A 115,343-nucleotide genomic window follows, 5' to 3' on the forward strand; every position below is an offset into this window, starting at 1 on the left:
GAGGCCCTTGCGGCACAGGGCGCCCAGGGGAATGTCGAGCGTCGTGCCGTCCGGGAACGTCCGGGAGTAGGAGTCCGTCACGTAGTGGTACGGCCCCGCCACCACACACGTGATGTACGTCGAGATCGGCTTCGTCTCCGCGAACCGCCAGACCCCGTCGGCGAGTTCACCCGCCCCGTTGCTCCACACCGTCCACTCCTCGGGCGCCCGCACCTCGAAGCGGAACGGAGCCTTGAGGTCCGGCTGCTCGAAGTTCGCGAACACCCGGCGGGAGTCGGCCGGCTCGTACTGCGTGTAGAGGTAGACCTCGCCGTCCTCGGGGTCGACGAAGCGGTGCAGGCCCTCACCGGTTCGGGAGTAGGCGCACCGGGCGTCCACCACCAGCTCGTTCTCCGCGGCCAGGTCCTCCAGGGCGATCCGGGTGCCGTCGAAGACCTCCCCGGGGTCGAGGTCCTTGCCGTTCAGGGTCACCGCGGTCACGCTCGGCGCGATCAGGTCGGCGAAGCTCGACGCCCCCGGCTCGTTGCAGCGGAAGCGGATCGTGGTCACCGAGCGGAAGGTGCGCGGCTCGTCCTGGCTCTCCCCGACGGCGGACCGCACGTCCAGCGACACGTCGTATCCGTCGACCGACAGCAGGGCGGCCCGCTCCCGGGCCTCGTCGCGGGACAGATTCTCACCGGGCACGGGCGGCACTCCCTCATCGTTGTCGGTACGCCGGAACAGCACCGATCCTCCCACGTGCCCCTGACGGCGGGCATCCGGGAATGGGGTGGCCGATGACGGTGTTGCCGCTGGAAAGGACCGTATTCCGAGGAGAAGCATGTCCGAGACCGTGACCAGCTCCGGCAAGACCCCCGTCGACTTCTGGTTCGACCCGCTGTGCCCGTGGGCCTGGATGACCTCCCGCTGGGTCCTGGAGGTGGAGAAGGTCCGCGACATCGAGGTCCGCTGGCACATCATGAGCCTCGCGGTCCTCAACGAGCCCAGGCTCGACGAACTGCCCGAGGAGTACCGCGAGCTGCTGGAGACCAAGGCGTGGAAGCCGATCCGCGTGGTCACCGCGGCCTGGCAGAAGCACGGCTCCGACATCCTCGGCCCGCTGTACACCGCGCTCGGCACCCGTATCCACAACAACGGCGAGGGCCCGACCGTCGAGGCCGTCGCGGGCGCGCTCGCGGACGTCGGCCTGCCGGCCGAGCTGATCGAGTACGCCGACCAGGAGGACTTCGAGTTCGACGCCGAGCTGCGCGCCTCCCACAAGGAGGGCATAGACAAGGTCGGCCAGGACGTCGGCACCCCGGTCATCGCGGTCCCCGGTGCCGACGGCGAGCAGATCGCCTTCTTCGGCCCGGTCGTCACCCCCGCCCCCAAGGGCGAGGAGGCGGCCCGCCTGTGGGACGGCACCCTCGCGGTCGCCTCCGTGCCCGGTTTCTACGAGATCAAGCGGACCCGCACCAAGGGCCCCGACTTCAGCAACCTCTAGGTCCCCGCTCCGCGCCCGGCGGCCGTCCCGCCGGGCGCGGATCCCCACAACGGCCCCGCACGCCCCATCTCCCGTAGCACCATGGGCACATGACGGAGATCGACACCTCGGTGCCGCATTCGGCGCGCATCTGGAACTACTGGCTCGGCGGCAAGGACAACTACCTCGTCGACCAGGAGGCCGGCGACGCCTGCACCGCCGTCTTCCCCGGGATCGTGACCATCGCCCGCAGCAGCCGCGCCTTCCTCGGACGCAGCATCGGGTACCTGGTCCGGGAGGCCGGCATCCGCCAGTTCCTCGACGTCGGCACCGGCCTGCCGACCGTCGACAACACCCACGAGGTCGCGAGCGGAGCGTAGCCGGAGCGAATGGGGGTACCCCCACGCCCGAAGGGCTGTGGGGGAGCCTGGCCCCCGAGTCGAGGATCGTGTACGTCGACAACGACCCGCTGGTCCTCGCGCACGCCCGCGCCCTGCTCACCTCCACCGAGGAGGGCGTCACCGCGTACGAGGACCTCAGCCTCTACGAGCCGGAGCGCATCCTGCAGGCCGCGGCCCGCACCCTCGACCTCACCCGCCCCACCGCCCTGATCCTCAGCGGCATCCTCGGCCACGTCGACGGTCACGACCGAGCCCGTGACCTGGTCCGCGCCCTGCTGTCCGGCCTGCCGGCCGGCAGTCACCTCTGCGTCAACGACGGCTCGCGCGGCACCGACCCCGCCTACGAGCAGGCGCAGGACGCCTACAACGAGACCGGCGCGGTCCCCTACTACCTGCGCCCCGTCGACCAGATCGAGGGCTACTTCGAGGGCCTGGACCTGGTCGGCCCGGGGGTGGTGTCGGTGCCCCTGTGGCGCCCCGACACGGACCCGGCCCCCCGTCCGATCGGCCAGCACGGCGGCCTCGGCCGCAAGCCCTGAGCCGTCAGCCCGCGGGGCGCCGCCGCTGCCGCGCGTAACCCACCGCCGCCAGGACGGCCGTCATGCCGCCCGTGTAGTACAGCTGCACGCGCGTGTCCGCCTCGCGGGCCATCAGGACGAGGATCGCCGCCATGCCCGCCAGCGCCAGCCAGGTCAGGTACGGGAACGCCCACATGCGCACGACCGGCTTCTCGGGGGTGCGGCGGCGCAGCAGCAGCTGGGAGACGGCGATGAGGACCCAGACGACCAGGATCACCGCGCCGATCATGTTGAGGAGCCAGGGGAAGACGTCGTCCGGGCGCCAGTAGCTGAGCACGACGCAGACGAAGCCGAAGACGCAGGAGGCGAGGACCGCGAGGCGCGGGACGCCGCCGGAGAGCCTGGCGAGCGCCCGCGGGCCCTGGCCGCGCTCCACCAGGGAGTGGGCGATGCGCGAGGAGCCGTAGATGTTCGCGTTCATCGCGGAGAGCAGGGCGACCAGCACGACGACGTTCATGAGCTGACCCGCGCCCGGGATGTCCAGGCGGTCCAGGGCCGCGACGTACGGGCCCTTCTCGACGAGCTCCTCCGAGTCCCAGGGGACCAGGGTGACGATGACCGCCATCGAGCCGATGTAGAAGAGCGCGATGCGCCACATCGCCGTGCGGACCGCGCTAGCCACGCCCCGGACCGGGTCCTCGGACTCGGCCGCCGCGATGGTGACCGTCTCCAGGCCGCCGTACGCGAAGATCGAGGCCAGGATGCCGATCATCAGGCCCTCGCTGCCGTGCGGCAGGAAGTCGGTCAGGTTCGAGGTGCCCGGGGAGCCGGTGCCGGGCAGCACACCGGCGATCGCCAGGACGCCGAGCACCAGGAAGAGGCCGATCGCGCCGACCTTCAGCGCCGCGAACCAGAACTCGAACTCACCGAAGTTGCGCACCGCGGCCAGGTTCGTGACACAGAAGACGACCATGAAGAGGGCCACCCACGCCCACTCGGGCGTCCCCGGCAGCCAGCCCGTGACGATCTTCGCGGCGCCGATGCCCTCCAGGCCCACGGCCGTGCAGAGGAGCACCCAGAACGACCAGCCGGCCGTGAAGCCCGCCCACGGCCCGATCGCCCGCTCCGCGTGCGTCGAGAACGAGCCCGACGACGGATGTGCGGCCGACATCTCGCCCAGCATCCGCATCACCAGCATCACGAGGAGCCCGGAGAGGGTGTAGGCGATGACGACGGACGGCCCGGCGGCGGCGATGGCGGCGCCGGAGCCGACGAAGAGACCCGCGCCGATGACCCCGCCCAGGGCGATCATCGACAGATGGCGCTGCCTGAGGCCGGGGGAGAGGGCGGGCGAGGGGGTGGGGGAGACGCCGTCGTCGTGCGTCGGCGGGGTCTCGACCGGGGTGCTGCGGTGCGGCATGGGCGCGGCTCGTCCAATGCGTGAGATGGGCAAAAGCGCCCATAGTGTGGGCGGCCTCCCCGCTGTTCCGGGGAGGCCGCCCATTATCCGGACGCACCGTTAACGTGACGTGTTCACGCGGCTACGGACGTGTAGTGCGAGGCGTCGCCCTCGATCGAGTAGCTCTCCTTGCCCTCGATGCCGGCCGGGACGTCACCGGCGACGGTGACCCGGTGGAGGCGGCGCGGCCGGCCGTCGTAGTTGTCGACCGCGTAGTGCTGGGTGATGCGGTTGTCGAACAGGACCAGCTGGTTCGGGGACCAGCGGTGGCGCAGGATGTTCTCGGGCCGGGCGACGTACGCCTGGAGCAGGTCGAGGACCTTGCGGGACTCGTCCTTCGACAGGCCGACGATCCGCTGCGCGAACCCCCCGATGAACAGGCCGCGTTCACCGGTCAGCGGGTGCACCCGCACCACCGGGTGGACCGTGCGGAACTTGATCGACGTGAACTGGGCGCGCTGGGCGGCCTTCTCCTCGTCCGGCACGGCGTAGTCGTAGTCGTTGGTGTGCTCCGCCCACAGCGTGTCGGCCAGCGCGCGCAGCGGCTCGGGCAGGTCGCGGTAGGCGGCGGCCGAACTGGCGATCAGGGTCTCGCCGCCGTACGGCGGGACCGTGAGCGAGCGCAGGGTGCTGGCCTGGGGCGGGTTCAGGACGAACGTCACGTCGGTGTGCCAGTGGTTGGCCCGGCCGCGCTCGCTGTCGACGGGCAGCACGTTCGGGGCGCCGTCGACGGCCGGCACCGTCGGGTGGGCGGTGGTGAGGTCCCCGAAGTGCCGGGCGAAGGCCTCCTGGCCCTCGTCGTCGAGGTGGACGTCGTCGAAGACCAGGGCCTTGTGGACGTTCAGGGCCGCACGGATCGCGGCGACCTGCTCCTCGTCCAGCGGCTTGGAGATGTCCACGCCCAGGACCTGGGCGCCGATGTGCGCGGTGACCTTGCGGATCTCGATGGACATGCGGGGCGTCCTTTCAGACGTTCAGACGTTCGGGGTGTCGGGCTTCCGGGCTTCCGGGGTTTCAGGCGGTGGCGAGCGCGGGGGTGACGTACTGGTTGGCGGGGCGGGGCAGGCCGTAGCGCTCCCGCAGGGTCCGGCGCGGGCCGTAGTCGCTGCGCAGCAGGCCGCGGGCGCGCAGGATCGGGACGACGTGGTCGACGAAGGTCTCCAGGCCGGAGGGCAGCACGGGCGGCATGATGTTGAAGCCGTCGGCGGCGCCCTCGGTGAACCAGGTCTCGATCGCGTCGGCGACCTGTTCCGGGGTCCCGGCGAAGGTCAGATGACCGCGGCCGCCGCCGAGCCGCCCGATCAGCTGCCGCACGGTGAGCCGCTCGCGGCGGGCGAGCCCGACGATCAGCGTGTAGCGGCTCTTGGCGCCCTCGATGGCGTCCTCGGGCGGCAGCTCGGCGGGGAGCCGGGCGTCCAGCTCAAGGGATCCGGTGGGGAGATGGAGGAGCCGTTCCAGGTTGGCCACCCCGTGCCGGTGCACGATGTGGTCCTCCAGGAGCTGCTCGTGCGCCCGCGCCTCGGCCTCGGTCGAGCCGATCACGGGGACGATGCCCGGCAGCACCTTGATGTGGTCGGGGTCGCGACCGGCCGCGACCGTCCGTGCCTTGAGGTCGGCGTAGAACGCCCGCGCCTCCTCGACGGTCTGCTGCGCGGTGAACACGGCCTCCGCGTACCGGGCCGCGAACGCCTTGCCGTCCTCGCTGGAGCCCGCCTGCACCAGCAGCGGGTAACCCTGCGGGGAGCGGGGCACGTTGAGGGCGCCCTCGACACCGAAGTACGTGCCCCGGTGCCGGGGCGGGTGGATCTTCGCGTCGTCGCCCCAGACGCCGGACGCCTTGTCGGCGACGATCGCGTCGTCCTCCCAGCTGTCCCAGAGCTTCAGCGCCACGTCGAGGAACTCGGCGGCCCGCGCGTACCGTTCGGCGTGTGCGGGCTCCTCGTCGATGCCGAAGTTGCGGGCCGCCTCGGCGCCCGCGGTGGTGACGATGTTCCAGCCGGCCCGGCCGCCGCTGATGATGTCCAGCGAGGCGAACCTGCGGGCCAGGTTGTAGGGGGAGTTGTAGGAGGTGGACGCGGTGGCGATCAGGCCGATGTGCTCGGTGGCCGTCGCCAGCGCGGTGAGCAGGGTGAGCGGCTCCAGGGCCCCGGCGGGCCGCTGCGCGACGCTGCCCCACAGGTGCGGTCCGTCGGCGAGGAAGAGCGAGTCGAAGGTGCCGCGCTCGGCGGTCCGGGCCAGCCGCACGTAGTGCGCGAGGTCGACGTGCGCGTAGGGGTCGCTCTCCGGCAGGCGCCAGGAGGCTTCGTGGTGGCCGGTGGTCATGAGGAAGGCGTTGAGGTGGAGCTGGCGGGTCATGCGGGGTCCTTTGCGTGTCTTTTCGAGCCCGTCCGGCGATTGAGGACGAGGCCGTTCAGGCCGAAGCAGGGGTCCGGGGGCGGCAGCCCCCGGGGACGTTCACGTGTCCTCCGTGACCCCCAACGCCGCCAGCAACCGCGACCGGTACTCCCCACGGGAACCCCCGTCGACGGTCAGGTCGAGGCCGATCCGCCCCCGTTCCAGGACCAGCACCCGGTCGGCGAGGACGATCGCCTCGTCGACGTCGTGGGTGACGAGCAGCACCGACGGCCGGTGCCGTTTCCACAGCTCGCGCAGCAGGTGGTGCATCCTGATCCGGGTGAGCGCGTCCAGCGCGCCGAACGGCTCGTCGGCGAGGAGCAGTTCGGGTTCGCGGACCAGGGACCGGGCGAGCGCGGCCCGCTGCGCCTCGCCGCCGGACAGCTCGCCCGGCCAGGCCCGTTCGCGGCCCGCGAGCCCGACCTCGGTCAGCGCCGCACGCCCCTTCTCGTGGGCGTCCTTGCCGTCCAGCCCCAGCACCACGTTGTCCAGCACCCGGCGCCAGGGCAGCAGCCGGGAGTCCTGGAAGACCACCGACACCCGTTCCGGGGCGGTGAGTTCCCCGCTGCCGGTGACCCCGTGGTCGAGTCCGGCGACGGCCCGCAGCAGGGTGCTCTTGCCGGAGCCGCTGTGCCCGAGCAGGGCGGTGAACTGCCCGGCCGGCAGGTCGAGATCGATGCCGTCGAGGACCGTACGGTCCCCGAACGACCGTGTCAGGCCCCGGAGTCGGACGGCGGGGCGGGTCAGCTGCTCAGTGTGCGGCGCCATGACAGCACCCTCCGTTCGATGATCCGGACCACGGTGTCGGAGAGGAGACCGAAGACGCCGTAGATCAGCAGACCGACGAGGATGATGTCGCTGCGCCCGTAGTTCTGGGCCTGGAACATCATGTAGCCGAGGCCGCTGGTGGCGTTGATCTGCTCCAGGACGACCAGGCCGAGCCAGGAGCCGGTGACGCCGAGCCGGAGCCCCACGAAGAATCCGGGCAGCGCGCCGGGGATCACGATCTCCCGGATGAACCGGAGCCTCGACAGGTCCAGTACCTCGGCGAGTTCGACGTACCGGCTGTCGATGGCGGACAGCGCGGCATGCGTGTTCAGGTAGACCGGGATGTAGACGACGATCGCGATGATGGCGATCTTGAAGGTCTCGCCGATGCCCAGCCAGAGGATGAACAGCGGGATCAGGCCGAGGGTGGGGATCGCGCGGTTGATCTGCACGGTCCCGTCGATCAGCGCCTCACCGGTGCGGCTGAGCCCGGCGGCCAGGGCCAGCAGCACCCCGGCGGCCAGGCCGATCGCGAAGCCGTACCCGGCCCGCTCCACGGAGGTCAGGATGTCGGTGCGCAGGGTCCCGGCCGTCCACAGGTGGACGGCGGTGTCCAGGACGGTCCAGGGCGCCGGGATCGCGCCGGGGTCGAGCTGTCCGGCGGCGGAGGCGACCGCCCAGGCGGCGAGGACGACGAGCGGCCCGGCCAGCCGGGCGGCGGGCAGCCGGCGGCCGGGGGAGAGCCGGCGGCGCGGCCTGACCCGATGCGCCTCCACCACGGGCGCGGGAGCGCTGGTGACGGCGGTCATTTCCGGTACTCCGCCGGTACGGCCTTCGCGGCGATGGACTCGAAGCGGTGGTCGAAGAGCGAGGAGACGTCGGTCTTCTTCACGAACCCGCCCTCCGCCAGCAGGTCCGCGGTCTCCTGCTCCCACTTGATCGCCTCGTCCCAGCTGGGCGGGAACAGCGGCTTGTTGGCGAGCTTGGTGATGCCCTGGGCCTGCGCGAGCGTGAGGTTCTGGGTCTTGACGTAGAACTCCTCGTTCCAGGTGTCCGGGTTCTCCCACTGCCAGACCAGGCCCTTGGCCCACTGCGGGATGTACGCGGCGACCGCGGCCGCCTTGGCCTTGTCGTTCAGCACCGACTGCGGCGCCCACAGGAGGTTGAGCAGGTCGACGACGTCGGTGGCGATGGTGTGGGCGCCCTTCGGGCCGTACTGCTGGAGGTAGGCCGGCACCTGGGTGTTGGCCAGCGGGGCGACGTCCACCTGGCCGGACTGCAGGGCGGTGAGGAACTGGTTGCTGGTGAGCGGGACCAGCTTCACGTCGTCGTAGGCGAGCCCGGCCTCTTTCAGCGCCCGCAGCAGGACGACACCCTGCGCCTGCCCCTGCGAGAAGGCGAGCTTCTTTCCCTTGAACTCGGCGACCGTGCGGATGTCGCTGCCGGGCTTGGTGGCGAACAGGTAGTTCGGCTTACGGGTGATGTTGACCGCCACGATCTTCGTCGCGAATCCCTGGTACTGCGCCTGGATCGGCGGGATACCCGCATTGTTCGCGAGGTCCAGGGACTTCGCGCGGAACGCGTTGATGACATCGGGACCGGCCCCGATGTTCACCCAGCTCGACACCGTGAACGGCAGCGCCGGCAGTTTCGCCAGCTTGAACTGCAGCTGCTGGGTGTTCAGATAGGAGGCGATCTTCAGGCTGGTGCCGGACGGCACCTTGGCGGCCAGCGGAGCGGTCGAGGCGCCCGCGGTGTCGGCGGCGGCACTGCCGCCCGCGCAGCCGCTCAGCCCGGCCACGGCCGCGGAGGCGCCGAGCAGTGAGGTCAGGAAGAGCCGGCGGTCGATGCCGGAAGGGGACGCAGAAGGCATGGGAGTGCTCCGGGGAGAAAAGCAGCAGAAAGGCAGGGCGAATTCCCGGCGACGGAAGGCCGGAAAGAGAGATCTCACGCAGAGGGAAATGCGCGCCCGGGGCGCGTCAAGACGTCAGCAACAGAGGGTGCGACAGGTCATGAGATGGATGTTCCTTGCCGTGTGTGACGGCTGTCAATATTCCGAGTTTCTGAATTAAATAAGCTCTGGTGACAGGGCCGAAGCCGTGGCCGAAGCCGTGGCCGGAGCCGCCGGAGTCGTCGGGGACGAGGCGCTCAGCGGGTCCCGGTACAGCACGTCCAGGACCACCGAACCGCCCGCCACCGCCAGTACCGAGGCCCCGAAACTGGTCGGCGCGACCACGGCCGCCCGCTCCGTCCCGACCGCCTCGCGCAGCGCGCGCAGACAGTCCTCGCGGTACAGCACGCCGACCTCGGTGACGACCACGCTCTCCGGGTTGAGGACGTCGAGCAGCAGCGCCGCCGCCCGCCCGGTCAGCCGCGCCCGCTCCACCAGCAGCCCCGCGGCCGCCGGATCGCCGGCCCCGGCCGCTGCGAGGACGTCCATCGGGTTGCCGCTGTCCGTCACCCCGGCCGCCCGGGCCCGCCGCACCAGCGTGCGCTCGCTGAGTTCCACCTGGAGGCAGCCGGTGCGTCCGCAGTCGCAGGGCTCGGTGCCGCCCGGCACCGGGAGATGGCCGATCATGCCGGCCTGGGAGCGCGGGCCGTGGTGCACCTCGTCGCCGGTGGCGAAGGCCGCGTCGACCACGTTCCCGACGAACAGGTGCAGCACGCTCCGGCTGCCCCGGGCCCGCCCGAACAGCCGCTCCCCGTTGACCAGCGCCCGCGCGTGGCCGTCCACATGGACCGGCAGCCCGGTGTGCGCGCCGAGCAGCTCGCGCACCGGCACCTCGCGCCAGCCGAGGAGCGGATGTTCGACGACGGTCCCGGAGTCCCGGTCCACCCAGCCGCCGACGGCGACCCCGACGCCCAGCGGCCGGCTGCCGGGCACCTCGTCGAGCAGCGCGGCGAGCCCGGCGGCGGCGCGCGCCAGCACCCCGCGCGGGTCGGTGGAGCGGTGCTTCAACTCCCGCCGTACGAGGACCCGTCCGCGCAGGTCGAGCAGGGCGACCGTGGTGTAGGGCACGGCCACGTGCACCCCGCCGACCACGAACCGCGAGTCGTCCAGGTCGACCGGGACATGCGGGCGGCCCACGCCCTTGACGCGCTGCGGCGCCGCGGTCTCCCGGATCAGGCCGAGTTCGGTGAACCGGGCGCAGTAGTCGGTGACGGAGGCCGGGGACAGCCCGGTCAGCCGGGCGATGGTGGAGCGGGCGACCGGCCCGTGTTCGAGGACCGAGCGCAGGACCACACTGGCGCTGGTCCGCCGCCGGTCACGGGGTGCGAAGGTGGGCGGGGGTGCCGCGGTACGGGGCATGGGAAACCGTCCTCGGGAACGGGGCCGACTCGTCTCGGACGTCGAGGCGCGCCGGACCGGTCTCCCGCCGCGCGGCCTCAGGGCGTACGGCGACAGGTGGCAGCCCCCTGGCGTCGCAGGTCGACATAGCGACGCGACGTGAAGTTCCGGGACTGGGCGACCATGTCCGAAAGCGTAGGCCAGAAACCTTGAATCCCACCAGACCACTGGGATTCGATTGGTGGAACTCCACAGGCCTGTTCAACGCCGTTGACGTGACTGAAACATCCCTGCCTCAGTGATCGGCGTCACCCCGTACCGCGTGTAACCCACATCCTTTGTGGGGAGCCCACCAAGTGCCGCTTCCGGCCTTTGTCGATCGCTGACGTGTCCGGCTCAGACGGGCCGGGATAGCGTCACGGTGTCCCCGTCCGCCCACCCCACCCGCGGAGTCCCCATGAGCACCGCCACCGCCGCCGCGTCGACCCGCACCGGCACCGTCCTCGCCGACCTCCTGCCCGCGTCCCGGGTGCGCGACACGGCCCTCGTGGCCGGCGGCGCCGCGCTCACCGGCCTCGCCGCCCAGATCGCGGTGCCCGTGCCCGGCTCCCCGGTCCCGGTGACCGGCCAGACCTTCGCGGCCCTGCTGGTCGGCACCGCCCTCGGCGCCCGCCGCGGCCTGCTCTCCCTCGCCCTGTACGCGCTGGCGGGCCTCGCGGGCGTGCCGTGGTTCGCGAGCGGCACCTCCGGAGTCTCCGTCTCCTTCGGCTACATCCTCGGCATGATGCTCGCCTCCGCCGTCGTCGGCGCCCTGGCCCGGCGCGGCGCCGACCGCGGTGTGCTGCGGATGGCGGGCACGATGCTGCTCGGCGAGGCGATCATCTACGCGATCGGCGTGCCCTACCTGGCGTACGCCGCCGACATGTCCGCGTCCGCGGCGATCGCCGCCGGCCTCACCCCGTTCCTGATCGGCGACGCGGTGAAGGCGGCCCTCGCGATGGGCGCGGTCCCCACGGCGTGGAAGCTCGTCGACAAGCGCTGACCCCGCACCACCGCAGCGGGGCCCGGGATGCCTCGGCACCCCGGGCCCCGCTGTCGTACCGGGTGTTACGACCGTTGCCGCGGCCGCCGCTGCGACCACCACACCCCCGCCGCCCCGGCCGCGATCAGCGCCGCCCCGGCCGCGCCGAGCGGCAGAACCGCACTTCCCGCGCCGGTCTTCGGCAGCTGGTCGCCGCTCGGCCCCACCGGCTTGTTGTCGGTGCCGAGCAGCAGCGGGGTGGCCGGGGCGTTCGGCGACGGGTTCGTCGTACCGAACGGCACCGGGCCCTGCTGCCAGAACGTCTTCTTCCCGTCCGCGCTCTGCACCGGCAGGCAGATCTTCCCGGTCCTGCCGAGGTCGAACGTCGCGTCCACGGCGTACGACTTCGACTTGCCCGCGCCGAGCGCCCCGACGGAACAGCTGAACGCACTGTTCGAACCGGCCGGCAAATCCTTTGCCGCGAGAGCGTCGCAGCCTTGCACGCCGGTGACCTGCAGGCCGTCGAAACCGACCACCAAAAGCCTGATGTCGCCGCTCTCCTTGGTCCCTTCGTTCTTCACGGTGACAGTGATCGCCGTCTTCTGCGAACTGTTGTCGACCGAGATCTTCTCGGGCAGCGTGGTCGTCAGCTTCACACCGTCGGCTGCCTGGTCAACCGCCTTTCCCCCCTTGCTGCTTCCGGGTCCCTGGTCGTCGGCGACGGCCGTGGACGGCAGGATCATCACGGCCGAAAAAGACGCCGTCACCAGTGATCCCGTGACCACAGCAAGCCGCCGGGCCGTACGACGAGAACTCATGTTCGTCCCCCTTGCAACCCCCTGGACCGCGCCTGAATTCGCGGCCACTTGAAGAGGTACCACAAGATTTCTCCGCACTATGCTGGTACGGCCGTAAGTGTGACCATTGTGTGTCAGCAGGGGCGGTCGTTGAGGGGGTGCAGCGAATTGCCGGGTAATTCAGGGAATTCGGGGAACTCAGGGAGTTCGGAGGGGCCAGGGAATTCAGGGAATTCAGTTGGTGCGGGGAGTCCGGAGAGCGCGGGGCAGGGTGGGGTTCCCGGGCTGCTGGTGACCGGCCGCTACCGGCTGGCCGAGAGTATCGGGCAGGGCGGGATGGGGCGGGTGTGGCGGGCCGCCGACGAGACGCTCGACCGGCAGGTCGCCGTCAAGGAGATGCGGATCGACGGCCTCGACGCCGAGGACACCCGCACCCGCCGCGAACGCACCCTGCGCGAGGCCAGGGCCACCGCCCGGATCGACCACCCCAACGTCGTACGGGTCTACGACGTCGTCGACGAGGGCGACCGCCTGTGGATCGTCATGGAGCTGGTCCACGGCCGCTCGCTGGAGTGGATCATGGCCGAGGAGGGGGCGCTGAGCCCGCGCGCGGCGGCCCGCATCGGCCTCGGCCTGGTGGCGGCGCTGCGCCAGGTGCACGCCGGGGGAGTGCTGCACCGCGACATCAAACCCGGGAACGTCCTGGTCGAGAGCACCGCAGGCCGGGTCGTCCTCACCGACTTCGGCATCGCCGCGATCCAGGACGCCAAGGCGCTCACCATGGTCGGCATGCTCGTCGGCTCCCCCGACTACATGGCACCCGAGCGGATCTCCGGCCGCCCGCAGGGCCCGCCGTCCGACCTCTGGTCGCTCGGCGCGACCCTGTGCGCGGCCCTCGGCGGCCGCTCCCCCTTCTCCCGCGACACCACCCTGGCGACCCTGCACGCGGTCCTCTACGAGGAGCCCGAACTACCGCCCACGGCAGGCCCGTTGCACGACGTCCTGGCAGCGCTCCTGGAGAAGGAACCGACGACGCGACCAGGCCTGGAGGAGGTGGAACAGGAACTGCGCCCGGTCGCGTACCCGACGCAGACCCCGACGGAGCGCCATCCGGCCCCACGCCCGGCGGAACGCCCGACCCCGGCGTACGTGGTGCACCTCCCGGCCCCCGAGGACGAACGCCCCCAGCCACCGCCGACCGAGATACAGCCGTCCCCACCGGTCAGCGCATCCACAGAAGCCCCCTCGGAACCCCGCGCAGAGGTCCGCTCGGAAACCCCGTCGAACAGTCCGACGGGCCCGACACTCCCGACCCGTCCTCAGCCGAGCCCCGCCTTACAACGCCCCGAACCGCAGCGCCCCGAAAGGGGCGCGGGGAACGGCGCGACCAGCCCCCACGCACCCGCACCGCCCCACCACCGCAAGGCCCCCAAACGCACAACTCTCCTCGCCGTACTGGGAACCGCAGCGGTAGCCACCGCCCTCGCCATCCTCCTCACCACCACAACAGGCGGCGGCGAAAGCAATAAAGCGACCGGCAACTCCTCAACCCCCTCGACCTCGACGCCCACTTCATCGGCGCCCACAGTCGAGGGCACCGCCCGCCCCCGCTCCCTCCCACCCGGCGCCCACGAGGAGGCCGGCGGCTTCGCCTGGGCGCCGCCCACCGGCTGGCGCAGGGACGTGAAGACGGGCGCCGAGGTCCACTACACCTCCCCCGACGGCAGCCAGGAGCTCGTGGCCAAGTCCTCACTCGCCCGCGGCAACCTCATGGACACCTGGAGCGCCTCCGAACGCAGCGCCCACCAGGGCCAGGACTACACCAAGATCCGGCTGGCCGAGACGACCTTCCGCGGCCACCCGGCGGTGGTCTGGGAGTACACCTTCACCCTCAAGGGCACCCCGTGGCACGCACGGCTGCTGGGCTTCGACGCCGACGGCAAGTCGTACCAGATCAACACCTGGTACCAGCCGGCGGTCGAAGCCCAGGCCGTGCGGACCTACGAGCAGGTGAAGGAGAGCTTCACCCTGCTGTGAGGGTCAGCCGACGGACACCTTGTCGGTGGGCTCGGCGGCCACCGGGGCGGTACGGCCGTCGGTCACCTTCTGCTTCACCACGGCGACCGCGACCACCGCCGCCGCGACCAGCAGCGAGAGCAGCACGGTCGTACGACCGCTGCTCTCGCCCTCCGTGTCGGTCAGCATGTAGCCCAGCACGAACACGATGAGACCGGCCGTCGCCCAGGTCAGGTACGGGTACAGCCACATCTTCACGACGAGCTTCTCCGGCGCCTCGGCCTGGATGATCTTCCGCATCCGCAGCTGCGAGAAGCAGATGACGAGCCAGACGAACAGGGCCACCGCGCCACTGGAGTTGACGAGGAAGAGGAAGACGGAGTCAGGGAACCGGTAGTTGAAGAACACGGCGACGAACCCGAACCGAGCCGAGGTAGAAGACGCCGATCCGCGATCCGCCAGATGATGCTGTTGTTGACATCCTCCCCCTCTTAAAAGAGGGGAATTCCAACCCATTTGGGTTGAGGTTCACGGGCGCTCGAACGGCTGGTGGCCGTCGTCACCCCTCCGGCACGGGCTGTTCGCCGGGGGCGGGGTATCCCGCCCTGTCCTGCCGCGACGTCGGCTGCTGCGTTGGTGTCCGCGTTGCAGGTGAAGCCGCAGGAGGAACAGACGAACTCGGCTTGGCTCTTGCGCGAGTTCTTGTCGATCCACCCGCAGACACTGCACCGCAGAGAGGTGTGCGGGGCGGGGACGTCCTCGACCCGGCCCTGTGCCTTGTGCCCGGTGCGCTGCCGGAGCAGGCCCCAGCCCTGGGCGAGGATGCCCCGGTTCAGGCCCGCTTTCTTCTGTGCCCGTTCCCGGACGGTGAGCTGCGGACAGTTCAGTTTCCGCCCGTCGGAGAGGGCGGCGGTAATGGTGATGCCGCGGTCGATGCCGATGACCTCGCCCGTACCGGGTGCGGGGATCGGCTCGGGGACGGCGGTGAACGCGGCGTGCCACTGCCCGTTCTTCAGCGTGACGCGGAACGTCTTCGCGTCGGGTGGCCTCGCGCCCGTGCCCCTGGCGCTGAGACGGAAGCGGACCCAGCCGCAGCCGGGCACCTTCACCTGAGCCCACCGCCGGTTCAGCTTCCGCACCACGACTGACCGGCCCATGACCTGCCTGCCGGTTTTCGCGTTCAGCTTCGCCGAGCCGTCCTCTTGATACTCGGGCACACGGTCGGTGCCGATGACACGAAAGCCCTCATGCATGAACTTCTTGCGCCAGGTCGGCTCACCGAACCCGGACGTGAAGCGGGCGGCCTTGGCCTTCGCGAAGTCCTGGAGAGCCTGCTGCTGCACATCGGCATTCCCGGCGGCCAGCCACTCGTTCTCCCGCCGGGCCTCGGTGAGCTGACGGCACTGCTCCGTGAAACCGGGCGCGGACCTCCAGCCCGGCTTCCAGTGCGCGTGCTGCTCGACAGCGAGGTTCCACACGTACCTCGCGTGTGCACAGTGCAGCAGCATCTGCCGCTCCTGCTCACCCGTCGGGTACATCCGAAACCGTGCCATGCCGCGAACCTAGACCACACGTTCCCCACTGGCGCGCCTCATCGATCACCATCACCCGTGCGAGTGACCACACCCGGTAGGCCACCAGTCACCGGACCCTCGACTCCCCGTCACCACCACTTGCCCGTGGCCACCCCGAGCATCCCGGACGGGGTAGCGGGCATTCACCCTGGCTGAAGGGCCGGGCCCCTACCCGAAAGCAAGGTGGAGACCCTTGGCAGTCATGGGGGGGGAATATGATTCCTGAACCTTTGAATCCAGATCGTTACTTGAGGTTTTCCTGAGGTTCTTTAGTGTTACTCACGATTTCCGGGGCCCGGCCCCGCCCCTGCCGTGCGTTCACGCCCGTGTCACACTCATCTCATGCGCGTGTATCTCGGCTCCGACCATGCGGGCTTCGAACTCAAGAACCACCTCGTCGAGTGGCTGAAGGCGGCGGGCCACGACCCCGTGGACTGCGGCCCCCACATCTACGACGCCGACGACGACTACCCGCCGTTCTGTCTCCGCGCGGCCGAGCGGACGGCGGCCGACCCCGAGGCCCTCGGCATCGTGATCGGCGGCTCCGGCAACGGTGAGCAGATCGCCGCGAACAAGGTGAAGGGCGTGCGGGCGGCGCTCGCCTGGAGCGAGGAGACGGCGTCGCTCGGCCGACAGCACAACAACGCGAACGTCGTGGCGGTGGGCTCGCGCATGCATACGGAGGACGAGGCGACGAAGTTCGTCGAGACCTTCCTGAACACGCCGTTCTCCGAGGGCGAGCGGCACATCCGCCGCATCGACATGCTCACGGCGTACGAGACGACGGGCGACCTCCCCCCGATCCCGGCGCACCACCCCCAGCCGTAGCGTCTGCCCACCCACCCGACTCGGTTGCCCGAGGGGCGAGGCGGGAGGCAGCCGGCAGACGTTCGTCCGCGGGCGGGTGGGGGCTGGTCGCGCAGTTCCCCGCGCCCCTTAGGGGCGCTGCCGCTGACGAAGGCGACACGCCCCGTGTCTCTTGCGGGGGTGCTGCTGCCGCCGGCGAGGACGACACAATCCCCCGGGAGCCCTGACGGGGCGCTCTGGTTGCTCCGGTCCGGGTAGGGATCGTCCGGTCCTTCGACGTTCACTCCTCCACTGACCGAGTCGGGTGGGTGGGTGGGAAAGGAAACACCTCAGTGCCAGAGGGGCACACGATCCATCGGCTCGCGCTGGACTACCGTCGGCTCACCGGGCCCGTGAGGGCAACCAGCCCGCAGGGCAAGTTCTCCGACGCCGCCGCGTTGATAGACGGCGCCCCCCTCACCCGTACCGAGGCCCACGGCAAGCACCTCTTCCTCGGCTTCCGCGACAGCGACTGGGTGCACATCCACCTCGGCCTCTTCGGCAAGGTCGCCTTCGGAGACGCCCCCGCGCCCCCGGCCACCGACACCGTCCGCCTCCGCCTTGCGAACCCCACGGCCTACGTCGACCTGCGCGGCCCCACCACCTGCGCCCTGATCACCGACGCCGAGAAGAACGCCGTACACGCCCGCCTCGGCCCGGACCCGCTCCGCGCCGACGCCGACCCGGACACGGCCTACCGCAGGATCTCCCGCAGCCGTACGACGATCGCCGCCCTGCTGATGGACCAGAAGGTCATCGCCGGTGTCGGGAACGTCTACCGCGCCGAGGTCCTCTTCCGGCACGGGATCGACCCGTACCGCGCGGGCAGGGACATCACCCCCGCCGAGTGGGACGGCATCTGGGCCGACCTCGTCGGACTCATGCATGAAGGCGTCCGGAACAACCGCATCGACACCGTCCGGCCCGAGCACACCCCGGAGGCGATGGGCCGGTCGCCGCGCGTGGACGACCACGGCGGCGAGGTGTACGTCTACCGCCGGGCCACCCTGCCCTGCCACCTCTGCGGCACCGGCATCCGCACCGCCGACCTCGCCGCCCGCAACCTCTTCTGGTGCCCCACCTGCCAGAAACGCTGAGCGCGGAAACGCCGAGAGCGGAAACCCCGAGCGCGTGCTAGAAGCCGTGCGGCAGCCACGGCTGCACCGGTGAGCCGAACGCCACCGACGCCTCCGTCAGTGCCCCCGGCCGCAGTTCGCCCACCCGCCCGGCCCGCGCCAGCGACAGCAGGGACACACCACCGAGGTACGCGGCCCCCAACTCCCGTACCGACAGCGCCAGCTCGGCCGTGTCCGTCGTACGCTCGCAGGACGCCCCCTTGGTGTCCCCGGTGAGCCGCCAACGGCCCGCGTTCCAGGGGCAGAAGGCGTCGTCGACCTCCAACACCACGTCCACCGGCGTCTGATAGGTGCGCGCCGCGAGCGCCACACCGACGTCCACGAGCCGCACGTACCCCATGTCCCGCAGCCGCGTCAGGCAGCGCCGGATGTCGGAGACCTGGTACTGCCAGGCGTCGTCGACCGGCCGCCCCCGTACCGTCAGCTTCGACATCAGGTCGATGCCGAACAGGAACCGCCACAGCGCCGCGTCGCTCGCCGGGTCGAGCGTGGCGAGGTCGTCCAGCGACACCGTGCCGTCGTGCCCGCTCGGCGACCAGCCCAGCTTCGTACGGAACCGGGCGTACCCGGTGACCCGCCCGTCCCGCTCGGCGACCACGCACTGCAGCGCCGACGCACCGTCCCGCCCGCTCTCCGGGTCCAGCAGCCCCGCCCGCTCCCAGCCCGGCTGCCGGGCCAGCATCCCGGGCCGCAGCGGCACCAGCTCCGCGTAGACCGCCTCGCACGCGTCGAGCACCGCGGCCGGGTCGGCGTACCGCAGCCGTACGTCACCGGTGCCGGCCGGCACGTCCAGCGTCACCCGGCCCGTGTCGATCTCCGCGTGCAGCTGGAAGGTCGCGGCGCCGTACCCGAAGCGGCCGTAGATCGCCGGCTCGGAGGCGGTCAGCGCGGCCAGCGGCTCGCCCCACTCCCGGATGTCGTCCAGCTGGCGGCGCATCATCGACGTCAGCACCCCGCGCCGCCGGTGCGTCGCGGCCACGCTCACCATGGTGATCCCCGCGGTGGGCAGCACGGCACCGCCCGGCACCGTCATCCGGAACCGGAACGCCCCCGCCGTCCCGGCCAGTTCGGATCCGTCCCAGGCGGCCAGCGAACGCTCGCTCTCGATGAGGGACCGGTCCAGGTCGCGCTCCTCGGCCGATGCCGGACCGGCGCCGAAGGCCCGCACCAGGTGGTCCCACCACCTGTCGAACTCCTCGGGACGCAGCACCTTCAGCTCGGTCGCACGCTCGCTCGCCATACGCCATGACTACCAGCGCATTGCGGGACGAGCCAGCGAATTTCTCCCGGACGGCGACGCGGGGGCTTCCGGTGAAGTTCACTGTGAAGTCGCACCCGAAGGTGAGCCTCGGACGGGGGACAAGTGGGACCTCCCGTGCCAAGCAGCTGGTCCGATGGATAGGGTCCCGAACTAATGGCAGTAGACCGAGAGCGGCGCGCGAAGGCCGAGACCCTCCCGGCCCGGTGGAAAGTGCAGTGGCACCGGGCCCGCGTCGGCGTGCGCAGAAGCGCCGTGGACTACTTCCGCGGCGATGGTTCCGACTGGATCGCGCTGGTCGGACTGTTCCTGACCGTCCCGGTCCTCGCCGCCATGACCCTCGCCAACTCGGTCTGGTTCTCCCCGGCCGCGCTGGTCCTGCCGATCATCGTGGGCGGCCTGCTGCTGCGCCCGGCGAGCCTGCTCGGCCTGTACGCGGCGGCGGCCACCGCCCTGATCGTGGAGTCGGTACGGCTCGGCCCCTACACCGAGGGCCCCTCCCGGGTCACCCCGGGCGTGGTCCTGGTCGTGGCCGCCTGCGGTTTCTTCGGGCTGCTCACCGCCCAGTTCCGCAGCCGGGTCGGCGTGCCCTGGCGGCGCGGCGGCACCATGCTCTTCGACCTGCGCGAACGCATCCGGGTGCAGAGCAAGCTGCCGAAGCTGCCGCCGGGCTGGCACCGCGAGATGGCCCTGCGGCCGGCCGGCGGGCAGTCCTTCTCCGGCGACTTCGTGGTCGCGGCCCGCACGAACAACGGCCGCACGATGGAGGTCGTCCTCACCGACGTCTCCGGCAAGGGCATGGACGCCGCGTCCCGCGCCCTGCTCCTCTCCGGAGCGTTCGGGGGCCTTCTCGGCTCCCTCCCGCCGCACGCCTTCCTCCCCGCGGCCAACGGCTACCTGCTCCGCCAGGACTGGGACGAGGGCTTCGCGACCTCGATACACCTGGTCCTGGACCTCGACTCCGGCGACTACGAGCTGTACTCCGCGGGCCACCCGCCCGGCCTCCAGCTCAGCGCGGGCAGCGGCCGCTGGGAGGAGAAGGCCGCCGAAGGTCCCCTCCTCGGCGTGTACGACGGCGCCCAGTTCGACCCGGTGAAGGGTTCCCTGCGCCCCGGCGACGTCCTGATGATCTTCACGGACGGCCTGGTGGAGACGTCCGACCGCGACATCATGGAAGGCATGGACCGCCTCACGGGAGAGGCCGACCGCTATGTGGCCGGCGGCTTCCACGGCGCGGCCTGGCACCTGATCGAGGCGGTGGCGAAGGACGTCAACGACGACAGGGCGCTGCTGCTGATCTGCCGGGAGGCGGCGAGGTGAGTGAGGTAGCCGACGGGGGCTGCGGGCTGTGATTCCCCCGCGGGCCGGTGGGGGTTGCTCGCGCAGTTCCCCGCGCCCCTGACGGGGCGCTTCACAGCCACTCAGCTGCGGGCAGGCGTGCCGCAGGGCGGCACGGGTGGGCGCTGGGGGTCCCCCCGGCCGAAGGCTGGGGGAGGCACCCTGCAAGCGCCGGTAAGCGACACCCCCCGCCCCCGGCCACGAGATACTCGCACCGTGAACCTCCTCACCCTCCCCGAAGTGGAGAAGCTCGCCCGAGCCGCCCACGCGGCGCAGACCGACAAGGCCGGCTGCCCCTACGCCGAGCACCTCGCCGCCGTCGCCCACGGCGTGGCCGCCCGCGGTGGCGACCCGGACCAGATCGCCGCCGCCTGGCTGCACGACTCCGTCGAGGACCACGCCCTCACCGAGGAGTGGCTGGCGACCGCCGCCGTGAGCCCCCGCACGCGGGCCATCGTGCTCGCCCTCACCAAGCACCCCGGCGAGCCCCCGGAGTCGTACGCCCACCGCGTCCTCGCCACGCCCGGCGCCCTGCTCGTCAAGGAAGCCGACCTCGCGCACAACGCCGACCCCGGCCGTCTCGCCGTACTGGACGAGGGCACCCGGAAGCGGCTGACCGAGAAGTACGCCCGGATGCGCGCCCTCCTCGGCCTCCCCGCGTAGGCGGAACCCGCGCCGTCACGCGCCGGCCATCTCCCGGCTCCGCGCCCCCTGCTCGCGCTTCCGCTCCCGCTCCCGGGCCAGTTCCGCCGCGTCCCGCCGGAACGCCCACTCCATCCCCGGCTCCATGGCGAACCGGAACACCCGCCGCACGGGCCGGGTGCACAGCAGCGTCACGCAGGCGCCCGCGAGCGCGGTGACGAGGAGCTCGCCGAGCGGCCGGTGCAGCCACCTCGGGTCGAACCAGCCCGCGTGGACGCCGTACTTCACGACGAAGCCGTGCAGGAGGTAGCCGTACAGCGTGCCCGCGCCCAGCGCCGTGAACCACGTCCGGCGGCCCGGTACCCAGGAGAAGAACCCGGCCGTCAGCAGCAAGGAGCAGCCGAACACGGCGAGCACCATCACCGGCCCGCACCACCACGGCGCGCCCAGCTCCTGCGCGGAGTCCCGGTGGAAGAACCACGCGGTGTTCATCCGGGGCACGGACCACCAGGAGAACGCCAGTGCGAGGGCGAACACCGGCACCGCGGCGATCCGCACCGGCCACCGGCGCACCAGCCGGAAGTGCTCGGGCCGCAGGCACAGGCCGAGCACGAAGTACGGCAGGAACTGCAGGACCCGCTGCAGGTCGAGGTCGTCACCGATGGACGGGGACACGGACGCCAGCATCGCGATGCCGAAGGCGACCGGAAGGGGATGGCGGAGCGCCTTCCACAGGGGCGTGGTCAGGCGCCAGACGAACAGCGCGCACAGGAACCAGGTCAGGTACCAGGGGTCGAGCAGGCTGATGTCCTGGCCGGGGTCGCCGACCACGAAACGCTGGAAGAGCGAGTAGGCCGTCTCGAACAGGACATAAGGCACGACGACCCCGGTGACCAGCCGCTTCAGCCGGTCCGGGCGCATGTCGAAGTTCCGGGAGAAGTAGCCGGAGACGATGATGAACGCCGGCATGTGGAAGGCGTAAACGACGCAGTACACCGCCTCCAGGACGCGGCTGTCGCCCTTCAGCGGCTCCCATGAGTGACCCATCGCGACGAGCGCGATGGCCAGGTACTTGGCGTTGTCGAAGAACGCGTCGCGCTCCCCGCCCGTCGGCGGCCGGGCCGGGGGACGGGGTGTTCGGTTCTGGCCGGGGGACGTGGCGGCGTCGGACATCTGAGGCACCTTAGCGTCGCCTGTGTGATTTCGTAAAACCGCCGATGTGAATCCCGGTAATCACCGGAGAAGGCCTGTGAACGGGTCGGCGATTTACCGAAGTAGATGCCTGGCCCTATGCAGTTCCATGCGGCACTTACACCCGTGATGTCCGCATTAATCCCTGCTAATTAGTGCATAACGCCCGCTGACAGCCTTCCCTTGCCGTGTCTGTGTTCATCATTCGAATTAGCTGCGCGCATGTTGTGTGGACACCGAAACCATGTCCGTCAATTGCCTTGGATCCAGGGGCGGATGGGCCCTCGAAATGCGGTGCGGACGGTTGTCGGTGCGCGGTGCATTGTCGACGTTGTGTCACGAACCGCATAGTGCGGCCGGGTTGGTGGCACGATGGATCTGGCGGGGGTGCGGGGCCGTACCCCAGGGCCGGAGAGCGGACCGACCGAGGGTGTGATCAGTTGTGGCCATTTCACTGTCTGTGGTGTTGCTGTTGGCGATCATCCTTGTGGTGATGATGAGAGGGGGGAACATCAAGGCGGGGCCCGCCATCGTCGCGGTCCTGTTCGGCTTCTTCCTCGCGTCGACCGGGATGGCCCCCTCCATCCAGCGCTTCCTCGACTCACTGGCCCAGACCATAAATTCGATCAACTTCTGAGCACCGCCGCGTACGCCCGCCGCGCACCCTGCGAAAACGAACAGGGCCAGGGGGAGGAAACATCCTCCGACCTGGCCCTGAACCGTCGAGAGCGGGCGACGGGAATCGAACCCGCGTAGCTAGTTTGGAAGACTAGGGCTCTACCATTGAGCTACGCCCGCACAACACGCGCCGCAGGTCGGTGACCGCGGCACTGGAGGCATCGTAGCGGGTCGTCCGCCGGGTAGGCCAACGTGTTGGTCTGCGCGGATGGCGCGTGGACGTCACGCCGATGCGGGTGAACAAAGCGGCCGACGCGGGCGGCCCGGGCATGTACCCTACGTGTCGCACCGATACGGGGTGTGGCGCAGCTTGGTAGCGCGTCCGCTTTGGGAGCGGAAGGCCGTGGGTTCAAATCCCGCCACCCCGACCACCACCTGACGGCGTCCGTCTTGATCGCCTTTTGGGGCCCCGAGCCGCTGCGGTTACTATGCAAGCTGCGCGCCCGCGTGTCCCGGCCCCCGCACGGCGGCCTACGAACTCCTCCGGGCGGCGAAACTCCGCCGGGCCCCTCTGGCGCCGGCAGAACCCAAGAAGTCAGCCACAAGGAGACCGAACCGTGAAGAGCGCCGTGGAGACCCTGAACCCGACCCGGGTTCGGCTCACTGTCGAGGTGCCCTTCGAGGAGCTCAAGGACAGCCTCGACGCGGCGTACAAGAAGATCAACCAGCAGGTCACGGTGAAGGGCTTCCGCAAGGGCAAGATCCCGGCCCGGGTCATCGACCAGCGGTTCGGCCGCGGTGCGGTCCTGGAGGAGGCGGTCAACGACGCGCTTCCGAAGTTCTACACCGAAGCGGTCAACGAGGCCGAGCTGAACCCGCTGGGCCAGCCCGACGTCGACATCACCGAGCTGAAGGACGGCGAGACGCTGAACTTCACCGCCGAGGTCGACGTCCGCCCGGCCCTCGAGATCCCGGACTACTCGGGCATCGAGGTCGAGGTCGACGCCGTCGAGGTCAGCGACGAGGACGTCGAGAAGTCGGTCGAGCAGCTCCGTGAGCGCTTCGCCTCCACCTCCCCGGTGGAGCGCGCCGCCGAGGACGGCGACGTCGTCACCATCGACCTGGAGGCCAAGGTCGACGGCGAGGTCCTGGAGGACGGCATCGCCAGCGGTGTCTCGTACACCATCGGCTCCGGCGAGCTCCTCGACGGCATCGACGACGCCGTGAAGGGCCTGGAGGCCGGTGGCGAGGCCACCTTCGCCTCCGAGCTCAAGGGCGGCTCCGCGGCCGGCCGCGAGGCCGAGGTCACCGTCAAGGTCACCCAGGTCGCCGCCCGCGAACTCCCCGAGCTGGACGACGAGTTCGCACAGCTGGCCTCCGAGTTCGACACCCTGGACGAGCTCAAGGAGGACAGCCGCAAGCGGCTGGCCAACATGAAGACGTACGACCAGGCCACGCAGGCCCAGGAGCGCGTCCTGGAGAAGCTCCTGGAGCTCGTCGAGGTGCCCGTCCCCGAGAAGCTGCTCGAGGACGAGATCAACACCCGCAAGCACAACCTGGAGCACCACCAGCTCGGCCAGATGGGCCTCGACCTCGCGAAGTACCTGGAGATCCAGGGCAAGACCGAGGAGGAGTTCGAGACCGAGACCCGCGAGGCCGCGGTCAAGGGCATCAAGACCCAGTTCGTCCTCGACGAGCTGGTCAAGGTCGAGAAGCTGAACGTCAACCAGGAGGAGCTCACCGAGCACCTCATGCGGCGCGCGGCCTCCTCCGGCATGTCCCCCGACCAGTTCGCCCAGGCCGTCGTCGAGGGCGGCCAGGTCCCGCTCCTGGTCGGCGAGGTCGCCCGCGGCAAGGCCCTGGCCGTCGTGGTCGAGGCCGCCACGGTGAAGGACACCAACGGCGAGATCGTCGACCTGGACGACGAGGACGAGGACGAGACCGCGACGGAGGCCCCCGAGGCCGCCGCCGAGGCCACGGACGCCTCGGACGCCTCCGCCGAGGAGAAGACCGAGGGCTGAGCCCTACGGCGCCCGTAACGGCGTACAGGGGCCCCTGGGACCATCCCGGGGGCCCCTTTGCCGTCCCCCTGAGCCGCAGCGCGCCCTCGAAGGCGGCGCAGCCGCCGTTTCGGGGGCGCGGGGCCGTGTTTGATATGCGACTGCCGTCGCGCGGGCGCGAGTGACCACGACGCACCCGCACACGCCCACGCGCCCGTACAGCCGCGGCGAGTGGCCCCCGGCCCACCGGCGCAGCCGCTACGCCCCCGGCGAACAGCCCTGTTACCGGGATTCCCCGAAGGGACCATCGCGTTAGGGTCCATGAGTACGAGGGCAGCCAAGCCCCCGGCTACGGAAACGTGAGACGGCCCGGCGCCGTCGTAAAGACGAGCAGGTGGATACGTGACGAATCTGATGCCCTCCGCCGCCGACGGGCCTTCCATCGGTGGTGGCCTCGGAGACCAGGTCTACAACCGGCTGCTCGGCGAGCGGATCGTCTTCCTGGGCCAGCAGGTGGACGACGACATCGCGAACAAGATCACCGCACAGCTGCTGCTGCTCGCGGCCGAGCCCAACAAGGACATCTTCCTCTACATCAACAGCCCCGGCGGCTCGGTGACGGCCGGCATGGCGATCTACGACACCATGCAGTTCATCCCGAACGACGTGGTCACCATCGCCATGGGCATGGCGGCCTCGATGGGCCAGTTCCTGCTCACCGGCGGTACCGCCGGCAAGCGCTTCGCCCTGCCGCACACGGACATCATGATGCACCAGGGCTCCGCGGGCCTGGGCGGTACGGTCTCGGACATCAAGATCCAGGCCCAGTACCTGCTGCGCACCAAGAAGACCATGTCCGAGCTGACCGCCCTGCACTCCGGCCAGAGCGTCGAGACGATCGTCCGCGACGGCGACCGCGACCGCTGGTTCACCCCGGAAGAGGCCAAGGAGTACGGTCTTATCGACGGGATCATCACGCATGCCTCCGGTGTTCCGGGAGGCGGCGGCACCGGCGCCGCCTGAGCCCGGCCAGGCCGCGCTCCGCCGAGACTCCAGCCCCCCGAACGCCACCAGGACGGTGAACACCCTCATGAGCAACATTCCCGGCGCCGCTGACGCCCGCTACGACGGGCCCCGGCCCGACGCCCGCTACGTCATCCCGCGCTTCGTCGAGCGCACCTCCCAGGGCATCCGCGAGTACGACCCGTACGCGAAGCTCTTCGAGGAGCGCGTGATCTTCCTCGGCGTCCAGATCGACGACGCCTCCGCCAACGACGTCATGGCGCAGCTGCTGTGCCTGGAGTCGATGGACCCCGACCGGGACATCTCGATCTACATCAACAGCCCGGGCGGCGACATGACCGCTCTCACGGCGATCTACGACACGATGCAGTTCGTGAAGCCCGACATCCAGACGGTCTGCATGGGCCAGGCGGCCTCCGCCGCGGCCATCCTGCTGGCCGCCGGCACCCCCGGCAAGCGCATGGCGCTGCCGAACTCCCGCGTGCTGATCCACCAGCCGGCCGGTTCCACCGGCCGCGGCCAGCTCTCCGACCTGGAGATCATCGCCAACGAGTTCACGCGGATGCGCGACCAGCTGGAGAACATGCTGGCCAAGCACTCCAACCGGCCGATCGAGCAGGTCCGCGAGGACATCGAGCGCGACAAGATCCTCACGGCCGAGGAGGCGCTGGACTACGGCATCGTGGACCAGATCATCTCCACCCGGAAGATGAACAACGCGGACGTCCGCTGACAGAGGCCGCTGACAGAGAATGTATTCTCTGCCGCCCTTGGCCCGGTTTGACCCCGCGCACCGCAAGGTGCACGTCAAAGTGAACCGTGCCAAGGGGGGCCCGTACGAGGGGCCCGGCAAGGTACCGTCGACATAAGGCAGCACCAGGAGCCGCTGGATTCGAGAGAGTCCAGGCGTCTCCCAGGCGAAGGGGAAGCACACCGTGGCACGCATCGGTGACGGCGGCGATCTGCTCAAGTGCTCGTTCTGCGGCAAGAGCCAGAAGCAGGTCAAGAAGCTCATCGCAGGGCCCGGTGTGTACATCTGCGACGAGTGCATCGATCTCTGCAACGAGATCATCGAGGAGGAGCTCGCCGAGACGAGCGAGGTGCGCTGGGAGGAACTCCCCAAGCCCCGCGAGATCTACGAGTTCCTGGAGGGCTACGTGGTGGGCCAGGAGCCCGCCAAGAAGGCCCTCTCGGTCGCGGTGTACAACCACTACAAGCGGGTTCAGGCCGGCGAGAACGGCGGTGCCCAGGGCCGCGACGACGCCATCGAGTTGGCGAAGTCCAACATCCTGCTGCTGGGCCCCACGGGCTCCGGCAAGACGCTCCTCGCGCAGACCCTGGCCCGCATGCTCAACGTCCCGTTCGCGATCGCCGACGCCACCGCGCTGACGGAGGCCGGCTACGTGGGCGAGGACGTGGAGAACATCCTCCTCAAGCTGATCCAGGCCGCGGACTACGACGTCAAGAAGGCCGAGACCGGGATCATCTACATCGACGAGATCGACAAGGTAGCCCGTAAGAGCGAAAATCCTTCGATCACGCGAGACGTCTCCGGCGAGGGTGTGCAGCAGGCCCTTCTCAAGATCCTCGAGGGCACCACGGCCTCCGTCCCGCCGCAGGGCGGCCGCAAGCACCCGCACCAGGAGTTCATCCAGATCGACACGACGAACGTGCTGTTCATCGTGGGCGGTGCGTTCGCCGGCCTGGAGAAGATCATCGAGTCGCGGGCGGGCGCCAAGGGCATCGGCTTCGGCGCGACGATCCGCTCCAAGCGGGAGCTGCAGTCCAAGGACCAGTTCGAGGACGTCATGCCCGAGGACCTGGTCAAGTTCGGCATGATCCCGGAGTTCATCGGCCGCCTCCCGGTCATCACCTCGGTCCACAACCTGGACCGCGAGGCCCTGCTGCAGATCCTCATCGAGCCGCGCAACGCGCTCGTCAAGCAGTACCAGCGCCTCTTCGAACTCGACGGCGTGGAGCTGGACTTCGAGCGCGAGGCCCTGGAGGCCATCGCCGACCAGGCCATCCTCCGCCAGACCGGCGCGCGAGGCCTGCGCGCCATCATGGAAGAGGTCCTCATGTCGGTGATGTACGAGGTCCCGTCCCGCAAGGACGTGGCCCGCGTCGTCATCACGGCCGACGTCGTCCACTCCAACGTCAACCCGACCCTGATCCCGCGCGACGCGCGAGGCCGGGGCGCGGGGGAGCAGAAGTCGGCGTAACCAGACGCGCCGCAGGAATGGGAGAGAACCCCGGTCGAAGTCCGACCGGGGTTCTCGCTTACCAAGAGACGCCAGCAGCGCTTGCGTAGGTGCTGCGCGACCGTGTCCTGGTTACGCGTATGGGTTGCTCGCCATGGTCGTGGAGCAGGAAGCGAGGAGATCACTTCCTTCGAAGACGCCGACCTGCACCCCGGCCTTCCCTATGCCGCTGTCATCAAGCGCCACTGTGTTGAAGACTTTGATCGTGCCGTTCCCGTCGTAGTTCTTGTGCCACGTCCAGTTGTGCACTGTGCCGTCGAACCTTTGCGTGCGAAGACGTATCCCCACGGAGTGCCCGTCGGCGTCGGTGTCCGAGACTATGAGGCTGAGGTGATCTATCGAGTCCCCGTCCCGCCATTGAAAGTCCATGTAACCGGAGGCCCTCAGTGTGAGGGACCCCGCCCCCGCATCCCCGGACCACGGACACGATCCGTGATACCGGACGCGGAGCGAACGCGGGCGACCAGGACATCCACAACCGTTCGGGGTGTCCGCAGTGACCAGTTATGGGTCCAAGACCCACTCCTGCTCACTGATTAGGAACAGTGCCCACCGTTACAGAACAAACGCGTTTCGGGACAGTGCCGGGACACCTCTAAACTGGGCCCCGTGACCGAGAATGCTCAGCAGCAGCCCACAGCGCCCAGCACCGAACTGCCGACCCAGTACGCGCCGGCCGACGTAGAGGGGCCGCTGTACGAGAGCTGGGTAGAGCGCGGTTACTTCGCGGCCGACGCCAAGAGCGACAAGCCCGCGTACACCATCGTCATCCCCCCGCCCAACGTCACCGGCTCCCTGCACCTGGGCCACGCCTTCCAGCACACGCTGATGGACGCGCTGACCCGCCGCAAGCGCATGCAGGGCTTCGAGTCGCTGTGGCTGCCCGGCATGGACCACGCCGGCATCGCCACCCAGAACAAGGTCGAGCAGCAGCTCGCCGAGGAGGGCAAGTCCCGTCACGACCTCGGCCGGGAGGAGTTCGTCGAGCGCGTCTGGCAGTGGAAGGAAGAGTACGGCGGCAGGATCCTCGGCCAGATGCGCCGGCTCGGCGACGGCGTCGACTGGGACCGCGAGCGCTTCACCATGGACGAGGGCCTCTCCAAGGCCGTCCAGACCATCTTCAAGAAGCTCTTCGACGACGAGCTGATCTACCGCGCCGAGCGCATCATCAACTGGTGCCCGCGCTGTCTGACGGCCATCTCGGACATCGAGGTGGAGTACCAGGAGGACGACGGCGAGCTGGTCTCCATCAAGTACGGCGAGGGGGACGACACGCTGGTCGTCGCCACCACGCGTGCGGAGACGATGCTCGGTGACACCGCGGTCGCCGTCCACCCGGACGACGAGCGGTACCGGCACCTCATCGGCAAGCGCATCAAGCTCCCGCTGACCGACCGTTCGATCCCCGTCGTCGCGGACACGCACGTCGACCCGGAGTTCGGCACGGGTGCCGTCAAGGTCACCCCGGCCCACGACCCGAACGACTTCGCGATCGGCCAGCGCCACGGCCTGGAGTCCATCACGGTGATGGACGAGCGGGCCGTCATCACCGTCCACGGCCCCTTCGAGGGACTCGACCGCTTCGAGGCGCGCTCCGCGATCGTCGCGGCGCTGCGCTCGCAGGGCCGGATCGTCGCCGAGAAGCGGCCGTACGTCCACAGCGTCGGCCACTGCTCGCGCTGCAAGACCACCGTCGAGCCCCGGCTGTCCATGCAGTGGTGGGTCAAGGTCGGCCCGCTGGCGCAGGCGGCGGGCGACGCGGTCCGCGACGGCCGGGTCGAGATCCACCCCGCCGACATGTCGAAGCGGTACTTCGACTGGGTCGACAACATGCACGACTGGTGCATCTCGCGCCAGTTGTGGTGGGGCCACCGGATCCCGGTCTGGTACGGCCCGGAGGGCGAGGTCGTCTGCGTCGGCCCCGACGAGGAGCCGCCCGGCACCGAGGCGGAGGGCTGGAAGCAGGACCCCGACGTCCTGGACACCTGGTTCTCCTCCGGCCTGTGGCCCTTCTCGACCCTCGGCTGGCCCGAACAGACCCCGGATCTCGAGAAGTTCTATCCGACCGACGTCCTGCTCACGGGCCACGACATCATCTTCTTCTGGGTCGCCCGGATGATGATGTTCGGCCTCTACGCCATGGACGGCGAGGTCCCCTTCAAGACCATCACCCTGACCGGTCTGGTCCGCGACAAGTTCGGCAAGAAGATGTCGAAGTCCTCGGGCACGGCCGTCGACCCGCTCGACTGGATGAACCAGTACGGCTCCGACGCCGTCCGCTTCACCCTGGCCCGCGGCGCCAACCCCGGCACCGACGTGCCGATCGGCGAGGACTGGGTCCAGGCGTCCCGGAACTTCGCCAACAAGATCTGGAACGCGACCCGCTTCGCCCTGATGAACGGCGCGACCGTCGAGGGCCCGCTCCCTGACCCGGCCGAGATGTCGGCGACGGACCGCTGGATCCTGTCCCGCCTCAACAAGACGGTCGCCGAAGTCGACGCGTTCTACGACGACTTCCAGTTCGCCAAACTGTCGGACTCCCTCTACCACTTCGCGTGGGACGAGGTCTTCGACTGGTACGTCGAGCTGTCCAAGACCACCTTCCAGGCGGGCGGCCGGGGCGCCGAGGTCTCCCGGCGCGTCCTCGGCGAGGTCCTCGACGTCACCCTGAAGCTGCTCCACCCGGTCGTCCCGTTCGTCACGGACACCCTGTGGACGACGCTGACCGGCGGCGAGTCGGTCGTGATCGCCGACTGGCCGTCCACTGTGCAGGTTCCTGGTGCCGACGCACCGGGCGGCTTCCGCGACGAGGCGGCGGAGCGGGAGATCGAGACCCTCCAGTCCGTCATCACCGAGGTCCGCCGCTTCCGTGCCGACCAGGGCCTGCAGCCCGGCCAGCGGGTCCCCGCCCGTCTCACCCTGGACGGCACGGCCCTCGCCCCGCACGAGGCGGCCATCCGCCAGCTGCTGCGCCTCCAGCCGGAGGGCGACGCCTTCGCGGCGACGGCCACCCTCCCGGTCGGCGGCGCCACGGTCGCCCTCGACCTCTCCGGCACCATCGACGTGGCGGCCGAGCGCAAGCGCCTCGCGAAGGACCTCGCCGCAGCCGAGAAGGAGAAGGCCCAGGCGACGGGCAAGCTGGGCAACGAGGCGTTCCTGGCGAAGGCCCCGGACAACGTGGTGGAGAAGATCCGGACCCGGCTCGCCAAGGCCGACGAGGACATCGCCCGTATCGAGGCCCAGCTGGACCGCCTGCCGCAGGCCTAGCCGAGCGGTCTCCGCAGGCGTGGCCGAAGCGTCCCCGCAGCGTCCGGCGGCCCCTTCCCAGGGGGCTGCCGGACGCCTGCGTCCAGAGTCCCGCCCTACAATCCAAAAGTAGGAACATGACCTTAATGTTCCGTTTTGGCTTTGTGGCGGAGGGAACGCCCACATGCAGCGCAGGGGCCGAACGAGGACACCTCCGCACCGGGGGCTGGTCCCCCTGACGGCTGTCGCGGGCGGCCTGCTCGCGGTGCTGATGGGCCTCGTCTTCCTGATGCTGGTGCTGGCGATCCAGGACGCGCGGCACTCCCTGCTCTCGGCCCGCAGCGGCCGGCCGGCCCTGGAGCAGATCGGGGTGGTCCAGGGGACCGTCTTCGACATGGAGGGCGGTCAGCGCAGCTACGTCATCACCCGCCAGGACGAGTTCCTCAAGCCCTGGGAGGCCGCCCGGACCGCGTTCCCCGGGCAGGCACAGCGGCTCGTCGACGTCAGCACGTCCCACGCCCAGCGGCAGCTCGCCGAGCAGATACAGCGGGCCGGCCAGTCCTTCGTCGACGACTACTCGGTCCCGCTCGTGGCCGAGGCCCGGCGCGGCGACCCCGACGCGAGCAGCACGGCGCGCACCCTGGAGGGCAAGCAGCGGCTCGACGCGCTCCGGAACCAGTTCTACCGCTACCTCAACGCCGAGCGCGCCTCGATCGACGAGCGCGAGGAGGCGCTGGAGGGCCGGATGCGCTCGCTGACGATCGCCGCGTCCGCCGGCGTCGGCGTGGCCGTCCTCCTGATCGTCGCCTACGGCGCCTACGTGACCCGGGTGATCGTCTGGCCGGTGCGCAGGATGGCCCGCTTCGCGACCCGGCTCGCCGCCGGAGACCTCGGCGCACGGGTGCCGCGCTCCGGGCGCCGGGAGATCGGCCAGCTGGAGACGGCGTTCAACACCATGGCCGGCTCCCTGGAGAAGAGCCACCGGCGGCTGAGGCTGCTCTACGACGCCGGCACCGCCGTCGGCAACACCCTCGACGTGGGGCGGACCGCCGACGAGCTGGTGCGGGTGGCCGTCCCCCGGTTCGCCGACTTCGTCACCGTCGACCTGGAGGAGTCCGTGCTGCAGGGCGGGGACCCGACCGCCGCCGAGACCGTCCTGCGGCGCGTGGCCCGGGGCGGCGTCCGCGACGACTCCCCGCTGGCTCCGGCCGGTGCCCTGATCGCCGTGGACCCGCCGCCGGGGGCCACCCGGCACATCCGCAGCGGGGCGAGCCTCATCGCCGATCTGCGGGTCACCCGGAGGGCGAGGTTTCCCGACGCCCGGCGCACGGAGCGGCTCCTCGACTACGGCATGAGCTCGCTGATCACCGCGCCGCTGTCGGCGCAGGGCGTGCTGATGGGGGTGATCGTCTTCTGGCGCACCCGGGACTCCCCGCCGTTCGAGAAGGACGACCTGTCCGACGCGGAGGAACTCGCCGCTAAGGCCGCGACCGCCATCGACAACGCACGGCGCTTCACCCGGGAGCGCGAGACCGCGCTGGCGCTCCAGCGCAGCCTGCTGCCGCAGGTCATGCCCGACTGCCCGAGCGTCGACTTCGCCTACCGCTACCTCCCTACCGGCACCCGCGCCGGGGTCGGCGGCGACTGGCTCGACGTGATCCCGCTGTCGGGCACCCGGGTGGCCCTGGTCGTCGGGGACGTCGTCGGCCACGGCATCCAGGCCTCCGCCACCATGGGCCGGCTGCGCACCGCGGTCCGCACCCTCGCGGACGTCGACCTGCCCCCCGACGAACTCCTCACCCACCTGGACGACCTGGTCCTGCACCTCGACGACGGTGCCGGGGAACAGGCCGGTGAGGTGGGCTCGACCTGCCTGTACGCCGTCTACGACCCCATATCGGGGCGCTGCTCCCTGGCCAGCGCGGGCCATCCGCTGCCCTTCGTGATCACTCCCCACGGGGCGGTGGAGGCGGCCCCCGGCCAGGCCGGCCCGCCGCTCGGGCTCGGCGGGCTGCCGTTCGAGACCACCGACCTGGACCTCGCCGCGGGCTCCACCCTCGCGCTGTTCAGCAACGGTCTGGTGCACTCCCGCAACCTCGACCTGAGCCACGGCCTCGAACGGCTCCGCGGCGCGCTGGCGGTGTCCGGGGAGGGCGAGTCGCTGGAGGCGGCCTGCGACCGGGTGGTGACCTCGCTGCGCACCGGCGAACCCGCCGACGACGTCACCCTGCTGCTCGCCCGCACCCGCGCCCTGCCCTGCGACCAGGTGGCCACCTGGGAGGTCCCCGCGGACCCCGAGCACGTCGCCAGGGCCCGGACCCTGACCACCGGGCAGCTCGACGCCTGGAAGCTGGACGAGCTGTCGTTCACCACCGAACTGGTGGTCAGCGAACTCGTCACGAACGCCATCCGTTACGGCGGCTCCCCGATCCAGCTGCGGCTCATCCGCGACACCACGATGCTGATCTGCGAGGTCTCCGACGGCAGCAGCACCGCCCCGCACCTGCGGCGGGCCCGGGTCTTCGACGAGGGCGGCCGGGGCCTGCTGCTGGTGGCCCAGCTCACCCGGCGGTGGGGGACCAGGCAGACCTCCGCCGGCAAGACGATCTGGTGCGAGCAGGCGCTTCCGGTGACCGACGCGACCACGCGGCCGCGGGGCTCCGTAGACTGGTGCCGTGAGTGATCTGCCTCCGCACGACCCCCATGAAAGCTTCGACGAGAGCTTCGAAGACGACTCCGACGCCTCCGACGACTTCGACGACATCGTCGCGGCAGAGACGGACCGTGATCCCGATCTCGCGGTGATCGAAGCCGGCAGCCGGACCCTGCGCACCCAGGGCGGCGGCCCGCAGCAGGCCGACGTCCCGGGCCGCCCCGAGGACCCCGAGGTCGACCGGGCCCTGCGCGAGGTGGAGGCGGAGCTCGCCACCCGCTGGGGCGAGACCAAGCTGGAGCCGTCGGTCACCAGGATCGCCGCCCTCATGGACGTGCTGGGCGAGCCCCAGCGGACGTACCCCTCGATCCACATCACCGGCACCAACGGCAAGACCTCCACCGCCCGCATGATCGAGGCCCTGCTCGGCGCCTTCCACCTCCGTACCGGCCGCTACACCAGCCCGCACGTGCAGTCGATCACCGAGCGCATCAGCCTCGACGGCGCCCCGATCTCGGCGGAGCGGTTCATCGAGACGTACAACGACATCAAGCCCTACGTCGAGATGGTCGACTCGCAGCAGGAGTACCGGCTCTCCTTCTTCGAGGTGCTCACCGGCATGGCGTACGCGGCCTTCGCGGACGCCCCGGTCGACGTCGCCGTCGTCGAGGTCGGCATGGGCGGCTCCTGGGACGCCACCAACGTCATCGACGCCGACGTCGCCGTCGTCACCCCCATCGACCTCGACCACACCGACCGGCTCGGCGGGACCACCGCGGAGATCGCCGGCGAGAAGTCCGGCATCATCAAGCAGGACGCGACGGTCATCCTGGCCCAGCAGCCGGTCGACGCGGCGCAGGTGCTCCTGAAGAAGGCCGTCGAGGTCGACGCCACCGTCGCCCGCGAGGGCCTGGAGTTCGGTGTCGTCGCCCGCCAGGTCGCCGTCGGCGGCCAGCTGCTCACCCTGCGCGGCCTCGGCGGCGAGTACGGCGAGGTCTACCTCCCGCTGCACGGCCCCTATCAGGCCCACAACGCGGCCGTCGCGCTCGCCGCGGTGGAGGCGTTCTTCGGCGTCGGCTCCCAGCGCCCGGAGTCCCTCGACATCGACACGGTCCGCAAGGCCTTCGCGGCCGTCTCCTCCCCGGGCCGCCTGGAAGTCGTACGGCGCTCGCCCACCGTCGTCCTCGACGCCGCCCACAACCCCGCCGGCGCCCGCGCCACCGCCGAGGCCGTCGGCGAGGCCTTCGACTTCAGCCGGCTGATCGGCGTGGTCGGCGCCAGCGGCGACAAGAACGTCCGGGGCCTCCTGGAGGCCTTCGAACCGATCTTCGCCGAGGTCGTGATCACCCAGAACTCCAGCCACCGCGCGATGGACGCCGACGAGCTCGCCGCGATCGCCGTCGAGGTGTTCGGCGAGGACCGCGTCCAGGTCGAGCCGCGGCTGCCCGACGCCCTGGAGGCCGCGATCACGCTCGCCGAGGAGGAGGGCGAGTTCGCCGGCGGCGGGGTGCTGGTCACCGGCTCCGTCATCACCGTGGGCGAGGCCCGACTGCTCCTCGGGAGGGGCTGACCATGCGCACGCTCTGCTCCTCCACCCTGATCGGCGAGTTCTTCGTCATCGGCTTCGCCGCCCTGGTCGCCATGAAGGACGCCGACCTGTCCGCCTCCACGGTGTGGCTGGTCAGCGGCATCGCCATGTTCCTCTGCGTGGCCCTGTGCGGGGTGATCACCCGCCCCGGCGGCGTGGCCCTCGGCTGGGCCCTGCAGATCGCCCTGGTCGCGTCGGGGATCTTCGTCCCGACGATGTACTTCCTGGGCGCGGTCTTCGCCGGCCTGTGGTGGGCGTCCGTGCACTACGGGAAGAAGATCGACGAGGCCAAGGCCCGCTTCGCGGCGCAGAGCACTCAGGACAGCCCGTCCGGCGTTTGAGGACGAGGCCGTTCAGGCCGCAGCGGGGGTCCGGGGGCGGCAGCCCCCGAAGGCGGCCGCACCGGACGCCCGCACACCGCACAACGAACGCCCAGGCCAGCCCTGTAGCCTCTCCACACCGCACACGTCAGTACCGCGAAGGAGCCCTCCCGTGACCCAGCGCACCCTCGTCCTGCTCAAGCCCGACGCCGTCCGTCGGGGCCTGACCGGCGAGATCATCAGCCGTATCGAGCGCAAGGCCGGCTGGCAGATCACCGCGCTGGAGCTGCGCACCCTGGAGCGCGCCACGCTGGAGCAGCACTACGGCGAGCACGTCGGCAAGCCGTTCTACGAGCCGCTGGTCGAGTTCATGGCCTCCGGCCCGTCCGTCGCCCTGATCGTCGAGGGCGAGCGCGTCATCGAGGGCGTCCGCGCGCTGGCCGGCCCCACCGACCCGATCGCCGCCGCGCCCGGCTCCATCCGCGGCGACTTCGGTGTGATCGTCCGCGAGAACCTGATCCACGCGTCCGACTCGGAGGAGTCCGCCGAGCGCGAGGTCAAGATCTTCTTCCCGGGCCGCGCGTAACCCTCCGGGCCCCGCACCCAGCCCTCCGGGCCCCCGCGACGGGCCCGTACGGAGTTTTGGTGGAAGTTTTTGACGAGGCGTCAGCCCGTTGAGCTGCGTGACCTGGGACGGCCGAACGTTTTCGGTCGTCCCTCGGCATATGCGTGCCGATCGGGGGAACGAGTGGCCCCGTTGGCCCGTCTCCACAAGCGAGGCGGCCTCACACGTGCTGACAATGGCGAAGACCCTCGCGCAGTGTTCGTGCAGGCGCGTCTACGATGGAAGCCTTCACGTCACAGCACCCACTTCGCCGACCTGAAATGCCCTCAAAAGCTCCCGGGAAGGCCAGACGAATCCTGATGGGGAACTCAATGTCGTTCATCGGCCGTGACATGGCTGTCGACCTCGGGACCGCCAACACGCTGGTGTACGTCAGGGGTCGCGGGATCGTACTCAACGAGCCGTCCGTTGTCGCGATCAATACGAACACCGGTGGAATTCTGGCGGTCGGCGCGGAGGCGAAGAAGATGATCGGGCGCACGCCCGGCAACATCGTCGCCGTACGCCCGTTGAAGGACGGCGTGATCGCCGACTTCGAGATCACCGAGCGGATGCTCCGCTACTTCATCCTGAAGATCCACAAGCGCCGGTACCTGGCCCGTCCGCGTGTCGTGGTGTGTGTGCCCTCCGGCATCACGGGTGTCGAGCGCCGTGCCGTCATCGAGGCGTCGTCGCAGGCCGGTGCCCGCCAGGTGCACATCATCGAGGAGCCCATGGCCGCCGCCATCGGCTCCGGCCTGCCGGTCCACGAGGCCACGGGCAACATGGTGGTGGACATCGGCGGCGGCACCACGGAGGTCGCGGTCATCTCGCTCGGCGGCATCGTCACCGCCCAGTCCATCCGCGTCGCCGGCGACGAACTGGACAACGCGATCATCCAGCACATCAAGAAGGAGTACAGCCTCCTCCTCGGTGAGCGGACGGCCGAACAGATCAAGATCACGATCGGTTCCGCGTACGAGCTCGACTCCGACGAGCACACCGAGATCCGCGGCCGGGACCTGGTGTCCGGTCTGCCGAAGACCGTGGTCATCTCGGCCGCCGAGGTCCGCAAGGCGATCGAGGAGCCCGTCAACGCCATCGTCGACGCCGTCAAGACGACGCTCGACAAGTGCCCGCCGGAGCTGTCCGGCGACATCATGGACAGGGGAATCGTTCTGACCGGCGGCGGAGCCCTGCTGCGCGGTCTGGACGAGCGGCTGCGCCGGGAGACCGGCATGCCGATCCACATCGCCGAGGACCCGCTGGACAGCGTGGCGCTCGGCTCCGGCAAGTGCGTCGAGGAGTTCGAGGCGCTCCAGCAGGTCCTGGACGCCCAGCCGCGCAGATGACGTAACTCTTCGATTCCGCCGTACGAGATGATCTCCTCTCGTGCGGCGGATCGTTGATATGGAGGCATAAGCTCACACAAAACGAGCTCCGCCCCGCCTCCCACCCCCCCACCCCCACGCTTCACCACAAGCCCCCCACGCTCCACAAGCTTTGAGAACAAGCTCCCGCAGGTTCCTATTGAGGAAGGCACGGCCGCCGCACGTGAGGGACACGAAAGAGAGCCGGCTGCTCCTGGTGCTGCTGATCGCCATCGCGTTCGCGCTGATCACGGTGGACATCCGAGGTGGCAGGAACTCCCCGGTCGACGGCGCCCGGCAGGCTGCGGCCGCGGTCTTCGGCCCGATCGAGAACGGCATGTCGACGGTGGTGGACCCGGTCGGAAACGCCGTCTCCGCCGTCCGTGACTCCGGCGAACGGCACGACCGGCTGGCCCGGCTGGAGAAGCAGAACGCGACCCTCAAGGCGAAGCTCGGCAGCGACGACCGCAACCGCAGCCGCCTGAGCCAGCTGGAGAAGATGCTCAACGTCGCCGCCGAGGGCCAGTACGGCATCAAGGGCGCCCAGGTCATCGCCATAGGGTCGGCGCAGGGCTTCTCCTGGACCGTCACCATCGACGTCGGCTACAACGACGGCATCAAGCGCGACATGACCGTCCTCAACGGCAACGGCCTGGTCGGCCGCGTCACGACCGTCGGCCCGGACGCCTCCACCGTGCTGCTCGCCAACGACCCCGACTTCACCGTCGGCACCCGCATGGAGGGCAGCGACGAACTCGGCTTCGCCTCCGGCCAGGGCGACCGCCCGCTGCGCGTCGAACTCCTCGACAGCAAGGCCGAGGTGAAGAAGGGCGACCGGCTCGTCACCTTCGGCTCCCAGGGCGACAAGCCGTTCGTGCCCGGGGTCCCGGTCGGCACGGTCTCCAGCGTGGACCCGTCCAACGGCGGCCTCACCCGCACCCTGTACGTCACGCCGTTCGTGTCCTTCACCAAGCTCGACATCGTCGGCGTGGTCGTCCAGGCGCCGAAGAAGGACCCGGGCGACGAGGTGCTCCCGGCCAAGCCGAAGCCGACCCCGACCCCGACGGTGACCGTCACGGTCACCCCGTCCGCGGACGCGAGCGCCAACGCGTCCGACACCACCGGCGAGCAGCAGTAGGAGCTGAATCCCCCATGCGTGTCAACCGGCTCCTGCTCTCCTCCGCCCTGGTCGTCGTCGCCCTGGTGATCCAGGTGAGCGTCCTCGCCCGCCTGCACCTGCCGGGCGCCGTCCCCGACCTCATGCTGCTCACCGTCCTCGGCCTGGCCATGGTGTACGGCCATGTCGGCGGCGCCCTCGTCGGCTTCGGCGCCGGACTCCTCGCCGACCTCGCGCCGCCCGCCGACCATGCCGCCGGCCGCTACGCCCTGGTGCTGTGCGTCGTCGGCTACTTCGCCGGCCTCATCAAGCCGGAGAACGGCCGCCTGAAGTCCGCGACCGGCCCGATGCTCGTCGTGGTCGCCGCCGCCATCGGCTCCACCCTGCTGTACGCGAGCGTCGGCGCCCTCGTCGGCGACACCGCCGCCCGGCACGTCGGCATGACCAGCCTGCTGATCACGGCCGCCCTGTACGACCTGCTGCTCGCCCCGTTCGTGGTCCCCGGCGTCATGGCCCTGGCCCGCCGTGCCGACAACGACCCGCTCACGGAGGCCAACTCCGGCGGCAAGGCGGGCGACATCTCCTCCGGCTGGATCTCCTCCGGCACCGGCATGCGCATCGGCGGCCAGCGCGGCGGCCTCGGCGGCCTCAAGGCCAAGGCCCGCACCCGCACCGTCCGCGTCGGCCGCATCAAGGGAGTCAAGCGCCTGTGAACACGGGGGAGTTCACCCGAACGAGTGCACGGGGGCGGAACGCGGCCTCACAGGTCCATCGTTCATCATTCGTACGCGCACGCGCCTTCGTGCAGGGAGAGGGGGAGGCAGCCCAGTGACCAACATTCCCGAGACCGGTCGGACCCCACGGGTCCAGATCCGTCTCGTCGTCATCCAGATCCTGGTGCTGTCCCTGCTCGGCACCCTCGGCGGCCGCCTGTGGTACCTGCAGATCCGCGAGGGCGCCGAGTACCAGAAGGAGGCCTCCGGCAACCACGTCCAGCAGGTCGTCGAGCCCGCCGTCCGCGGCTCGATCCTGGACGCCCGCGGAGTCCCCCTCGCGGACAACGAGACCCGCCTGGTCGTCTCCGCCTCCCGCACCGACCTGCTCAAGCAGAAGGACGACGGCAAGGCGGTCCTGACCAAGCTCGCCGGCGTCCTCGGGATGAGCCCCACGGAGGTCATGCAGAAGGTCCGCCTCTGCGACGCCAAGACCCCCCAGCCCTGCTGGAACGGCTCGCCGTACCAGCCGATCCCGATCACCGACGAGGCCACCGCCAAGCAGGCCCTGCAGATCCGCGAGCGCTCCGAGGACTTCCCCGGCATCACCGCCGAACCCGAGGCCGTCCGCCGCTACCCGGCCCCCGGCAAGTCCAACACCGCGCAGGTCCTCGGCTACCTCTCCCCGGTCACCGACGACGAGATCCAGCAGGCCAAGGACACCTCCTCCCCGTACCTGCGCTCCGACCAGGTCGGCCGCTCGGGCCTGGAGCGCGAGTACGACAAGGAGCTGCGCGGCAAGGCCGGCGTCACCCGCTACGAGGTCGACAACCTCGGCCGGGTCATCGGCAAGGCCACGTCCGACGCCGCCGAGCCCGGTTCGAACCTGGTCACCAGCATCGACTCCCGCGTCCAGCGGGTCGCCGAGTACGAGCTGGACAAGGCCATGAAGGCCGCCCGCAAGCAGTACGACAAGATCACCCAGGAGAACTACAAGGCCGACTCCGGCGCCGTCGTCGTGATGGAGGCCAAGACCGGCCGGATCGTCGCCATGGCCTCCGCCCCGACCTACGACCCGAACGTGTGGGTCGGCGGCATCTCCGCCAAGGACTACACGGCCCTCACCGGCAAGAACTCCGACTACCCGCTGCTCAACAGGGCCATACAGGGTCAGGCGGCCCCCGGTTCGACGTTCAAGGTGGTCTCCACCGCCGCCGCGGTCCAGGCCGGCTACGCCTGGGACGGCGGCTACCCCTGCACCAGCTCCTACTCGGTGGGCGGCCAGGTCTTCAAGAACTTCGAGGGCGAGAACTTCGGCGACATCTCCCTGGGCCGCGCCCTGGAGGTCTCCTGCGACACCGTCTTCTACGGCCTCGCCGACCGCGAGTGGAAGAAGGACGGCGGCATCAACCCGAAGAAGGGCGAGCCCAAGGACTGGTTCTTCAAGACCGCCCACCAGTTCGGCCTCGGCAAGGAGACCGGCGTCGACCTGCCCAACGAGGTCACCGGCCGGATCCCCGACCGCCAGTGGAAGCTCGACTACTGGAAGGCCAACAAGGACGCCTGGTGCAAGTCCGGGAAGAAGGACGGCACCTACGTCGAGAAGATCGAGTACGAGAACTGCCTCGAGGGCAACAAGATGCGCGAGGGCGACGAGATCAACTACTCCATCGGCCAGGGCGACACCCTCGTCACGCCGATCCAGGAGGCGATGATCTACAGCGCCGTCGCCAACGGCGGCACCGAGTACCAGCCGACCATCGGCAAGGCGATCGTCAGCGCCGACGGCAAGACCGTCCAGGAGATCAAGCCCAAGGCGGTGCGCAAGCTGCCCGTCAGCCAGGCCACCATCAAGGGCATGGACGAGGCCTTCGCGGGCGTCATCACCCGCGGTACGGCGGCCTGGAAGTTCGGCGGCTGGCCGCAGGACAAGATCGCCCTGCACGGCAAGACCGGTACCGCCGAGGTCTACGGCAAGCAGACCACGTCGTGGCTGGCCACCTACACCAAGGACTACACGGTCATCATGACCATCGCCCAGGCCGGTACCGGTTCCGGTGCCTCCGGCGAGGCGGTCCGCAACATCTACAGCGCGCTCTACGGCGTCACCGCGGACGGCTCCGTCGACAAGTCGAAGGCGCTGCTCTACACCCCGCAGAAGGGCCTGCCGAAGGTCCGCACGGACGGCACCATCGCCTCCCCGAAGACCTCCAAGGACCCGGCGAAGGACTTCGAGGTCTACTCCCAGCAGGGCGACAAGACCACCGACAACGGGCAGACCCCGGCCGCCACCACGGCCTCACCGTCCACGGGCAACCGCACCACCCGCAGGCGACCGCGCAAGAGGGGAAGCCGGAGGATGCTCACATGACCGGCGTCAACAGCTTCTCCGTCTCCGGATACGGCCCGGCACGGGCCGGCTGGACCCGGGCCTTCGCCCGGGACTCGCTGACCCGCCGCCTGGACTGGCCGATGCTGCTGGCGGCCCTCGCCCTGTCCCTGCTCGGCTCGCTGCTGGTCTTCTCGGCCACCCGCAACCGCACCGAGATCAACCAGGGCGACCAGTACTACTTCCTGATCCGGCACCTGATGAACACCGGCATCGGGCTCGCCCTGATGATCGGCACCGTCTGGGTCGGCCACCGCCAGCTCCGCAACGCCGTGCCGATCCTCTACGGCCTGTCCCTGATGGGCATCCTCGCGGTGCTGACCCCGCTGGGCGCCACCATCAACGGCAGCCGCAACTGGATCGTCCTGGGCGGCGGCTTCTCGCTGCAGCCCGCCGAGTTCGTGAAGATCACGATCATCCTGGGCATGGCGATGATACTGGCGGCGAGGGTCGACGCCGGTGACAAGAAGTACCCCGACCACCGCACCGTCCTGCAGTCCCTGGGCCTGGCCGCGGTCCCGATCCTGATCGTGCTGCTCATGCCCGACCTCGGCACGGTCCTGGTCATGGTGACCATCATCCTCGGCGTGCTGCTCGCTTCCGGCGCCTCGAACCGCTGGATCTTCGGCCTGCTCGCCGCGGGCGTGACCGGCTGCATCGCCATCTGGCAGCTGCACATCCTGGACGAGTACCAGATCGCCCGCTTCGCCGCCTTCGCCAACCCGAGCCTCGACCCCTCGGGCGTCGGCTACAACACCAACCAGGCCCGTATCGCGATCGGCTCCGGCGGCCTGACCGGCGCGGGCCTCTTCCACGGCTCGCAGACCACCGGCCAGTTCGTCCCCGAGCAGCAGACCGACTTCGTCTTCACGGTCGCGGGGGAGGAGCTGGGCTTCGTCGGCGCCGGCCTGATCATCGTGCTCCTCGGCGTCGTCCTGTGGCGCGCCTGCCGTATCGCCCGCGAGACGACCGAGCTGTACGGCACGATCGTCGCGGCGGGGATCGTGGCGTGGTTCGCGTTCCAGGCGTTCGAGAACATCGGCATGACCCTCGGCATCATGCCGGTCACCGGCCTGCCGCTGCCGTTCGTGTCGTACGGAGGTTCGTCGATGTTCGCGGTGTGGGTGGCGGTGGGACTGCTCCAGTCGATCAGAGTGCAGCGCCCGATGTCCGCGTAGTACCGGGGCAAAAGCTCACAGGTGGCCACATTGTTCTCCATGTGTTCACCTGTGGCTTGTTTTGCCTTTCCCTTCGATTTACCCGCTTCGGCCGCTGGTCCCTGCGGTGCTGGGCTATTAGATTCTGTTCATGGCGGATGCGAAGCGTGAAATCGAGCGCAAGTACGAATCCGATGACAGCGGCCTGCCCGACCTGACCGGCGTCGCCGGGGTGGCGAACGTCGTGGACAAGGGCACCGCCGAACTCGACGCGACCTACCACGACACCTCCGACCTGCGCCTGGCCTCGGCCAGAGTCACCCTGCGCCACCGCAGCGGAGGCAGCGACGCCGGCTGGCACCTCAAACTCCCCGTCGCCCCCGGCGTCCGGGACGAGATCCACGCCCCCCTCTCCGACACGCTCCCCGACGAACTCGCCGCCCTGGCCCGCTCCCGGGTCCGCGAGGGCCGCCTGGTCCCGGTGATCCGCCTGCGCACCACCCGCGACATCCGGCACCTCGTCGACACCGACGGCGCCCTGCTCGCCGAGGTGAGCGTGGACCGCGTCCGCGCCGACCGGCTCTTCGGCGGCAAGGGCAGGGCCCAGTGGACCGAGATCGAGGTGGAACTCGCCGACGGCGGCGACCCCGCCTTCCTCGACAAGGTCGAGAAACGGCTGGGCAAGGCGGGCGTACGGCCCTCGAAGTCCGCGTCGAAACTGGCCCGCGCCCTCGCCGAGACCAAGGGCGGCAGACCACGCCCCCCGAAGACCGGCCCCGCCTCCCCGGTCACCGCGGGCGACCACGTCATGGCCTACGTCCGCGCCCAGCGCGACGCGATCGTCGAGCTCGACCCGGCCGTCCGCCTGGACACCGAGGAGGGCGTCCACGACATGCGGGTCGCCACCCGCCGGCTGCGCAGCACCTTCCGCACCTTCGGCAAGGTCCTGGACCGCCAGGTCACCGACCCGATCGCCGACGAGCTGAAATGGCTGGCCGGCGAACTGGGCGTGGGCCGCGACCAGGAGGTCCTGGCCGAACGCCTGCTGGCGGACCTCGCCGACGTACCCCCCGCCCTCATCGACGGCCCCGTCCACGACCGCCTGCGCCACTGGGCCGAGGCGGGCGAACGCGGCTCACGCAGCCGCCTCCTCGGCGTCCTGGACTCCAAGCGCTACCTGGCGCTCCTCGACACCCTGGACGCCCTGGCCGCCGACCCGCCGCTGCTGAAGGCGGCCGCCGGCGACCCCGAGGAGGTCCTCGCCAAGGCCGTGCGAAGGGACTTCGCGAAGGTCGCCGACCTGATCGAGACGGGCATGGCCGAGCCCCCCGGCCACGACCGCGACCTCGGCCTGCACGAGGCCCGCAAGAAGGCCAAGCGCACCCGCTACGCGGCCGAGGCCGCCCGCCCCGCCCTCGGCAGGCCGGCGAAGACCCTGCTCACCTCCATGAAGACGCTCCAGACCCTGCTCGGCGAGCACCAGGACAGCGTGATGGCCCGCGAGACCCTGCGCGAGCTGTCCGCGGTGGCCCACGCGGCGGGGGAGAGCACCTTCACCTACGGGCTGCTGTACGGCCGCGAGGAACAGCGGGCGGCGGCGGTGGAGGCCGGGGCACCACAGGCCTGGGAGAGCATCACGGCCGCGACGCCGCTGTGATCCGGGCGTACGGGGGAGGCCGCCGACCGGGTTAGGCTAGATGGTCACCCTCCCCGGTCACCGGCCGGTGAGCCACCCCAGCCGCCGGCCGGGGAGTCGCCCCCAGCCACCTCACAAAGGTCCGCGAGATGCCTGCCGAAGCCGCCTCTCAGGTCGCCGAGTCCGTGTTCCCGCAGCTCGAAGCTCTGCTCCCGCATGTGCAGAAGCCGATCCAGTACGTCGGCGGAGAGCTCAACTCCACGGCCAAGCCCTGGGAGACCTGCGACGTCCGCTGGGCACTGATGTACCCGGACGCCTACGAGGTCGGCCTGCCCAACCAGGGTGTCATGATCCTCTACGAGGTCCTCAACGAGCAGGAGGGCGTCCTCGCCGAGCGCACGTACAGCGTGTGGCCGGACCTGGAGGCGCTGATGCGCGAGCACGGCGTCCCCCAGTTCACGGTGGACAGCCACCGCCCCGTGCAGGCCTTCGACGTGTTCGGCCTGTCCTTCTCCACGGAGCTGGGCTACACGAACATGCTCACGGCCCTGGACCTGGCCGGCATCCCCCTGGAGTCCAGGGACCGCACGCTCGACGACCCGATCGTCCTGGCCGGCGGCCACGCCGCCTTCAACCCGGAACCGATCGCGGACTTCATCGACGCGGCGATCATCGGCGACGGCGAGCAGGCCGTCCTCGACATGACGAGGATCATCCGCGAGTGGAAGGCGGAGGGCCGCCCCGGCGGCCGCGAGGAGGTCCTCCTCCGCCTGGCGAAGACCGGCTCCGTCTACATCCCGGCGTTCTACGACGTCGAGTACCTCCCCGACGGCCGCATCGCCCGCGTGGTCCCCAACAGGTCCGGCGTCCCGTGGCGCGTCTCCAAGCACACGGTCATGGACCTGGACGAGTGGCCGTACCCCAAGCAGCCGCTGGTTCCGCTCGCCGAGACGGTCCACGAACGCATGTCCGTCGAGATCTTCCGCGGCTGCACCCGCGGCTGCCGTTTCTGCCAGGCCGGCATGATCACCCGCCCGGTCCGCGAACGCTCGATCACCGGCATCGGCGAGATGGTCGACAAGGGCCTCAAGGCCACCGGCTTCGAGGAGGTCGGCCTCCTCTCCCTCTCCTCCGCCGACCACTCCGAGATCGGCGACATCGCCAAGGGCCTGGCCGACCGCTACACCGAGGACAAGATCGGCCTCTCCCTCCCCTCCACCCGCGTCGACGCCTTCAACATCGACCTGGCGAACGAACTGACGCGCAACGGCCGCCGCTCCGGCCTGACCTTCGCCCCCGAAGGCGGCTCGGAACGCATCCGCAAGGTCATCAACAAGATGGTCTCGGAGGACGACCTGATCCGCACGGTCTCGACGGCCTACGGCAACGGCTGGCGCCAGGTGAAGCTGTACTTCATGTGCGGCCTGCCCACCGAGACCGACGACGACGTCCTCCAGATCGCCGACATGGCGACCAAGGTCATCGCCAAGGGCCGCGAGGTCTCCCGCTCCAACGACATCCGCTGCACGGTCTCCATCGGCGGCTTCGTCCCCAAGCCCCACACCCCCTTCCAGTGGGCCCCGCAGCTCTCCGCCGAGGAGACGGACGCCCGCCTGGAGAAGCTCCGCGACAAGATCCGCGGCGACAAGAAGTACGGCCGCTCGATCGGCTTCCGCTACCACGACGGCAAGCCCGGCATCGTGGAAGGTTTGTTGTCGAGGGGCGACCGCCGCATCGGCGCCGTCATCCGCGCCGTCTACGAGGACGGCGGCCGCTTCGACGGCTGGCGCGAGCACTTCTCCTACGACCGCTGGATGGCCTGCGCCGACAAGGCCCTGGCCCCCACCGGTGTGGACGTCGACTGGTACACCACCCGCGAGCGCACCTACGAGGAGGTCCTTCCCTGGGACCACCTCGACTCGGGCCTCGACAAGGACTGGCTCTGGGAGGACTGGCAGGACGCCCTCGACGAGACAGAGGTCGAGGACTGCCGCTGGACCCCCTGCTTCGACTGCGGGGTGTGTCCGCAGATGGACACTTGGCCACAAGTAAGCAACAGCGGCAAGAAGTTGCTGCCGTTGGCGGTTAAGAACGCAGGTCAGGCGCCGTCTTCGAGCGGTCACACGCACTGAGGTGGCCGAGGCACTCGATCGGGTGGTTGAGGCGCTGGCGGGAGTGAGTGAGGAGGAGGTGGCTGCGCTGATGGTCACGGCGGGTGCTCGGCGTCCGCGTCCACAAGCGCCGTTGGCCTCCTCCCGTACGCCTTTGCCTGCGCCGGGGAGTAGCGCCGCTATCCGGTCCGAAGTGGAGTGGGTTTAGCGATCTCTCCGTGAGAGCCTTGGCGGTATGGGGGATGCGTCGGCCGGACAGGCTGTTCGGAGGTTTCTGGCGGCGATCCGTGTCGGTGACGTCTGCCGTGGGACAGTCGTTGCAGTTGCTCGGTCCGGGATGTCGGTGGTCCTGGACGGCTTCACCGACCGGCCGCTCGGGACGGTGGGGCCGTTGGATGGTTCCTGGTGCCGGCGCTTCTCCGACGTCGCTGCGGTCGGGCAGAGGGTCGCCGGCGAGGTGATGGCGATGGATCTCGATGCGGGACGGGTGCAACTGTCGATGGCGGCCATTGAGAATCCGGAGCTCTGGGCGTTCCTCAAGCGGCTTCGTCATGGTGAGGTCCTGTCCGGCACGGTGGCGGCGATCGAGTCGTTCGGGGTCTTCGTGGCATTGGACGAAGGGCCTGAGCATCCGGTGTATCCCGGCGTCGGCTTCATCACGTATCCCGAGCTGTCGTGGCGTCGTTTCGAGGCGGCGTCCGACGTCGTTGAGATCGGGCAGCGGGTGTCGTGCGAGTTCTTGCAGTTCGACACATGGAACGGGGAGGCTCGGCTGTCTCTGCGGGCGATGCAGCCGGACCCCTTCCTGGCGTTCGTCGACGGCATCGTGGTGGGACAGAGGCTGGGTGGGCAGGTGACGAAGCTGGTGCCGTTCGGTGTCTTCGTGGAGGTCGCCGACGGCATCGAGGGCCTGGTGCATCTGTCCGAGCTGAGCTCGGTGCCCGTGGCGGCGCCTGAGGATGTCGTACAGGTCGGCGATCAGCTGACGGTTGTCGTCACGGACGTCGACCGCGAGCGACGCCGGCTGTCGTTCTCTCGGCGACAAGCTTGAGCGGTTGCGGTTCGGACCGTGCCCGCAGATGGACACCAGCATCCAGATCGGCCCGACGGGCAAGAAGCTGCTGCCGTTGACGGTCAAGAACGCGGATCCGTCGCCGGCGTCGAGCGGCCACACGCACTGAGGCGGGCGAGGCACTCGATCGGGTGCCGTCGATTCCCTCCCGGCCGGGCCACCGTCACCGCATATCCACTGGCCGCCGGTGAGCGGGCGGAGGCGCGTGCCCCCGCCCGCCGGGTGGTCAGGGAGCGTCGATGAGGCCGTACTTCGGCACGGTCACCGAGCGGGCCCCCGGCGTGCCGCCGAGGACGACCTTGCGGTACGTGACGTTGTTGGCCGTGCTCTGCTCCTTGAGCCGGTTGTCGGGGTTGGCGATGACCTGGATGTAATAGGTGCCGTTCGGCAGGTCCGTGACGTCGAAGGACTGACCCGGCCGGTACTGGCTGTAGGTGTCGCCGTTGCCGACGTCGAGCACCTCGCGCACCGAGACGGCGGTCTCCTCACCGCAGGCGGTGGCGAGGTCGGTGTTGTACGGGTGCCAGTTGGCGTTCTTCACCGTGTAGTCGATGGCATCGGTGTTGGCCAGGCAGAACGCCTCCTTGCCGCTGCGGACGATCTCCTTCTTGTCCGCGCCGAGCAGCCGGTAGCTGGCGAAGTCGCTGAAGTGCCAGTGCTGGTGGCCCTCACGCGGGTCCCACTCCATGGTGCCGGTGGGCGTGTACCCGACCTGCTTGCCCTTGGCGTCGTAGAAGTACTGGTACGCGTCCATCTTCTCCGCGCCGGGCTTGCGGAACCCGTCCACGACCAGCGGCGAGGGGCCACCGTTCCAGACGGTGGCGCTGAAGGCGAGGTAGTCCTTGCTGGCGACGGCACCCGCTCCGCCCTCGGCCCCGTCGGTGATCGCGATGCCGTACGCGGGGAGGGCACGCAGGTCGGGCTTGGGCATGGCGGCGGCGACGGCCGCCTTGCCGACCGGGCGTCCGGCGGCCGGCTTCGGGCTCTTCGACGTGCTCTTCTGCCCGCGCCTGGCGCCGGCCAGACCCTGGCCCCCGCCGGAGTCCTGCTGGCGGACCGTCACCTTGATGGTCTGGGTCTTGTCGGGTATTCCGAACAGGTCGCGGTACTTCTTCGCCACCGACACCTTCGCGGTGTAGACGCCGGCGGGCAGGTCGATCGCGTCGTCCCCACGGAAGCCCTGGGACGTGGCGGCCGCCCAGCCCTTCTCGACACCCCACACCCCGCCGAGCGCGAACGGGTTGTCGGAGCAGCCGTCGGGGTACTTCGAGGTGGCCGGGGCATCCGGCCGGATCCGGCCCGCCCGGTTGTTCGGGCAGAACGACTGCGTGGTGTCGACCTTCTTCGCCCCCGACTCGTCGCTGATGCTGACCTTGAGGAAGCCCGGCAGCCCCGAGAAGTCCTTCACCAGGCCCTTCGGCAGGGTCTTGGTCACCGTCCGGCCGCCGGAGCGGATCACCTGCGACGCGACGACAGGGTCGTTGTAGGACTTGCGCGTCACCCGCAGCTCGAACGGTCCCCCGTCGACCGTGATGTAAGTGCCGAGGTCCAGGTAGATCCCCGGCTCGCCTTCCCATCGGTCGACGGTCACCGCGGGCGTGGCGGAGATCAGTTCGAGCTTCGGCGTGCCCGCCGGTGTAGCGGCTCCCGCGCCGGGCGCGGCGAGGGTTCCGGCGGCGCCGACGGTGAGGGTGGCAGCGGCGATGACCGCCGAACGCCGTAAGGCATTGGGGTGGTGTCTGGTCATGGGTGCTCTTTCTGCGTCTGGTCGGGACGAGTCGTGCACGTCTTGCAGGCACGGAAGGATGTGCTTGTGTGCCATCTGTGAAAAGGCCGAAAATTCGGCTCAGGTTGCCTGACGACCTGAAGTCGCTCTGAACGGCAGCTCGTTGCCGCAGTCGACTCGGCGGTCGGCGACCGTCTGTGCGGCTGTCCACACCGCGGATGGCGGCGGGCCGCAGCAGGAGGTGCCGGGCAGCATCTGCCTGGCTGAGCGCAACCACCAGCAGTACCTCTCGGGCAGCAAAAACCCCGGTGGGTACTGCGGTTTGGGCGGGACGACGGTCAAGCCATGTACCCCGTTCGGTACATGCGGGGGAGACGCCGTGCCCGACAAAATCAGTGGCCTCCTGCACCGGCTGACCCCACGCTGTACGGCATGGAACAACCGCAACGCGGGATCCGTGCGGCCTATACGGATTCCACGATCACCGTCTACCAGGCGTACTCCCCGGAAATCGGCCTGCCCGCCGTTCGCGAGGGCCGATTCCCCACGGTGTGGAAGCGCGACAGAATGACGTGGATCAAGCCGTCGTTCCGGTGGATGATGTACCGCTGCGGCTGGGGCGCCAAGGAGGGACAGGAGACCGTGCTGGCTGTCGAGATCAGCCGTGACGGCTTCGATTGGGCGCTGCGCAACGCGTGTCTGTCGAGCTACGCCCGCGGGGTGCATGCCGACCGAGCCGCCTGGCAGCGTCAGTTGAAGCGGGCGCCCGCCCGCGTGCAGTGGGACCCCGAGCGGGATCTGCACCTGCAGCCCCTGCCGTACCGATCTCTGCAGCTCGGCCTTTCCGGTGAGGCCGCACGACGCTACGCGGACGAGTGGGCGGTCGCCATCCGCGACGTCACACCCCTCGCCCACGAGATCCACGCCCTCGTCCGCAGCGGTGACCTGGACTCGGCCAACCGACTGCTGCCCCAGGAACACCCCTATCCCGTTGAAGGCGCATTCCTTGCCCATCTACAGGGATGACGGCCTGATCCGTCTGTCCGCACTGTGGCAGCACCAGTTCCCCGAGGGGCCTCCCGTCGCCCACGAACTGCGCACTGCATACAGCGACCGTTGGGTGCGCTTCCACAGTCTCCCGGGCTCGAAGCGTTACCCGGAGACCGAGGACGAGTACGGCATCGCCCTCCACCGGTACAACACGATCCTGGACGAACTCTTCGCAGGCACCGACGTCTACGTCATCACCGTGGCCTGGTCCTGGGCACCGGACGGACCGGAACGCCCGCTGCGACGGCACGAGGTGCACCCCCAGGGCACCCGATGGACGACGCTCGCGTACGACGACGATCCCGACCCCGAACTCCACAGCCACACGCATCTCTACGCTGATCGCCGCCCCTGGCGACCAGGCACGGTCGACGACATCCTCCGGGAAGTGGCGGACGACGTACTCAGCGGAGTGATCATCACCGACAGCGGACTCAGCCGCATCCACCATCCGTACGACGGCGGCGCGGACGTCATCGCAACGAGCTCCGCGGAACGCGACCGAATGCGTGACAGCCACCGACCCTGGCTGCCTCGAAACCCCGCCGGCCTTTGAAACGGCGAACGGGGAACGACCAGCCGCTCCCCGATCGAGAACCACAGGACCCGCCATCCCCCTGTGCGGGGGGGGAACCGAACAGGGTGGGTGGGCGTCCTGAAGGCCATGATCAACGGTGTGAGGATGGCGGCACACGGGTGGAGACGCGGGGTGGCGGCTTCAGCAGTCGCGGTTGCGGCAGCCGTGGTTCTGGCCGGGTGCGGGAGCAGCACGCCGCAGCCGGTCGGAGATCCTGATCCGGGCGGACGGTTGCTTGCGGCGATCAAGCCGGTGCTTGCCGTCGCTCCAGCGGGGGCGCACATCTCTTCTAGGTACGCAGTCAAGCCGATGTGGGACTCCTGCGACGGGATGGCGTCCACCTACGGCTGGGACGAGCCGACGGTGGACTTGGCGTTCACCGGCGGTGGCACGGACGCGCAGGTCGTCGCGCATCTGAAGTCAGCCCTGCGAAAGTTGGGCTGGACCTTCGATACCGCGAACTCCGCCCCCACCGGGCCTTGGTACTGGCACCGGACTGTGGCCAGGAACGTCCAGGGCACCGTGCAACTGCTCGGCGGTTCGGCCTTCAGCCCCTCCGACTGGGACCTCCAGGCCACCACTCCTCCGGCTGTCCACCCGGTCACCGGCTGCTGACACCGTTCCCCACCTCCTGCAACCCCTTGCCGGTTCGATGTTCGCGTTGTCGGACGGCACCGGCGCTGGATGGGCCCGAGACGGGCTGTCAGCCCCTTCCGTCGATGGGTTTTGACTCCCGTGGCGGGGTGGCGGGGGTGTCAGGTGTCAGTCGGCGTGCAGATGGCAAAGGGATGGTCGACAGACGCGATCAGCCGACCGCCGGGCCTGAGTACGCGTCGCAACTCGGCCAGCGCCGGCCCCCAGTCCTCCATGCAGTGCAGCACCAGGGACGCCACCCGCAGGTCCGTACCGTCGCCGAGCCAGCTCCAGCATCCCGGCACTCGCGTCGAAGCCACTCACGACGGCGCCACGGTCGCGCAGCGCCGCGAACAGGGGACCGGAGCCGCAACCGGCGTCGAGGATCCGCCGGCCGGCCACGTCTCCGGCGAGGGCCGGCATCGCGGGCCGCTCGTAGTAGGCATTGTTGAGGTCGGTCTCGTTCTCGGCCGTGTACGCCTCGGCGAAGCTGCTGTAGTCGTTGACCTTCGGCGGATCCACAGTCACCGCGGACGGCGAAGTGCGCCCGGTGGAGCTCGCGCGGTCGTGGTGCTCGTTCGAGATCATGGTGCGGGAGACGTGCGCTGCATCAGTTCAGTTCCTGGCAGCTCCCGACCGCCCTCACTGCCTCGAAGAGCCGACAAGGAGGAGGAGACCGGGTTGCCCCTGCCCATGGGCGCGGTCGACCTCCCGAACCAGGGGCGGGGTGGCCGCTGTGCTCGCCCCTGTCGGCGCCTCGTGGCCCCGCCCTCCGGTGCGACGGGCTCTTGGCTCAGCCGGCGCCCGGGCCGTAGAGCGCGGCGATGTTCTCGGACGTCGCCCACCGGCTGTAGGTGGGGGACTGGGGCCAGCCCTCGGGTGAGTCCTGCCATTCCTCCTGACGTCCGTACGGCAGCAGGTCGATCAACGCGAAGCTGTGGCTGAGCTGCTCGGTGCCCCGGCCGTCGGTGTGCCAGGTGCGGTAGACGGTGTCGCCGTCGCGGAGGAACACGTTGACGGCGAATCCTCCGCCGGGCGGTGCGCCGACGTCGGACCCGAACGGGCTGTTCGCGGTCGAGTACCACGTCATCCGGTTGCCGACCCGCTGCTTGTAGGCGAGTGCCTCCTTGATGGGGCCCTGGGTGACGACGACGAACCGTGCGTCGTAGTCGTCCAGGAACTCCAGGCGGGTGTACTGGGAGGTGAACCCCGTACAGCCCGAGCAGTGCCATTCCTTGTCGGCGAACCACATGTGGTTGTAGACGATCAGCTGCCGCTTGCCCTCGAAGACGTCTGCCAGGCGTACGGGGCCGTCCTCGCCCTCGAGTGTGTAGTCGGGCATCTCGACCATCGGCAGGCGGCGACGCTCGGCGGCGACGGCGTCCAGTTCCCGGGTTGCGGCCTTCTCCCGGGCACGCAGTGCCACGAGCCGGTGTTCCCAGGTCGCGGCGTCGACGACGGGTGGTAGCGCGTGGTCGGTCATGGTTCCCTCACGGATCTCGTGGGTGGCTTCGGCTTGTGCGGAGGCAGACCGCACAGGGCTCCGGAACTCATCGGTCGGCCGGCCGGCAGAGGTCTTCGCCCGCGAACGCGGCGGAGGACGCCCGTCCGGATCAGGCTCCGAGGAAGGCCGGGAGGTCGCCGCGGGTCGGGTAGTTCGGCAGCGGCGCCGGCTGGTCCTGGAGGAACGCGGTGATGACGGCGACGGCTCGTTCGTTGTTGTCGTCGAGGCCGTTCCACATGTGGTGTCCGACCCCGGGCATGTACTGCGTGCGCCGGACGCCGGGGTCGTCGGCGAGGACGGCAGTCGCCCATTCGCGGACCTGGGAGGAGCACTCGGCGATCATCAGCATCGCGGGGGTCCGGGAGTGCCTCAGCCGCGGGGCGATGGAGGGTGAGTCCCTGACCGTCTGCTGGATGCGGAGGCTGGCCGCGGGGCTGAAGGAGAAGTTCTGCGCCGTGTCCTCGGCGGGGATGCGGTGCGCGTCGCGCGCACAGTAGCCGGACGCGGTGTCGCTGCCGAGATCGGCGGCGGTGAAGGCGTTGTCGCCTTCGGCCTGTCCGACCAGTCCGGTGTCGGGGGTGAGCAGCCCCAGCCGCATGAGGCCGAACGCGACGGCGTAGCGGGGGACATGCGTCGACCGTGGTCCGGTCGTCGCCGGCGCGAGGCCGCGGGCGGATCGGCGGCCCTTGTGCCCGGCGATCCGCGCGGTCGGGCCGTCCATCGGGCCGGGCTCGGCGATGATCGCCCGGTGCAGGCGTGCGGCCGTGTGCCGGTCCGCCAGGGCCCGGGTGAGGATGACGGCCCCGGAGGAGAATCCGAGGATGTCCACCTGGCCCCGGCCCAGGTGGTCGATGAAGGCGGCGAGGTCGCGGACCGACCTGGAGATCGTGTACTGGTCCATGGGAAGCAGGTCACTGCGTCCGCCGCCGGCCTGTTCGTAGGCGTAGACGTCGTAGCCCTGTCGCGCCAGGAGCCGCAGGAACCGGTGGTCGAGCAACGAGATGCCGCGGACCGGCCCGCCGTTGAGGTACACGAGCGGAATCGGGTGCCGGGTGCCGGTGTGCGCGGGCGGGTAGTGGTACACCGCGACCCGGCTGCCGGTGGCCAGGCTCCAGTGCTGTGTGGCCACGGACGGCAGGTCAGGCGGGTATTGCCGCGCCGTCGGGACGGTGGCGATGCAGACCGACGCCGTCAGGGCTGCGGCGACGACCACCGGCAGGAACGTCATCAGCCGTGCCGGCCCCGGGCGGCGCCGGCCTCGCCAGAGTGCGGCACACGTTGCGATTCCCAGGGTCGTCGACCACGCGGGGAGCCCTGAATCCGCCCCGTTCGTGACGACGAGCAGCGTGAGAAAGACGACGAGCAGCGCCGCGACCGCTGCCAGGGCAAGGAGTAAGCGGCCTGTGAAGCGGCCTGTGAAGCGGACAAGGCGTTTGGCGGACGTAGACATTCTGATTCCCCCATCTGTTTCAGAACGCTGTTTCAAAACGACGTTATCAGAGCGGGTAGGCTGCTCGTCGTGGGTAGGCCGAGGACGAACGACGAGACCGTCAAAGAGCGGCTTGTGGCGTGCGCGACCGAGATGCTCGCCACCGGTCCCCGGGAGTCGGTCACGGTGCGTGCCGTGGCCGCGGCCGCCGGAGCGTCGACGACGGCGGTGTACTCCCTGTTCGGGGGCAAGGACGGACTGATCGGCGAGGTGCGCGACAGGGCGGTCGTCGGTCTGTTCCAGGGGCTGTCGGCGGTGCCCGACTCAGGGCAGGCCCTGGCGGACATCTACGCGCTCGCCGTCGCGTACCGGCGTTGGGCCGGCGAACACAGCCATCTCTACGCGGTGCTGTTCGGCGGGGTGCAGTCTTTCGATCCGTCGGGCGCCGTCGGCATCGGCGATCCGATCAGGCCGCTCCTCGCGGCGATCGACCGCGCGTCGGCCGAGTCCGTCCTCGAGGGAGAGGGGACGTCGATCGCCCTCTCTGTCTGGGTGACCCTGCACGGGCTTGTGACGCTCGAACTGGCAGGGGCTCTCGACGCCGCCACCGTCGAGGCCACATTCCGGTCGACGATCGACGCCACCCTCCGCGGCTGGATGACCCCCACGGCGTTCCGCAGCATTCGGCGTGCTGAAGCAGCCACGTGACAGCGGTCGCGGGCGACTCCGGACGTGCGCGGCGAGTTCGTGCGGCGGCAGCCTTCGCTACCCCGGGTGGCTCCGTGCTTGTGCGTTGGTACGCGGATCTGAGCCGGTTGGTGTGCGGTCGCAGATGGACGACCACATCCGGATCGGCCCGACCGGCATGAAGTCGCTGCCGCCGACGGCCAAGAGCGTGCCGTGCCGTGGGCCGGTGATGCGAGGCGTCCTGGTGACTGCCCCGGGGCACGTCATCCGCCCGCGGTGTCCTCTGTCTCCCAGCGCAGCAGGTCGCCCGGCTGGCACACGAGCACCTCGCAGAGCGCGGCGAGGGTCGCGAAGCGCACCGCCTTGGCGCGGCCGTTCTTGAGGACCGCCAGGTTCGCGGGCGTGATCCCCACCCGGTCCGCGAGCTCGCCCACGGACATCTTCCGCTTGGCCAGCATCACGTCGATGTCGACGACGATCGGCATCAGATCACCTCGTCCAACTCGGCCTGCATCTGCGCCGCTTCGACGTCGCGCGCGACGGCCTGGGCGAGCAGCATCCGCAGGACGAGCACGATGAGCGCGACCCCGAGAATGGCCACGCCGATCCCGCCCATGATGACCGTGACACCCGGGTCGTCCCGCTGGCCCGGCGCGTTGATCGCCGTGACCGCGAACCACATGAGGGCGGCCGCCACGATCGCGCCGATCACGCGGTCCACGTACCGGAAGGCGGCGTGGGAGAAGACGGTTCCGCGTCGCACCATCGTCACCAGCCGCCATACGGAGACCAGGGCGACCTGGGCCGACACCATGCCCAGGATCGTGATCACCCGCAGCGGTGTCAGCGGGAGCGACCCGTCCTCCGGGTCGTTCCCGCTCACCAGCGTCCACACCATCCCTGCCTGTACGAACACGGTGCCGGCGAGCACCACCGTGAGCACGGCGCGCAGCGCACGCACTGTCAGCTTTCCCACGACCCCGTCCTTCCATCGAGTTGCGATGGAAATCTATCGAAAGTCGATATGTCGCACAAGGGGTGGACACAAGGGCTGGGCACAGGGGCTGGGGTGTTGGAGGGCGAGTCCTTTTAGGAGATCAGGATGCCGATGCCGTCGCCGAGCAGCTTGAGGCCGAGGACGAAGAACAGGACCGCCATCACGGCGACGTTGTGCTGGGCGGCCCAGTCCTTCCAGTTGCCGAGCGTGGTCTTGGCCCGCTCTCCGCCGAGCAGGTAGACCGTCAGCGGGGCCAGCAGGCCGAGGGTCGCGATCACGACGAAGATCGCCAGCGCTGCGATCTGCTGCCCGACCGGCAGTCCGGCCGAGCCGATCGCGGCGCCCGCGGCGATGGTCAGCGGAGCGTTCTTGGCGTTGAGCGCGGCCAGGGCCAGACCGAGCGCGAAGACCTTGACCGGCGTGAGGCGGTCGATCGCGCTCATCCACTTCGGCAGCCGGGCCTCCGACGGATCCCTCGGGCGCCGGTGCCACTGCCGGGCGCCGAAGACGACGAGGAACAGGCCAAGGGCCAGCTTGAGGGCCCCCACCCAGGTGGCCGGGTGATTGTGCGCGGAGGCGTTCGCGGGGGAGGCGATCGCCAGCATGATCGCGCCCAGCGCCGAGAGTCCCAGGATCCAGCCGACGGTGAAGAGGACTCCGTTGAGGCGTCCCCGAGGCGTGGCGAGGATGAGGATGACAGCGATGATCGGGAGCGGGCTGACCGCGACACCGGCCGCAAGCCCAAGGATGTCACCGAGAACCTTGCCCATGATCGCCTCCAGGTGGGGGCAGAGCGGCTGCCGCGTCGGGCGACCTCTGCCGGGCGACCTCTTACGGAGCGGGTGACCCGGCTGCCCGGCCGTCCGGCCGGCGCCGGTCCGCGGCTCGGCCGGACGTTCCCGGCTGCTGAGCGTCTCGTCGGCCCGACAGGCCCGTACTCCATGTTCCTGCGCCCCGGCGAGTCTGTCCTCGTGAGCTGTCCGGAGTTCCGAGGGGAGAGCGGGCGGCCACGGTCCGCGGCGCCCGGTGGATCAGGCCGACGACCTGGAGAGGAGGGGCGTACTGTCCTTCGTCCCCTGGCGGGTCACCGCCGAACACGCGCCCCTGGGCGACATCATGCGGGCCCGCAAGGAGGGAGGTCTGCCGACAGTCCTCCATCGCCCGTCGGGCACAGGGTGAACCGGCAGTCGCGCACCGGGCCCCTGAGCGCCGACGATCTACTCGGTCTGGTCCGGTCCGGTCTGGTCCGGGATGCCGTTCCACCGGGTGGGTGACAGACTGAGGTTCTTGAGCCGGGGGACCGTGGCGGAGAGCTCGGGGCGGAGAGTCCGGGGCGGAGAGTCCGGGGCGGCCCCGGCCAGCCCCGTTCTGCGCGTCGCAGCAACAATTCGGTCCCGTTCGCCCGCCAGTCGGCCAGAGGGCAGTCGGCCAGCCGGAAGTGCGGGAGCCGGGAACCAGGAACCGTCCGTGACCTCCGGGGCTCGGTACTCCCCGGAGGAATCCGCTCCGCTGAGCGTCGATCCGTACAACGACTTCCTGCAAGGGGTCGGCAGGGCCGACGAGTTGGGCGGCACCGGCGGGCGCGGAGGTGGTCATGGCTGGTGAGTCGAGCGAAGCGCACGGGGAACTGGCCGGGCAGACAGTCGTCGTGGTGGGCGGCAGCGCCGGCATCGGTCTGGAGACGGCGCGGCAGGTGCGGGCCGCCGGCGGTGACCTGGTGCTCGTGGCACGCAACGCCGAGCGCCTGCAGCGGGCCGCGGACGAACTGCGCCCGCTGACCACGGCCGTGCTCGACGCCCAGGACACCGCACACCTGGAGCGTTTCCTCGGGGAGCTGCCCGGACGGGTCGACCATGTGATGGTGACGGCGGGCAGCCCGTCGTACACACCCCTCGGCGAACTCGATCTGACCCGTGCCGCCCAGGACTTCGGCGGACGTGTCGCGATGATGCTGGCGGTGGCGCGGGCGGGCCGGGAGAAGGTCAGAGCCGGGGGAACGCTGCTGTTCATCGGCGGCACCGGTGGCCGGCGGCCCGCGCCCGGGATGGCCGTGGTGGGCGCCGTCACCGCGGCGCTCCCGGCGCTCACCGCCAACCTGGCACTGGAGGTCGCCCCGGTCCGGGTCAACCTCATCGCGGCCGGGTTCGTGGACACGCCCCTGTCCGCCGCCCTCCTCGGTGACCGACTGGAGGCGCGCCGCGAGGAGTTGCGCAAGACGCTGCCCATCGGCCGCGTGGTCGGCCCGGCGGACGTCGCCGCCCTCGCCCTGCACATCATGGTCAACGACGCCCTCACCGGCGCCACCTACGACATCGACGGCGGTCAGCAACTGCTCCCACACTGACCGCCCGCCCCCGCCGGTATCCCCTACGGCCCTGTAGCCCCACAGCCCCACAGCCCCACAGCCCCACAGCCCCACAGCCCCACAGCCCCACGCCCCTACGAGACGGGAGGCGCAAGTCATGGACATGAAACTGGAGGTCGTCGTGGTGCCGGTGGCCGACGTCGACCGCGCCAAGGACTTCTACACCGCACTGGGCTGGCGGCTCGACGCGGACGTCGCCGGCGACGGCGACTTCCGGGTCGTACAGGTGACCCCGCCCGGCTCCCCGGCGTCGGTCATCTTCGGCTCGTCGGTCACCGACCAGGCTCCGGGCTCGGCCCAGGGCCTGCACCTGATCGTCGACGACATCGGTGCCGCCCACGACGACCTGGCCCGGCACGGTGCCCGCCCGAGCGACGTGTTCCACGACGCCGGCGGGGTCTTCCACCACGCCGGCACCGATGCCCGGGTGGCCGGCCCCGACGGCAGCTACGGCTCCTTCCTGTCGTTCAGCGATCCGGACGGCAACGGCTGGCTCCTCCAGCAGGTCACCGCCCGGCTCCCCGGGCGGCTGGACCCCGCGACCACCACGTTCTCCTCCGCCGACGACCTGGCGAGCGCCCTGCGCCGGGCCGCCGCGGCGCACGGCGAGCACGAGGCTCGCACCGGCGGCGAGGACCCGGACTGGCCGGACTGGTACGCGCGGTACCTGGTGAGCGAGCAGGCCGGGACCGCCCCGCCCGCGTGAGCCGGACACCGGCCGGGACTACCCCGCCCGCGTAGCCGGTACCGGCCGCAGGCGCGCCCCCGACCTGCTGTGATGTGCCCCACGGGCTCTTGTCGTCAGCCCTACGGCGTACCTAAATTCGGTTATATGTCCGACAAAGATGCCTCCCGCCCCACCGAGCCGGTCGAGTTCTCCGTCGACCTCACGGGTCACGAGATGACCCGCAGGGCGCACGTCATGGCGGCGCTCGGCGACGACTGGGACCCCGTCGAGATGGTGCGGGGCGAGGAGGAGGCCTACGACATGCTGTACTCCGGCCTCGATCCGGAACAGCAGCGGCTGTACGACACCCTCCTCGCCGCCGGCGTCCTTCCGCGCCGCGGTGACGCCGGCGACCGCGGTGACCGCCGTGACCGCGGGGATGCCACCGACTGACCCGCGCGCCGCGGCCCCGCCGTACGACCTGAATCACCCGCGAGGCGCTACGACCTGAACCACCCGCCTGGGGTGAGGACGGCCCGGGCGGTCGGCGGGAGGCTGGCAGGGCCGCTGTGACAGGCGGACCGGCCGGTGCGAAGGGCGGATGGGTCATGGGTGACGACGGAGCCGACCGCATCGCGGAGTTCATCGAGCCCCTGCGGGTCGAGCCCGGCAGCAAAGTGCGGCTGGCCGAGGACTTCGACCCCGGCTTCCGGGCCGGCATCCGCAAGAAGAAGGACGGCGTCGAACTGCTCCGCAGCGGTATCGAGCAACTGGCCGACTACCAGCGACGGCTGGCCGCCCAGGACACCTACGGAGTGCTGCTCTGCCTGCAGGCACTGGACGCCGGCGGCAAGGACGGCACCATCCGCCACGTCATGAGCGGAGTCAACCCGCAGGGCGTGCGCGTCGTCGGCTTCAAGGTCCCCTCGAACGACGAACTCGACCACGACTACCTGTGGCGCTACTCCCGGAACCTGCCCGGCCGCGGTGAGATCGGCATCTTCAACCGCTCCCACTACGAGGAAGTGCTCGTGGTCCGGGTGCACCCGGACAACCTGCGCCGTCAGAAACTGCCCGACGCGGCCCGCGGCCCGGACGTGTGGGAACGGCGCTACCGCGAGATCAACGACTGGGAGCGCTATCTGACCGACAACGGGTTCAGGATCGTGAAGATCTTCCTGAACCTGTCGAAGGAAGAACAGCGCACCCGTTTCCTCAAACGCATCGACGTACCCGAGCGCAACTGGAAGTTCTCGTCGGCCGACGTGCGCGAACGGGCCTACTGGGACGACTATCAGCGGGCGTTTTCACAGATGTTGTCCGCGACCAGTACGCGATGGGCGCCCTGGTACGTCGTTCCCGCCGACCACAAGTGGTTCGCCCGGGTGTGCGCGGCCGCCGTCCTGGTGCACACCCTGATGGACATCGATCCGCAGTACCCGCAGGTCAGCGACGAGAAACGGCGTGAACTGGCCCAGATCAGGGAGGACCTGGAAGCGGAGGCACCCGCGGGTGCGGCCCCGGATCCGTACGCGGCGGCAGAGAAGAAGAACAAGGCGAAAATCAAGAAAAACAAGAAAAATAAGAAGGCGTCTTCATGACCGCGCCGGCAGACGCCCCGCAGGACCGGGCGGACGGCGGCGGGCCGTGGTACGCGCGTCCGCCGGAGCAGGTGGCCGCCGCCTTCGACGTGGATCCGGCCGCCGGACTGTCCGGCTCCCGCGCCGCGGAACTGCTGCGGACACACGGCCCGAACGCACTGCCGGAGGAGAAACCGCTGCCGGGCTGGCGCCGTTATCTCGCCCAGTACCGCAGCTACATGCAACTGGTCCTGGTCGCCGCCGCCGTCGTCTCGCTCGTCATCAAGGAGTGGAGCACGGGGATCCTGCTGCTCGTCCTGACCGTCGTCAACGCGGTCGCCGGGATGCGCCAGGAGGGCAAGGCGGACAGCGCCATGAACGCGCTGAAATCGATGATGAAGGCCACCGCCCGGGTGCGCCGGGACGGCACCGAGTCGAAGATCCCGGCCGAGCAGGTCGTACCGGGTGACGTGGTGCTGCTCGCGGCGGGCGACGAGGTGCCGGCGGACGGCCGCGTCGTCACGGCGAACGCCCTGCAGATCGACGAGTCGGCACTGACCGGGGAGAGCGTGCCGGCCGCCAAGGAGGCGACCACGCTCACCGACGCCGACCTGCCGCCGGGGGAGCGCCGGAACATGGCGTTCATGAACACCCCCGTCACCCACGGCAGCGGCACGATGGTGGTGACCGCCACCGGCGCGGACACCGAACTCGGCCGTATCTCGGGCATGCTGTCGACCACCCGCCGGGAGGCCTCGCCGCTGACCCGGGAGATGGACCGGCTCACGCTGTGGATCACCGCGACGGCCGGCGTGACGATGATCCTGATGTTCGTACTCGGCCGCGAGCGGGGCACGGGGTGGGACGCGCTGTTCGTCAGCGCCGTCTCGCTGGCGATCGCCGCCATCCCGGAGGCCCTGCCCACCGTCTCCCAGACGATCCTGTCCATCGGCGCCGTCGACCTGTCCCGGCGCCGCGCCATCGTGAAGGACCTCCCGTCGGTGGAGGCACTGGGGTTCACCTCGGCGATCAACTCCGACAAGACCGGCACGCTCACCATGAACCAGATGACGGCCGTCGAGGTCGTCGACGCCGGCGACCGCTACACCGTCTCCGGCACCGGCTACGGCCTGGAGGGCAGGATCCGGCACCCGGTGGGCAGCGCCCCGGACATGACCGACGTGATCCTGCCCTACCTGGTCGCCAACGACGCCCGGCTGGTGGACGGCAAGGTCGTCGGCGACCCCACCGAGGGCGCCCTGCTGGTCCTCGGCCACAAGGCCGGCCTGGACGTCGACGCCACCCGGGAACGGCTGCCCCGGCTCGCCGTACTGCCCTTCGACCCCGCCTACAAGCTGATGGCCACCTTCAACCGGGCCACCGACGAGAGCGGCCGCCCCGTCGTGCGCTGCTTCGTGAAGGGCGCGGCGCCCGCCGTGATGGACCGCGCCGCCACCGCACTCCGACAGGGCACGGCCGTCCCCTGGGACGACGAACTGCGGCAGCGGGCCCAGGAGCAGGTCGAACGGATGGGCGGCGAGGGACTGCGGGTGATGGCCGCGGCGCGCCGCGACCTCGACCCGGCGGCGTTCGACCCGGACGGCGACCTGCTCGGCCACGTCACCGACCTTCAGATGACCAGCCTGGTCGGGATGGTCGACCCGCCGCGCGCCGAGTCGAGGGCCGCGGTCGCCGACGCACAGGCCGCGCACATCAGGGTCCGCATGGTGACCGGCGACGACGTCGTCACCGGCGCCGCCATCGCCCGGCAGCTCGGCATCGACGGGGAGGCCGTGCTCGGCGCGGACTTCGCCGCCCTACCGGAGAGCGAACGGCTCGCCCGGATCGACGGCATCGGCGTCGTCGGCCGGGTCGCACCCGAACACAAGGTGCTGCTCGCCGAGACGCTGAAGAAGAAGGGCGGCGTCGTCGCCATGACCGGCGACGGCGTCAACGACGCGCCCGCGATCAAGGCGGCCGACGTCGGCATCGCCATGGGCTCCGGCACCGAAGTCGCGAAGAACGCCGGCCGCATGGTTCTCGCCGACGACAACTTCGCCACGATCGTCTACGCCGTCGAACAGGGCCGCAAGATCTACGACAACCTCACCAAGTACATCCGGTTCGTCCTCGTCCTGCTCGTGGTGTTCGTGCTGACGTTCCTCGGCGCGACCCTGTTCGACATCGCCGCCGGGGAGCCGTTCACCCCGGCGCAGGTACTGTGGATCCACTTCTTCGTCAACGCGGCCTTCGGCTTCGCGCTCGGCTTCGACCGGCAGAGCCCCGGCCTGATGGCCCGCCGCCCGCGACCGCGCGGCGCACACGTGCTCACCCGGGGCGTCGTGCTCACCGTCGGACTGTCCGGCCTGGTGATCACCATCGGCCTGCTCTGCCTGATCGACCTCGGCAGATCCCGCTACGACAGCGTCGCGATCGGCCAGTCCATGGCGTTCACGTCCTTCGCGCTCTGCCTGATCGTGGCCGCCCTGGAGTGCCGCAGCGAACGCGACACCGTGCTCACCACCGCCAGTTTCGACAGCAAGCAGATGAACCGGGCCATGTTGATCGAGTTCGTCCTCGCGATCCTGGTCACCCAGATGGACGCCTTCCGCAGACTGCTCGGCACGACCGAACTGAACCTGGCCCAGTTCGGCTGGACGCTGCTCCCGGCGCTGGCGCTGCTGGCGCTGTGGGAGATCGGCAAGTTCCTCGCCCGCTGGAACGGCATGCCGGTCCCGCGGACATGACGCGCCGCCGACCCGATCCTCCGGACCGCGTTTTCCGGGTTTTCCGGCTGCCGACGAAACCGTGACACGACCGCCATGGAAGCCGCGCAGGACCGGCCGCACAATCAGGGAATCCGAACACCGGTGAACAGGCGAACAGCGGAACGCGGGCGCACGACGGGGGAGTTGGCGGACATGGAACTGGAACTGGGATACGACCTGCTGGGCAGCCGACTGCGCAGCATCGGAGAGGTCGAGCTCACCTACGGCCGCTGGGGCGGCCGGCCCCGCACGCTCGGGCCGCATCCACTGGAGTACGACATGCTCGGCAGCCGGCTGCGCCGGATCGGCGACCTCGAGATCGGCTACGGCCGCCTGGGCACCGTTCCCAGAACGTTCGGGACCTGGGACGTCGACTCCACCGCCTGGTCGGGGATCCCGCGGCGCATCGGGCCGTACCCGATCGACCACCCCCGGCTCAGCGGCCGGGTGCGCGGGATCGGCCCGCTCTCCGTCGAGTACGACCTGCTGAGCAGCCGGCCCCGCCGCGTCGTCCTGCCCGCCGGGCTGCACGCCCTTCCCGACGACCTCCTGCGCGTCCTCTTCCTGGTCCTGCACCTCCAGACGGAACGCAACAAGAGGAACTCGTCCTCCGCCGCATAGGCCGCCCGGACAGGCGAAGGCCCGCCGGACGGTTCCGGCGGGCCTTCGGGATGTCGGCAGGTCAGACGGCGGCCGCGACCTTCGGGTTGGCGCCGTACTGGTTGTCCTCCGGCTTGCTGTCGGACGCGAGCCAGACGAGCAGGATGATCCAGCCGACCAGCGGGATGATGCCGATCAGGATCGACCAGCCCGAGCGGCCGGTGTCGTGCAGGCGGCGGACCGCGACACCGAGGCTGGGCAGGAGCACCGCGAGGTTGTAGATCGCGGCAAGGGCAGCGAAGTGGATGGCGTTGCCGACGACGGCGAGCACGATCGCGATGACCAGGTTGATCAGCGCGAACATCCAGTACTCCTTGCGGCGCGCGCGTCCGCTGAACACCACGTACTTCTTCAGTACGTCCACGTACCAGTTCATTACTCGTCCCCCAGGGATCAAGGCGTGATTGTGCGCACAGCAAATCAAGCCGACGTGGCCGGTTCCATTCAGATTGGCGTGAGCGGGTCAACCGTTACCGTCTCGCCGCCGATCGGTGATCAAGGGCGGCCGATCGCATCCGCGCGGTACCCGATAGCGTCTCTCCGGCCATGGACATGCAGAAACGGCCCCAGCGGCCGCCGCAGGCACAGCACCCCGAGGGATGCCTGGTCGTCGCGGTCAGAATCCCCGTGCGGATCTTCGTGTTCCTGGTGGTGCTGCCGGTACGCCTGCTCTGGGACGTGTTCACCGCCGCCGCACGGTTCCTGTGGCGATACGTCCTCGCCCCGGTGGGACGCGTGGTCGGCTGGATTCTCCACCGACTCCTCGTCGTACCTCTGATCTGGCTGTACCGCCACCTGCTCACCCCCCTCGGCCACGCCCTCGTATGGCTCTACGCGCGCGTGCTCACCCCGACCGGCCAGGCGCTCGTGCGGTTCCTCGTGTGGTTCCACGCGCGCGTGCTCACCCCGATCGGTCACGCGGTCGTGTGGCTCCTCACACCCGTCGCCAAGGCCGTGGCCTGGTTGTCCGACATGCTCGGCACCGCCCTGTACTGGACCGCGCGGGTGCTCCTCGTCCTGCCCGCCGTCGCCCTGTGGCGCTGGGTCCTCGCCCCGGCCGGCCGCGTCCTCGGCATCGTCCTCAGGGAGATCGGGGAGGCCCTCGGCCACGCCTGGCGGGCCGCCGGGTACGTCGCACGGGCCGCCGGACGGGTGCTCGGGACCCTCTTCCGGTGGATCTTCCTGGAACCCGCGCGGTGGGTGTACCGGACCGTCCTCACCCCGGTCGGACACGTCGTGCGCGACCTCGTACTGCACCCTGCGGCCGAGGCCGCACGCGCGATCGGCCGCGCCGTACGCCAGGCCCGCGCCGACCTCCGCCGCGCCCTCTTCGGCGAACCGACGCGGCCCGCGCCCGTGGACCGCCGGGAACCCGGGGGCCGCGACACACGTACTCTTGATGGATAGCAGTACACAGCCGTGCGGCCGACAGCGGTACGGCCCTCGCACAAGAACCACGAAGGACTGACGACACTGGGCAAGCGACAGCCCGAAGGCCCGCCGCCCGCACCCGCGGTGCAGCGCATCCGACTGCGCTACACCAAGCGCGGCCGCCTCCGGTTCACCAGCCACCGTGACTTCCAGCGCGCCTTCGAGCGTGCGCTGCGCCGCGCCGAGGTGCCGATGGCGTACTCGGCGGGGTTCACACCGCACCCGAAGGTGTCGTACGCCAATGCCGCACCCACCGGCACGGGCAGCGAGGCGGAGTTCCTGGAGATCGCGCTCACCGCACCCCGCGACCCGGAGCGGCTGCGCGCCCTCCTCGACGAGTCCCTGCCCGCCGGGCTCGACATCGTCGACGCGGTCGAGGCACACACGTCCGGACTCGCCGACCGGCTCACCGCATCCGTGTGGGAGCTGCGGCTGCCCGGCGTGGACCCGGCACAGGCCGAACAGGCCGTCGCCGCGTTCAACGGCGCCGAGACCGTCGAGGTCCAGCGCATGACCAAGAACGGCGTCCGCACCTTCGACGCCCGCCCCGCGGTCGTGCAACTTGAAACACAGAGTGAAACGGCTGATAGGCCGACCGACCAGCCCTGTGCGATACTGCGGCTGGTTGTTCGGCACGTGACGCCTGCCGTACGACCCGACGACGTCCTGTCCGGTCTCCGCGCCGTGGCCGACCTGACGCCGCCGGTCCCCGCAGCGGTGACCAGGCTGGCGCAGGGGCTGCTCGATGAAGAGACCGGCACGGTGACCGACCCGCTCGCGCCCGACCGCGAGGCAGCTCAGGCCCTTTCGAAGGCCGAACCCGCTGCCGCCGCGACGGCGTCGGCGTAAGGAAGGTCCCGCGAAGGACGGACGTCGTAGCGCAGCCCTCGTACTCGGGAGCCACCTGGGTCGGGCAGCGCACCGACCAGAAGACTTTCGCCAGGCCGTCCGCGACAAGGCGTACGGAACCGGCGAGACAGGACACAGAAAGCTCCTGTGCGGCGCCCGCGCCCCACACGGCGGCACCGCGCACCGCGCGAGCCGCGGACGTCACCGGCGGTCGCTCGACCGATCGACGCCGGACCAGGCGCGGCGCCCGGGAGCCTGACGGGAGAAACGCCCGCATGCTCGAACCGACCGAGCCCACCGAGGGCTCCGAACTGAACACCCCCAGCGACACCCTGCCGCCGCGCAGGCGTCGCCGTGCCGCGTCCCGCCCCGCGGGACCGCCCGCCGGGACCGAGGCCGTGGCAGAGACCGCGGCGCCGGCCATACCGGCCGCCGAGCCCTTCGAATCCGCCGCCGAAGCGACGGAAGAGGCCGCCGAGACCCCTGAGACGGTCGAGGCTGTCGAGGTCGTCGAGGAGGCCGCTTCGGCTCCGCGTACCCGCCGCCGTGCCACCCGCCGGGCGTCCGCGCCCGCCGGTGCGCCGGCCGCCGCCGAGACCGAGGGCGCCGAGGCCGCGGAGACCGCCGCGCCCGCCGCTGCGGCAGCCGCGACCGAGCCCGCCCAGGGCACCGTCGAGTCCGCTGAGGTCGTCGAGGAGGCCGCGCCGGCTCCGCGTACCCGTCGCCGCGCGACCCGCCGGGTGTCCGCGCCCGCCGCTGCCCCGGCCGCCGTCGAGGAGCCCTCCACCGTGGCCGAGGCCGAGCAGGCACAGCCCCAGGAGACCCCTGAGACGGTCGAGACAGCCGAGGCTGTCGAGGTCGTCGAGGAGGCCGCGCCCGCTCCGCGTACCCGCCGCCGTGCCACCCGCCGGGTGTCCGCGCCCGCCGAGGCCGGTGAAGAGGCCGCGGTCACGACCGTGGCCGCCGAGGCCGCAGCGGTGGTCGAGGCGCCTGAGGCCGAAGAGGCCGTCGACGTCGTCGAGGAGGCCGCTTCGGCTCCGCGTGCCCGTCGCCGTGCGACCCGCCGGGTGTCCGCGCCCGCCGGCGTGCCCGAGGCCGCTGCCGCCGAGACGGCCGCCGCTGCCGTCGAGGAGGAGCCGCAGGAAGCGGCCGTCGCCGAGGCCCCGGCCACCGAGTCCGTCGAGGCCGAGGCACCGCGCCGGTCCCGGCGTCGCGTCGTGCGCCAGGCCGCCATCGGGTTCTCCGAGCCCGCCGCCCCGGCCGCCGCCGAGGAGGAGCCGCAGCGCCGCCCGGCCCGCCCCGCCGTCGCCGTCTTCCAGGCACCCGTGTTCGCCGAGCCGAAGTTCCAGTTCCAGACCCCCCAGCGCGCCGCCGCCGAAGCGGCCGCCGAGGCCGCAGGCGCCGAGGAGCCCGAGGAGTTCGGGACCGCCACGGATTCCACGGCCACCGCTTCCGCCACCGCCGCTTCCGCGACCGCCTCTGCCGACTCCGCTTCCACGGCGTTCGCCGCGGAGCCGGCCGAGCAGGCCGAGGCCGGTTCGCGCCGTCGGCGCCGCCGCCGGGGCGCCGTGGAGGAGGCCCCGGTCGCCGAGGCCGCGGCCGAGGACGAGAGCGAGGAGCCGGAGGAGTCCGTCGAGGACACCGCCGACGGCGAGGACGAGGCCGAGGAGTCCGGCTCCCGCCGGCGCCGCCGTCGCGGTGGCCGGCGCCGCCGCCGCGGTGACGCCTTCGACGGCGAGGGCGCCGAGGACGGGACCGACGAGCTCGCCGCCGAGCAGGCCGAGCAGGATGCCGAGGACACCGCCGAGCAGGAGGAAGAGGACGACGAGGAGGCCCACGACGAGGCCGGCCTGTCCTCCTCCAGCAGCCGCCGTCGTCGGCGCCGCCGCCGGCGCGCCGGGGACACCTCCGGTGACGTCGAGTCCGGCGAGGGCGACCCGGAGCGCACGGTCGTCAAGGTCCGCGAGCCCCGCAAGCCCTCCGAGCCGTCCGACGAGGTCCAGTCCATCAAGGGCTCGACCCGCCTGGAGGCCAAGAAGCAGCGCCGCCGCGAGGGCCGCGAGCAGGGCCGCCGGCGCGTCCCGATCATCACCGAGGCCGAGTTCCTCGCCCGCCGCGAGGCCGTCGAGCGCGTGATGGTCGTCCGTCAGCACGGCGACCGCACCCAGATCGGCGTCCTGGAGGACGGCGTGCTCGTCGAGCACTACGTCAACAAGGAGCAGTCGACCTCGTACGTCGGCAACGTCTACCTGGGCAAGGTCCAGAACGTGCTGCCGTCGATGGAGGCCGCCTTCATCGACATCGGCAAGGGCCGCAACGCCGTGCTCTACGCCGGTGAGGTCAACTTCGAGGCGCTGGGCATGGCCAACGGCCCGCGCCGTATCGAGTCCGCCCTGAAGTCCGGCCAGTCCGTCCTCGTCCAGGTGACGAAGGACCCGATCGGCCACAAGGGCGCCCGCCTGACCAGCCAGGTCTCCCTCCCCGGCCGTTACCTCGTGTATGTCCCCGAGGGCTCGATGACCGGCATCAGCCGCAAGCTGCCCGACACCGAGCGGGCCCGGCTGAAGACCATCCTCAAGAAGATCGTCCCCGAGGACGCGGGCGTCATCGTGCGCACCGCCGCCGAGGGCGCGAGCGAGGACGAGCTGCGCCGCGACGTCGAACGGCTCCAGGCGCAGTGGGAGGACATCCAGAAGAAGTCGAAGAACGGCAACGCCCCGACGCTGCTGTACGGCGAGCCGGACATGACCGTCCGGGTCGTCCGCGACATCTTCAACGAGGACTTCTCCAAGGTCATCGTCAGCGGTGACGAGGCCTGGGAGACCGTCTACGGCTATGTCGCGCACGTCGCGCCCGACCTCGCGGGCCGGCTGTCGAAGTGGACCTCCGAGGTCGACGTCTTCGCCACGTACCGGATCGACGAGCAGCTGTCCAAGGCGCTGGACCGCAAGGTCTGGCTGCCGAGCGGCGGTTCGCTGGTCATCGACCGGACCGAGGCGATGGTCGTCGTCGACGTCAACACCGGCAAGTTCACCGGCCAGGGCGGCAACCTCGAGGAGACCGTCACCAGGAACAACCTGGAGGCGGCCGAGGAGATCGTCCGCCAGCTGCGGCTGCGCGACCTCGGCGGCATCATCGTCATCGACTTCATCGACATGGTCCTGGAGTCCAACCGGGACCTGGTGCTGCGGCGCCTGCTCGAATGCCTCGGGCGGGACCGTACGAAGCACCAGGTGGCCGAGGTGACCTCGCTGGGGCTGGTCCAGATGACCCGCAAGCGGGTCGGACAGGGCCTGCTGGAGTCGTTCTCCGAGACCTGCGTGCACTGCAACGGCCGTGGCGTCATCGTCCACATGGAGCAGCCCAGCTCCGGCGGCGGTGGCGGCGGCAAGCGGAAGAAGCGCGGGCGCGGCGGCGACGGACACGAGCACGACCACGACGTGCACGAGACGCACGAGGTCGTGGCCGACGGGGCCGTCGAGCACGCCGAGGCCGTCCACGTCGTCGAGACGGCGGCGGAGGTCGCGGCCGAGGTCGCCGTGCCCGTGGCGCTGTCCGCGCCCGACTTCGCGCCGGACGAGGAGCTGTACAGCAGCGTCGCCGAGGCGGAGGCCGCGGCCGGCCGCGGCCGTACCCGCCGTCGGGCGAGCCGCCGGGCCTCGGCTCCGGCCGGCGCGCCCAGGGAACGCCGTGCGGCACGGCGGGAGGCCGAGGCCGAGGTGGCGTCGGCAGCGGTGCCGGCCGCCGAGGTGCACGCCGAGCCCGTCGCCGTCGAGGACCCGGTGGTCGAGGCTCCGGTGGCCGAGGCCACGGAGACCGTGGTGGCCGAGGTGACCGAGGTGGCTCCGGCCGCCGAGGAGGCCGCACCCGCGGGCCGTACGCGTCGGCGTGCGACCCGGAAGGTGTCGGCGCCCGCCGGTTCCCCCGCGGGAGCCGAGGCCGCCGCGGTGACCGTCGTCGCCGAGAGCGCCCCGGCCGCTGCCGAGGAGCCCGTGGCCGAGCCGGAGGCGGTGGCCGAGCCCGAGGCGACCGAGCCCGCCGCTCCGGCCCGTCCGCGCCGGCGTGCGGTCCGCAAGGCCACCGCGCCGACCGCGTCGGAGGAGACGGCCGTCGTGGTCGTACCGTCCGCGGAGACGCCGGCGGAGACCTCGGCGGCTGCCGAGGAGGCCTCCGCCGAGGCTGCCGAGGAGACCGTCGAGGAGGCCGCTCCGGCCAAGAAGACGGCCCGCAAGACGGCTGCCAAGAAGACCGCGGCGAAGAAGACGGCCGCCAAGAAGACCGTTGCCAAGAAGACGGCCGCGAAGAAGACGACGACGGCCAAGAAGGCGGTCAAGACCGCCAAGACGGCCGCCGCCAAGTCGACGGCGAAGAAGACCACCACGGTCGCCACCGCCTCCGACGAGGGCTGACACCCGGGCGCGGGGCCGGTCCACGTGACCGGCCCCGCGTCTTTCGGGACCCCGGTCCGAGTGACCGGCCCCACACCACCCGGGGCCCGGTTTGACCCCCTCGGCCACCGCCCCGTAACCTTGACCGTCGGCGTGTCCATGGATATGAGGACGTGCCACATCCCCGTAAACCTCTTCCTCCGGAGCACACGGTGTTCCGGAGAGGCCGCCCGTCTTCGTCGGGCGGCTGGACTGCGGGGGTGCCGTTCCCGAGCGAGAGAGTGAGATCCGCGTGTACGCCATCGTGCGCAGCGGTGGTCGCCAGCACAAGGTTGCTGTCGGCGACATCGTTGAGGTTGACAAGATTTCCACCGCCAAGGTTGGCGACACGGTCGAGCTCTCGACCCTGCTCGTTGTCGACGGCGACGCTGTGACCAGCGACCCGTGGGTCCTGGCCGGCATCAAGGTCCAGGCCGAGGTCGTGGACCACCACAAGGGCGTCAAGATCGACATCCTTCGCTACAAGAACAAGACCGGCTACCGCCGTCGTCAGGGCCACCGCCAGCAGTACACGGCGATCAAGGTCACTGAGATCCCCGCGGCTGCGAAGTAAGGGACTGAGGAGAGATGGCACACAAGAAGGGCGCATCGTCCACCCGTAACGGTCGTGACTCCAACGCTCAGCGCCTCGGCGTGAAGCGCTTCGGCGGTCAGGTCGTCAACGCGGGCGAGATCCTGGTCCGCCAGCGTGGCACCCACTTCCACCCGGGTGCGGGCGTCGGCCGTGGCGGCGACGACACGCTGTTCGCGCTGCAGGCCGGTTCGGTGCAGTTCGGCACCCACCGTGGCCGCAAGGTCGTGAACATCGTCCCGGTCGCCTGAGCCTGATTTTCAAGGCCCAGACCGAACGTTTCGCGAGGCGGACCTCACTTCCCGATCGGGAAGGCGGGTCCGCCTTTCGCGTGTTGACATAGGTATCACCCCGTAAGTATCTGGAGGCACTGCACCATGACCACCTTCGTGGACCGCGTCGAGCTGCACATCGCCGCGGGTAACGGAGGCCACGGCTGCGCCTCCGTACACCGGGAGAAGTTCAAGCCGCTCGGCGGCCCCGACGGCGGCAACGGCGGCCGCGGCGGCGACGTCATCCTGACCGTCGACCAGTCGGTGACGACTCTTCTCGACTACCACCACTCCCCGCACCGCAAGGCCACCAACGGCAAGCCCGGCGAGGGCGGCAACCGCGCCGGCAAGGACGGCCAGGACCTGATCCTGCCCGTGCCCGACGGCACCGTGGTGCTGGACAAGGACGGCAACGTCCTCGCCGATCTCGTCGGCCACGGCACCTCCTACGTCGCCGCCCAGGGCGGCCGCGGCGGCCTCGGCAACGCGGCCCTCGCGAGCGCCCGCCGCAAGGCCCCCGGCTTCGCGCTGCTCGGCGTGCCCGGGGACCTCGGGGACATCGTCCTGGAGCTGAAGACCGTCGCGGACGTGGCCCTGGTCGGCTACCCGAGCGCCGGAAAGTCCTCGCTGATCTCCGTGCTGTCCGCCGCCAAGCCGAAGATCGCCGACTACCCGTTCACCACCCTGGTCCCCAACCTCGGCGTGGTGACCGCCGGTTCCACCGTCTACACCATCGCCGACGTGCCCGGCCTCATCCCCGGCGCCAGCCAGGGCAGGGGCCTCGGCCTGGAGTTCCTGCGGCATGTGGAGCGGTGCAGCGTCCTCGTCCACGTCCTCGACACCGCCACCCTGGAGTCCGAGCGCGACCCCGTCTCCGACCTCGACGTCATCGAGGAGGAGCTCAAGCAGTACGGCGGCCTGGGCGACCGGCCCCGGATCGTCGTCCTCAACAAGATCGACGTCCCTGACGGCAAGGACCTCGCCGAGATGGTCCGCCCCGACCTGGAAGCCCGCGGCTACCGCGTCTTCGAGGTGTCCGCGGTCGCCCACCTGGGCCTGCGCGAGCTGTCGTTCGCGCTCGGCGACCTGGTCGCCACGTCCCGCGCGGCCAAGCCCAAGGAGGAGGCGACCCGGATCGTCATCCGTCCCAAGGCCGTGGACGACGCCGGCTTCACCGTCACCCAGGAGGAGGACGGTCTCTTCCGGGTGCGTGGCGAGAAGCCCGAACGCTGGGTCCGCCAGACCGACTTCAACAACGACGAGGCCGTCGGCTACCTCGCCGACCGCCTCAACCGGCTCGGCGTGGAGCAGGAACTGATGAAGGCGGGCGCCCGCGCGGGCGACGGCGTCGCCATCGGCCCCGAGGACAACGCCGTCGTCTTCGACTGGGAACCGTCCATGATGTCCGGCGCCGAGATGCTCGGCCGACGGGGCGAGGACCACCGCTTCGAGGAGCAGCGGCCCGCCGTGCAGCGCCGCCGCGACCGGGACGCGGAACGCGACGAGTCCCTGCGGGAGTACGGCGACTTCGACCCGTTCGAGTAGGTCGCTGATCTGCCGTCGGGTCCGCGGGGTCCGTGAGATCCCGCGAACCTCGCGGACCCCGCGAACCCGACGGACCCGTGGGATCCCACGGACCCGCTAGTTCCATCAGCACTTCAGGCCCGTTGCGGCCGGGACCCGTTCCCGGTCGCAACGGGTTTTCTGTTGTCTGCCCAGTTGTCATGCGCACGCATGCCTATGTTCAGCGGACGGACCGTCCGGTCGTGGGAGCTTCCGAAGGTCAGACCGTCCAAGAGGCCACTGTGGCAAGGGAGTCCGCGCATGACCGGAGCACCATCGCCCGACCGACGCCGCTTTCTGACCGCCGGTGCCGCCGTCCTCGGAGCCGCCGCATCCGCCCAGCTCTGGCTGCCGTCCACCGCCAGGGCCGCCGAAACCCCGCTGCCCGAGGGAGTGTTCAGCCTCGGCGTCGCCTCCGGCGACCCACTGCCCGACGGCATCGTGCTCTGGACCCGGCTCGCCCCCGACCCCCTGCACGGCGGCGGCATGCCCGACGAGATCGTCCCCGTCGAATGGGAGATCGCCGCGGACGAGCGCCTCCGCAAGGTCGTCCGCCGCGGCACCGCCGACGCCCGGCCCGAGTACGGGCACAGCGTTCACGTGGACGTACGAGGACTGCATCCCGGCCGCTCCTACTGGTACCGCTTCCGGGCCGGCGGCCGGATCTCTCCGACCGGCCGCACCCGCACCGCCCCCCACCCGCACGCCAGGGGCGGCTCCCTGCGCGTGGCCCTCGCTTCCTGCCAGAACTGGCAGCACGGCTACTTCACGCCGTACGCCGACATGCTCGCCCAGGATCCCGACGTCGTCCTCTTCGTCGGCGACTACATCTACGAGTCCACGCCGTCCTCCGCCGGCCCGCGCCGCCACGAGGGCACCGGCGAGCCGTACACCCTGGTGCAGTACCGCAACCGCTACGCCCAGTACCGCAGCGACCCCGACCTCGCCGCCATGCACGCGAACGCGCCCTGGGTGGTCACCTTCGACGACCACGAGGTCGACAACGACTGGGCCGGCGAGATCCCCCAGGACCCCGACAAGCAGTCCCACGACGCGTTCGTCGCCCGGCTCGCCGCCGCCTTCCAGGCCTACTACGAGCACATGCCGGTCCGGGCCACCGCGATCCCCACGGGTCCGCACATCCAGATGTACCGCCGCCTGGAGTTCGGCCGCCTCGCCCGGCTCAACGTCCTCGACACCCGCCAGTTCCGCAGCGACCAGGTCACCAGCCAGGCGGCCGCCCAGGATCCCTCGCTCACCATGCTCGGCGCCGCACAGAAGCAGTGGCTGCTCGACGGACTGCACGACTCACCGGCCCGCTGGAACCTGATCGCCTCGCAGATCATGATGGCCGAGACCGACATCCTGCCCGGCGACGGAAAACTCTGGTATTACGACGCCTGGGACGGCTACCAGGTCGAACGCAACGCCCTGCTCGACGAGTTCGCCTCCGTCCGCAACCCCGTCGTACTCAGCGGCGACCGCCATCTCACCATGATCAGCGACCTGAAGAAGGATTTCGCGGACCCGTCGTCGGACGTCGTCGGCGCCGAATTCGTCGGCACCTCCATCTCCAGCAACGGCGACCAGGACCAGGCCGCCTTCCATGCCCAGTGGGACCCGCTGAAGGCCGACAACCCGCACTGGAAGGTCATCGACGCCCACCGCGGCTACCACCTCTTCGACATCCGCCGCGACGGCATCGACGCACTCGTGCGCGTCGTCGACACCGTCGTCAGACCGCAGGCCACCGCGAGCACGCTCGCCGCCCTGCGCGTCGAGGCCGACGAACCGGGCATACGGGCCGTCTGACGTACGAATCGGGCACGCCGAAAGTCAAGTCTTTGTAACGGGAGCCTGGGACTCATCTGTGTCCCAGGCTCCTCTCAGGTGAACCTAAGGTAAACGTCTTACCTTCCGTTAACCATGGAGACGGACTGTACGAGAGGCGAAGCCCCGGTGAACAACGCCCCCATAGGCCCCGCGAGCCCCACCGGTCCCCTTGCCGCCCTGCCCGCCGGCACCCGCCTGCTGCACATCGGCCCGCACAAAACGGGGACCACGGCCATCCAGGGCGCCCTGTTCGCGGCGAAGGACAAGCTGCCCGAACACGGTGTGGAGTTCCCGGCGACCACCCGGCACCCGATGGAGGCCGCCCTCGCCGCCTGCGCCCGGCCCGCGATGATGGGCGACACCGTGCCCACCGAGAAGCACTGGACGCGGCTGCTCAAGCAGGTCGAGGCCACCGGCTCCCGCACCTCGGTGATCAGCAGCGAGTTCTTCGCCGACGCCCCCGACGACGAGACCGTCGCCCGCATCGTCGAGCAGCTCGGCGGCGAACGCGTCCACGTCCTCGTCACCCTCCGTCCGCTCGCCAGGATCATGCCCTCGCAGTGGCAGCAGTACGTGCAGAACGGGCTGCGCATGGGCTACGAGGACTGGCTGGAGCACATGCTCCGCAAGGCCCCCTACGAGAAGCCCAACCCCAGCTTCTGGCGCCGGCACCGGCACGACCGGCTCGTCGAACGCTGGATCCGCGCGGTCGGCGCCGACCGGGTCACCGTCGTCGTGGTCGACGACCGGGACCGCGACGGCCTGATGCGCACCTTCGAAGCCCTCCTCGGACTCCCCGAAAAACTCCTCCAGCCCGTCCCCGACACGGCGAACCGCTCCCTCACCCTCGCCGAGACCGAAATGCTGCGAAATCTCAACGTGGAATTCCGCGGCAATGGACTCCCCGACGAGCTGTATTCCAAGCTCGTCCGCAACGGCGCCGTCATGCATATGAAGAACTCGTGCAGCCCCACCGCCGCCGACGTGAAGATCTCCACCCCCGACTGGGCCGTCGAGGCCGCCGGCCGCATCGGCGCCGAGATCGTGGAACGCATCGACGCCATGGGCGTGCGCATCATCGGCGACCCCACCCTGCTCCACGCCCTGCCCGCCATCCCCGCACAGCCCGGACCGCCTGCCGTGGAGGCCCGCATCGCCCCGGAAGTCGCCGCCCAGGCGCTCTACGGCGCACTCGCCGCGGCGGCCTCGGCCCCGGTCCGCCACACCGCCGAGCCGAAGTCCCGCACCGTGCACCAGACGTCGTCCAAGGAGCTCGTACGCGTCCTGGGGCACCGATGTCTGAAGAAGCTGCGACGGCGCTGAAGCGCGGGAAGAGGGCGACGGCTTAGCTCGACTAAGCCGTCCCCCTAGCACGGCGTAGTGCTGCTGAGACGTGCGTCGCGTCACGCACAGCAATCGGAATGCGCTGTGTAGTTACTCACAGCAAATTCGCGGAACTCTTCCGGCGGCCCGGCGGGCGGCACCCGTCACCAGCGACGCAAGGTGAATGAAAGGTTGCGGGCACATATGCAGCGGACGGCGCTCACCTTGCACAGCGGTTACCGGAAGTGGGACCATTTCCTGGTTCCCTGATGCCCCAAGGTAGGTCACCTGTGTCCCAGCACATAGCCAAGCCCCGAACCACCGCAGTGATCCTGGCCGGTGGCACCGGCCAGCGGGTGGGTCTGTCGATCCCCAAGCAGCTGCTGAAGATCGCCGGCAAGGCCGTCATCGAGCACACCCTGGCCACCTTCGAGAAGGCCGACTCGATCGACGACATCATCGTGTTGATGGCACCGGGCTACGTCGCGGACGTCGAGAAGATCGTCGCCAAGGCAGGGTTCACCAAGGTCAAGAAGGTCATCGAGGGCGGCAACACGCGGAACGAGACCACCGAGCGCGCCATCGAGGCCCTCGGCGAGGGTCTGGCCGCGGGCGAGGACCTCAACGTCCTCTTCCACGACGCCGTACGCCCCCTGCTGTCGCGACGCGTCATCGACGACTGCGTGACCGCGCTGGAGCGCTACGAGGCCGTCGACGTCGCCATCCCGTCCGCCGACACCATCATTGTCACCCGCACCCATGGCGGGGACGGCGAGTTCATCACCGAGATCCCGGACCGCTCCAGGCTGCGCCGCGGCCAGACCCCGCAGGCGTTCAAACTGTCCACGATCAAGCGGGCCTACGCGGTCGCCGACGGCGATCCCAACTTCCAGGCCACCGACGACTGTTCCGTCGTCCTCAAGTACCTGCCGGACGTGCCGATCCACGTCGTCGCCGGCGACGAGTACAACATGAAGGTCACCCAGCCCGTCGACGTCTTCATCGCCGACAAGCTCTTCCAGCTCGCCTCCACCGCCGCCCCCGAGCAGAACGGCGAGGACGCCTACCGCGAGCTCCTCACCGGCAAGACCGCGGTGATCTTCGGCGGTTCGTACGGCATCGGCAAGGACATCGCCGAACTCGCCGAGTCCTACGGCGCCAACGTCTACGCCCTCGGTCGCTCCACCACCGGCACCCACGTGGAGAACCCGGAGGAGGTCGACGACGCGCTCTCCAAGGCGTACGCCGAGACCGGCCGCATCGACTACGTCGTCAACACCGCGGGTGTGCTGCGCATCGGCAAGCTCGCCGAGACCGACAACGCCACCATCGAAGAGGCGCTGAAGGTCAACTACCTGGCGCCGGTGCAGATCGCCCGTTCCAGCTACAAGTACCTCGCCGAGACCCAGGGCCAGCTGCTGCTCTACACCTCCAGCAGCTACACCCGCGGCCGCGCCGAGTACAGCCTGTACTCCTCGACCAAGGCCGCCATGGTGAACCTCACCCAGGCTCTGTCCGACGAGTGGGCCGGCGACGCCGTCCGCGTCAACTGCATCAACCCGGAGCGCACCGCCACCCCGATGCGCACCAAGGCGTTCGGCCAGGAACCGTCGGGCTCACTGCTCTCCTCCGAGGCCGTCGCCCGCACCTCCCTCGACGTGCTGCTCTCCGAACTCACCGGCCATGTCATCGACGTCCGCCAGCAGGACCCGACGGCGGCCGCCGGCCAGGCCTCCGGCTTCGAGCAGGCCCTGGCCAGTGTCCTGGACCGACAGGACGGCGTGGCATAATCGACAGCCATTAGTCATCTGTTATTCAGGCCTCTGTGGTTGCGCGCGTTCGCTGAGCATTCACAGGGGCCTGAACCCGTAAAAACCCAGATCGACAACCTCCCAGATCGTCCGCAAGGTCAAATTCAGGCCTTTTTGTCAGCAAAAGGTTCTCCGTGATATCCACCGCTATTCGCGTCGCCCGGGTGGGCAGCGCGGCCGAGCTGGCCGCGGCGGCACTCATGGTGCTGGGCTTCCCGGTCCTCATGGTCGCCGCGCTCGTCCCGAGCGTCTACGCCTTCGCGGCCGCGGCCGCCGTCACGTACCTGGCGGACCACTACCTGCACCGCAAGGGCAGTTACCTCATCAACCGCCTGAGCAAGGTCCGGGCCGGCCTGTCGATCCGCTTCCTGATCCGGCAGCTGCTGCTGATCCTGCTGCTGGCCCGCATGGACCTGTCGAACGGCCTGGTCTTCTACGGTGCGATCGCCTGCTTCATCGCCTTCTACGGCCTGCAGGCCCCGCACGGCGCACTGGTCACCCTGATCCGCAACCGCCGCCGGATGCCAGTCGCCACCCGCAACGTCGACCTGAAGTCCCGCATCCGCATCCCGGACGCCCCGCCGCGCGGCCTGCTCGACCGCTCCGCCGAGAAGATGCTCCACCTCGACCTCGCGGCCGTCGTCGGCCTGCTGGTCTCGGCGATGACGGACAACGTGGTCGCCGGTTTCGTCGGCATCGGGATCACCCTCGCCCTGGGCTCCCTGTACGTCCTGGTGCTGATGCCCTACGTGCGCGGCCGCAAGACCCCGCCCGACGCCGACACCGTGCTGGCCGCCGTCGACGACTGGCTGGCCGAGTACCGGCCCGGGACCGTGCTGTACTTCTCCGGCTCCAAGGACTCCGCCTACCAGGTCAACATGTGGCTGGAGACCATGGAACAGCTGGAGTCCCGCCCGCTGATCCTGCTGCGCGAGCGGGTCATCCTGCAGAGCCTCGCCCCGACCACCGTCCCCGTCATCTGCGTGCCCGGCGGCGTGCACCTGATGAACATGGACCTCTCCACGGTCCGCGTCGCCCTCTACGCGGCCAACGTCGGCAAGAACATCCACCTGCTGCGCGTCCCCACGATGAAGCACGTCTTCATCGGCCACGGCGACAGCGACAAGCTGGCCAGCGTCAACCCGTTCAGCAAGGTGTACGACGAGGTGTGGACCGCGGGCCGCGCGGGCCGCGACCGCTACGCCATCGCCGACGTCGGCGTCCGCGACGACGACATCGTCGAGGTCGGCCGCCCCCAGCTGGCCCCCATCCAGAGCTGGCAGGGCGTCCCCGACGGCCGTATCCCCACCGTGCTCTACGCGCCCACCTGGGAGGGCTGGGACGGCGACCCCGGCAACACCTCCCTCGTACTGGCCGGCGAGAACATCGTGAAGAAGCTGGTCAAGGCCGACCCGCCGGTCCGCGTCCTCTACAAGCCGCACCCCTTCACCGGCACCGTCAGCTCCGAGGCCGGCGCCGCCCACCGGCGCGTCACCGCCCTCGTCGAGAAGGCCGCCGCCTCCCGTGCCGCCGATGCCCGCTTCACCGCCGACACGGCCGCCCAGACGGCGGCGAAGGCCGAACTGACCCGCATCGAGACCCGCCTGACCGAGCTGGCCGGCACCGGCGACGACAAGCGCGACGAGGCCGAGGCCAGCCGGGACGACGTCGTCGACCTGAAGAAGCACGAGGAGATCGCCCGGCTGCGCGCCGACTGGAACGACTTCTACTGGCAGGCTCTGCCGTCGTACCGGCACGCCGTCATCACCGGCGCCGAACCCCGCCTCTACGACTGCTTCAACGTCTCCGACGCGATGGTCTCCGACATCTCCAGTGTGGTCTCCGACTTCATCGCGAGCGGCAAGCCGTACGCCGTCACCGATTCCGCGGGCGTCGGCGTGGAGGAGTTCAAGCGGGCGAACACCGCCGTGCGCGCCGCCGTGATCCTCTCCAACAGCGCCAAGGAACTAGGCGGCCTCCTGGACGCCGTGCGCGACCCGTCGGCCGATCCGCTGGCCGCGGACCGGGACGAGCTCAAGCACTACCTGCTCGGGCCGGACGAGCCGACGTCCATCGAGCAGTTCAACGGCGCGGTGGCCGCGCTCGCCCGCAAGGCCGAGACCCGCAACCTGGGCCAGGAGGCCCGGATCGCGGCCGGCGACCCCGAGGCGGCCGAACTCGCCGAGGCGCTGCCCGGCGGAAAGCCGCGGACGACCGCCGGCGAGGCGGAGGGCGTGACCGCCGGCTGACACCCGCAAAGACCACGAACGGGCCCGGTCCCGGGGACATCCCCGGGACCGGGCCCGTCCTGGTTGGGCCGACCCGGCGTGTTCTCTTACTTCTGCTTAGTAATGCGCGGATTTCTTCTTACCTATGCTTCGCCATCCGCGTTGAGTGGCTCTTACCGTGCGCCCGTACTGTCCGGTGTAACCCGCTGTACACCACCCGGCTGTCCGTTCGTCATGTGAGCTGGGCCACTGAGTGCGTACTCCAAGGCAACCTGTCGTGTCGATCGGCCATCTAAGACGTTGCGATCGAGGTGACGCAGGGGGAACGCACCATTGACTAGGGGGAAACGTGACCGTCGTTGCGCAGCCTGATGTGACCGTGATCATCGGGGCGTACGAAGCGATGCCGTACCTGGTCGAATGCCTGGCCTCCGTCGAGCGCCAGACCCTCGACCCGGCCCGCATGGAGGTCATCGCCGTCGACGACGGCTCCACCGACGGCACGGGGGAGTACCTGGAGGAGTTCGCGGCCCGCGCCGCCATGCCGGTGACCGTGATCCGCCAGGAGAACTCCGGCGGTCCCAGCGGCCCGCGCAACGTCGGGCTCGCCAAGGCCGCAGGCCGCTACGTGTTCTTCCTGGATGCCGACGACCGGCTCGGCCCCGAGGCACTGGAACGCATGGTCGCCATGGCCGACGAGAACAACACCGACGTCGTCCTCGGCAAGGTCGAGGGGATCAACCGCAAACCTCCGCAGTCGATGTGGGGCGAGACCCTCGGCCGTACCGACGTCTTCTCCTCCAACATCAAGTTCGCGCTCAGCGCCCAGAAACTCTTCCGCCGCGCCCTGCTGGAACGGCACAGCATGCGGTTCGACGAATCCCTGTGGACCGGCGAGGACGCGCTGTTCACCATGGAGGCCTACCTGCGCGCCGACGGCGTCTCCGTGGTCGCCGACTACCCCTGCTACTACCTCGTCGGCCGCGAGGACGGCAAACACGTCACCAAGAGCGGCAGCTACGTCCTCCGCTTCGACTCCGCGCGCGCCCTGATCAACCTGATCGCCGAGATGGTCCCGGCGGGGCCGCGGCGCGACAGCCTCATGGTCCGGCCGTTCAAGGTCACGCTGCTCCCGCAGTTCGGCCCGAAGTTCCTCAAGGACACCGACGAGGTACGGCAGCACAAACTGGAGCTCGCCAAGCCGCTGATGGACGCCCACTGGAACCCCGAGGTGGCCCGCCGCCTCAAGGTCCACGAGCGGCTCCAGCTGCACCTGGTCGCCGTCCGGCGCACCGACCTCCTCCCGGACGTCGTCGAGTTCGTACGGGCCAAGAAGAAGCCCGCACCGGTCGTGGAGGGGCGCGGTACCCGCGTCTATCTCGGCTACCCGCACTTCCGTTCCAAGGCGGCCGGCCTCCCCGACTGGATCTACCTCGCCGAACCTCGCGAGGCCCGTGCCGTCAAGGGCTACCGCGAGGAGGCCGCCAACACCTTCCTGAGGCGGGCGCTGCGGAAACTGCGGCGGTCGCTGCCGACCCGGAACGTGAAGGCGGCTGCGGCCTGACCACGCCCCGCGCGGTTATCCGCCCGACCCCAGCGCCCGGCGGATCGGCTTGCCGACGGCCCGGCGGGCCCGCCGGTACACCGAGGCCGACGGTGTCGGCGGTGTCGGCGCGGCGGACTTCTTGGCGGCGCGGGACCCGGCACGAGCCAGTTCCTTCTCCAGCCGGGCGTTGTCCAGCGACAGTTCCTCGATACGGCTGTGCAGCCAGCCGAACCGCGAGGTGAGCGAGGCGACGTCCGCGTCGTTCCAGGGGCGGATTCCCGCCGGGAACGCCAGCGTCCGCATCCGCTCCTCGAAGGCCGCTCCGCCGTCGCCGTGCGTGAAGGTGTTCTCCAGCCCGTTCCTGTCGAGGAATCCGGTGAACCGCTCGAAACGCTCCCGGTGACCGCCGACCAGTCCGCCGAAGTCGGCCTCCGCGTACAGCTTCGCCGGGTCCGCCGACTCGGGGTCCTTCACCGCATGGTCCAGCCGCCGGTGCGGAATCTCGAAGTAACGGCAGAGTTCCAGCGTCCGCGAGTCACCGCACAGCACAGTGGCCGGCGTGCCGGCCAGCAGTGCCGCGATGTTGCCGTGGATGCGCGATCCGAAGGAGAAGTCGAAGGAACGCAGATCGTCGATCCAGGTGAACGGGTCGACGTAGACGCGCGCCTTGTCCTCGCGGAACATCGGATGGTCCGGGTGGGTCGGCATCGCGGTCACCGCGGCGTTGGGGTCCGACAGGTCCCGCCAGTGCAACTGCCGTGCGTCGCTGAGGTTCTGGCCGACGAAACGCAGATTCGGATAACGCTCGTGGGTGCGCGTGATGATCCGGTCCAGGCCCTGCGCACGTACGGCACTGTGCGAGCCGTTGATCGCGATCCGCGATGCCGGCGTCAACTCCAGCGCCTTCTTGTGCACCGGGAGCCGTTCGCCGTACATGAACAGCGAAGGGCAGCCGATGACCTCGACGTCCTTGAAGCCCATGGCCTTCAGGTACTGCTCCGTGAACTCGCCCCGCACGCCGATCGACGCACTGCGCTCCAGCACCGCCGCGCAGAACTCCCGCACGGTCGGCTCCATCCGCTTGAGCCGTTCAGGGTTGTAGCTCACCCCGGTCTGCGCACCGACGCCGAGCACGACCACCGGGATGTCCAGCCGGGATATCAGCCGGGTCATCCGCTTCAACGCGCTCTCGAAGGAGGGCCGGAAGGCGTTGGCGAGCGGGATGACGAAGGCGTCGTACTCCTCGTTGATGCGTGCGGCGGCGGAGACGTCGGAGGGCATGCCGTTCGAGACGACCTCGGCCTCCGGCGTCTCGAGAATCTTGTGGGCGGCATCGCTGAAGATCAGGTTGCCCGAATTGGTGGCCATGACGTCCCGGTGCAGAGCCTCCTCGACGGGGACGACGTCGTAGGGGCTCTTACCCGACCTGAGGAGGATGCGCTTCACGCGGCGATCTTTAGATGACACAAACTTCAAGTTAACTTTAAGTTCGTTTCGATTTCTATGGAGAGACAACACAACTTTTTTGCCGTGCGCGACACGTGAAGGGACCGTCACGTCCTGTTGCGTCCGCCGCCGGTCTCTCGCTCGTCCGTCACCGGTCCCCCCGCTTGTCCGGAGGCTGGACGGTCGGGCCTGGTGCCGGTCCTTCGCGTAGATTGCTGGCACGCGCAAGGAAGTGGGGACAGGACGTGGCAAGGGCTAGACAGGCCGTCGGCGAGGCCCGCAGGATCGTCGTCAAAGTGGGCTCCTCCTCGCTGACCACCGCCTCCGGCGGCCTGGACGCCGACCGGGTCGACGCGCTCGTCGACGTCCTCGCCAAGAGCCGCAGCGGCGGGGAGAAGGAGATCGTCCTCGTCTCCTCGGGCGCCATCGCCGCCGGACTGGCCCCGCTCGGACTACGTCGCCGCCCCCGGGACCTGGCCCGCCAGCAAGCCGCCGCCAGCGTCGGCCAGGGTCTGCTCGTCGCCCGCTACACCGCCTCCTTCGCCCGCTATGCCGTCCGCGTCGGGCAGGTCCTGCTCACCTCCGACGACATGAGCCGCCGCGCCCACCACCGCAACGCCTCCCGCACCCTCGACAAACTGCTCGCGATGGGCGCTCTGCCGGTCGTCAACGAGAACGACACCGTCGCCACCGACGAGATCCGCTTCGGCGACAACGACCGCCTCGCCGCACTCGTCGCCCACCTCGTCCACGCCGACCTGCTGGTCCTCCTCTCCGACATCGACGGCGTCTACGACGGCGACCCCAGCAGGCCCGGCACCTCGCGGATAGCGGAGGTGAAGGGGCCCGGGGATCTCGCGGGCGTCGAGATCGGCAGCGCAGGCAAGGCCGGCGTCGGCACCGGCGGGATGGTCACCAAGGTGGAGGCCGCTCGGATCGCCGCCGCCGCGGGCATCCCGGTGGTCCTCACGAGCGCCGTGCACGCCGCCGACGCGCTCTCCGGCGGCGACACCGGCACCTACTTCCACCCCACCGGCAAACGGTCCGCAGACCGCCTCCTGTGGCTCCAGCACGCCTCCACCCCGCAGGGCTCGCTCACCCTCGACGACGGGGCCGTCCGCGCGGTCGTCCAGGGCCGCAAGTCGCTGCTGCCGGCCGGGATCGCCGCCGTGGAGGGCGATTTCGGTGCCGGTGATCCGGTCGAGCTGCGCGACACCGAAGGACGCGCCGTGGCCCGCGGGCTCGTCAGCTTCGACGCCAAGGAGATCCCCCAGCTGATCGGGCGTTCGACCAGGGAGCTGGCGCGCGAGCTGGGCCCCGCGTACGAACGAGAGGTCGTACACAGGGACGACCTGGTGATCCTGCACCCGTAAAACGGGGCGTAACGACGGACCCCGGTGGGGGACGTTCCGTAAAACCGCCACACGAACCCTTGCGGCCTGCTCAACTTTGACTCAGGACCACGTTCCGCACGAGCACAGCTGAAGGAGGCCGTCGTGAGACGAGTGCGCCCTGGGGCTGCGGCCTCCCGCGGTGCTCTGACGAGCGTCGCGGCCGGGGACACCTACGAGGAGCCGAAGGACCTGCCGCGCCTGTGGCACGTCACCCTCAGCGTCTGCGGTGCCGAGGTCCCCCTGCCGGAGCTGCGCCGCGGACTCGAACAGCTGGCCCACGACCACCCCTTCCTCCTCACCAGTCGCTACGCCTGCGACCACGCCGAGATCCGCTACTGGGAAGAGGCCCGCGACCTCCACGACGCCGCCGCCGTCGCCCTGCGCCTGTGGGGCGAGCACCGCCAGACCGCCGGACTGCCCGCGTGGGAGATCGTCGGTCTCGAGGTCATCGACCGCGCCACCTACCACCAGCGGATCGCCGAGGGCTACGGCCCGCCGCCCGCGACCCCGGTCGGCATCCACCCGTTCTGACGCCGTCCCCGACGCCCCCTGCGACGTCGGCCGGTATTCACCCGTTTTGATCCACGTCTCGCGGTGTGGGATGACGCGTGGACGGCCCGCCGGCGCGCACTACCCTTCCCTCATGACCACGCTTTCGCCGTACGACGCCATGTCCCCGGTCACCCAGGCCGCCTACCGTGCCAAGGCCGCCGCCGCCGACCTCGCGCCGCTGCCGCGTGCCGTGAAGGACGACGCGCTGCTCGCCGTCGCGGACGCCCTGGAAGTGCGTACGAGCGAGATCGTCGAGGCCAACGCCAAGGACATCGCCAAGGCCCGCGAGAACGGCACCAGTGAGGCGATCATCGACCGCCTCACCCTCACCCCGGAGCGGGTCCGCGCCATCGCGTCCGACGTCCGCGACGTGGCGAAGCTGCCCGACCCGGTCGGCGAGGTCGTCCGCGGCTCCACCCTCCCCAACGGCATCGACCTGCGCCAGGTCCGCGTCCCGCTCGGCGTCGTCGGCATCATCTACGAGGCCCGCCCGAACGTCACCGTCGACGCCGCCGCCCTCTGCCTGAAGTCCGGCAACGCGGTCCTGCTGCGCGGCTCCGCCTCCGCCTACGAGTCCAACACCGCCCTCGTCCGCGTACTGCGCGACGCCGTCGGCGGTGCCGGGCTGCCCGCCGACGCCGTCCAGCTGGTGCCCGGCGAGGGCCGCGAGTCCGTCCACGAGCTGATGCGCGCCCGCGGCCTCGTCGACGTCCTCATCCCGCGCGGCGGCGCCTCCCTCATCCAGACCGTCGTCATGGAGTCCAAGGTCCCGGTCATCGAGACCGGCACCGGCAACTGCCACGTCTACGTCGACGCCCACGCCGACATCGACATGGCCATCGACATCCTCATCAACTCCAAGGCGCAGCGGGTCAGCGTCTGCAACGCCGCCGAGACCCTCCTCGTCCACCAGGACATCGCTCCCGAGTTCCTGCCGCGCGCCCTGGACGCCCTCGCCGAGGCCGGCGTCACCGTCCACGCCGACGAACGCGTCCTCGCCTACGCCAAGGACTCCAAGGCGACCGTCGTCGAAGCCGTCCCGGAGGACTGGGAGACCGAGTACCTGTCGTACGACATCGCCGCCGCCGTCGTCGACTCCCTCGACAAGGCCGTCGAGCACATCCGGCTGTGGACCTCCGGGCACACCGAGGCCATCGTCACCACCTCGCAGCAGGCCGCCCGCCGCTTCACCCAGCTGGTCGACTCCACCACCGTCGCCGTGAACGCCTCCACCCGCTTCACCGACGGCGGCCAGTTCGGCTTCGGCGCCGAGATCGGCATCTCCACCCAGAAGCTGCACGCCCGCGGCCCCATGGGCCTTCCCGAGCTGACCAGCACCAAGTACATCGTCACGGGCGACGGCCACATCCGCCGCTGACGCCCGTCACCCGCACACCCGCACGGGTGAGGGGCGCGCGGAAAGGCGTACGGGCCCCCGGACCGGCGTGAGAGGCGTCTCACCGGACCTATGAATTTCCATACCGTCTGCCCAAATTGACCCCCCAGGTCTACTCTGGATCCGTGCCGGAGGACGTGGGGGGCACGCCGTTCCCTGACGGCTGGGAGCCCGACGACGACCATGACCACGGAATGTCGGACGAAGAGTTCGACACCGTGGTCTTCGACGAGGCCTTCGTGAAGGCGGCCGTGGTCCACGAGCCGACCGCCGTCGAACGCCTCCTTGCCGCCGCCCAGGCCAGAGCCGAGGCCTCCGAGGCCGAGGCCCGCCGCGCCCACGCCAGAGGCGAGCGCTACGACGACCGCTACAGCCCGGACGGCACCGATCTCGGCGGCGAACTCGACGACCTGGACGACACCGACGTACTCGAAGACCGGTACGGCTCCGCCGGGACGTACGGCAAACACGTCCGCTGGCACCGTCCCGTCGCCTGGGTGCTCGCCCTCGTCATGGGCATCGGCATGGTCGCGCTCGCCTTCGCCGCGGTCTACCGCAGCGCCTCCTCGGGCGGCAGCCGCGACCAGGTGCCCCGGCCTCCCTCCACCGGTCAGGAACAGGGCACGGCGGCGGCACCCTCGGTGTCCGCCGACTACTCCCAGCCCGCCAAGCCTGCGGCCTCCGCGGTACCCCGCACCCCCTGAGCGGCCGCGGCCGCCCTGGTGGCGGACCTGGTGAGAACCTGTCAGAAGTTGTCGTGTAGCAGCGCGTTTACCTGAGGCTCCCGAGACCTACTCTGAAGGTATGGGCGGGCCAGGAGACCCACCTGAGGGGACACCCGAGGGCGGCCCCGTGGGTGGTGAGGACGAGTACCGATCCGTCGTCTTCGACGAATCGTTTGTTCGCGCTGCCCGCCTCCAGGAGTCCTCCGCACGCGAACGTATGAGCGACCACGCGCCCGCCGTACGCCGTCGGCCACCCCTGCGCCGGGGTCTCACCCGGCAGGCCCTGATCCTGGTCGTGCTGATCCTCGTCGCCTTCGGCACCGCGATCTACATGGGCGTCCGCCACCCCTACGGCACCGACGAGGCTGCCCAGCAGCCCGTCGAGCCCCTCCGGATGACCGTCGTCCCGCTCTCCCCCCAGGGCGCGGTGCCCGGCACCACCGACGCCGAGACCCTGTTCGCGCACAGCCCTGCCGCACACTACGAGGTCGGCGCCGAGGGGATACCGCTGCCGGCCGCCCGGAGCACCGCGCACTTCTCCGACAGCCAGGTGGTCACCGCCCTGACCACGGTCAAGGACTACCTCGTCCGCTCTTCGCTCTACCCCGAGGTCCTCGACAGCAGCGAGGTGCGGCCCGCGCGGGCGCTGCTCGACCCCGGTCAGCTCGACCAGTTCGACCAGAGCGTCGACCACCCCGCGGCGGACGGCCGGCACGCCCCCACCGGATGGCTGGTCCGCTTCGACCCGGCCCGTGCCGAACTCGCCGACCCCAGGATCCGCGTCCAGGGCAGCCTCCAGGTCACCGAGACCGACCCGGCCACCCTGGAGGTCACCGCCGACCACACCTTCGTCTACGCGCTGCGCCCCGCCGCTGCCCCGGCCGGCGCCCAGGTCTCCCTGTTCACCGTCCGCCGCGAGCTGACCTTCCGCTTCGACCGCGACGACCTGCGCCTGCACCAGACCCAGCTGCTCGTCTCCTACGTCCAGGCGGGCCCCCTGTCCTGTGCCGAGGACTCCGCCGACCATCTGCAGCCCCTCCTGGCCGGGCAGACGGCCAAGGCGGGTGGCCCGGCGGGCACGAACCCGTTCGCCAAGGACAGCGCCACCGCCCTGTGCGGGACGCTGGCCGCCGCGGCCGAGCCGAAGGTCTGAGCGGCCCGGACCGACGCGACCGGGAGGACCGAGATCCCGCGACCGGGCCGTGAGGCCCGGCGCACCCCGGCCCGGCGGGGGCCCGGGCCCTGCGGGAGCCCAGGCGCTACGCCTCATCGTCCTGCGGGGGAGTGTCCCGCGGCGGCGCGTCCTTCGGCGGCGGCGCACTCGTGAACCCGTCGAAACCGCGCCTCACCCGGCCGCCCAGGCCTCCCGCCCCGCCCGCGATGTCGGAGACCAGCTTCATCAGCGGGTCCTTGGAGCTCTTCACATCGTCGGCGTAACTCGCCGCGGACTCCTTGAACGAGTCGCCGACCGAGGTGTCCTTGTCCTCGGTGCGCCGCGGGTAGTGACCGTCCATGATCCGCTGGTAGTCGCGGGACTCGGCCCACTTCTTCAGCTCGGCCGCGCGGACCGTGGTGAAGGGGTGCGAGCGCGGCAGCACGTTCAGGATCTTCAGCACGGAGTCGCGCAGGTCGCCGCCCGCCTCGTACTCCTCGGCCTGCTGCAGGAACGCGTCCACGTTCATCTCGTGCAGGTGGTTGCCGCCCGCTATCTTCATCAGCCCGCGCATCGAGGCCCGCAGGTCCTGGCCCACCAGCAGCCCGGCCCGGTCGGCGGACAGCTCCGACTTGCGGAACCACTCCCGCAGGGCCGTCACGATCGCCAGGATGGCGAGATTGCCCAGCGGGATCCAGGCGACCTTCAGCGCCAGGTTCGTCAGGAACAGCAGGATCGTGCGGTACACCGCATGCCCGGACAGGGCGTGCCCCGCCTCGTGGCCGACGACCGCCCGCATCTCCTCCTCGTCGAGGAGTTCCACCAGCCCCGTGGTCACCACGATGATCGGCTCGTCCAGGCCGATGCACATCGCGTTCGGCTGCGGATCCTGCGTCACGTACATCGGCGGGACCTTCTCCAGGTCCAGGACGTAACAGGCGTCCCGCAGCATGTCGTTCAGGTGTGAGAACTGCTGCTCGGACACCCGGACCGAGTCGGACAGGAACAGCAGCCTGAGGCTCCGCTCCGGAAGCAGCCCGCTGAGCGCCTTGAAGACCGTGTCGAAACCGCTCAGCCGCCGCAGCGCCACCAGCGCCGAACGGTCCGCCGGATGCTCGTACGCACGCGAGGAGATCCCCGGGAACCGCCTGCGCTGCCTGCTCGGCACGCGCTCCTGCCCGTTCTGCTCGTGGCCGTCGTCGGACATGTCTTCCCCCATGTGCGTGAGTGTCTGCCGTGCCCCCGAGGCAGGGCCCAGCCTAGGCGGAGATACCGTGGACGGGCAGTACAGCCGAAGGAGTCCTCATGGAGCACCACCCCCCGGCCGCCTGGCTCATCCAGGCCGCGAGCGCCGCCCAGCAACAGGGCTCGGGCGACCTGCTCCGGGTCGTCCTCGTCGTCATGTTCGTCGGCTGCGCACTGACCGCCTGGTTCCTGCTACGCGGGTACAAACAGAAGGACGACTGAGCCGCCGGGATCGTTCCCCCCGTCCGGCGCGACGCACGTGTGACCCACGAGGACGTGTGACGCACAAAGACGTGTGGCGCGCGAGGACCCGGGAGAACGCAGGAGCCGGGCCGGGCACCGGCCGGGTGGCGTTCGGGCGTCGGGCTTCGCTGGGGCGTCGGGCTTCGTTCAGGCGTCGGCCCAACGGAGGAGTCGGCGTGATCGCCGCCGGTTCGCACGCTTACGATGAGCCGACAGCTTTATCCCGTCCACACGCGATAGGTCCTGCCGCAGATGATGAATCTTCACAGCGCCGCTGCCCAGTTGGTCACCCTCGCCGCCGAGGGCGAGGAGCACGGCGGCAACCACAACAGCCTCAACCCGGCCGTCACCGGTGGCAGCGCCTTCGTCATCCTGCTGCTCCTGCTGTGGATCACCACCCGCTTCAACCGCGACCGCTGAGCCGGACGCCGAGCCCGGCACCGGTCCTCCGGGCGGGGCCCACGGGCCGGGCCGGTAGGGTCTGCACGCATGGGAGAGCAGGACATGCCTACCGGTCCGGCGAATGACGAGGCCGACTACGCCGCCACCCCGGTGACGACCCCGCGGTACACGCCGGCGGGTCCCGCGCACACCGGCAAACGCCGCCTCGGCGTCATGGGCGGAACGTTCGACCCGATCCACCACGGTCACCTCGTGGCGGCCAGCGAGGTCGCCGCCCAGTTCCACCTCGACGAGGTGGTCTTCGTACCCACCGGGCAGCCGTGGCAGAAGACCGCCCGTGCAGTCTCACCGGCCGAGGACCGCTATCTGATGACGGTCATCGCGACGGCGGAGAACCCGCAGTTCTCCGTCAGCCGTATCGACATCGACCGCGGCGGCCCCACGTACACCGTCGACACCCTGCGCGACCTGCGGGCCCTCAACCCCGACACCGACCTGTTCTTCATCACCGGCGCCGACGCGCTGGGCCAGATCCTCACCTGGCGGGACTCCGAGGAACTCTTCTCCCTGGCCCACTTCATCGGCTGCACCCGGCCCGGCCACCACCTGACCGACCGCGGTCTCCCGGAGGGCGGCGTCTCGCTGGTGGAGGTTCCCGCGCTCGCCATCTCCTCCACAGACTGCCGTGCGAGAGTCGCCAAGGGCGACCCCATCTGGTACATGGTGCCGGACGGAGTCGTGCGCTACATCGACAAGCGCGACCTGTACCGCGGCGAGTGAGCCGAGAGGGGCACCGGTGAACGACCGATACGACGCGGGCTACGGAAGCGACCAGTACGAACTCGTCGGCTACGACGAGTACGGACAGCCGGTGTACCGCCAGATCCCGGCACAACAGCAGCAGACGTACGACCCGTACGCGAGCCAGGGGCAGGGGCAGGGGCAGGGCTACGGCTACGACCCGTACGCCGGCGGCGGGCAGCAGACCGCGCCGTCCTACGACACCGGGCAGCAGGCGCCCGTCTACGACACCGGACAACAGCCGTCCGTACCACCCACGCCCGTATACGACCCGTACGGCACCGGCGGCCAGACCGCCTACGACCCCTACGGGCAGGCGGCCACCAGCGGCCGGCAGCCCCGGGTCGCCGAGCAGACCGCGCACATCCCGCAGCAGGCCGGACCGGGCAGGGAACCCGGGCCCCTACCCGCCGAACCCCGCCAGGCCGACGACGAACGGGACTACCACACCGGGCAGTTCGCGTTCGTCGAGCAGCCGGACGGTGACTCCGAGGACGTCATCGACTGGCTGAACTTCACCGAGAACCGCACCGAGCGCCGCGAGGAGGCCAAGCGCCGCGCCCGCAGCCGGATGGTCGCCCTGGTCGTCGTCCTCGCCCTGGTCGCCGTCGGCGGCGTCGGCTACCTCTGGTACGCCGGAAAAATCCCCGGCGTCTCCTCCTCCGGCACCAAGGGCGGTACGACGACCTCCGCAGTCGCCCAGAAACGCGACGTGATCGTCCTCCACCTGCACAACACCGGCGGTGGCGGCACCTCGACCGTGCTGCTCGTCGACAACACGACCACGAAGCAGGGCAGCACCGTCCTGCTGCCCAACTCCCTCGCCCTCACCGACGACGACGGCACCACCACGACCCTCGCCAAGTCCGTCGACGACGACGGCTCCTCCGGCACCCGCGACCAGCTCGACACCGTCCTCGGCACCAGCATCGAGGGCACCTGGCGCCTCGACACCCCCTACCTGCAGAACCTCGTCGAACTCGTCGGCAACATCGACATCGACACCGACGCCGACGTCCCCGACCCGGACGCCAAGAAGAAGGGCGAGGAGCCCCTCGTCCACAAGGGCAAGGACCAGACCCTCGGCGGCAAGGCCGCCGTCGCCTACGCCACCTACCGCGCCTCCGGCGAGGCCCAGAACGCCCAGCTGGAGCGGTTCGGGCAGGTCATGCAGGGTGTCCTGCGCAAGATGTCCTCCGACTCCTCCGCCGCGACGACCACCGTGCAGACCCTCGCGCAGATCCTCGACCCGTCCCTCACCGACAAGGACCTCGGCACCTTCCTCGCCAAGCTCGCCGACCTCGCCAAGGACGGCGACTACAAGACCGCCCTGCTGCCCGTGCAGAGCGACGGCACCCTCAGCGCCGAGACCAGCTCCAGCGTCGTCAAGGACATCCTCGGCGGCACCGCCAAGAGCCCCTCGGCCGGCTCCGCGGTCCGCGTCTCCGTCCAGAACGCCACCGGCGTCAAGGACGACACCGAGAAGGCCCGCGTGGTCCTCGTCAACGGCGGCTACACCTTCCTGGAAGGCGGAACGGCCTCCGGCACCCAGGCCACCTCCAAGGTGCTGTACTCCGACGCCGCCGACAAGGAGAACGCCACCGAGGTCGCCAAGACCCTCGGCCTCGGCACCGGCACCGTCCAGAAGGGCACGGTCGGCTCGGGCGCCGACGTCTCCGTCGTCCTCGGCCAGGACTACAAGCCGTCCTCCTCCTGAGCGGCGGCCTCTCGCACCCCACGTGACCCGGTAATCACGTGGGGTGCGCCCGGTGGTCCGTGAGACCCTTGAGGTCAAACGACCGCCGACGGAAAGCCATGCAGTGACCGCAACCGACCGTTCCCTCGAGCTCATCTCCGCCGCCGCCCAGGCAGCCGCCGACAAGCTCGCCCACGACGTCATCGCCTACGACGTCAGCGACGTCCTGTCGATCACGGACGCCTTCCTGCTGGCCTCCGCACCCAACGACCGCCAGGTCAAGTCGATCGTCGACGAGATCGAGGAACGCCTCCAGAAGGAACTCGGCGCCAAGCCGGTGCGCCGCGAGGGCGACCGCGAGGCCCGCTGGATCCTGCTCGACTACGTAGACATCGTCGTCCACGTCCAGCACAGCGAGGAGCGCGTCTTCTACGCCCTGGAGCGGCTGTGGAAGGACTGCCCCGAGATCGAGCTGCCGGCCGACGCCAAGGCCACCCGCGGCAAGGCAGCCGAGCACGCCCAGCTCCAGGCCGCCGAGGACACCGGCGAGCCGGGCGGGCAGTGGTGATGAGCGCCACGGGCGAGGTGACCGACCGCACGGGCCGCGGCCGCCGCATCATCCTGTGGCGGCACGGTCAGACCGCCTGGAACGTGGAGCGCCGCTTCCAGGGCTCCACCGACGTCGAGCTCACCGAGACCGGCGTCGGCCAGGCCCGCCGCGCGGCCCGCCTGCTCGCCTCCCTCGGCCCGGACACGATCGTCTCCTCCGACCTGCGGCGGGCCTCCGACACGGCCGCCCAGCTCGCCGTCCTCACCGGCCTCGACGTGATCCACGACGAGGGGCTGCGGGAGACGTACGCGGGCGTGTGGCAGGGCCTCACCCACGAGGAGATCATCGCCCGCCACGGCGACGAGTACGCCGCCTGGAAGCGCGGCGAGCCGGTCCGCCGCGGCGGCGGCGAACTGGAGACCGAGGTCGCCGACCGGGCCGCCCCCGTCGTGCTCCGGCACGCCGAGAAGCTCCCCGAGGACGGCACCCTCGTGGTGGTCAGCCACGGCGGCACCATCCGCACCACCATCGGCCGTCTCCTCGGCCTGGAGTCCCGGCACTGGGAGAGCCTCGGCGGTCTCACCAACTGCTGCTGGTCCGTGCTCGGCGGAGGCGCCCGCGGCTGGCGGCTCCTGGAGCACAACGCCGGCACCCTCCCGGAGCCCGTCCTCGGCGACGACGACTGAGGATCTTTGAGCCACCTGACCTCGCCGGGGCCCGGATTTCACTTTCCGGCAGGTCGCAGGCTAAAGTTCTTCTTGTTCACCCCGCCGAGCGGGAAGACGGGAAGAACGCAAGGGGCTATAGCTCAGTTGGTAGAGCGCCTGCATGGCATGCAGGAGGTCAGGAGTTCAATTCTCCTTAGCTCCACAGATCGACACTCTGCACATTGTCGAGTTGTCAAAGATCGGTGATGAGAATCCCGTCCTCTTCAGAGGGCGGGATTTCTCGTGTTCCACTCCCGGATGATCTCGGTGGCCTCCTCCTCCGTCACCGGCCACAGCCGCTGCCTGCGCTCCCGCAGCAACGCCACCCGCTCCCGCGTCCGTTCGTCCTCCGGCGTGTAGACCACGATCCGCGCCTCCGGCATCCCGTCGATCGACAGCGACTGCGACGTCATCCGCAACTCGCCCACCGCCTCATGACGGAACGTCTTCACCCGCGGCCCCGGCTGCGCCACCGCCCCGCTCGCCCACAACCGGGCGAAGTACGGACTGGCCTGGGACAGCGCCTGTATGAAGTCCTCCCACGCCGGCTCGCCGACATGTCTGCCGTAGCAGGAACGCAGGGTGGCCACCATCACCGGCAGTTCACGCTGCAGGTGCACCACCGGGGAGGCCTCCTCCGAGACCGTGAACAGCGTCCACAGGACGTTCGGCACGCCGATCCGCACCGTCTCCGGCACCAGGAACAGGTCCCGGTACGCGGCGTTGGTGGCCAGCACGTCGTAGCGCGAGGTGTACACCACCGCCATCAGCGGGTCGAGTGCGTCGATGATGCCCTGCACCTCAGCGCCGACCGTCCGGGACAGCCCCTCCGGCATCGGGGCGAACGGCACCTCCGCCAGCCGGTACAGATGCTCCCGCTCCGGGAGGTCCAGCATCAGCGTCCGTGCCACGGCGTCCAGCACCTGCGCCGAGGCGTTGATCGGCCGGCCCTGCTCCAGCCACGTGTACCAGGTCACGCCCACGCCCGAGAGCTGGGCGACCTCCTCCCGCCGCAGCCCCGGCGTGCGCCGCCGCAGCCCCGGCGGCATCCCGACGTCCGCCGGCTGCACCCGGGCCCGCCTGCTGCGCAGGAACGCCGCCAGCTCCGGCCTGCGGCGGTGTGCTGTCGTCGCCATCGTCACGTCCCCCGTCGTCACGTCCTCCATCGTGGGCGCGGTCCCCGCCCGCTGCCAGGTGCTGCCAGTACCAGCATCGGCGGGCTCTCGGCACCCGTACCGGCCCGCCGCCACGCTCGGACGCATGACGACGACAGCCCGGACGGGACCAGGTCCCGCACCGGCTCCGACCCCTGCCAAAAGTGAAGCACCCGGCACTGACAACCGGCCCCGGCTGCTCCTCGCGGTCGTCCTCGCGGCCCTGTTCATGGCCGTGCTGGACGTCTTCATCGTGAACGTCGCGGCCCCCACCATGGGTTCCGAACTCCACGCCTCCGGCGCCGACTTGCAGCTGGTCGTGGCCGGCTACGCCATCGCCTACTCCGTGCTGCTGATCACCGGCGCCCGGCTCGGCGACCGGCTCGGCCACGGCCGGGTCCACCTGGCCGGCCTCGCCCTGTTCACGACGGCGTCGCTCGCCTGCGGCCTGGCCCAAGGGGCCACCGAGCTGATCGTGTTCCGGCTGGTGCAGGGCGCCGGATCGGCGGTGATGATCCCGCAGGTCCTCAGCATCGTCCAGCGCTCTTTCACCGGCGAGGCCCGCATCCGGGCGCTCGGCGCCTACTCCGCGGTCCTCGCGGTCGGCGCCGCCGCCGGCCAGATCATCGGCGGTGTCCTGGTCAGCGCCGACCTGTTCGGCACCGGCTGGCGGCCGGTGTTCCTCGTCAACGTGCCCGTCGGCGCCGTACTCCTCGTCCTCGGCCGGCGCGTCCTGCCGCCCGGCGCCGGAGCCGGTCCCGAGAGGGCACGCGGCCTGGACCTCCCCGGCCTGGTCCTGCTGGGGGCCGCCGTGTCGCTGCTGACGGTCCCGCTGGTGCTCGGCCAGGAGGAGGACTGGCCGCTGTGGTCCTGGCTGTCCCTGGCCGCCGCCGTGCTCCTGTTCGCACTGTTCTGCGGCTACGAGTCGAGGCTGGCCCGGCGCGGCGGCGCCCCGCTGATCGCTCCCCGGGTGCTCCGCCACCCCGGCATGGCCCTGGCCGTCCTGCGCATCCTCGCCGTCATGGCCGTCAACGCCGGATTCCTCTTCACGCTCACCCTGCACGTCCAGAACGGCCTCGGCTACAGCGCGCTGCGCGCCGGTCTCACCTTCGCGCCGACCGCCGTCGTCTTCGGCGCGGTCGCCCTCACCTGGCGCAGGTGGCCGGCCGCCTGGCAGCGGGTGCTGGCTCCCGCCGGGTTCGCCCTCGCCGCGCTGGGCGTGGCCGGGGTCGGGCTGGCCTTCCACGGGGGCGGCGACGGGGGCGCGTGGCTCTATCTGGCGTACGCCGGCGTGGGTGTGGGGCTCGCGCTCGCGTTCAGCCCCACGCTCACCGCCGCGCTCGCAACCGTGCGCCCCGAGGACGCGGCGGACGCCAGCGGACTCCTCGCGACCGTCACCCAGCTCGGCCAGCTCATAGGGGTCGCCGCGTTCGGCACACTGTTCTTGAACCGGCTTGAGTCAGTTGGGGGCCCGCGGGCGTATACCTCTGCGGAGGCGCTGTCAGCCTGTGCATGGGCGCTCGCCGCGACGGCGGCCGCGGGTGCCGTGTCCGGACTGGTACTGAGGCGTCGCTGACCGTATTGGTCCGGCCGTGGCAGAATCAAACGGCCGGAAGGGGGCGCGGCCCGACGGGAGGAGTAGCGATGCCTGCGAGCATCCTTGAGGAGGGCGGCCACCTCCTCGGTGCGTCGTTGATACGGGACACGATCACCCGGCTGCTCTGCCCTTCCTGCGGTTCCGCGCATGTCGCCCAAGTACTCGGCGACAACGGCGGGATCTCCTACGTGTGCACGGCCTGCGGCCACAGCTGGAGCTGATCGATGGGTGCACACAGGCGGAAGTGCGACTGGTGCGGGAGCGGCACCCCGATCGTCCGCGACATGGAGCCGATCAACCCCGACTACCAGTACTGGTGCGAGGAATGCGCGCGGGCGCTGATCATAAAAGGCGACCCGATCGAGACCTACCGTGAGCTGGAGGGCGAGCCGATCTACGGCCGTCTCCTCGAAGAGCACTGCACGCTCAAACGGTTCTATTCGTTCGTCACGGCCTGAGCGGGGCCCGGCTTCGGCAACGAAGTCCGGGCGATCGCGAGGAACAGCACCCCGGCGACCGTGTAGAGCCCGGACAGCGTCAAGGCGACGGTGTCCTGGTGCAGTTCGGGCCGCCCCTGGCCGTGCGGCACCCACCACAGGGCGTAGGAGCAGAAGACCAGCAGCGTGACCGCGGCCGCTGTCCGCCGCCCGCGCGTCCACAGCAGCAGCACCACCGGTACGCACCACACCCAGTGGTGCGACCAGGACACCGGGCTGATCAGCAGCGCGGTCACCGCGCAGACGGCCACGGCCCAGGCCCGCCGGCCCCGCAACTCCACCGTCACCGCCACCGCGAGCCCCAGGACGGCCGTCAGGGCCGCCGCAGCGGCCCAGAGGGCTCCCGGGTCGGGAGTGTGCAGCAAGCGCGCCAGAACGCCGCGCAGGGCCTGATTCGCGGTCTCCTCGGCCCGCCCCACCCGACCCGTGCGGAACACCATCCCGGTCCAGAACCGCCACGAGTCGTGCGGCAGGACGGCCGCCGCCAGCAGGGTCGCCCCCACGAAGGCGGCGGCCGCCCCGCGCGCGTGCCGCAGCCACGGGCCGCCGTCCCGTCCTGCTAGGCGCGCGGTCAGGCCCGTGGCGAGCAGGAACACCGCGAACAGGGCGGGTGTCAGCTTCACCGCGGCCGCGAGTCCCACGCCCACCCCCGCCCAGCGGTCCGGGCGTTCGGGGGGACGACGTGACAGATCCCACAGCACCAGCGCGGCCAGCAGCAGATTGACCTGCCCGTAGCGCACGGTCGTCCACACCGGCTCGCACCACACCGCGGCCGCCGCGACCCACAGCACGCGCTCCACGCGCGCGTGCCCGACGAGCCGCATCGACAGCCCGACGAACACCAGCAGCAGGGCGAGATTCGCGGCCGTCGCCAGCGTGCGCATGCCCGTGACGTCCAGCACCGTCAGCGGGGTGAACAGCAGAGCCGCGAACGGGGGGTAGGTGGACGGCAGATGAGCCGCCGTCGTACGCAGCGCGTAGAGATCGCCGCCCGCGCGGACCGTCGCCCCCTCCGCCCGGTAGACCATCAGGTCGATCATCGACACGTGCGCGGCCCGCTGGGCCAGCCAGAACGCCGTGAACGACAGGAGACACGCTCCCAGGGCCACCGGCACCCGGCGCCGGGTCTCGGAGAACGCGATCACGGTCACGAAGTCCGACACTAGCCTCCGTATCCGTACAGAACGGAAACGATTTGGTGGTGCACCCCTTCGACCGTGTAATGTTGGCGTCGCCGCCGGGGAAACCGGGCGGAACAGGACAAGGGGCTATAGCTCAGTTGGTAGAGCGCCTGCATGGCATGCAGGAGGTCAGGAGTTCAATTCTCCTTAGCTCCACAGAAGTCGAAGGCGGACCATCCGAACGGATGGTCCGCCTTCGACGTTTTCGCGGAATCACTCGGAAATATCGTCCGAGGGAACTTCGTTCGCGGGTTCGTCCCGCACGCGTGGGGCGGGCCACCCGACCAGGGTGACCCGCCCCACATGCGTGCCGTGAAATGTGCGATCAGCGTCCCAGCGCCCGGCGGCCGCGGCCCTGCGAGAGCACCGGCAGGTTCTTGGCCGGCGCCTGCGAGCGCGTGTCCTCCTCCAGGCGCAGGGCGAGCGCCGGGCAGCGGCGCACCGCGCGCAGCGCCTTGGCCTCCGCGAACCGCGGCACCTTCGCCTGCGCGACCGTCGGGAAACCGTCCGCGCCCAGCTCGAAGACCTCCGGAAGGATGTCCGCGCACAGACCGTGGCCCCTGCACAGTGTCCAGTCGACGTAGATCTTCTGACGGCTGCCGCCACCGTTGTCCTCGGGCTCGCCGCCGCCCGGGATGCCCGAAGGCATCTTGCCGTCCTCGAAGAGCGGCAGAACGCCCTCCACGGGCCGCCCGCAGCCGTTTCCGAGAACGTGCGCGGCCAGGTCGTCGGTGAACGCCTTGATCGTCGACTCGAGGAACATCGCGGAGCCGTCCGGGTGCGAGCACGCGCCGCGCCGCTTCACGTTCTTCGCGACCTGCTTGAGCGCCTCCAGGGCGGCCGGTCCGCCGCCGTTGAGGATGTCCTCCATGCCGCGCGCGGCCGCGGGCAGGCCCAGGTAGCAGGGACCGCACTGTCCCGCGCTCTCCTCCGCCAGCCACTGGGCGACCCGCAGCGACTCGCCCAGCGGGCAGGTCTCCTGCGTGATGGGCAGGATGGCGCCGGCGCCGAGCGCACCGCCCACCGCGTCGAGCGAGTTGCGGGAGACGATCGCCTCGTTGACCGTGGCCGCGTCGATCCACTTGCCGTGGTAGCCGCCGGTCAGCACACCCTGCGGCACCGGCGGGGCGCCGGCCAGCTGCAGGACGTAGCGCAGCGGCACGCCCGTGGGGACCTCGATCACCATCGGGCGGGCGACCGCGCCGGATACCGTCAGCATGACGGTGCCCGGCTCGTCGTACAGGCCGGTGTTGCCGTAGCGCTCCGGGCCGATGCGCGCGGCGATCGCCAGCTGCGCGAACGTCTCCGCGTTCGACAGCAGCGTGGGCGCGCCGCCGACACCGTTCTGCGAGGCGCTGGTCTTGCGGCCGGGCGGGATCGCCGGGCCGCCGTCGATCGAGCGGATCAGCGACGCGGCGGCGCCGGTGACCATGCGGACCGGGTTGCGCTGGACGAACGCCTTCAGCGCCGAACGTCGGCCGTTGCTCAGACCGCGCTCGGCGAGCGCCTGCTCCATGGAGCGTTGCGTGGACTCCCGGGTGACCCCCACCACGAGCGTGCGGGCACCCAGCGCCTCGGCGCACAGCAGCGCACCGTCAAGGATCAGATGCGGGGCACGGTTGATCAGCACCGTGTCCTTGCGGCAGGCCGGTTCGTCCTCACTGCCGTTGACGACGACGACCGGCCGTACACCGCGCTTGATCGCCGCCTCGGCGACCGAGCGCAGCTTCTTGTGGAAGGGGAAACCCGCGCCGCCGCGGCCCTTCAGGTTGATGCGTTCGGAGAGCTGCGCGAGCTGCTCCCCGCCCAAGGGTTCAAGCGGCCCGTGCACCTTGAGGTGCATGGGCAGATCGAGTCTTTCGACAAGGTCGAAGCCCGACGTGAGCTGCGGAAGGCCGACCACGCGGACTTCTGGGACGTCGGGCAGGGCCTCGTTCACCTATAGCCTCCGGAAGGCGTGTTCCAAGGTTCGCCCGAACCCGGGGCGTCGAAGGACGCTCCGGGCGGTGGTTCGTTGGCGGGACCGCTGTTGTACGTGTCATTCGAGTTGTACGTCCCGTACCGGGCATTCGTCTCACCCGTGTCGTACACGTCACGTCCGACCGTCCCGCCGGCGCCCGGATTGCCATAGGTCGGGATGTTGTATCCGGTGTCCTGGAGCGGGTCGTACGTGGACCGGGGGGCCTCGCCGACCGGCGGCGGGGACGGGATCGGCCAGCTGCCCGAGGTGCTCGACGGGCCGTCCATGCGCTCCATGCGCGCGGTCTGGCCGGCCGCGAACGGCGACTGGGGCTGGCCGGGCGCAGCCGTCGCCCGGTAGGCGGCGGCGAAGCCGGACGGATCGGGGCCGGGTGCGGCGGCCGCGGCGGACGGGAACAGCGGGTTCGACTGCGAGGTCGCCGTGTCGGCGCGCGACGGCCTCGGCTCGCGCTCGCGCATGGTCTCGTAGCCCGGGTACCCGGAGTCGCCCGCGCGGGCGCGGCTGGCGTCCAGGTCGTCCAGCTCCGGCCGCTCCGAACTGCCGAGGACGGAGACGAGACGGTCGGCGACCCTCCGCTTGAAGGGACGTGGGGCGGCGCGCAGTGCCAGTGCGGCCATCACGCCGACCAGGCACAGGTCGTACGAGATCATGAAGAACGGCTTCGCCGCGCGGCCCGCGTACAAGCCGTGGATCAGTGCGGCGCACCAGGCCGGGTAGGCCAGCATGTGCATGGCCCGCCAGCGGGCGGCGACGACGGCCGGGGCGGCGAAGTTGCTGCGCAGGGCGCCGGTGACGCCCACGAAGATCATCAGCAGTCCGGCCAGCGAGCCGAGCCCGATCAGGCCGGCGCTTCCGGTGACGCCGAGCGAGAACGGAATGATCGCGGCGATCACCACGGTGTGATCGAGGGCGATCTTCGTGACGATGTGCACCAGCAGGAACGCGATCGAGGCGACCGCGGTCGTCCGGTGCACCGCCTGGCCGACGATCCGCTGGCGGGTGTTGAGGAAGATGCGGTCCTGTGCGACCAGGCCCCAGATCACCGAGCAGCTCAGCGAGACGAGCGAGAGCACGCCCGCGCCGAAGTTCAGGAACGACTGGAACTGGCTGCCTCCGGTCAGCACGACCACGGGTATGAGCAACAGAACGACAGCGGACGCCACCCCCCAGGCCGAACGGCCTGGCTTGGGAAGCGTGCTGTTACTACGACGAGGGTTCATGGGGGCAACTCCGAGCAGTTCGGGAAAGCGGTCCCGGTGCCGCAGCCTAAGTGGCGCCATACCGATCAGTACGAGGTTTGAGTTATTGCGTTGTTATCAAAGGGCCGTGCGGTCCTTGTGATGTCCCTTAGCGGACGTTACGCGAACTAATTTTTGAACCTGGTTCAACTCTCGTCCCGATGGTCGCCTCAGACGCACGTGTCAACCGTTGATACGCAAGCGCGTCGCGGCTTGCTCAACGCCTGCGGTACCCTGGCGCCATGCGTGCCGTACGCCTTCTGCTTAGCGGGCCGCGCTGATCAGTCCCGACCGCCGGACGAAACGGTTGGTCGGCATCGGCGCGGCGTCCCCTCCTGTGCGAGGGGATTTTTCGTTTCTAGAACGTTCGCAGCCGCAGGCAGAGACGACCGATGGAGCTTTGAGGATCATGAGCGAGACGAACCCCGCTGCCGCCGCCACGTCGGCGGAGGCAGCGCCGCACCGCTACACGGCTGCTCTGGCGGCCGACATCGAGGCACGCTGGCAGGACTTCTGGGACGCCGACGGCACCTACGCGGCGCCGAACCCCACGGGCGACCTGGCCGGTGCCCCCGCGCTGGTCGCCAGGCCCAAGAAGTTCATCATGGACATGTTCCCGTACCCGTCCGGTGCGGGCCTGCACGTCGGCCACCCCCTGGGCTACATCGCCACCGACGTCTTCGCCCGCTTCCAGCGGATGAACGGCCACAACGTCCTGCACACCCTGGGCTTCGACGCCTTCGGCCTGCCCGCCGAGCAGTACGCCGTGCAGACCGGCACGCACCCGCGCGTGTCCACCGAGGCCAACATCGAGAACATGAAGGTCCAGCTGCGCCGGCTGGGCCTGGGCCACGACAAGCGCCGGTCGTTCGCCACGATCGACCCGGACTACTACAAGTGGACCCAGTGGATCTTCCTGCAGATCTTCAACTCCTGGTACGACGACGAGGCGAAGAAGGCCCGCCCGATCTCCGAGCTGATCGCCCAGTTCGAGTCCGGTGAGCGTGCCGTACCGGGCCACACGCGCGCGTGGAACGAGCTGACCGCCACCGAGCGCGCCGACGTCCTGGGCGAGTTCCGCCTGGCCTACGCCTCCGACGCGCCGGTCAACTGGTGCCCCGGCCTGGGCACCGTGCTGGCCAACGAGGAGGTCACCGCCGACGGCCGTTCCGAGCGCGGCAACTTCCCCGTCTTCAAGGCCAAGCTGCGCCAGTGGAACATGCGCATCACCGCCTACGCCGACCGACTGCTGGACGACCTGAACGAGCTGGACTGGCCCGAGGCCATCAAGCTGCAGCAGCGCAACTGGATCGGCCGCAGCGAGGGCGCTCGCGTCGACTTCCCGATCGACGGCGAGAAGATCACCGTCTTCACCACCCGCCCTGACACCCTGTTCGGCGCGACCTACATGGTGCTGGCTCCCGAGCACCCGCTGGTCGACCGGTTCGTCCCGGCGGCGTGGCCCGAGGGCACCCACGACGTGTGGACCGGCGGCCACGCCACCCCCGCCGAGGCCGTCGCCGCGTACCGTGCGCAGGCCGGCGCCAAGTCCGACGTGGAGCGGCAGGCCGAGGCCAAGGACAAGACCGGTGTGTTCACCGGCGCGTATGCGACCAACCCGGTCAACGGCGACAAGATCCCGGTGTTCATCGCCGACTACGTGCTGATGGGCTACGGCACCGGCGCGATCATGGCCGTACCGGCCGGCGACCAGCGTGACTTCGAGTTCGCGCGCGCCTTCGAGCTGCCGATCGTCTGCATCGTCGAGCCGCCCGACGGCCGCGGCACCGACACGTCGACGTGGGAGGACGCCTTCGCCTCGTACGACGCGAAGATCATCAACTCCTCGCACGACGACATCAAGCTGGACGGCCTGCCGGTCGCCGAGGCCAAGGCCCGTATCACCGAGTGGCTGGCCCGCAAGGGCATCGGCGAGGGCACCGTCAACTTCCGGCTGCGCGACTGGCTGTTCAGCCGCCAGCGCTACTGGGGCGAGCCTTTCCCGATCGTCTACGACGAGGACGGCGTCGCCCACGCGCTGCCCGAGTCGATGCTGCCGCTGGAACTGCCGGAGGTCGACGACTACTCGCCGCGCACCTTCGACCCGGAGGACGCCGACACCCGGCCCGAGACCCCGCTGTCGCGCGACGAGGACTGGGTCAACGTCACCCTGGACCTGGGCGACGGCCCGAAGAAGTATCGCCGCGAGACCAACACCATGCCCAACTGGGCCGGTTCCTGCTGGTACGAGCTGCGCTACCTGGACCCGCACAACAGCGAGCAGCTGGTCGACCCGCAGATCGAGCAGTACTGGATGGGCCCGCGCGAGGGCATGCCGCACGGCGGTGTCGACCTGTACGTCGGCGGCGCCGAGCACGCCGTGCTGCACCTGCTGTACGCCCGTTTCTGGTCGAAGGTCCTGTACGACCTGGGGCACGTCTCGTCCGCCGAGCCGTTCCACAAGCTGTTCAACCAGGGCATGATCCAGGCCTACGTCTACCGCGACGGCCGCGGCTTCCCGGTGCCCGCCGCCGAGGTCGAGGAGCAGGACGGCGCCTACTACTACCAGGGCGAGAAGGTCACCCGCCTGCTGGGCAAGATGGGCAAGTCCCTGAAGAACGCGGTGACTCCCGACGAGATCTGCGCCGAGTACGGCGCCGACACGCTGCGCCTGTACGAGATGGCGATGGGTCCGCTGGACGTCTCCCGGCCGTGGGACACGCGCGCGGTGGTCGGCCAGTTCCGGCTGCTGCAGCGGCTGTGGCGCAACATCGTCGACGAGTCCACCGGCGAGGTCACCGTCACCGACGCCGAGGCGGACGAGGAGACGCTGCGCGCCCTGCACAAGGCGATCGACGGTGTCCGCCAGGACCTGGAGGGCCTGCGTTTCAACACGGCCATCGCCAAGGTCACCGAGGTGAACAACCACCTGACGAAGGCGGGCGGCGCGCTGCCGCGGCAGGTCGCCGAGCCGCTGGTGCTGATGATCGCGCCGCTGGCCCCGCACGTCGCCGAGGAGCTGTGGCGCAAGCTGGGCCACACCGACTCGGTCGTGCACCGGGACTTCCCGGTCGCCGACCCGGACTACGTCGTCGACGAGACCGTGACCTGCGTCGTTCAGATCAAGGGCAAGGTCAAGGCCCGCCTGGAGGTGTCGCCGGCCATCTCCGAGGAGGAGCTGGAGAAGGTGGCGCTGGCCGATGGGACGGTCGTGAAGGCGCTGGACGGCGCCGGGATCCGCAAGGTGATCGTGCGCGCGCCGAAGCTGGTGAACATCGTCACGGCGTGACACCGCCGACCGCCTCCGGGTGGTCCCCTACGGACAGGTTCGGGGTTTTTCTGGAACTCCGGGCCTGCCCTTTGCGTTTACCGTTGTGGAGCACAGCCATCCACGCCGTGCCCGGAAACGGCCGGGGTGGTGGGCAGCGAGGAGGAGCACCGTGGAAGCAGTGATCGCCGTATTCGCCGTGCTCTTCCTGCTCTTCGTCGCCGGTGGGGCGTACGTCACCTTCAAGGCCGTCGGTGCCGCCAAGCGCGGGGTGGACCGTACGATCACGCAGGCCCGGCGCACGGTCGAGGAACACACGCTGCGCGCCAAGTCCATGGTCCAGATCGGCCCGGCGGGCGAGATCGCCCAGCTCCGCCTCGCCCTGCGCACCTCGATGCGGGCCACCCAGGACGCGTTGTACGTGGGCGTCGCCGAGGACGAGTCGCTCAAGGAGTCCCTCGGCCTCTTCCAGCGCCTCAGCGCGCACGGACAGGAACTGGACGGCGAACTCAGGCGCCTGGAGTCCGAACCGGACCGGGCCACGCTCGCCACGCGCCTGCCCGAGCTGCGCCGCCGCACCGAGCGCATCACCGAGTCCGCGGACGCGTTGCGCTGGGCGGCCCGGGACCGGGCCCGCCGCTTTGCCGACGACGATCTCGACACCCTGAGCACCCAGATCGGCGTCGAGGCGGACGCCCTGCGGCACTGGACCCGGCCGGATCCGGCCGCGCAGACCCCGCCGTGGCCCGAGGCCGCCGTCGGCCCCGACGACCGTCAGACCTGGCCCGAGCAACCCCGGTCCGCCGCGGCCGAGGACCCGGTGCAGCCCGCGATCACGCCGCCCGGCCGCCCTCGGGTGTACCCCTGGCAGAAGAAGCCCCGGCCGGAGAGCACCACTTGACACGGCCGGTCCAGGTCCGGGCCGCCGGGGGCGGGCTGCCGCGCCCGGGCTACGCCAGGTAACCTCCAGCTCATGTCCCGCCATGTCGCGATCGTCACCGATTCAACGGCCTACCTGCCGCCGCGGACGGTGGAGCGCCACGGCATCACCGCGGTACCCCTGACCGTGGTCCTCGGCGACCGGGCGCTCGAAGAGGGCACCGAGATCTCGACGCGTTCCCTGGCCCAGGCCCTGCAGAAGCGGCGCCCCGTGACCACGTCCCGGCCCAGCCCGGAGGTGTTCGCCGAAACGTACCGCAGGGTCGCCGCGGCCGGGGCCACCGGCATCGTCTCGCTCCACCTGTCCGCCGAACTGTCGGGCACCTACGACGCGGCGGTTCTCGCCGCCCGCGAGGCACCCGTCCCGGTGCGCGTGGTGGACACCGGGATGGTCGCGATGGCCCTCGGTTTCTGCGCGCTCGCGGCGGCCGAGGCCGCCGAGGCGGGCGGCACCGTCGACGAGGCCGTCACGGCGGCGGAGAAGCGGGCCGCCGGCACCACCGCGTACTTCTACGTCGACACCCTCGACTATCTGCGCCGCGGCGGCCGCATCGGCACCGCCCAGGCACTGCTGGGCTCCGCGCTCGCCGTGAAGCCCCTGCTCCAGCTGGACGGCGGCCGGATCGAGCTGCTGGAGAAGGTACGGACGGCGTCCCGGGCCATCGCCCGCCTCGAGGAGCTCACCGCCGAGCGGGCGGGCGGTGCCGAGGTGGACATCGCCGTCCACCATCTCGCCGCCCCGGACCGTGCCTCGGCCCTCGCCGACCGGCTGCGGGCTCGGGTGCCCGGGCTGGTCGACCTGCACGTGAGCGAGGTCGGCGCGGTCATCGGCGCGCACACCGGACCCGGGCTGCTCGGGGCGGTCGTCTCGCTGCGGTGACCTGCGGGCCCGGGGCGTGAGCGTCGGCACCATCACTCGTACGAGTGGCGGAGTTGTCCACAACCCGGCCGCGATCCACGGAAACCGACCAAGATCATCGCGGATCGGCGGGAAGCCCGATCCTCGTCGCATGGCACTTCGATCACGCTCACACGAGACACATGCGACCAGTGGCCCGGGCCGGGGCCCCACCTCCGACGGCCGTACCCGGCACCGGCGGTCCCCGGTCCGGGCCCGCATCCGGCACCGCCCCGCCCCGGCGGACGAACTGCGCCGCCGGGCGGAACTCCTCTTCGGCGAACGGGCCGTCGCCGGGCCGCCGGTGCCCGGGCAAGGACCGCCCGCCGCGGAGACGGTGACCGGCACCGGTGCGGCGACCGGACTGACCGCGGCCACGACCGCGGTGCGCACGGCCACGGCCGGAGTGCGCACCGCCGCGGCAGCCCTGTCCACGGCGGCGGCCGTGATGTCGTCGGCCCGTGCGCTCGCCGGTGAGGCCACGGCGCGGCGCGGGCCGGCGCCGCCCGGGCTGCGGTCCCGGGTCGGGCTCGCTGTACGGGAGCGGATGCCGGTGTGGCTGCAGACACGCTGCGGCCTCGAACGCCGGGGCGCGGTCGCCCTCGGGGCGGTTCTCGTCGTTGCCGCGGCGCTGGCCGTGCAGCACTTCTGGGCGGGCCGCACCGAGTCCGTGAGCGCACCGGAGGTGGTGCGCGCGGAGGCGCCGTACGAGAAGAGCGGGGAGGAGGGACCGGCCCCGGGCGCCCCTGCAGCTGCCGGAGCCGGAGCCGGAGCCGGTGCCGCCGGTGCGCCCGGTGCGCCCGGTGCGCCCGGTGCGCTCGGCCAGAACGGTGGAACCGGCACGTCCGGGGCGGAGATCGTGGTGGATGTCACCGGGAAGGTCCGTGATCCGGGTGTGCACACGCTGCCAGCCGGTTCCCGGGTGACCGACGCGCTGCGGGCGGCGGGCGGGGTGCGGCCGGGTACGGACACCGACGGACTCAACCGGGCCCGCTTCCTGACGGACGGCGAACAGATCGTGGTCGGGGGCCCCGCCCCGCCGGCCGCACCGGGCCAGGCCGTGGGCGGTGCCGCGACGGGAGCCGGCCCGTCGCTCCCCGTCTCCCTGAACACCGCGACCGTGGAGCAACTCGACGCACTGCCCGGAGTCGGCCCGGTGCTGGCCCAGCACATCGTCGACTTCCGCACCCAGCACGGCGGTTTCCGTTCGGTCGACGAGCTTCGCCAGGTCAGGGGCATCGGTGACCGCCGCTACTCCGATCTGCGGGACCTGGTACGGCCATGAGGCGCGTGACCGGCGGCGCGGCTCAGAGACAAGTGGGCGGACACCGGGCCGGGTCCGCCAGTCCGGGGCAGCGGCCCGGGACCGCGCACGACCGGCGCGCGCGGCACGACGCGCGGGCCGACCTGCGGCTGGTGCCGCCCGCGCTGGCCGTCTGGGTGACGGCCGCGCTGGCGCTGGACGCGCCGCCCGGGTGGACGGCCGGGACCGCCGTCGCCTGCCTGGTCGCCGGGGCGGCCCTGTTGCGGCTCGGCCGGGCGCGCCCCCGGCCCGGGACGGTGGCCGTCGGCGTCGGAGCCGACGCCGACGTCGGGGCCGCCCGGCCGGCCTGGCGGCAGGTCTCGGCCGGCGCGCTGCTCCTCTGCGTCGCGGGGGCGGCCGCAGCCGCGGGGCTGCACGGGGCGGACGTACGCCGAGGGCCGGTTCCCGAACTGGCCCGCGACTACGCCACCGTGACCGCGGAGGTGGAGCTCACGGGTGACCCCTGGGCCGCCCGGCCGCGCGTGCGGGGGGACCACGCCACCCCGGCCGCGGTGCTGGTGCGCGGTGAGGTACGGCGGGTGGAGCGGGCTGACGGGGCCGCGCTGACGACGCGTTCACCGGTCCTGGTGGCCGTGGACACGGGGGTGCGGGCGCCGGGTGGTGGCGGCCGGGCGCGTTGGCTCGGGCTGCTGCCCTCCACGCGGCTGCGGGTGAGCGGGCGGCTGGCGCCGGCCACGGCCGGCGGGGACCGGGTCGCGGCGCTGCTGCGGGTACGGGAGCGCCCCGCGCCGATGGTGGTGGGGGAGCCGAGCGGGCCGCAGCGGCTGGCCGGGCGGTTGCGGGCCGGTTTGCGGGAGGCGACCGACGGGCTGCCCGAGGACGCGCGGGCGCTGCTGCCCGGACTGGTAGTCGGGGACACCTCACGGATCACCCCGGAACTGGACGAGGCGTTCGAGGCGACCGACCTTGCGCACACCCTCGCGGTGTCGGGCAGCAACCTCACCATCCTGCTCGCCCTGCTCGTCGGACCGCCGGGACTGGCCCAGCAGACCGAGCGCCGGGGGCTGGCACCGCGCCTCGGGCTGTCGCTGCGGGCGACCGCGCTGTTCGCGTCGGCGCTCACGCTCGCCTTCGTCGTCGTGTGCCGGCCGGACCCCAGCGTGCTGCGGGCCGCGGCCTGCGGAGCGGTCGCTCTGCTCGCCCTGGCGACCGGTCGCCGCAGGTCCCTGGTCCCGGCCCTGGCGACGGCCGTTCTGCTGCTGGTCCTGTACGACCCGTGGCTGGCCCGCAGTTACGGCTTCCTGCTGTCGGTGCTGGCCACCGGTTCGCTGCTGATGCTGGCGCCCGGGTGGAGCGAGGCGCTGCGGCGACGCGGGGTGCCGGAGCGCCTGGCCGAGGGGCTGGCTGCGGCCGCGGCGGCGCAGGCGGTGTGCGGGCCGGTGGTCGCGGTGCTGTCGGCGCGGGTGAGTCTGGTGGCGGTGCCCTGCAATCTGCTGGCGGAGATCGCGGTCGCGCCGGCCACGATCCTGGGGTTCGGGGCGCTCGTGGCGGCTCCGGTGGCGATGCCGGTGGCCAAGGTGCTGGCGTGGTGCGCCGGTTGGCCGGCCGGGTGGATCGCGGGGATCGCCCGGGCCGGCGCCGGACTGCCGGGTGCGGGCGTGGACTGGCCCGGGAGCTGGGCGGGGGCGCTGCTGCTGGCCGGGGTGACGGTGGGCGTCGTACTGCTGGGGCGGCGGCTGCTGCGGCATCCGTGGTGGTGCGGGGTGCTGGGGGTGCTGCTCGTGCTGCTGGTGGTACGGCCGGTGCCGCTGACCCGGGTGATCACGGGCTGGCCGCCGCCCGGCTGGCGGTTGGCGATGTGCGACGTCGGGCAGGGCGACGCGACCGTGCTCGCGGCGGGCGCGGGTACGGGCGTGGTGGTGGACGCCGGGCCCGATCCGGCGCTGGTCGACCACTGCCTCCGGGAACTCGGCATCACCCGGATCCCGCTCGTGATCCTCACCCACTTCCACGCCGACCACGTGGCGGGGTTGCCCGGGGTGCTGCGCGGGCGGGAGGTGGCGCAGATCGAGACGACCGGGTTCGGGGAACCCGCGGACCAGGCCGAGTTCGTCAGGAGGCAGGCCGCCGAGCACCGGGTCCCGGTCGTGCGGGCGGTCGCCGGGGAGCGGCGCAGGGCCGGGCCGCTGGAGTGGCAGGTGCTGTGGCCGCCCCCGGACCCGGCCCCGGAGCCGGACGGGCCGAACGACGCCAGTGTCGTCCTGCTGGTCCGGTCGGCCGGGCTGCGGATGCTGTTGCTCGGGGATCTCGAACCCCCGGCCCAGCAGGAGCTGCTGAGATCACCGGCCGCCGCCGTCCTGGGCCGGGTGGACGTGCTGAAGGTGGCCCATCACGGGTCGGCGTATCAGGATCCGCAGTTGTTGCGGTTGGTGGCGCCACGGGTCGCGCTCATCTCGTGCGGGGCGGACAACCCTTATGGGCATCCGGCACCGGGCACGGTGGCCGAGCTGCGGGCCGTGGGGGCGGTGGTGCTGCGGACCGACCGGGACGGGGCGCTCGCCGTGACCGGCGGTGGCAGGGGCGGGAAGGCGGGGGAGTTGCACGTGGCGCGAGACTGAGGGCATGAACTCGGTGAACCCCGCGCAGATCGGCGCCTACCTCCACCGGCTCGGAGCCGACCGTCCGGCCCGGCCCACCGCGGAAGCCCTGCGCGAGCTGCATCTGCGGCACCTGCGGACCGTGCCGTTCGAGAACCTGTCGATCCACCTCGGCGAGGAGATCGTGCTCGACGGGAAGCAGTTGCTGGACAAGGTGGTGGGCGCGGGCCGCGGCGGGTTCTGCTACGAACTCAACGGTGCCTTCTCGGTGTTGCTGACCGCACTCGGTTTCGAGGTGACGCCGCTGGCGGCGCGGGTGTACGGGGCGGAGGGGCGGCTCGGGATCCCCTACGACCATCTGGCGCTGCGGGTGCGGACGGTGGACGGGAGCGAGTGGCTCGCCGACGTGGGGTTCGGGGCGCACAGCCACTACCCGCTGGCGTTCGCGGAGCGGGGCGAGCAGGCCGATCCCGGGGGTACGTTCCGGATCGCGGCCGCCGGGCCGGACGCGGCCGGGGTACGGGGTGAGGACGGCGCGGCGGCCGGGGATCTGGACGTGCTGAGCGGCGGGAAGCCGCAGTACCGGCTGGAGATCCGGCCGAGGGTGCTCGGGGACTTCACGGCCGGGGCGTGGTGGCACAGCACCTCGCCGTCGTCGCACTTCACACAGTCGCTGGTCTGCTCCCGGGTCACCGGGGACGGCGGGCGGATCACGCTCAGCGGGCGGACCTTGACCGAGACGGCGGCTGACGGGGCGCGCGAGGTACGGGAGTTGGAGCAGGACGAGGAGGTGCTCGGGGTCTACCGGGAGCGGTTCGGGATCCGGCTGGACTGTGTGCCGACTGTGCGAAATCCGGGGAAAGGCAGCCGGAATGGCTAATTCGGTCGTCGTGGGAGAACGTGTTTCTACTGGCGCGTAGCATGCTACTTGTGCGTAGTTCCGGCGCATGTGCCGGATTCCCGCGATGTGGGCCCGTGTTGCCCTGAAAGCCGCATCAGTGATCGAATGTTTCTTCGGTAACGGATGGTGGCGAGGCGTACAGGGGTGGCGAGGATGTTCGGCCGCTTGATGGGAAACCGAACGGACCGGGTGCAGCGGACGAGCCCCCTCGCGGCGGTGCAGACTCCGCCCGACGCCGGGGTGCTGAGCTGCCGGGTGCTCGACCCGGTCAACCAACCGGTGACGAACGCCGAGTTCGCGGTCAGCGACACCATGGGGCGCACGGTGGTCAGCGGGGGCACGGATCCCTACGGGTCGTTCGTGACGACCGTGCCGGCCGGGGAGTACCGGCTGGCCGTGTCCGCCGAGGGATTCACGCCGTACCGCGCCACCGCGCAGGTCGGCGAGAACTGCCTCGCCTCGCTCGGTGACGTCACCCTCCAGATCGCCCAGCCGCCGGAGCTGCCGGCACCCGGGGACTGGGAGATCGAGCCGACGCACTCCTCGATCGGTTTCACCGCCCGGCACATCGGACTGGCTCGGATCCACGGGCGGTTCAACTCGTTCGCGGGCGCGGTACGGATCGCCGAGCAGGTGGAGCGGTCCGCGATGCACGTCGTGATCGACGCCGCGACCATCGACACGGGTGTCCGGATGCGCGACGACCATCTGCGGTCGGCCGACTTCCTGGACGCGCAGCGGTTTCCGACGCTGGAGTTCTACAGCGACCGGTTCGTGCACAGGGGCGGCACCCGGTGGGCCGTCACCGGCGCGCTGTCCCTGCACGGCGTGACGCGCACGGTCACCCTCGACACGGAGTACCTCGGGCTGGGCAACGGCATGGAGGGCGAGGCACGGGCCGCCTGCCGGGCCACCACGGAACTCCACCGCGACGACTTCACCGTGAGCTGGCAGACCATGCTGGCGCGCGGGATCGCGGTGGTCGGGCCGAGCATCCGGATCGACCTGGACGTGCAGATCGTCCCGAAGGGCTGAGTCCGCCGGCGGTGCCCGAGAATGGGGCCGTGAGCGATGTGAGACATGTGCTGGTGCTGCCGGACCGCGATGCGGCGGAGGAGGCGTCCCAGGCCCTCGGGGAGCGGTTCGGGGTCGACGAGGAGCCGCGGCTGGTGCGGGACGCGCTGGCCGGGGAGGACGACGCGGAGGACGCCCAGTGGCTGGTGCTGCTCACGGACGGGCAGGGCCGGCTGGACCCGGCGGAACTGGACGCGTTCGCCGGGGAGTGGGAGGGATGGCGGGAGGAGCCGTAGGGGCCCCGTAGAGGCTGCGGGAGCGCGGGCGGCCCGGGGCCGGGGAAGGCGCGGCCGGACCCGTTGTCAGTGGGCCGTGGGATGCTTGGCGCGATGGCCAAGAAGACTGCTGATGACGATCCGCTTGCCCCGGTCACGCTGGCCGTGGGGCAGGAGGACCTGCTGCTCGACCGTGCCGTGCAGCAGGTGGTGGCCGCTGCCCGGGCCGCCGACGCCGACACGGACGTACGGGACCTGAACCCCGACCAGTTGCAGCCCGGCACACTCGCCGAGCTGACCAGCCCGTCGCTCTTCGCGGAGCGCAAGGTCGTGGTCGTACGCAACGCGCAGGACCTGTCCGCCGACACTGTCAAGGACGTGAAGGCCTACCTCGGGGCGCCCGCCGAGGAGATCACGCTCGTCCTGCTGCACGCGGGCGGGGTCAAGGGCAAGGCGCTGCTGGACGCGGCCCGCAAGGCAGGGGCCCGGGAGGTCGCCTGCCCGAAGATGACCAAGCCGGCCGACCGGCTCGCGTTCGTACGCAGCGAGTTCCGGGCGCTCGGGCGGTCCGCCACGCCCGAGGCCTGTCAGGTGCTCGTCGACGCCATCGGCAGCGATCTGCGGGAGCTGGCGTCGGCCGTGACCCAGCTCGCCGCGGACGTCGAGGGGACCATCGACGAGGCCGTCGTCGGGCGGTACTACACCGGACGGGCCGAGGCGTCGAGCTTCACCGTCGCCGACAAGGCCGTCGAGGGACGGACCGCGGAGGCACTCGAGGCGCTCCGCTGGTCGCTGGCGACCGGAGTCGCGCCGGTACTGATCACCAGCGCGCTCGCCCAGGGCGTACGGGCCATCGGCAAGCTGTCCTCGGCGCGCGGCGGACGCCCCGCCGATCTCGCGCGCGAGCTGGGCATGCCGCCGTGGAAGATCGACCGGGTACGGCAGCAGATGCGGGGGTGGACGCCGGACGGGGTCGCGGTGGCGCTGCGGGCCGTCGCCGAGGCGGACGCGGGCGTGAAGGGCGGCGGGGACGATCCCGAGTACGCCCTGGAGAAGGCCGTGGTGACCATCGCGCGCGCGGCGCGGTCACGAGGCCGGGGGTAGCGAGACCACAAGAGCAAGGAAGCAAGAGCAGAGAAGAAGGGGGCGCGGGGGCGCCCGGGCATGCCGAAGGCCCCGGTGCCCGCCCTGGGGAAGGGCGAGGCGCCGGGGCCTTTGGTTCAAGCTGTCGATCGACGCCCGCGTGGCGAACGCAGGCCGCGCGTCGATCCTCGGGTGCCGGTCGGGGGCGGATGAGAGAGGGCCCGCCCGGGTCCTTCCGGCGTCAAATCAAGGGTTCAGCCCTTGAGGGAAGCAACCTTGGAAGCAAGCGCCGACTTCTTGTTGGCGGCCTGGTTCTTGTGGATGACGCCCTTCGAGACGGCCTTGTCGAGCGCACGCGCGGCAGCGCGCTGCAGCTCGGTGGCCTTCTCGACGTCACCCGCGGCAGCGGCCTCACGGGCCTTGCGGACCGCGGTCTTCAGGGAGGACTTGACGGCCTTGTTGCGCAGCCGAGCCTTCTCGTTGGTCTTGATCCGCTTGATCTGGGACTTGATGTTCGCCACGAATGAGCCTTTTCAGGTTCTGGCACGAGCCCGTGAAGGTCCCGTACCGATGATTTCTTGAAGATGTGCCTCGCGCTGAGAGGGCATGAGACACAGCTGCCCACACTACCAGCGGGCAG

The 115,343-nt window shown here is 70.6% G+C and carries 97 protein-coding genes, 4 tRNA genes and 3 pseudogenes (1 of these 104 only partly in view); 74 read left to right on the forward strand and 30 right to left on the reverse strand.

The genetic code is table 11. From position 1 onward, the window contains the following. Positions 1 to 684: the start of an aminopeptidase N gene (pepN, locus tag ABZ887_RS27460; RefSeq protein WP_361294340.1), read on the reverse strand. Its footprint begins 1,902 nt before the window's first position; the window shows 684 of its 2,586 coding nt (coding positions 1–684); its start codon is at positions 682 to 684; its stop codon lies off the left edge, out of view. Between the two features lie 136 nt (positions 685 to 820). Here pepN and ABZ887_RS27465 point away from each other — a divergent pair, with 136 nt between their 5' ends. Together ABZ887_RS27465 and ABZ887_RS27470 are read left to right on the forward strand one after the other, a co-directional pair. Continuing rightward, a complete protein-coding gene (locus tag ABZ887_RS27465; RefSeq protein ID WP_361294343.1) occupies positions 821 to 1,483 on the forward strand; it encodes a DsbA family protein in 663 nt (220 codons plus the stop codon). Between the two features lie 89 nt (positions 1,484 to 1,572). Then, positions 1,573 to 2,402 (forward strand): annotated as a pseudogene (locus tag ABZ887_RS27470) (SAM-dependent methyltransferase). Between the two features lie 4 nt (positions 2,403 to 2,406). Here ABZ887_RS27470 and ABZ887_RS27475 read toward each other — a convergent pair. The 7 genes from ABZ887_RS27475 to ABZ887_RS27505 form a co-directional block, all read right to left on the reverse strand. Then, complete coding sequence (locus tag ABZ887_RS27475) at positions 2,407 to 3,801, reverse strand: amino acid permease (protein ID WP_361294346.1); 1,395 nt, start codon at positions 3,799 to 3,801, stop codon at positions 2,407 to 2,409. A gap of 113 nt (positions 3,802 to 3,914) precedes the next feature. Further along, entirely contained in the window at positions 3,915 to 4,793 is an 879-nt protein-coding gene (locus ABZ887_RS27480) for a TauD/TfdA family dioxygenase (RefSeq protein ID WP_361294349.1), read from the reverse strand. A gap of 61 nt (positions 4,794 to 4,854) precedes the next feature. Further along, positions 4,855 to 6,195, reverse strand: coding sequence for an LLM class flavin-dependent oxidoreductase (locus tag ABZ887_RS27485; protein ID WP_361294352.1), 1,341 nt, complete (start codon positions 6,193 to 6,195; stop codon positions 4,855 to 4,857). 99 nt (positions 6,196 to 6,294) lie between these two features. Then, positions 6,295 to 7,002 carry an ABC transporter ATP-binding protein gene (locus tag ABZ887_RS27490; protein WP_361294355.1) on the reverse strand — a complete coding sequence of 236 codons (708 nt, stop codon included), beginning with the start codon at positions 7,000 to 7,002 and terminating at the stop codon, positions 6,295 to 6,297. Continuing rightward, positions 6,978 to 7,811: an ABC transporter permease gene (locus ABZ887_RS27495; RefSeq protein ID WP_361294358.1), complete on the reverse strand. Its 834-nt coding sequence runs from the start codon at positions 7,809 to 7,811 to the stop codon at positions 6,978 to 6,980. Before ABZ887_RS27495 ends, ABZ887_RS27490 begins: the two co-directional genes overlap by 25 nt. Continuing rightward, positions 7,808 to 8,875, reverse strand: coding sequence for an ABC transporter substrate-binding protein (locus tag ABZ887_RS27500; protein WP_361294361.1), 1,068 nt, complete (start codon positions 8,873 to 8,875; stop codon positions 7,808 to 7,810). The genes ABZ887_RS27495 and ABZ887_RS27500 overlap by 4 nt, the downstream gene beginning before the upstream one ends. Positions 8,876 to 9,070: 195 nt before the next feature. Continuing rightward, positions 9,071 to 10,312, reverse strand: a complete 1,242-nt coding sequence (locus tag ABZ887_RS27505; protein WP_361294364.1) for an ROK family protein — start codon at positions 10,310 to 10,312, stop codon at positions 9,071 to 9,073. A gap of 436 nt (positions 10,313 to 10,748) precedes the next feature. On the opposite strand from ABZ887_RS27505, the gene ABZ887_RS27510 reads away from it, so the two are divergent. Continuing rightward, on the forward strand, positions 10,749 to 11,333 hold the full coding sequence (locus ABZ887_RS27510) for a biotin transporter BioY (protein ID WP_361294367.1): 585 nt from the start codon (positions 10,749 to 10,751) through the stop codon (positions 11,331 to 11,333). Between the two features lie 65 nt (positions 11,334 to 11,398). Here the strand turns inward: ABZ887_RS27510 and ABZ887_RS27515 are convergent, their stop codons facing one another. Next, positions 11,399 to 12,130 carry an LPXTG cell wall anchor domain-containing protein gene (locus tag ABZ887_RS27515; protein ID WP_361294370.1) on the reverse strand — a complete coding sequence of 244 codons (732 nt, stop codon included), beginning with the start codon at positions 12,128 to 12,130 and terminating at the stop codon, positions 11,399 to 11,401. 270 nt (positions 12,131 to 12,400) lie between these two features. Between ABZ887_RS27515 and ABZ887_RS27520 the strand changes: the two genes are divergently transcribed. Beyond that, a complete protein-coding gene (locus ABZ887_RS27520; protein ID WP_361294373.1) occupies positions 12,401 to 14,146 on the forward strand; it encodes a protein kinase in 1,746 nt (581 codons plus the stop codon). Positions 14,147 to 14,149: 3 nt separating this feature from the next. Here the strand turns inward: ABZ887_RS27520 and ABZ887_RS27525 are convergent. Together ABZ887_RS27525 and ABZ887_RS27530 are read right to left on the reverse strand one after the other, a co-directional pair. Beyond that, positions 14,150 to 14,548, reverse strand: a pseudogene (locus ABZ887_RS27525) (amino acid transporter); the annotation flags it as partial. 68 nt (positions 14,549 to 14,616) lie between these two features. Continuing rightward, positions 14,617 to 15,678, reverse strand: coding sequence for a transposase (locus ABZ887_RS27530; protein ID WP_361294376.1), 1,062 nt, complete (start codon positions 15,676 to 15,678; stop codon positions 14,617 to 14,619). Positions 15,679 to 16,041: 363 nt separating this feature from the next. On the opposite strand from ABZ887_RS27530, the gene ABZ887_RS27535 reads away from it, so the two are divergent. Both ABZ887_RS27535 and ABZ887_RS27540 read left to right on the forward strand, forming a co-directional pair. Then, a complete protein-coding gene (locus ABZ887_RS27535) occupies positions 16,042 to 16,527 on the forward strand; it encodes a ribose-5-phosphate isomerase (protein WP_361294379.1) in 486 nt (161 codons plus the stop codon). A 311-nt stretch (positions 16,528 to 16,838) separates the two neighbouring features. Beyond that, positions 16,839 to 17,642 (forward strand): DNA-formamidopyrimidine glycosylase family protein, encoded by an 804-nt coding sequence (locus ABZ887_RS27540; RefSeq protein ID WP_361294382.1) that lies wholly within the window; start codon positions 16,839 to 16,841, stop codon positions 17,640 to 17,642. A 37-nt stretch (positions 17,643 to 17,679) separates the two neighbouring features. Here ABZ887_RS27540 and ABZ887_RS27545 read toward each other — a convergent pair whose 3' ends face one another. Further along, positions 17,680 to 18,921 carry a GNAT family N-acetyltransferase gene (locus ABZ887_RS27545; RefSeq protein WP_361294384.1) on the reverse strand — a complete coding sequence of 414 codons (1,242 nt, stop codon included), beginning with the start codon at positions 18,919 to 18,921 and terminating at the stop codon, positions 17,680 to 17,682. A 174-nt stretch (positions 18,922 to 19,095) separates the two neighbouring features. Between ABZ887_RS27545 and ABZ887_RS27550 the strand changes: the two genes are divergently transcribed. Together ABZ887_RS27550 and ABZ887_RS27555 are read left to right on the forward strand one after the other, a co-directional pair. Next, entirely contained in the window at positions 19,096 to 20,259 is a 1,164-nt protein-coding gene (locus tag ABZ887_RS27550; protein WP_361294387.1) for a PP2C family protein-serine/threonine phosphatase, read from the forward strand. 234 nt (positions 20,260 to 20,493) lie between these two features. After that, positions 20,494 to 20,940 (forward strand): HD domain-containing protein, encoded by a 447-nt coding sequence (locus ABZ887_RS27555; RefSeq protein WP_361294390.1) that lies wholly within the window; start codon positions 20,494 to 20,496, stop codon positions 20,938 to 20,940. A gap of 15 nt (positions 20,941 to 20,955) precedes the next feature. Here ABZ887_RS27555 and ABZ887_RS27560 read toward each other — a convergent pair whose 3' ends face one another. Then, a complete protein-coding gene (locus ABZ887_RS27560; protein WP_361294393.1) occupies positions 20,956 to 22,092 on the reverse strand; it encodes an acyltransferase family protein in 1,137 nt (378 codons plus the stop codon). 460 nt (positions 22,093 to 22,552) lie between these two features. Here ABZ887_RS27560 and ABZ887_RS27565 point away from each other — a divergent pair, with 460 nt between their 5' ends. Further along, entirely contained in the window at positions 22,553 to 22,747 is a 195-nt protein-coding gene (locus tag ABZ887_RS27565; protein ID WP_089107496.1) for a hypothetical protein, read from the forward strand. 90 nt (positions 22,748 to 22,837) lie between these two features. On the opposite strand, the gene ABZ887_RS27570 is transcribed toward ABZ887_RS27565, so the two are convergent. After that, positions 22,838 to 22,908: transfer RNA gene (locus ABZ887_RS27570), tRNA-Gly, on the reverse strand. A gap of 174 nt (positions 22,909 to 23,082) precedes the next feature. Between ABZ887_RS27570 and ABZ887_RS27575 the strand changes: the two genes are divergently transcribed. The 5 genes from ABZ887_RS27575 to clpX all read left to right on the forward strand — a co-directional run bounded on the left by ABZ887_RS27575 (position 23,083) and on the right by clpX (position 27,973). Continuing rightward, positions 23,083 to 23,159 (forward strand) — tRNA-Pro (locus ABZ887_RS27575). A 186-nt stretch (positions 23,160 to 23,345) separates the two neighbouring features. Beyond that, positions 23,346 to 24,749 (forward strand): trigger factor, encoded by a 1,404-nt coding sequence (gene tig, locus ABZ887_RS27580; protein ID WP_361294396.1) that lies wholly within the window; start codon positions 23,346 to 23,348, stop codon positions 24,747 to 24,749. Between the two features lie 381 nt (positions 24,750 to 25,130). Then, complete coding sequence (locus ABZ887_RS27585; protein WP_361294399.1) at positions 25,131 to 25,751, forward strand: ATP-dependent Clp protease proteolytic subunit; 621 nt, start codon at positions 25,131 to 25,133, stop codon at positions 25,749 to 25,751. A 67-nt stretch (positions 25,752 to 25,818) separates the two neighbouring features. Next, complete coding sequence (locus tag ABZ887_RS27590) at positions 25,819 to 26,484, forward strand: ATP-dependent Clp protease proteolytic subunit (RefSeq protein ID WP_361294402.1); 666 nt, start codon at positions 25,819 to 25,821, stop codon at positions 26,482 to 26,484. Positions 26,485 to 26,686: 202 nt separating this feature from the next. Further along, positions 26,687 to 27,973, forward strand: a complete 1,287-nt coding sequence (gene clpX / locus ABZ887_RS27595; RefSeq protein ID WP_093503035.1) for an ATP-dependent Clp protease ATP-binding subunit ClpX — start codon at positions 26,687 to 26,689, stop codon at positions 27,971 to 27,973. A 111-nt stretch (positions 27,974 to 28,084) separates the two neighbouring features. Here clpX and ABZ887_RS27600 read toward each other — a convergent pair whose 3' ends face one another. Further along, positions 28,085 to 28,381: a hypothetical protein gene (locus ABZ887_RS27600; protein ID WP_361294629.1), complete on the reverse strand. Its 297-nt coding sequence runs from the start codon at positions 28,379 to 28,381 to the stop codon at positions 28,085 to 28,087. Between the two features lie 240 nt (positions 28,382 to 28,621). On the opposite strand from ABZ887_RS27600, the gene ABZ887_RS27605 reads away from it, so the two are divergent. The 13 genes from ABZ887_RS27605 (at position 28,622) to ABZ887_RS27665 (ending at position 47,967) form a co-directional block, all read left to right on the forward strand. Continuing rightward, entirely contained in the window at positions 28,622 to 31,279 is a 2,658-nt protein-coding gene (locus ABZ887_RS27605) for a valine--tRNA ligase (RefSeq protein WP_361294405.1), read from the forward strand. A gap of 163 nt (positions 31,280 to 31,442) precedes the next feature. Continuing rightward, on the forward strand, positions 31,443 to 33,941 hold the full coding sequence (locus tag ABZ887_RS27610) for a SpoIIE family protein phosphatase (RefSeq protein WP_361294408.1): 2,499 nt from the start codon (positions 31,443 to 31,445) through the stop codon (positions 33,939 to 33,941). 79 nt (positions 33,942 to 34,020) lie between these two features. Continuing rightward, positions 34,021 to 35,481: a folylpolyglutamate synthase/dihydrofolate synthase family protein gene (locus ABZ887_RS27615; protein ID WP_361294612.1), complete on the forward strand. Its 1,461-nt coding sequence runs from the start codon at positions 34,021 to 34,023 to the stop codon at positions 35,479 to 35,481. A 2-nt stretch (positions 35,482 to 35,483) separates the two neighbouring features. Beyond that, complete coding sequence (locus ABZ887_RS27620) at positions 35,484 to 35,840, forward strand: DUF4233 domain-containing protein (RefSeq protein ID WP_361294411.1); 357 nt, start codon at positions 35,484 to 35,486, stop codon at positions 35,838 to 35,840. 151 nt (positions 35,841 to 35,991) lie between these two features. Continuing rightward, the gene (ndk, locus tag ABZ887_RS27625) at positions 35,992 to 36,405 is read left to right on the forward strand and encodes a nucleoside-diphosphate kinase (protein ID WP_189261448.1); all 414 of its coding nucleotides are present in this window, start codon (positions 35,992 to 35,994) and stop codon (positions 36,403 to 36,405) included. Between the two features lie 350 nt (positions 36,406 to 36,755). Next, positions 36,756 to 37,775 carry a rod shape-determining protein gene (locus tag ABZ887_RS27630; protein WP_046734341.1) on the forward strand — a complete coding sequence of 340 codons (1,020 nt, stop codon included), beginning with the start codon at positions 36,756 to 36,758 and terminating at the stop codon, positions 37,773 to 37,775. 202 nt (positions 37,776 to 37,977) lie between these two features. Next, positions 37,978 to 38,931, forward strand: a complete 954-nt coding sequence (gene mreC, locus ABZ887_RS27635) for a rod shape-determining protein MreC (RefSeq protein ID WP_361294415.1) — start codon at positions 37,978 to 37,980, stop codon at positions 38,929 to 38,931. A gap of 14 nt (positions 38,932 to 38,945) precedes the next feature. Next, positions 38,946 to 39,623, forward strand: a complete 678-nt coding sequence (gene mreD, locus ABZ887_RS27640) for a rod shape-determining protein MreD (protein ID WP_361294418.1) — start codon at positions 38,946 to 38,948, stop codon at positions 39,621 to 39,623. Between the two features lie 115 nt (positions 39,624 to 39,738). Further along, on the forward strand, positions 39,739 to 41,994 hold the full coding sequence (gene mrdA, locus ABZ887_RS27645; RefSeq protein ID WP_361294421.1) for a penicillin-binding protein 2: 2,256 nt from the start codon (positions 39,739 to 39,741) through the stop codon (positions 41,992 to 41,994). Next, on the forward strand, positions 41,991 to 43,190 hold the full coding sequence (gene rodA, locus ABZ887_RS27650; protein WP_361294424.1) for a rod shape-determining protein RodA: 1,200 nt from the start codon (positions 41,991 to 41,993) through the stop codon (positions 43,188 to 43,190). The genes mrdA and rodA overlap by 4 nt, the downstream gene beginning before the upstream one ends. A gap of 130 nt (positions 43,191 to 43,320) precedes the next feature. After that, the gene (locus ABZ887_RS27655; RefSeq protein WP_361294427.1) at positions 43,321 to 44,826 is read left to right on the forward strand and encodes a CYTH and CHAD domain-containing protein; all 1,506 of its coding nucleotides are present in this window, start codon (positions 43,321 to 43,323) and stop codon (positions 44,824 to 44,826) included. 128 nt (positions 44,827 to 44,954) lie between these two features. Beyond that, complete coding sequence (locus ABZ887_RS27660) at positions 44,955 to 46,937, forward strand: TIGR03960 family B12-binding radical SAM protein (protein WP_361294430.1); 1,983 nt, start codon at positions 44,955 to 44,957, stop codon at positions 46,935 to 46,937. A 214-nt stretch (positions 46,938 to 47,151) separates the two neighbouring features. Continuing rightward, positions 47,152 to 47,967, forward strand: a complete 816-nt coding sequence (locus ABZ887_RS27665) for a S1 RNA-binding domain-containing protein (RefSeq protein ID WP_361294433.1) — start codon at positions 47,152 to 47,154, stop codon at positions 47,965 to 47,967. A gap of 247 nt (positions 47,968 to 48,214) precedes the next feature. Here the strand turns inward: ABZ887_RS27665 and ABZ887_RS27670 are convergent, their stop codons facing one another. Continuing rightward, positions 48,215 to 49,735 carry a lysyl oxidase family protein gene (locus tag ABZ887_RS27670; protein WP_361294436.1) on the reverse strand — a complete coding sequence of 507 codons (1,521 nt, stop codon included), beginning with the start codon at positions 49,733 to 49,735 and terminating at the stop codon, positions 48,215 to 48,217. A gap of 411 nt (positions 49,736 to 50,146) precedes the next feature. Here ABZ887_RS27670 and ABZ887_RS27675 point away from each other — a divergent pair, with 411 nt between their 5' ends. The 3 genes from ABZ887_RS27675 (at position 50,147) to ABZ887_RS27685 (ending at position 51,956) form a co-directional block, all read left to right on the forward strand. Then, positions 50,147 to 50,740 (forward strand): DUF4291 domain-containing protein, encoded by a 594-nt coding sequence (locus tag ABZ887_RS27675; RefSeq protein ID WP_361294439.1) that lies wholly within the window; start codon positions 50,147 to 50,149, stop codon positions 50,738 to 50,740. Beyond that, positions 50,721 to 51,320 (forward strand): hypothetical protein, encoded by a 600-nt coding sequence (locus tag ABZ887_RS27680; RefSeq protein WP_361294442.1) that lies wholly within the window; start codon positions 50,721 to 50,723, stop codon positions 51,318 to 51,320. Before ABZ887_RS27675 ends, ABZ887_RS27680 begins: the two co-directional genes overlap by 20 nt. Before the next feature lie 330 nt (positions 51,321 to 51,650). Then, complete coding sequence (locus ABZ887_RS27685) at positions 51,651 to 51,956, forward strand: hypothetical protein (RefSeq protein WP_361294445.1); 306 nt, start codon at positions 51,651 to 51,653, stop codon at positions 51,954 to 51,956. Between the two features lie 140 nt (positions 51,957 to 52,096). Here the strand turns inward: ABZ887_RS27685 and ABZ887_RS27690 are convergent. The 3 genes and pseudogenes from ABZ887_RS27690 to ABZ887_RS27700 form a co-directional block, all read right to left on the reverse strand. Beyond that, positions 52,097 to 52,562, reverse strand: a pseudogene (locus ABZ887_RS27690) (class I SAM-dependent methyltransferase). Between the two features lie 205 nt (positions 52,563 to 52,767). Next, positions 52,768 to 53,457: a DUF899 family protein gene (locus ABZ887_RS27695; RefSeq protein WP_361294448.1), complete on the reverse strand. Its 690-nt coding sequence runs from the start codon at positions 53,455 to 53,457 to the stop codon at positions 52,768 to 52,770. Positions 53,458 to 53,587: 130 nt separating this feature from the next. Then, positions 53,588 to 54,706, reverse strand: a complete 1,119-nt coding sequence (locus ABZ887_RS27700) for an alpha/beta hydrolase (RefSeq protein ID WP_361294451.1) — start codon at positions 54,704 to 54,706, stop codon at positions 53,588 to 53,590. Between the two features lie 291 nt (positions 54,707 to 54,997). Here ABZ887_RS27700 and ABZ887_RS27705 point away from each other — a divergent pair, with 291 nt between their 5' ends. Beyond that, entirely contained in the window at positions 54,998 to 55,615 is a 618-nt protein-coding gene (locus tag ABZ887_RS27705) for a TetR-like C-terminal domain-containing protein (protein WP_361294454.1), read from the forward strand. A gap of 242 nt (positions 55,616 to 55,857) precedes the next feature. On the opposite strand, the gene ABZ887_RS27710 is transcribed toward ABZ887_RS27705, so the two are convergent. The 3 genes from ABZ887_RS27710 to ABZ887_RS27720 form a co-directional block, all read right to left on the reverse strand. After that, positions 55,858 to 56,079 carry a helix-turn-helix transcriptional regulator gene (locus tag ABZ887_RS27710; protein WP_361294457.1) on the reverse strand — a complete coding sequence of 74 codons (222 nt, stop codon included), beginning with the start codon at positions 56,077 to 56,079 and terminating at the stop codon, positions 55,858 to 55,860. Further along, on the reverse strand, positions 56,079 to 56,570 hold the full coding sequence (locus ABZ887_RS27715) for a DUF2975 domain-containing protein (protein WP_361294460.1): 492 nt from the start codon (positions 56,568 to 56,570) through the stop codon (positions 56,079 to 56,081). Before ABZ887_RS27715 ends, ABZ887_RS27710 begins: the two co-directional genes overlap by 1 nt. A 113-nt stretch (positions 56,571 to 56,683) precedes the next feature. Further along, a complete protein-coding gene (locus ABZ887_RS27720; protein WP_361294463.1) occupies positions 56,684 to 57,361 on the reverse strand; it encodes a GAP family protein in 678 nt (225 codons plus the stop codon). Positions 57,362 to 58,058: 697 nt separating this feature from the next. On the opposite strand from ABZ887_RS27720, the gene ABZ887_RS27725 reads away from it, so the two are divergent. The 7 genes from ABZ887_RS27725 (at position 58,059) to ABZ887_RS27755 (ending at position 64,592) form a co-directional block, all read left to right on the forward strand. Continuing rightward, entirely contained in the window at positions 58,059 to 58,196 is a 138-nt protein-coding gene (locus tag ABZ887_RS27725; protein WP_361294466.1) for a hypothetical protein, read from the forward strand. After that, on the forward strand, positions 58,186 to 58,935 hold the full coding sequence (locus tag ABZ887_RS27730; protein WP_361294469.1) for an SDR family oxidoreductase: 750 nt from the start codon (positions 58,186 to 58,188) through the stop codon (positions 58,933 to 58,935). Before ABZ887_RS27725 ends, ABZ887_RS27730 begins: the two co-directional genes overlap by 11 nt. A 118-nt stretch (positions 58,936 to 59,053) precedes the next feature. Further along, positions 59,054 to 59,662: a VOC family protein gene (locus tag ABZ887_RS27735; protein WP_361294472.1), complete on the forward strand. Its 609-nt coding sequence runs from the start codon at positions 59,054 to 59,056 to the stop codon at positions 59,660 to 59,662. A gap of 126 nt (positions 59,663 to 59,788) precedes the next feature. Further along, entirely contained in the window at positions 59,789 to 60,076 is a 288-nt protein-coding gene (locus tag ABZ887_RS27740) for a DUF6400 family protein (protein WP_361294475.1), read from the forward strand. A gap of 155 nt (positions 60,077 to 60,231) precedes the next feature. Further along, positions 60,232 to 61,224, forward strand: coding sequence for a polyphosphate kinase 2 family protein (locus tag ABZ887_RS27745; RefSeq protein ID WP_361294478.1), 993 nt, complete (start codon positions 60,232 to 60,234; stop codon positions 61,222 to 61,224). Next, positions 61,221 to 63,950, forward strand: coding sequence for an HAD-IC family P-type ATPase (locus tag ABZ887_RS27750; RefSeq protein ID WP_361294481.1), 2,730 nt, complete (start codon positions 61,221 to 61,223; stop codon positions 63,948 to 63,950). Before ABZ887_RS27745 ends, ABZ887_RS27750 begins: the two co-directional genes overlap by 4 nt. A gap of 174 nt (positions 63,951 to 64,124) precedes the next feature. Then, the gene (locus tag ABZ887_RS27755; protein ID WP_361294484.1) at positions 64,125 to 64,592 is read left to right on the forward strand and encodes a hypothetical protein; all 468 of its coding nucleotides are present in this window, start codon (positions 64,125 to 64,127) and stop codon (positions 64,590 to 64,592) included. 61 nt (positions 64,593 to 64,653) lie between these two features. Here the strand turns inward: ABZ887_RS27755 and ABZ887_RS27760 are convergent, their stop codons facing one another. After that, positions 64,654 to 65,007, reverse strand: a complete 354-nt coding sequence (locus ABZ887_RS27760; RefSeq protein WP_361294487.1) for a DUF805 domain-containing protein — start codon at positions 65,005 to 65,007, stop codon at positions 64,654 to 64,656. Between the two features lie 170 nt (positions 65,008 to 65,177). Here ABZ887_RS27760 and ABZ887_RS27765 point away from each other — a divergent pair, with 170 nt between their 5' ends. From ABZ887_RS27765 to ABZ887_RS27815, 11 genes are all read left to right on the forward strand, one after another. Continuing rightward, positions 65,178 to 66,038, forward strand: a complete 861-nt coding sequence (locus tag ABZ887_RS27765) for a hypothetical protein (protein WP_361294490.1) — start codon at positions 65,178 to 65,180, stop codon at positions 66,036 to 66,038. 108 nt (positions 66,039 to 66,146) lie between these two features. Then, positions 66,147 to 66,911, forward strand: a complete 765-nt coding sequence (locus ABZ887_RS27770) for a TIGR03936 family radical SAM-associated protein (protein WP_361294615.1) — start codon at positions 66,147 to 66,149, stop codon at positions 66,909 to 66,911. A gap of 275 nt (positions 66,912 to 67,186) precedes the next feature. After that, positions 67,187 to 71,320 (forward strand): Rne/Rng family ribonuclease, encoded by a 4,134-nt coding sequence (locus tag ABZ887_RS27775; protein WP_361294493.1) that lies wholly within the window; start codon positions 67,187 to 67,189, stop codon positions 71,318 to 71,320. A gap of 271 nt (positions 71,321 to 71,591) precedes the next feature. After that, the gene (rplU, locus tag ABZ887_RS27780) at positions 71,592 to 71,912 is read left to right on the forward strand and encodes a 50S ribosomal protein L21 (protein WP_007381993.1); all 321 of its coding nucleotides are present in this window, start codon (positions 71,592 to 71,594) and stop codon (positions 71,910 to 71,912) included. 14 nt (positions 71,913 to 71,926) lie between these two features. Further along, positions 71,927 to 72,181, forward strand: coding sequence for a 50S ribosomal protein L27 (gene rpmA, locus ABZ887_RS27785; RefSeq protein WP_010041940.1), 255 nt, complete (start codon positions 71,927 to 71,929; stop codon positions 72,179 to 72,181). A gap of 126 nt (positions 72,182 to 72,307) precedes the next feature. Beyond that, the gene (gene obgE / locus ABZ887_RS27790) at positions 72,308 to 73,747 is read left to right on the forward strand and encodes a GTPase ObgE (protein WP_361294497.1); all 1,440 of its coding nucleotides are present in this window, start codon (positions 72,308 to 72,310) and stop codon (positions 73,745 to 73,747) included. A gap of 279 nt (positions 73,748 to 74,026) precedes the next feature. After that, positions 74,027 to 75,577 (forward strand): alkaline phosphatase D family protein, encoded by a 1,551-nt coding sequence (locus tag ABZ887_RS27795; protein ID WP_361294500.1) that lies wholly within the window; start codon positions 74,027 to 74,029, stop codon positions 75,575 to 75,577. A 114-nt stretch (positions 75,578 to 75,691) separates the two neighbouring features. Then, positions 75,692 to 76,921, forward strand: a complete 1,230-nt coding sequence (locus ABZ887_RS27800) for a hypothetical protein (protein ID WP_361294503.1) — start codon at positions 75,692 to 75,694, stop codon at positions 76,919 to 76,921. A gap of 290 nt (positions 76,922 to 77,211) precedes the next feature. After that, complete coding sequence (locus ABZ887_RS27805; protein WP_361294506.1) at positions 77,212 to 78,711, forward strand: bifunctional cytidylyltransferase/SDR family oxidoreductase; 1,500 nt, start codon at positions 77,212 to 77,214, stop codon at positions 78,709 to 78,711. Between the two features lie 155 nt (positions 78,712 to 78,866). Continuing rightward, positions 78,867 to 80,981, forward strand: coding sequence for a hypothetical protein (locus ABZ887_RS27810; RefSeq protein ID WP_361294509.1), 2,115 nt, complete (start codon positions 78,867 to 78,869; stop codon positions 80,979 to 80,981). A 382-nt stretch (positions 80,982 to 81,363) separates the two neighbouring features. After that, positions 81,364 to 82,524, forward strand: a complete 1,161-nt coding sequence (locus ABZ887_RS27815) for a glycosyltransferase family 2 protein (protein ID WP_361294618.1) — start codon at positions 81,364 to 81,366, stop codon at positions 82,522 to 82,524. A gap of 15 nt (positions 82,525 to 82,539) precedes the next feature. Here ABZ887_RS27815 and ABZ887_RS27820 read toward each other — a convergent pair whose 3' ends face one another. After that, complete coding sequence (locus ABZ887_RS27820; RefSeq protein WP_361294512.1) at positions 82,540 to 83,952, reverse strand: polysaccharide pyruvyl transferase family protein; 1,413 nt, start codon at positions 83,950 to 83,952, stop codon at positions 82,540 to 82,542. Positions 83,953 to 84,197: 245 nt separating this feature from the next. On the opposite strand from ABZ887_RS27820, the gene proB reads away from it, so the two are divergent. The 5 genes from proB to ABZ887_RS27845 all read left to right on the forward strand — a co-directional run bounded on the left by proB (position 84,198) and on the right by ABZ887_RS27845 (position 89,172). Beyond that, positions 84,198 to 85,325, forward strand: a complete 1,128-nt coding sequence (gene proB / locus ABZ887_RS27825) for a glutamate 5-kinase (RefSeq protein WP_361294515.1) — start codon at positions 84,198 to 84,200, stop codon at positions 85,323 to 85,325. 123 nt (positions 85,326 to 85,448) lie between these two features. After that, on the forward strand, positions 85,449 to 85,877 hold the full coding sequence (locus ABZ887_RS27830; RefSeq protein WP_046733220.1) for a hypothetical protein: 429 nt from the start codon (positions 85,449 to 85,451) through the stop codon (positions 85,875 to 85,877). A 112-nt stretch (positions 85,878 to 85,989) separates the two neighbouring features. After that, complete coding sequence (locus tag ABZ887_RS27835; protein WP_217549541.1) at positions 85,990 to 87,276, forward strand: glutamate-5-semialdehyde dehydrogenase; 1,287 nt, start codon at positions 85,990 to 85,992, stop codon at positions 87,274 to 87,276. 143 nt (positions 87,277 to 87,419) lie between these two features. Continuing rightward, positions 87,420 to 87,998 carry a hypothetical protein gene (locus tag ABZ887_RS27840; RefSeq protein WP_361294520.1) on the forward strand — a complete coding sequence of 193 codons (579 nt, stop codon included), beginning with the start codon at positions 87,420 to 87,422 and terminating at the stop codon, positions 87,996 to 87,998. 100 nt (positions 87,999 to 88,098) lie between these two features. Beyond that, positions 88,099 to 89,172, forward strand: a complete 1,074-nt coding sequence (locus ABZ887_RS27845; RefSeq protein WP_361294522.1) for a hypothetical protein — start codon at positions 88,099 to 88,101, stop codon at positions 89,170 to 89,172. Positions 89,173 to 89,278: 106 nt separating this feature from the next. Here the strand turns inward: ABZ887_RS27845 and ABZ887_RS27850 are convergent, their stop codons facing one another. Beyond that, a complete protein-coding gene (locus ABZ887_RS27850) occupies positions 89,279 to 90,379 on the reverse strand; it encodes a M48 family metallopeptidase (protein ID WP_361294621.1) in 1,101 nt (366 codons plus the stop codon). Positions 90,380 to 90,477: 98 nt separating this feature from the next. Between ABZ887_RS27850 and ABZ887_RS27855 the strand changes: the two genes are divergently transcribed. From ABZ887_RS27855 to ABZ887_RS27885, 7 genes are all read left to right on the forward strand, one after another. After that, a complete protein-coding gene (locus tag ABZ887_RS27855) occupies positions 90,478 to 90,639 on the forward strand; it encodes a hypothetical protein (RefSeq protein ID WP_361294525.1) in 162 nt (53 codons plus the stop codon). 273 nt (positions 90,640 to 90,912) lie between these two features. Next, complete coding sequence (locus ABZ887_RS27860; protein WP_167450157.1) at positions 90,913 to 91,080, forward strand: hypothetical protein; 168 nt, start codon at positions 90,913 to 90,915, stop codon at positions 91,078 to 91,080. Positions 91,081 to 91,149: 69 nt separating this feature from the next. Next, a complete protein-coding gene (nadD, locus tag ABZ887_RS27865) occupies positions 91,150 to 91,842 on the forward strand; it encodes a nicotinate-nucleotide adenylyltransferase (RefSeq protein WP_361294528.1) in 693 nt (230 codons plus the stop codon). A 16-nt stretch (positions 91,843 to 91,858) separates the two neighbouring features. Then, entirely contained in the window at positions 91,859 to 93,580 is a 1,722-nt protein-coding gene (locus tag ABZ887_RS27870) for a LytR C-terminal domain-containing protein (RefSeq protein ID WP_361294531.1), read from the forward strand. A gap of 103 nt (positions 93,581 to 93,683) precedes the next feature. After that, positions 93,684 to 94,127 carry a ribosome silencing factor gene (gene rsfS / locus ABZ887_RS27875; RefSeq protein ID WP_361294534.1) on the forward strand — a complete coding sequence of 148 codons (444 nt, stop codon included), beginning with the start codon at positions 93,684 to 93,686 and terminating at the stop codon, positions 94,125 to 94,127. Further along, entirely contained in the window at positions 94,127 to 94,795 is a 669-nt protein-coding gene (locus tag ABZ887_RS27880) for a histidine phosphatase family protein (RefSeq protein WP_361294537.1), read from the forward strand. The genes rsfS and ABZ887_RS27880 overlap by 1 nt, the downstream gene beginning before the upstream one ends. Positions 94,796 to 94,906: 111 nt before the next feature. Next, positions 94,907 to 94,979: transfer RNA gene (locus tag ABZ887_RS27885), tRNA-Ala, on the forward strand. Between the two features lie 61 nt (positions 94,980 to 95,040). Here the strand turns inward: ABZ887_RS27885 and ABZ887_RS27890 are convergent. After that, positions 95,041 to 95,952: a helix-turn-helix transcriptional regulator gene (locus ABZ887_RS27890; protein WP_361294624.1), complete on the reverse strand. Its 912-nt coding sequence runs from the start codon at positions 95,950 to 95,952 to the stop codon at positions 95,041 to 95,043. A 124-nt stretch (positions 95,953 to 96,076) separates the two neighbouring features. Between ABZ887_RS27890 and ABZ887_RS27895 the strand changes: the two genes are divergently transcribed. From ABZ887_RS27895 to ABZ887_RS27905, 3 genes are all read left to right on the forward strand, one after another. Next, positions 96,077 to 97,546 (forward strand): MFS transporter, encoded by a 1,470-nt coding sequence (locus tag ABZ887_RS27895; RefSeq protein WP_361294540.1) that lies wholly within the window; start codon positions 96,077 to 96,079, stop codon positions 97,544 to 97,546. 68 nt (positions 97,547 to 97,614) lie between these two features. Then, on the forward strand, positions 97,615 to 97,788 hold the full coding sequence (locus tag ABZ887_RS27900; RefSeq protein WP_361294543.1) for a hypothetical protein: 174 nt from the start codon (positions 97,615 to 97,617) through the stop codon (positions 97,786 to 97,788). Between the two features lie 3 nt (positions 97,789 to 97,791). Next, positions 97,792 to 98,025, forward strand: coding sequence for a hypothetical protein (locus ABZ887_RS27905; RefSeq protein WP_006136074.1), 234 nt, complete (start codon positions 97,792 to 97,794; stop codon positions 98,023 to 98,025). On the opposite strand, the gene ABZ887_RS27910 is transcribed toward ABZ887_RS27905, so the two are convergent. Then, positions 98,004 to 99,215, reverse strand: a complete 1,212-nt coding sequence (locus tag ABZ887_RS27910) for a glycosyltransferase 87 family protein (protein ID WP_361294546.1) — start codon at positions 99,213 to 99,215, stop codon at positions 98,004 to 98,006. The two genes, ABZ887_RS27905 and ABZ887_RS27910, sit on opposite strands and share 22 nt — an antisense overlap. Positions 99,216 to 99,328: 113 nt before the next feature. Between ABZ887_RS27910 and ABZ887_RS27915 the strand changes: the two genes are divergently transcribed. After that, a tRNA-Ala gene (locus ABZ887_RS27915) sits at positions 99,329 to 99,401 on the forward strand. Positions 99,402 to 99,570: 169 nt separating this feature from the next. Here ABZ887_RS27915 and ABZ887_RS27920 read toward each other — a convergent pair. Both ABZ887_RS27920 and ABZ887_RS27925 read right to left on the reverse strand, forming a co-directional pair. Next, the gene (locus tag ABZ887_RS27920; RefSeq protein ID WP_293995625.1) at positions 99,571 to 101,184 is read right to left on the reverse strand and encodes an NADH-quinone oxidoreductase subunit NuoF family protein; all 1,614 of its coding nucleotides are present in this window, start codon (positions 101,182 to 101,184) and stop codon (positions 99,571 to 99,573) included. Further along, on the reverse strand, positions 101,181 to 102,446 hold the full coding sequence (locus tag ABZ887_RS27925) for a cytochrome b/b6 domain-containing protein (protein ID WP_361294550.1): 1,266 nt from the start codon (positions 102,444 to 102,446) through the stop codon (positions 101,181 to 101,183). The genes ABZ887_RS27920 and ABZ887_RS27925 overlap by 4 nt, the downstream gene beginning before the upstream one ends. A gap of 427 nt (positions 102,447 to 102,873) precedes the next feature. On the opposite strand from ABZ887_RS27925, the gene leuS reads away from it, so the two are divergent. From leuS to holA, 9 genes are all read left to right on the forward strand, one after another. Further along, entirely contained in the window at positions 102,874 to 105,753 is a 2,880-nt protein-coding gene (leuS, locus tag ABZ887_RS27930; RefSeq protein WP_361294553.1) for a leucine--tRNA ligase, read from the forward strand. Between the two features lie 151 nt (positions 105,754 to 105,904). Beyond that, the gene (locus ABZ887_RS27935) at positions 105,905 to 106,633 is read left to right on the forward strand and encodes a hypothetical protein (RefSeq protein WP_361294556.1); all 729 of its coding nucleotides are present in this window, start codon (positions 105,905 to 105,907) and stop codon (positions 106,631 to 106,633) included. A 72-nt stretch (positions 106,634 to 106,705) separates the two neighbouring features. Continuing rightward, entirely contained in the window at positions 106,706 to 107,551 is an 846-nt protein-coding gene (locus ABZ887_RS27940) for a DegV family protein (protein ID WP_361294559.1), read from the forward strand. 130 nt (positions 107,552 to 107,681) lie between these two features. Further along, the gene (locus tag ABZ887_RS27945; protein ID WP_361294562.1) at positions 107,682 to 108,854 is read left to right on the forward strand and encodes a ComEA family DNA-binding protein; all 1,173 of its coding nucleotides are present in this window, start codon (positions 107,682 to 107,684) and stop codon (positions 108,852 to 108,854) included. Beyond that, positions 108,851 to 111,451, forward strand: a complete 2,601-nt coding sequence (locus ABZ887_RS27950; protein WP_361294565.1) for a ComEC/Rec2 family competence protein — start codon at positions 108,851 to 108,853, stop codon at positions 111,449 to 111,451. The genes ABZ887_RS27945 and ABZ887_RS27950 overlap by 4 nt, the downstream gene beginning before the upstream one ends. A gap of 13 nt (positions 111,452 to 111,464) precedes the next feature. Further along, positions 111,465 to 112,310 carry an arylamine N-acetyltransferase gene (locus ABZ887_RS27955; RefSeq protein WP_361294626.1) on the forward strand — a complete coding sequence of 282 codons (846 nt, stop codon included), beginning with the start codon at positions 111,465 to 111,467 and terminating at the stop codon, positions 112,308 to 112,310. 174 nt (positions 112,311 to 112,484) lie between these two features. Further along, positions 112,485 to 113,366 carry a YceI family protein gene (locus ABZ887_RS27960; protein WP_361294568.1) on the forward strand — a complete coding sequence of 294 codons (882 nt, stop codon included), beginning with the start codon at positions 112,485 to 112,487 and terminating at the stop codon, positions 113,364 to 113,366. A 29-nt stretch (positions 113,367 to 113,395) separates the two neighbouring features. Further along, complete coding sequence (locus ABZ887_RS27965) at positions 113,396 to 113,641, forward strand: hypothetical protein (protein WP_361294571.1); 246 nt, start codon at positions 113,396 to 113,398, stop codon at positions 113,639 to 113,641. 93 nt (positions 113,642 to 113,734) lie between these two features. Beyond that, on the forward strand, positions 113,735 to 114,724 hold the full coding sequence (gene holA, locus ABZ887_RS27970) for a DNA polymerase III subunit delta (protein WP_361294574.1): 990 nt from the start codon (positions 113,735 to 113,737) through the stop codon (positions 114,722 to 114,724). 233 nt (positions 114,725 to 114,957) lie between these two features. Here holA and rpsT read toward each other — a convergent pair whose 3' ends face one another. Beyond that, complete coding sequence (gene rpsT / locus ABZ887_RS27975) at positions 114,958 to 115,224, reverse strand: 30S ribosomal protein S20 (protein WP_089106790.1); 267 nt, start codon at positions 115,222 to 115,224, stop codon at positions 114,958 to 114,960. Between the last annotated feature and the right edge of the window lie 119 nt (positions 115,225 to 115,343).

Origin of the sequence: Streptomyces sp. NPDC047061, from assembly GCF_040643955.1 — a bacterium.
Taxonomy (GTDB): domain Bacteria; phylum Actinomycetota; class Actinomycetes; order Streptomycetales; family Streptomycetaceae; genus Streptomyces.

Excerpts from the sequence above, each read along its gene's own strand:
- ABZ887_RS27465 (WP_361294343.1), top strand. The coding sequence starts at position 821 with ATGTCCGAGACCGTGACCAGCTCCGGCAAGACCCCCGTCGACTTCTGG.
- ABZ887_RS27475 (WP_361294346.1), bottom strand. The coding sequence starts at position 3,801 with ATGCCGCACCGCAGCACCCCGGTCGAGACCCCGCCGACGCACGACGAC.
- ABZ887_RS27480 (WP_361294349.1), bottom strand. The coding sequence starts at position 4,793 with ATGTCCATCGAGATCCGCAAGGTCACCGCGCACATCGGCGCCCAGGTC.
- ABZ887_RS27485 (WP_361294352.1), bottom strand. The coding sequence starts at position 6,195 with ATGACCCGCCAGCTCCACCTCAACGCCTTCCTCATGACCACCGGCCAC.
- ABZ887_RS27490 (WP_361294355.1), bottom strand. The coding sequence starts at position 7,002 with ATGGCGCCGCACACTGAGCAGCTGACCCGCCCCGCCGTCCGACTCCGG.
- ABZ887_RS27495 (WP_361294358.1), bottom strand. The coding sequence starts at position 7,811 with ATGACCGCCGTCACCAGCGCTCCCGCGCCCGTGGTGGAGGCGCATCGG.
- ABZ887_RS27500 (WP_361294361.1), bottom strand. The coding sequence starts at position 8,875 with ATGCCTTCTGCGTCCCCTTCCGGCATCGACCGCCGGCTCTTCCTGACC.
- ABZ887_RS27505 (WP_361294364.1), bottom strand. The coding sequence starts at position 10,312 with ATGCCCCGTACCGCGGCACCCCCGCCCACCTTCGCACCCCGTGACCGG.
- ABZ887_RS27510 (WP_361294367.1), top strand. The coding sequence starts at position 10,749 with ATGAGCACCGCCACCGCCGCCGCGTCGACCCGCACCGGCACCGTCCTC.
- ABZ887_RS27515 (WP_361294370.1), bottom strand. The coding sequence starts at position 12,130 with ATGAGTTCTCGTCGTACGGCCCGGCGGCTTGCTGTGGTCACGGGATCA.
- ABZ887_RS27530 (WP_361294376.1), bottom strand. The coding sequence starts at position 15,678 with ATGGCACGGTTTCGGATGTACCCGACGGGTGAGCAGGAGCGGCAGATG.
- ABZ887_RS27535 (WP_361294379.1), top strand. The coding sequence starts at position 16,042 with ATGCGCGTGTATCTCGGCTCCGACCATGCGGGCTTCGAACTCAAGAAC.
- ABZ887_RS27545 (WP_361294384.1), bottom strand. The coding sequence starts at position 18,921 with ATGGCGAGCGAGCGTGCGACCGAGCTGAAGGTGCTGCGTCCCGAGGAG.
- ABZ887_RS27550 (WP_361294387.1), top strand. The coding sequence starts at position 19,096 with ATGGCAGTAGACCGAGAGCGGCGCGCGAAGGCCGAGACCCTCCCGGCC.
- ABZ887_RS27560 (WP_361294393.1), bottom strand. The coding sequence starts at position 22,092 with ATGTCCGACGCCGCCACGTCCCCCGGCCAGAACCGAACACCCCGTCCC.
- ABZ887_RS27590 (WP_361294402.1), top strand. The coding sequence starts at position 25,819 with ATGAGCAACATTCCCGGCGCCGCTGACGCCCGCTACGACGGGCCCCGG.
- ABZ887_RS27600 (WP_361294629.1), bottom strand. The coding sequence starts at position 28,381 with ATGGACTTTCAATGGCGGGACGGGGACTCGATAGATCACCTCAGCCTC.
- ABZ887_RS27610 (WP_361294408.1), top strand. The coding sequence starts at position 31,443 with ATGCAGCGCAGGGGCCGAACGAGGACACCTCCGCACCGGGGGCTGGTC.
- ABZ887_RS27620 (WP_361294411.1), top strand. The coding sequence starts at position 35,484 with ATGCGCACGCTCTGCTCCTCCACCCTGATCGGCGAGTTCTTCGTCATC.
- ABZ887_RS27630 (WP_046734341.1), top strand. The coding sequence starts at position 36,756 with ATGTCGTTCATCGGCCGTGACATGGCTGTCGACCTCGGGACCGCCAAC.
- mreD (WP_361294418.1), top strand. The coding sequence starts at position 38,946 with ATGCGTGTCAACCGGCTCCTGCTCTCCTCCGCCCTGGTCGTCGTCGCC.
- rodA (WP_361294424.1), top strand. The coding sequence starts at position 41,991 with ATGACCGGCGTCAACAGCTTCTCCGTCTCCGGATACGGCCCGGCACGG.
- ABZ887_RS27655 (WP_361294427.1), top strand. The coding sequence starts at position 43,321 with ATGGCGGATGCGAAGCGTGAAATCGAGCGCAAGTACGAATCCGATGAC.
- ABZ887_RS27660 (WP_361294430.1), top strand. The coding sequence starts at position 44,955 with ATGCCTGCCGAAGCCGCCTCTCAGGTCGCCGAGTCCGTGTTCCCGCAG.
- ABZ887_RS27665 (WP_361294433.1), top strand. The coding sequence starts at position 47,152 with ATGGGGGATGCGTCGGCCGGACAGGCTGTTCGGAGGTTTCTGGCGGCG.
- ABZ887_RS27670 (WP_361294436.1), bottom strand. The coding sequence starts at position 49,735 with ATGACCAGACACCACCCCAATGCCTTACGGCGTTCGGCGGTCATCGCC.
- ABZ887_RS27675 (WP_361294439.1), top strand. The coding sequence starts at position 50,147 with ATGGAACAACCGCAACGCGGGATCCGTGCGGCCTATACGGATTCCACG.
- ABZ887_RS27685 (WP_361294445.1), top strand. The coding sequence starts at position 51,651 with ATGTGGGACTCCTGCGACGGGATGGCGTCCACCTACGGCTGGGACGAG.
- ABZ887_RS27695 (WP_361294448.1), bottom strand. The coding sequence starts at position 53,457 with ATGACCGACCACGCGCTACCACCCGTCGTCGACGCCGCGACCTGGGAA.
- ABZ887_RS27700 (WP_361294451.1), bottom strand. The coding sequence starts at position 54,706 with ATGACGTTCCTGCCGGTGGTCGTCGCCGCAGCCCTGACGGCGTCGGTC.
- ABZ887_RS27710 (WP_361294457.1), bottom strand. The coding sequence starts at position 56,079 with ATGCCGATCGTCGTCGACATCGACGTGATGCTGGCCAAGCGGAAGATG.
- ABZ887_RS27720 (WP_361294463.1), bottom strand. The coding sequence starts at position 57,361 with ATGGGCAAGGTTCTCGGTGACATCCTTGGGCTTGCGGCCGGTGTCGCG.
- ABZ887_RS27730 (WP_361294469.1), top strand. The coding sequence starts at position 58,186 with ATGGCTGGTGAGTCGAGCGAAGCGCACGGGGAACTGGCCGGGCAGACA.
- ABZ887_RS27735 (WP_361294472.1), top strand. The coding sequence starts at position 59,054 with ATGGACATGAAACTGGAGGTCGTCGTGGTGCCGGTGGCCGACGTCGAC.
- ABZ887_RS27740 (WP_361294475.1), top strand. The coding sequence starts at position 59,789 with ATGTCCGACAAAGATGCCTCCCGCCCCACCGAGCCGGTCGAGTTCTCC.
- ABZ887_RS27745 (WP_361294478.1), top strand. The coding sequence starts at position 60,232 with ATGGGTGACGACGGAGCCGACCGCATCGCGGAGTTCATCGAGCCCCTG.
- ABZ887_RS27750 (WP_361294481.1), top strand. The coding sequence starts at position 61,221 with ATGACCGCGCCGGCAGACGCCCCGCAGGACCGGGCGGACGGCGGCGGG.
- ABZ887_RS27755 (WP_361294484.1), top strand. The coding sequence starts at position 64,125 with ATGGAACTGGAACTGGGATACGACCTGCTGGGCAGCCGACTGCGCAGC.
- ABZ887_RS27760 (WP_361294487.1), bottom strand. The coding sequence starts at position 65,007 with ATGAACTGGTACGTGGACGTACTGAAGAAGTACGTGGTGTTCAGCGGA.
- ABZ887_RS27765 (WP_361294490.1), top strand. The coding sequence starts at position 65,178 with ATGGACATGCAGAAACGGCCCCAGCGGCCGCCGCAGGCACAGCACCCC.
- ABZ887_RS27775 (WP_361294493.1), top strand. The coding sequence starts at position 67,187 with ATGCTCGAACCGACCGAGCCCACCGAGGGCTCCGAACTGAACACCCCC.
- rpmA (WP_010041940.1), top strand. The coding sequence starts at position 71,927 with ATGGCACACAAGAAGGGCGCATCGTCCACCCGTAACGGTCGTGACTCC.
- obgE (WP_361294497.1), top strand. The coding sequence starts at position 72,308 with ATGACCACCTTCGTGGACCGCGTCGAGCTGCACATCGCCGCGGGTAAC.
- ABZ887_RS27795 (WP_361294500.1), top strand. The coding sequence starts at position 74,027 with ATGACCGGAGCACCATCGCCCGACCGACGCCGCTTTCTGACCGCCGGT.
- ABZ887_RS27800 (WP_361294503.1), top strand. The coding sequence starts at position 75,692 with ATGGAGACGGACTGTACGAGAGGCGAAGCCCCGGTGAACAACGCCCCC.
- ABZ887_RS27815 (WP_361294618.1), top strand. The coding sequence starts at position 81,364 with ATGCCGTACCTGGTCGAATGCCTGGCCTCCGTCGAGCGCCAGACCCTC.
- ABZ887_RS27835 (WP_217549541.1), top strand. The coding sequence starts at position 85,990 with ATGACCACGCTTTCGCCGTACGACGCCATGTCCCCGGTCACCCAGGCC.
- ABZ887_RS27845 (WP_361294522.1), top strand. The coding sequence starts at position 88,099 with ATGGGCGGGCCAGGAGACCCACCTGAGGGGACACCCGAGGGCGGCCCC.
- ABZ887_RS27850 (WP_361294621.1), bottom strand. The coding sequence starts at position 90,379 with ATGTCCGACGACGGCCACGAGCAGAACGGGCAGGAGCGCGTGCCGAGC.
- ABZ887_RS27855 (WP_361294525.1), top strand. The coding sequence starts at position 90,478 with ATGGAGCACCACCCCCCGGCCGCCTGGCTCATCCAGGCCGCGAGCGCC.
- ABZ887_RS27860 (WP_167450157.1), top strand. The coding sequence starts at position 90,913 with ATGATGAATCTTCACAGCGCCGCTGCCCAGTTGGTCACCCTCGCCGCC.
- nadD (WP_361294528.1), top strand. The coding sequence starts at position 91,150 with ATGGGAGAGCAGGACATGCCTACCGGTCCGGCGAATGACGAGGCCGAC.
- ABZ887_RS27880 (WP_361294537.1), top strand. The coding sequence starts at position 94,127 with ATGAGCGCCACGGGCGAGGTGACCGACCGCACGGGCCGCGGCCGCCGC.
- ABZ887_RS27890 (WP_361294624.1), bottom strand. The coding sequence starts at position 95,952 with ATGGCGACGACAGCACACCGCCGCAGGCCGGAGCTGGCGGCGTTCCTG.
- ABZ887_RS27895 (WP_361294540.1), top strand. The coding sequence starts at position 96,077 with ATGACGACGACAGCCCGGACGGGACCAGGTCCCGCACCGGCTCCGACC.
- ABZ887_RS27900 (WP_361294543.1), top strand. The coding sequence starts at position 97,615 with ATGCCTGCGAGCATCCTTGAGGAGGGCGGCCACCTCCTCGGTGCGTCG.
- ABZ887_RS27905 (WP_006136074.1), top strand. The coding sequence starts at position 97,792 with ATGGGTGCACACAGGCGGAAGTGCGACTGGTGCGGGAGCGGCACCCCG.
- ABZ887_RS27925 (WP_361294550.1), bottom strand. The coding sequence starts at position 102,446 with ATGAACCCTCGTCGTAGTAACAGCACGCTTCCCAAGCCAGGCCGTTCG.
- leuS (WP_361294553.1), top strand. The coding sequence starts at position 102,874 with ATGAGCGAGACGAACCCCGCTGCCGCCGCCACGTCGGCGGAGGCAGCG.
- ABZ887_RS27940 (WP_361294559.1), top strand. The coding sequence starts at position 106,706 with ATGTCCCGCCATGTCGCGATCGTCACCGATTCAACGGCCTACCTGCCG.
- ABZ887_RS27945 (WP_361294562.1), top strand. The coding sequence starts at position 107,682 with ATGGCACTTCGATCACGCTCACACGAGACACATGCGACCAGTGGCCCG.
- ABZ887_RS27950 (WP_361294565.1), top strand. The coding sequence starts at position 108,851 with ATGAGGCGCGTGACCGGCGGCGCGGCTCAGAGACAAGTGGGCGGACAC.
- ABZ887_RS27960 (WP_361294568.1), top strand. The coding sequence starts at position 112,485 with ATGTTCGGCCGCTTGATGGGAAACCGAACGGACCGGGTGCAGCGGACG.
- holA (WP_361294574.1), top strand. The coding sequence starts at position 113,735 with ATGGCCAAGAAGACTGCTGATGACGATCCGCTTGCCCCGGTCACGCTG.